This window comes from Haloferax elongans ATCC BAA-1513, assembly GCF_000336755.1.
Classification (GTDB): domain Archaea; phylum Halobacteriota; class Halobacteria; order Halobacteriales; family Haloferacaceae; genus Haloferax; species Haloferax elongans.
Genome location: NZ_AOLK01000022.1, coordinates 1 through 106,732, shown reverse-complemented (window position 1 = coordinate 106,732; position 106,732 = coordinate 1). Strand labels below are relative to the sequence as shown.

128 protein-coding genes and 4 tRNA genes (1 of these 132 cut by a window edge) are annotated in these 106,732 nt (G+C 62.7%); 56 read left to right on the top strand and 76 right to left on the bottom strand.

The features are described 5' to 3' along the window. The 3 genes from C453_RS15030 to C453_RS15020 all read left to right on the top strand — a co-directional run. Positions 1–859, top strand: partial view of a methyl-accepting chemotaxis protein gene (locus tag C453_RS15030; RefSeq protein ID WP_008325712.1) — the end only. 1,481 nt of this gene lie to the left of the window's left edge; 859 of the gene's 2,340 nt are visible here — the last part of the coding sequence; its start codon lies off the left edge, out of view; the stop codon is at positions 857–859. A gap of 157 nt (positions 860–1,016) precedes the next feature. Beyond that, positions 1,017–1,454 (top strand): CBS domain-containing protein, encoded by a 438-nt coding sequence (locus tag C453_RS15025; protein WP_049907735.1) that lies wholly within the window; start codon positions 1,017–1,019, stop codon positions 1,452–1,454. Between the two features lie 75 nt (positions 1,455–1,529). Next, complete coding sequence (locus C453_RS15020; protein ID WP_049907731.1) at positions 1,530–2,027, top strand: DUF2062 domain-containing protein; 498 nt, start codon at positions 1,530–1,532, stop codon at positions 2,025–2,027. A gap of 222 nt (positions 2,028–2,249) precedes the next feature. On the opposite strand, the gene C453_RS15015 is transcribed toward C453_RS15020, so the two are convergent. Together C453_RS15015 and C453_RS15010 are read right to left on the bottom strand one after the other, a co-directional pair. Then, positions 2,250–2,324 (bottom strand) — tRNA-Val (locus C453_RS15015). A gap of 44 nt (positions 2,325–2,368) precedes the next feature. After that, positions 2,369–2,443, bottom strand: a tRNA-Val gene (locus C453_RS15010). A 250-nt stretch (positions 2,444–2,693) separates the two neighbouring features. Between C453_RS15010 and trpD the strand changes: the two genes are divergently transcribed. Genes trpD through trpG form a run of 4 tightly spaced genes read left to right on the top strand, consistent with a single transcriptional unit; the run spans position 2,694 to position 6,573 of the window. Next, a complete protein-coding gene (gene trpD / locus C453_RS15005) occupies positions 2,694–3,689 on the top strand; it encodes an anthranilate phosphoribosyltransferase (protein ID WP_008325703.1) in 996 nt (331 codons plus the stop codon). Then, on the top strand, positions 3,690–4,337 hold the full coding sequence (locus C453_RS15000) for a phosphoribosylanthranilate isomerase (protein WP_008325702.1): 648 nt from the start codon (positions 3,690–3,692) through the stop codon (positions 4,335–4,337). Further along, positions 4,334–5,962 (top strand): anthranilate synthase component I, encoded by a 1,629-nt coding sequence (gene trpE, locus C453_RS14995; RefSeq protein WP_008325699.1) that lies wholly within the window; start codon positions 4,334–4,336, stop codon positions 5,960–5,962. Before C453_RS15000 ends, trpE begins: the two co-directional genes overlap by 4 nt. Next, the gene (trpG, locus tag C453_RS14990) at positions 5,959–6,573 is read left to right on the top strand and encodes an anthranilate synthase component II (protein ID WP_008325698.1); all 615 of its coding nucleotides are present in this window, start codon (positions 5,959–5,961) and stop codon (positions 6,571–6,573) included. Before trpE ends, trpG begins: the two co-directional genes overlap by 4 nt. A 68-nt stretch (positions 6,574–6,641) precedes the next feature. Here trpG and C453_RS14985 read toward each other — a convergent pair whose 3' ends face one another. After that, entirely contained in the window at positions 6,642–6,854 is a 213-nt protein-coding gene (locus C453_RS14985) for a hypothetical protein (RefSeq protein WP_008325697.1), read from the bottom strand. 523 nt (positions 6,855–7,377) lie between these two features. Between C453_RS14985 and C453_RS14980 the strand changes: the two genes are divergently transcribed. After that, a complete protein-coding gene (locus C453_RS14980; RefSeq protein ID WP_008325696.1) occupies positions 7,378–10,485 on the top strand; it encodes an adenosylcobalamin-dependent ribonucleoside-diphosphate reductase in 3,108 nt (1,035 codons plus the stop codon). 115 nt (positions 10,486–10,600) lie between these two features. Here the strand turns inward: C453_RS14980 and C453_RS14975 are convergent, their stop codons facing one another. The 3 genes from C453_RS14975 to C453_RS14965 form a co-directional block, all read right to left on the bottom strand. Next, entirely contained in the window at positions 10,601–11,389 is a 789-nt protein-coding gene (locus C453_RS14975) for a spondin domain-containing protein (protein ID WP_008325695.1), read from the bottom strand. Between the two features lie 143 nt (positions 11,390–11,532). Next, on the bottom strand, positions 11,533–11,829 hold the full coding sequence (locus C453_RS14970) for a hypothetical protein (protein ID WP_049907729.1): 297 nt from the start codon (positions 11,827–11,829) through the stop codon (positions 11,533–11,535). Between the two features lie 4 nt (positions 11,830–11,833). Beyond that, on the bottom strand, positions 11,834–12,109 hold the full coding sequence (locus C453_RS14965) for an ArsR/SmtB family transcription factor (protein WP_007543051.1): 276 nt from the start codon (positions 12,107–12,109) through the stop codon (positions 11,834–11,836). Between the two features lie 226 nt (positions 12,110–12,335). Between C453_RS14965 and C453_RS20480 the strand changes: the two genes are divergently transcribed. Both C453_RS20480 and C453_RS14960 read left to right on the top strand, forming a co-directional pair. Beyond that, positions 12,336–12,488, top strand: coding sequence for an HVO_2523 family zinc finger protein (locus C453_RS20480; protein ID WP_008325687.1), 153 nt, complete (start codon positions 12,336–12,338; stop codon positions 12,486–12,488). A 166-nt stretch (positions 12,489–12,654) separates the two neighbouring features. Continuing rightward, positions 12,655–13,674: a phytoene/squalene synthase family protein gene (locus tag C453_RS14960; RefSeq protein ID WP_008325686.1), complete on the top strand. Its 1,020-nt coding sequence runs from the start codon at positions 12,655–12,657 to the stop codon at positions 13,672–13,674. Between the two features lie 22 nt (positions 13,675–13,696). Here C453_RS14960 and cruF read toward each other — a convergent pair whose 3' ends face one another. From cruF to C453_RS14945, 3 genes are read right to left on the bottom strand one after another with little or no spacing between them, the layout of a single operon-like run. Beyond that, positions 13,697–14,572 carry a bisanhydrobacterioruberin hydratase gene (gene cruF, locus C453_RS14955; protein WP_008325684.1) on the bottom strand — a complete coding sequence of 292 codons (876 nt, stop codon included), beginning with the start codon at positions 14,570–14,572 and terminating at the stop codon, positions 13,697–13,699. Continuing rightward, positions 14,565–15,431: a prenyltransferase gene (locus C453_RS14950; protein ID WP_008325682.1), complete on the bottom strand. Its 867-nt coding sequence runs from the start codon at positions 15,429–15,431 to the stop codon at positions 14,565–14,567. The genes cruF and C453_RS14950 overlap by 8 nt, the downstream gene beginning before the upstream one ends. 7 nt (positions 15,432–15,438) lie before the next feature. After that, the gene (locus C453_RS14945; protein ID WP_008325680.1) at positions 15,439–16,941 is read right to left on the bottom strand and encodes a phytoene desaturase family protein; all 1,503 of its coding nucleotides are present in this window, start codon (positions 16,939–16,941) and stop codon (positions 15,439–15,441) included. 94 nt (positions 16,942–17,035) lie between these two features. On the opposite strand from C453_RS14945, the gene C453_RS14940 reads away from it, so the two are divergent. From C453_RS14940 to C453_RS14930, 3 genes are all read left to right on the top strand, one after another. Beyond that, complete coding sequence (locus C453_RS14940) at positions 17,036–17,728, top strand: SDR family NAD(P)-dependent oxidoreductase (RefSeq protein WP_008325679.1); 693 nt, start codon at positions 17,036–17,038, stop codon at positions 17,726–17,728. Between the two features lie 111 nt (positions 17,729–17,839). Next, on the top strand, positions 17,840–18,661 hold the full coding sequence (locus tag C453_RS14935) for a ZIP family metal transporter (RefSeq protein WP_008325677.1): 822 nt from the start codon (positions 17,840–17,842) through the stop codon (positions 18,659–18,661). Between the two features lie 57 nt (positions 18,662–18,718). Further along, positions 18,719–18,949 carry a hypothetical protein gene (locus tag C453_RS14930; RefSeq protein WP_008325674.1) on the top strand — a complete coding sequence of 77 codons (231 nt, stop codon included), beginning with the start codon at positions 18,719–18,721 and terminating at the stop codon, positions 18,947–18,949. 22 nt (positions 18,950–18,971) lie between these two features. Here the strand turns inward: C453_RS14930 and C453_RS14925 are convergent, their stop codons facing one another. Both C453_RS14925 and C453_RS14920 read right to left on the bottom strand, forming a co-directional pair. After that, positions 18,972–19,301 carry a hypothetical protein gene (locus C453_RS14925; protein WP_008325673.1) on the bottom strand — a complete coding sequence of 110 codons (330 nt, stop codon included), beginning with the start codon at positions 19,299–19,301 and terminating at the stop codon, positions 18,972–18,974. Further along, a complete protein-coding gene (locus tag C453_RS14920; RefSeq protein ID WP_008325672.1) occupies positions 19,298–20,305 on the bottom strand; it encodes a DUF7490 domain-containing protein in 1,008 nt (335 codons plus the stop codon). Before C453_RS14920 ends, C453_RS14925 begins: the two co-directional genes overlap by 4 nt. A gap of 115 nt (positions 20,306–20,420) precedes the next feature. Between C453_RS14920 and C453_RS19630 the strand changes: the two genes are divergently transcribed. Continuing rightward, positions 20,421–20,579, top strand: coding sequence for a DUF1059 domain-containing protein (locus C453_RS19630; protein ID WP_083881609.1), 159 nt, complete (start codon positions 20,421–20,423; stop codon positions 20,577–20,579). Between the two features lie 51 nt (positions 20,580–20,630). Further along, complete coding sequence (locus C453_RS14915) at positions 20,631–21,035, top strand: universal stress protein (protein WP_049907724.1); 405 nt, start codon at positions 20,631–20,633, stop codon at positions 21,033–21,035. Positions 21,036–21,048: 13 nt separating this feature from the next. Here C453_RS14915 and C453_RS14910 read toward each other — a convergent pair whose 3' ends face one another. The 31 genes from C453_RS14910 to C453_RS14760 form a co-directional block, all read right to left on the bottom strand. Further along, the gene (locus tag C453_RS14910; RefSeq protein WP_008325670.1) at positions 21,049–21,792 is read right to left on the bottom strand and encodes a hypothetical protein; all 744 of its coding nucleotides are present in this window, start codon (positions 21,790–21,792) and stop codon (positions 21,049–21,051) included. An 84-nt stretch (positions 21,793–21,876) separates the two neighbouring features. Next, positions 21,877–23,112, bottom strand: a complete 1,236-nt coding sequence (locus C453_RS14905; protein ID WP_008325668.1) for an ornithine cyclodeaminase — start codon at positions 23,110–23,112, stop codon at positions 21,877–21,879. A gap of 90 nt (positions 23,113–23,202) precedes the next feature. Continuing rightward, positions 23,203–23,691: a hypothetical protein gene (locus tag C453_RS14900; protein WP_008325666.1), complete on the bottom strand. Its 489-nt coding sequence runs from the start codon at positions 23,689–23,691 to the stop codon at positions 23,203–23,205. A 67-nt stretch (positions 23,692–23,758) separates the two neighbouring features. Continuing rightward, positions 23,759–24,709 (bottom strand): alpha/beta hydrolase, encoded by a 951-nt coding sequence (locus C453_RS14895; RefSeq protein WP_008325665.1) that lies wholly within the window; start codon positions 24,707–24,709, stop codon positions 23,759–23,761. Further along, positions 24,706–25,062, bottom strand: coding sequence for a hypothetical protein (locus C453_RS14890; protein ID WP_008325664.1), 357 nt, complete (start codon positions 25,060–25,062; stop codon positions 24,706–24,708). Before C453_RS14890 ends, C453_RS14895 begins: the two co-directional genes overlap by 4 nt. 89 nt (positions 25,063–25,151) lie before the next feature. Beyond that, positions 25,152–25,862: a hypothetical protein gene (locus tag C453_RS14885; protein ID WP_008325663.1), complete on the bottom strand. Its 711-nt coding sequence runs from the start codon at positions 25,860–25,862 to the stop codon at positions 25,152–25,154. A gap of 513 nt (positions 25,863–26,375) precedes the next feature. Further along, positions 26,376–27,845: a preprotein translocase subunit SecY gene (secY, locus tag C453_RS14880; RefSeq protein WP_007543082.1), complete on the bottom strand. Its 1,470-nt coding sequence runs from the start codon at positions 27,843–27,845 to the stop codon at positions 26,376–26,378. Between the two features lie 3 nt (positions 27,846–27,848). Further along, a complete protein-coding gene (locus tag C453_RS14875; RefSeq protein WP_008325662.1) occupies positions 27,849–28,346 on the bottom strand; it encodes an uL15m family ribosomal protein in 498 nt (165 codons plus the stop codon). Beyond that, on the bottom strand, positions 28,343–28,807 hold the full coding sequence (locus tag C453_RS14870; RefSeq protein WP_008325661.1) for a 50S ribosomal protein L30: 465 nt from the start codon (positions 28,805–28,807) through the stop codon (positions 28,343–28,345). The genes C453_RS14875 and C453_RS14870 overlap by 4 nt, the downstream gene beginning before the upstream one ends. Continuing rightward, entirely contained in the window at positions 28,807–29,451 is a 645-nt protein-coding gene (locus C453_RS14865) for a 30S ribosomal protein S5 (protein WP_049907721.1), read from the bottom strand. The genes C453_RS14870 and C453_RS14865 overlap by 1 nt, the downstream gene beginning before the upstream one ends. Next, a complete protein-coding gene (locus C453_RS14860) occupies positions 29,448–30,002 on the bottom strand; it encodes a 50S ribosomal protein L18 (RefSeq protein ID WP_049907719.1) in 555 nt (184 codons plus the stop codon). The genes C453_RS14865 and C453_RS14860 overlap by 4 nt, the downstream gene beginning before the upstream one ends. Next, positions 30,002–30,457 (bottom strand): 50S ribosomal protein L19e, encoded by a 456-nt coding sequence (locus tag C453_RS14855; protein WP_008325652.1) that lies wholly within the window; start codon positions 30,455–30,457, stop codon positions 30,002–30,004. The genes C453_RS14860 and C453_RS14855 overlap by 1 nt, the downstream gene beginning before the upstream one ends. Beyond that, positions 30,457–31,161, bottom strand: coding sequence for a 50S ribosomal protein L32e (locus C453_RS14850; RefSeq protein ID WP_008325651.1), 705 nt, complete (start codon positions 31,159–31,161; stop codon positions 30,457–30,459). Before C453_RS14850 ends, C453_RS14855 begins: the two co-directional genes overlap by 1 nt. After that, positions 31,161–31,697 carry a 50S ribosomal protein L6 gene (locus C453_RS14845; RefSeq protein WP_008325647.1) on the bottom strand — a complete coding sequence of 179 codons (537 nt, stop codon included), beginning with the start codon at positions 31,695–31,697 and terminating at the stop codon, positions 31,161–31,163. Before C453_RS14845 ends, C453_RS14850 begins: the two co-directional genes overlap by 1 nt. A 4-nt stretch (positions 31,698–31,701) precedes the next feature. Continuing rightward, entirely contained in the window at positions 31,702–32,094 is a 393-nt protein-coding gene (locus tag C453_RS14840) for a 30S ribosomal protein S8 (RefSeq protein WP_008325646.1), read from the bottom strand. A gap of 3 nt (positions 32,095–32,097) precedes the next feature. Then, positions 32,098–32,274, bottom strand: coding sequence for a 30S ribosomal protein S14 (locus C453_RS14835; protein WP_007543099.1), 177 nt, complete (start codon positions 32,272–32,274; stop codon positions 32,098–32,100). After that, positions 32,271–32,789 carry a 50S ribosomal protein L5 gene (locus C453_RS14830; RefSeq protein ID WP_008325645.1) on the bottom strand — a complete coding sequence of 173 codons (519 nt, stop codon included), beginning with the start codon at positions 32,787–32,789 and terminating at the stop codon, positions 32,271–32,273. Before C453_RS14830 ends, C453_RS14835 begins: the two co-directional genes overlap by 4 nt. Then, entirely contained in the window at positions 32,786–33,487 is a 702-nt protein-coding gene (locus tag C453_RS14825; protein WP_008325644.1) for a 30S ribosomal protein S4e, read from the bottom strand. Before C453_RS14825 ends, C453_RS14830 begins: the two co-directional genes overlap by 4 nt. Further along, positions 33,484–33,840: a 50S ribosomal protein L24 gene (gene rplX, locus C453_RS14820; RefSeq protein WP_007543106.1), complete on the bottom strand. Its 357-nt coding sequence runs from the start codon at positions 33,838–33,840 to the stop codon at positions 33,484–33,486. The genes C453_RS14825 and rplX overlap by 4 nt, the downstream gene beginning before the upstream one ends. Position 33,841: 1 nt before the next feature. After that, entirely contained in the window at positions 33,842–34,240 is a 399-nt protein-coding gene (locus C453_RS14815) for a 50S ribosomal protein L14 (protein ID WP_007543109.1), read from the bottom strand. Further along, positions 34,240–34,584 (bottom strand): 30S ribosomal protein S17, encoded by a 345-nt coding sequence (locus tag C453_RS14810; RefSeq protein WP_049907717.1) that lies wholly within the window; start codon positions 34,582–34,584, stop codon positions 34,240–34,242. Before C453_RS14810 ends, C453_RS14815 begins: the two co-directional genes overlap by 1 nt. Further along, positions 34,575–35,012 carry a ribonuclease P protein component 1 gene (locus tag C453_RS14805; RefSeq protein WP_008325642.1) on the bottom strand — a complete coding sequence of 146 codons (438 nt, stop codon included), beginning with the start codon at positions 35,010–35,012 and terminating at the stop codon, positions 34,575–34,577. Before C453_RS14805 ends, C453_RS14810 begins: the two co-directional genes overlap by 10 nt. A gap of 2 nt (positions 35,013–35,014) precedes the next feature. Beyond that, a complete protein-coding gene (rpmC, locus tag C453_RS14800; RefSeq protein ID WP_007543113.1) occupies positions 35,015–35,227 on the bottom strand; it encodes a 50S ribosomal protein L29 in 213 nt (70 codons plus the stop codon). Next, positions 35,228–36,130 (bottom strand): 30S ribosomal protein S3, encoded by a 903-nt coding sequence (locus C453_RS14795; protein WP_008325639.1) that lies wholly within the window; start codon positions 36,128–36,130, stop codon positions 35,228–35,230. Then, positions 36,130–36,591 carry a 50S ribosomal protein L22 gene (locus tag C453_RS14790; protein WP_007543116.1) on the bottom strand — a complete coding sequence of 154 codons (462 nt, stop codon included), beginning with the start codon at positions 36,589–36,591 and terminating at the stop codon, positions 36,130–36,132. Before C453_RS14790 ends, C453_RS14795 begins: the two co-directional genes overlap by 1 nt. 3 nt (positions 36,592–36,594) lie before the next feature. After that, positions 36,595–37,017, bottom strand: coding sequence for a 30S ribosomal protein S19 (locus tag C453_RS14785; protein ID WP_007543117.1), 423 nt, complete (start codon positions 37,015–37,017; stop codon positions 36,595–36,597). A 2-nt stretch (positions 37,018–37,019) separates the two neighbouring features. Beyond that, positions 37,020–37,745 carry a 50S ribosomal protein L2 gene (locus C453_RS14780; protein WP_007543118.1) on the bottom strand — a complete coding sequence of 242 codons (726 nt, stop codon included), beginning with the start codon at positions 37,743–37,745 and terminating at the stop codon, positions 37,020–37,022. A gap of 2 nt (positions 37,746–37,747) precedes the next feature. Further along, positions 37,748–37,999, bottom strand: a complete 252-nt coding sequence (locus tag C453_RS14775; protein ID WP_007543119.1) for a 50S ribosomal protein L23 — start codon at positions 37,997–37,999, stop codon at positions 37,748–37,750. Then, entirely contained in the window at positions 37,996–38,742 is a 747-nt protein-coding gene (gene rpl4p / locus C453_RS14770; protein ID WP_008325636.1) for a 50S ribosomal protein L4, read from the bottom strand. The genes C453_RS14775 and rpl4p overlap by 4 nt, the downstream gene beginning before the upstream one ends. A 3-nt stretch (positions 38,743–38,745) precedes the next feature. Then, positions 38,746–39,762, bottom strand: coding sequence for a 50S ribosomal protein L3 (locus C453_RS14765; protein WP_008325635.1), 1,017 nt, complete (start codon positions 39,760–39,762; stop codon positions 38,746–38,748). A 4-nt stretch (positions 39,763–39,766) separates the two neighbouring features. Beyond that, on the bottom strand, positions 39,767–40,609 hold the full coding sequence (locus tag C453_RS14760) for a putative RNA uridine N3 methyltransferase (RefSeq protein WP_007543122.1): 843 nt from the start codon (positions 40,607–40,609) through the stop codon (positions 39,767–39,769). Between the two features lie 289 nt (positions 40,610–40,898). Between C453_RS14760 and C453_RS14755 the strand changes: the two genes are divergently transcribed. Both C453_RS14755 and C453_RS14750 read left to right on the top strand, forming a co-directional pair. Continuing rightward, positions 40,899–40,969 (top strand) — tRNA-Gly (locus C453_RS14755). Positions 40,970–40,981: 12 nt separating this feature from the next. Next, positions 40,982–41,052 (top strand) — tRNA-Gly (locus tag C453_RS14750). Positions 41,053–41,198: 146 nt separating this feature from the next. On the opposite strand, the gene C453_RS14745 is transcribed toward C453_RS14750, so the two are convergent. The 7 genes from C453_RS14745 to C453_RS14715 all read right to left on the bottom strand — a co-directional run bounded on the left by C453_RS14745 (position 41,199) and on the right by C453_RS14715 (position 45,088). Continuing rightward, positions 41,199–42,380, bottom strand: coding sequence for a DUF3179 domain-containing protein (locus C453_RS14745; protein WP_049907716.1), 1,182 nt, complete (start codon positions 42,378–42,380; stop codon positions 41,199–41,201). An 80-nt stretch (positions 42,381–42,460) separates the two neighbouring features. Next, on the bottom strand, positions 42,461–42,775 hold the full coding sequence (locus C453_RS14740; protein ID WP_008325631.1) for a hypothetical protein: 315 nt from the start codon (positions 42,773–42,775) through the stop codon (positions 42,461–42,463). 2 nt (positions 42,776–42,777) lie between these two features. Continuing rightward, the gene (locus C453_RS14735; protein ID WP_008325630.1) at positions 42,778–42,999 is read right to left on the bottom strand and encodes a hypothetical protein; all 222 of its coding nucleotides are present in this window, start codon (positions 42,997–42,999) and stop codon (positions 42,778–42,780) included. Positions 43,000–43,144: 145 nt separating this feature from the next. Then, a complete protein-coding gene (locus tag C453_RS14730; RefSeq protein WP_049907715.1) occupies positions 43,145–43,399 on the bottom strand; it encodes a hypothetical protein in 255 nt (84 codons plus the stop codon). 85 nt (positions 43,400–43,484) lie between these two features. Further along, the gene (locus C453_RS14725; RefSeq protein ID WP_049907714.1) at positions 43,485–43,760 is read right to left on the bottom strand and encodes a DUF7130 family rubredoxin-like protein; all 276 of its coding nucleotides are present in this window, start codon (positions 43,758–43,760) and stop codon (positions 43,485–43,487) included. A gap of 38 nt (positions 43,761–43,798) precedes the next feature. After that, positions 43,799–44,854 (bottom strand): YihY/virulence factor BrkB family protein, encoded by a 1,056-nt coding sequence (locus C453_RS14720; protein WP_008325627.1) that lies wholly within the window; start codon positions 44,852–44,854, stop codon positions 43,799–43,801. Positions 44,855–44,902: 48 nt separating this feature from the next. After that, positions 44,903–45,088, bottom strand: a complete 186-nt coding sequence (locus tag C453_RS14715) for a hypothetical protein (RefSeq protein WP_008325626.1) — start codon at positions 45,086–45,088, stop codon at positions 44,903–44,905. Positions 45,089–45,175: 87 nt separating this feature from the next. Between C453_RS14715 and C453_RS14710 the strand changes: the two genes are divergently transcribed. From C453_RS14710 to C453_RS14700, 3 genes are all read left to right on the top strand, one after another. After that, on the top strand, positions 45,176–45,490 hold the full coding sequence (locus tag C453_RS14710) for an MTH1187 family thiamine-binding protein (protein WP_008325624.1): 315 nt from the start codon (positions 45,176–45,178) through the stop codon (positions 45,488–45,490). 87 nt (positions 45,491–45,577) lie between these two features. Beyond that, positions 45,578–46,510 carry a methenyltetrahydromethanopterin cyclohydrolase gene (gene mch / locus C453_RS14705; protein ID WP_008325620.1) on the top strand — a complete coding sequence of 311 codons (933 nt, stop codon included), beginning with the start codon at positions 45,578–45,580 and terminating at the stop codon, positions 46,508–46,510. After that, positions 46,507–46,992, top strand: coding sequence for a hypothetical protein (locus tag C453_RS14700; RefSeq protein ID WP_008325619.1), 486 nt, complete (start codon positions 46,507–46,509; stop codon positions 46,990–46,992). Before mch ends, C453_RS14700 begins: the two co-directional genes overlap by 4 nt. Here C453_RS14700 and C453_RS14695 read toward each other — a convergent pair whose 3' ends face one another. From C453_RS14695 to C453_RS14660, 8 genes are all read right to left on the bottom strand, one after another. Beyond that, positions 46,993–48,597 carry a GTPBP1 family GTP-binding protein gene (locus tag C453_RS14695; protein WP_008325618.1) on the bottom strand — a complete coding sequence of 535 codons (1,605 nt, stop codon included), beginning with the start codon at positions 48,595–48,597 and terminating at the stop codon, positions 46,993–46,995. 127 nt (positions 48,598–48,724) lie between these two features. After that, positions 48,725–49,270: a J domain-containing protein gene (locus tag C453_RS14690; protein WP_008325617.1), complete on the bottom strand. Its 546-nt coding sequence runs from the start codon at positions 49,268–49,270 to the stop codon at positions 48,725–48,727. A gap of 254 nt (positions 49,271–49,524) precedes the next feature. Then, positions 49,525–50,322 carry an orotidine-5'-phosphate decarboxylase gene (gene pyrF, locus C453_RS14685; RefSeq protein WP_008325616.1) on the bottom strand — a complete coding sequence of 266 codons (798 nt, stop codon included), beginning with the start codon at positions 50,320–50,322 and terminating at the stop codon, positions 49,525–49,527. Between the two features lie 58 nt (positions 50,323–50,380). Further along, positions 50,381–51,574 (bottom strand): MFS transporter, encoded by a 1,194-nt coding sequence (locus tag C453_RS14680; RefSeq protein WP_008325610.1) that lies wholly within the window; start codon positions 51,572–51,574, stop codon positions 50,381–50,383. A 126-nt stretch (positions 51,575–51,700) separates the two neighbouring features. Beyond that, a complete protein-coding gene (gene nadC / locus C453_RS14675; RefSeq protein WP_008325608.1) occupies positions 51,701–52,516 on the bottom strand; it encodes a carboxylating nicotinate-nucleotide diphosphorylase in 816 nt (271 codons plus the stop codon). Further along, positions 52,503–54,053 (bottom strand): L-aspartate oxidase, encoded by a 1,551-nt coding sequence (locus tag C453_RS14670; protein ID WP_008325607.1) that lies wholly within the window; start codon positions 54,051–54,053, stop codon positions 52,503–52,505. The genes nadC and C453_RS14670 overlap by 14 nt, the downstream gene beginning before the upstream one ends. After that, positions 54,050–55,183: a quinolinate synthase NadA gene (gene nadA, locus C453_RS14665; protein ID WP_008325605.1), complete on the bottom strand. Its 1,134-nt coding sequence runs from the start codon at positions 55,181–55,183 to the stop codon at positions 54,050–54,052. Before nadA ends, C453_RS14670 begins: the two co-directional genes overlap by 4 nt. Positions 55,184–55,521: 338 nt before the next feature. Then, positions 55,522–57,063: an amidohydrolase gene (locus C453_RS14660; protein WP_008325603.1), complete on the bottom strand. Its 1,542-nt coding sequence runs from the start codon at positions 57,061–57,063 to the stop codon at positions 55,522–55,524. A 105-nt stretch (positions 57,064–57,168) separates the two neighbouring features. Here C453_RS14660 and hmgA point away from each other — a divergent pair, with 105 nt between their 5' ends. Then, positions 57,169–58,380: a hydroxymethylglutaryl-CoA reductase (NADPH) gene (hmgA, locus tag C453_RS14655; protein ID WP_008325602.1), complete on the top strand. Its 1,212-nt coding sequence runs from the start codon at positions 57,169–57,171 to the stop codon at positions 58,378–58,380. Positions 58,381–58,413: 33 nt separating this feature from the next. Here the strand turns inward: hmgA and C453_RS14650 are convergent, their stop codons facing one another. Next, positions 58,414–59,070, bottom strand: coding sequence for a helix-turn-helix domain-containing protein (locus C453_RS14650; protein ID WP_008325601.1), 657 nt, complete (start codon positions 59,068–59,070; stop codon positions 58,414–58,416). A gap of 135 nt (positions 59,071–59,205) precedes the next feature. Here C453_RS14650 and C453_RS14645 point away from each other — a divergent pair, with 135 nt between their 5' ends. The 3 genes from C453_RS14645 to C453_RS20250 all read left to right on the top strand — a co-directional run bounded on the left by C453_RS14645 (position 59,206) and on the right by C453_RS20250 (position 60,066). Next, positions 59,206–59,421, top strand: coding sequence for a YgaP family membrane protein (locus C453_RS14645; protein ID WP_008325600.1), 216 nt, complete (start codon positions 59,206–59,208; stop codon positions 59,419–59,421). Continuing rightward, a complete protein-coding gene (locus tag C453_RS14640; RefSeq protein WP_008325598.1) occupies positions 59,418–59,651 on the top strand; it encodes a hypothetical protein in 234 nt (77 codons plus the stop codon). The genes C453_RS14645 and C453_RS14640 overlap by 4 nt, the downstream gene beginning before the upstream one ends. A 265-nt stretch (positions 59,652–59,916) precedes the next feature. Beyond that, complete coding sequence (locus C453_RS20250) at positions 59,917–60,066, top strand: hypothetical protein (protein ID WP_160163409.1); 150 nt, start codon at positions 59,917–59,919, stop codon at positions 60,064–60,066. Between the two features lie 27 nt (positions 60,067–60,093). On the opposite strand, the gene C453_RS14635 is transcribed toward C453_RS20250, so the two are convergent. Continuing rightward, a complete protein-coding gene (locus C453_RS14635) occupies positions 60,094–60,633 on the bottom strand; it encodes a DUF5817 domain-containing protein (protein WP_008325596.1) in 540 nt (179 codons plus the stop codon). Between the two features lie 78 nt (positions 60,634–60,711). Here C453_RS14635 and C453_RS14630 point away from each other — a divergent pair, with 78 nt between their 5' ends. From C453_RS14630 to C453_RS14620, 3 genes are all read left to right on the top strand, one after another. Then, a complete protein-coding gene (locus tag C453_RS14630) occupies positions 60,712–61,053 on the top strand; it encodes a cupin domain-containing protein (protein ID WP_008325594.1) in 342 nt (113 codons plus the stop codon). A 187-nt stretch (positions 61,054–61,240) separates the two neighbouring features. Beyond that, a complete protein-coding gene (locus tag C453_RS14625) occupies positions 61,241–61,750 on the top strand; it encodes a hypothetical protein (RefSeq protein WP_008325592.1) in 510 nt (169 codons plus the stop codon). 264 nt (positions 61,751–62,014) lie between these two features. Next, the gene (locus C453_RS14620; RefSeq protein ID WP_008325591.1) at positions 62,015–62,473 is read left to right on the top strand and encodes a hypothetical protein; all 459 of its coding nucleotides are present in this window, start codon (positions 62,015–62,017) and stop codon (positions 62,471–62,473) included. 144 nt (positions 62,474–62,617) lie between these two features. Here C453_RS14620 and icd read toward each other — a convergent pair whose 3' ends face one another. Further along, entirely contained in the window at positions 62,618–63,877 is a 1,260-nt protein-coding gene (gene icd, locus C453_RS14615) for an isocitrate dehydrogenase (NADP(+)) (protein ID WP_008325590.1), read from the bottom strand. Positions 63,878–63,999: 122 nt separating this feature from the next. Here icd and C453_RS14610 point away from each other — a divergent pair, with 122 nt between their 5' ends. The 4 genes from C453_RS14610 (at position 64,000) to C453_RS20245 (ending at position 67,105) form a co-directional block, all read left to right on the top strand. Then, complete coding sequence (locus C453_RS14610) at positions 64,000–64,920, top strand: isoaspartyl peptidase/L-asparaginase (protein ID WP_008325589.1); 921 nt, start codon at positions 64,000–64,002, stop codon at positions 64,918–64,920. A 347-nt stretch (positions 64,921–65,267) separates the two neighbouring features. Next, positions 65,268–66,347, top strand: a complete 1,080-nt coding sequence (locus C453_RS14605; protein WP_008325588.1) for a methyl-accepting chemotaxis protein — start codon at positions 65,268–65,270, stop codon at positions 66,345–66,347. 58 nt (positions 66,348–66,405) lie between these two features. Beyond that, positions 66,406–66,837, top strand: coding sequence for a DUF7522 family protein (locus C453_RS14600; RefSeq protein WP_008325587.1), 432 nt, complete (start codon positions 66,406–66,408; stop codon positions 66,835–66,837). Positions 66,838–66,937: 100 nt separating this feature from the next. Next, positions 66,938–67,105 carry a hypothetical protein gene (locus C453_RS20245; protein ID WP_160163408.1) on the top strand — a complete coding sequence of 56 codons (168 nt, stop codon included), beginning with the start codon at positions 66,938–66,940 and terminating at the stop codon, positions 67,103–67,105. A gap of 4 nt (positions 67,106–67,109) precedes the next feature. On the opposite strand, the gene C453_RS14595 is transcribed toward C453_RS20245, so the two are convergent. The 3 genes from C453_RS14595 to C453_RS20010 all read right to left on the bottom strand — a co-directional run bounded on the left by C453_RS14595 (position 67,110) and on the right by C453_RS20010 (position 69,439). Then, a complete protein-coding gene (locus tag C453_RS14595; RefSeq protein WP_008325586.1) occupies positions 67,110–67,298 on the bottom strand; it encodes a DUF1059 domain-containing protein in 189 nt (62 codons plus the stop codon). A 74-nt stretch (positions 67,299–67,372) separates the two neighbouring features. Continuing rightward, on the bottom strand, positions 67,373–68,005 hold the full coding sequence (locus tag C453_RS14590) for a DsbA family oxidoreductase (RefSeq protein ID WP_008325585.1): 633 nt from the start codon (positions 68,003–68,005) through the stop codon (positions 67,373–67,375). A gap of 267 nt (positions 68,006–68,272) precedes the next feature. Then, on the bottom strand, positions 68,273–69,439 hold the full coding sequence (locus C453_RS20010) for a hypothetical protein (protein WP_152418072.1): 1,167 nt from the start codon (positions 69,437–69,439) through the stop codon (positions 68,273–68,275). Between the two features lie 264 nt (positions 69,440–69,703). Here C453_RS20010 and C453_RS20475 point away from each other — a divergent pair, with 264 nt between their 5' ends. Continuing rightward, a complete protein-coding gene (locus tag C453_RS20475; protein ID WP_008325581.1) occupies positions 69,704–69,859 on the top strand; it encodes a hypothetical protein in 156 nt (51 codons plus the stop codon). A gap of 28 nt (positions 69,860–69,887) precedes the next feature. On the opposite strand, the gene C453_RS14580 is transcribed toward C453_RS20475, so the two are convergent. Beyond that, positions 69,888–70,529 carry a dienelactone hydrolase family protein gene (locus tag C453_RS14580; RefSeq protein WP_008325580.1) on the bottom strand — a complete coding sequence of 214 codons (642 nt, stop codon included), beginning with the start codon at positions 70,527–70,529 and terminating at the stop codon, positions 69,888–69,890. A gap of 165 nt (positions 70,530–70,694) precedes the next feature. On the opposite strand from C453_RS14580, the gene C453_RS14575 reads away from it, so the two are divergent. Genes C453_RS14575 through C453_RS14565 form a run of 3 tightly spaced genes read left to right on the top strand, consistent with a single transcriptional unit; the run spans position 70,695 to position 73,030 of the window. Then, positions 70,695–71,696, top strand: coding sequence for a thiamine pyrophosphate-dependent enzyme (locus C453_RS14575; RefSeq protein WP_049907782.1), 1,002 nt, complete (start codon positions 70,695–70,697; stop codon positions 71,694–71,696). Positions 71,697–71,698: 2 nt separating this feature from the next. Then, on the top strand, positions 71,699–72,739 hold the full coding sequence (locus C453_RS14570; RefSeq protein ID WP_008325577.1) for an alpha-ketoacid dehydrogenase subunit beta: 1,041 nt from the start codon (positions 71,699–71,701) through the stop codon (positions 72,737–72,739). Between the two features lie 30 nt (positions 72,740–72,769). Next, on the top strand, positions 72,770–73,030 hold the full coding sequence (locus tag C453_RS14565) for a lipoyl domain-containing protein (RefSeq protein ID WP_008325575.1): 261 nt from the start codon (positions 72,770–72,772) through the stop codon (positions 73,028–73,030). A 66-nt stretch (positions 73,031–73,096) separates the two neighbouring features. Here C453_RS14565 and C453_RS14560 read toward each other — a convergent pair whose 3' ends face one another. Beyond that, entirely contained in the window at positions 73,097–73,798 is a 702-nt protein-coding gene (locus tag C453_RS14560) for a metallophosphoesterase family protein (RefSeq protein WP_008325569.1), read from the bottom strand. Between the two features lie 147 nt (positions 73,799–73,945). On the opposite strand from C453_RS14560, the gene map reads away from it, so the two are divergent. The 3 genes from map (at position 73,946) to C453_RS14545 (ending at position 76,465) form a co-directional block, all read left to right on the top strand. Beyond that, positions 73,946–74,836, top strand: a complete 891-nt coding sequence (gene map, locus C453_RS14555; protein ID WP_008325567.1) for a type II methionyl aminopeptidase — start codon at positions 73,946–73,948, stop codon at positions 74,834–74,836. 51 nt (positions 74,837–74,887) lie between these two features. After that, positions 74,888–75,448: an HIT family protein gene (locus C453_RS14550; protein ID WP_008325566.1), complete on the top strand. Its 561-nt coding sequence runs from the start codon at positions 74,888–74,890 to the stop codon at positions 75,446–75,448. An 81-nt stretch (positions 75,449–75,529) separates the two neighbouring features. Further along, positions 75,530–76,465: a cation diffusion facilitator family transporter gene (locus C453_RS14545; protein ID WP_008325565.1), complete on the top strand. Its 936-nt coding sequence runs from the start codon at positions 75,530–75,532 to the stop codon at positions 76,463–76,465. A 27-nt stretch (positions 76,466–76,492) separates the two neighbouring features. Here the strand turns inward: C453_RS14545 and C453_RS14540 are convergent, their stop codons facing one another. Next, positions 76,493–77,083 (bottom strand): S26 family signal peptidase, encoded by a 591-nt coding sequence (locus C453_RS14540; RefSeq protein WP_008325563.1) that lies wholly within the window; start codon positions 77,081–77,083, stop codon positions 76,493–76,495. Between the two features lie 83 nt (positions 77,084–77,166). Here C453_RS14540 and C453_RS14535 point away from each other — a divergent pair, with 83 nt between their 5' ends. Beyond that, complete coding sequence (locus tag C453_RS14535; RefSeq protein ID WP_008325555.1) at positions 77,167–77,640, top strand: GNAT family N-acetyltransferase; 474 nt, start codon at positions 77,167–77,169, stop codon at positions 77,638–77,640. A 118-nt stretch (positions 77,641–77,758) separates the two neighbouring features. Further along, the gene (locus C453_RS14530) at positions 77,759–78,508 is read left to right on the top strand and encodes a class I SAM-dependent DNA methyltransferase (RefSeq protein WP_008325545.1); all 750 of its coding nucleotides are present in this window, start codon (positions 77,759–77,761) and stop codon (positions 78,506–78,508) included. A gap of 15 nt (positions 78,509–78,523) precedes the next feature. On the opposite strand, the gene C453_RS14525 is transcribed toward C453_RS14530, so the two are convergent. Further along, a complete protein-coding gene (locus C453_RS14525) occupies positions 78,524–79,804 on the bottom strand; it encodes a tRNA (N(6)-L-threonylcarbamoyladenosine(37)-C(2))-methylthiotransferase (protein ID WP_049907712.1) in 1,281 nt (426 codons plus the stop codon). Positions 79,805–79,902: 98 nt separating this feature from the next. Between C453_RS14525 and C453_RS14520 the strand changes: the two genes are divergently transcribed. Next, positions 79,903–81,159, top strand: coding sequence for a PQQ-binding-like beta-propeller repeat protein (locus C453_RS14520; RefSeq protein ID WP_193788074.1), 1,257 nt, complete (start codon positions 79,903–79,905; stop codon positions 81,157–81,159). Beyond that, positions 81,156–82,367 carry an outer membrane protein assembly factor BamB family protein gene (locus C453_RS14515; protein WP_008325539.1) on the top strand — a complete coding sequence of 404 codons (1,212 nt, stop codon included), beginning with the start codon at positions 81,156–81,158 and terminating at the stop codon, positions 82,365–82,367. Before C453_RS14520 ends, C453_RS14515 begins: the two co-directional genes overlap by 4 nt. Positions 82,368–82,417: 50 nt before the next feature. Here C453_RS14515 and deoC read toward each other — a convergent pair whose 3' ends face one another. Then, positions 82,418–83,056, bottom strand: a complete 639-nt coding sequence (gene deoC / locus C453_RS14510) for a deoxyribose-phosphate aldolase (RefSeq protein WP_008325538.1) — start codon at positions 83,054–83,056, stop codon at positions 82,418–82,420. Between the two features lie 66 nt (positions 83,057–83,122). Here deoC and C453_RS14505 point away from each other — a divergent pair, with 66 nt between their 5' ends. The 3 genes from C453_RS14505 to C453_RS14495 all read left to right on the top strand — a co-directional run bounded on the left by C453_RS14505 (position 83,123) and on the right by C453_RS14495 (position 85,602). Further along, positions 83,123–83,935 carry a DUF63 family protein gene (locus C453_RS14505; RefSeq protein WP_008325536.1) on the top strand — a complete coding sequence of 271 codons (813 nt, stop codon included), beginning with the start codon at positions 83,123–83,125 and terminating at the stop codon, positions 83,933–83,935. A gap of 175 nt (positions 83,936–84,110) precedes the next feature. Continuing rightward, positions 84,111–85,001 carry a carbohydrate kinase family protein gene (locus C453_RS14500; protein ID WP_008325535.1) on the top strand — a complete coding sequence of 297 codons (891 nt, stop codon included), beginning with the start codon at positions 84,111–84,113 and terminating at the stop codon, positions 84,999–85,001. Positions 85,002–85,077: 76 nt separating this feature from the next. After that, complete coding sequence (locus C453_RS14495; RefSeq protein ID WP_008325533.1) at positions 85,078–85,602, top strand: hypothetical protein; 525 nt, start codon at positions 85,078–85,080, stop codon at positions 85,600–85,602. 83 nt (positions 85,603–85,685) lie between these two features. Here C453_RS14495 and C453_RS14490 read toward each other — a convergent pair whose 3' ends face one another. After that, positions 85,686–86,129 (bottom strand): hypothetical protein, encoded by a 444-nt coding sequence (locus C453_RS14490; RefSeq protein WP_008325531.1) that lies wholly within the window; start codon positions 86,127–86,129, stop codon positions 85,686–85,688. A gap of 223 nt (positions 86,130–86,352) precedes the next feature. On the opposite strand from C453_RS14490, the gene C453_RS14485 reads away from it, so the two are divergent. Together C453_RS14485 and C453_RS14480 are read left to right on the top strand one after the other, a co-directional pair. Further along, the gene (locus C453_RS14485; RefSeq protein WP_008325529.1) at positions 86,353–87,081 is read left to right on the top strand and encodes a nucleoside phosphorylase; all 729 of its coding nucleotides are present in this window, start codon (positions 86,353–86,355) and stop codon (positions 87,079–87,081) included. A 9-nt stretch (positions 87,082–87,090) separates the two neighbouring features. Next, positions 87,091–88,539, top strand: coding sequence for an HPP family protein (locus tag C453_RS14480; protein ID WP_049907711.1), 1,449 nt, complete (start codon positions 87,091–87,093; stop codon positions 88,537–88,539). 25 nt (positions 88,540–88,564) lie between these two features. On the opposite strand, the gene C453_RS14475 is transcribed toward C453_RS14480, so the two are convergent. Then, complete coding sequence (locus C453_RS14475; RefSeq protein WP_008325525.1) at positions 88,565–89,791, bottom strand: NAD-binding protein; 1,227 nt, start codon at positions 89,789–89,791, stop codon at positions 88,565–88,567. A gap of 110 nt (positions 89,792–89,901) precedes the next feature. On the opposite strand from C453_RS14475, the gene C453_RS14470 reads away from it, so the two are divergent. Genes C453_RS14470 through C453_RS14460 form a run of 3 tightly spaced genes read left to right on the top strand, consistent with a single transcriptional unit; the run spans position 89,902 to position 92,785 of the window. Then, a complete protein-coding gene (locus C453_RS14470) occupies positions 89,902–91,113 on the top strand; it encodes a TrkA C-terminal domain-containing protein (protein WP_008325523.1) in 1,212 nt (403 codons plus the stop codon). After that, on the top strand, positions 91,110–92,498 hold the full coding sequence (locus tag C453_RS14465) for a hypothetical protein (protein ID WP_008325521.1): 1,389 nt from the start codon (positions 91,110–91,112) through the stop codon (positions 92,496–92,498). The genes C453_RS14470 and C453_RS14465 overlap by 4 nt, the downstream gene beginning before the upstream one ends. 23 nt (positions 92,499–92,521) lie before the next feature. Then, complete coding sequence (locus C453_RS14460; protein WP_049907780.1) at positions 92,522–92,785, top strand: ubiquitin-like small modifier protein 1; 264 nt, start codon at positions 92,522–92,524, stop codon at positions 92,783–92,785. A 9-nt stretch (positions 92,786–92,794) separates the two neighbouring features. Here C453_RS14460 and C453_RS14455 read toward each other — a convergent pair whose 3' ends face one another. The 3 genes from C453_RS14455 to C453_RS14445 form a co-directional block, all read right to left on the bottom strand. After that, on the bottom strand, positions 92,795–93,868 hold the full coding sequence (locus tag C453_RS14455) for an SDR family oxidoreductase (protein WP_008325518.1): 1,074 nt from the start codon (positions 93,866–93,868) through the stop codon (positions 92,795–92,797). Next, a complete protein-coding gene (locus C453_RS14450) occupies positions 93,865–95,430 on the bottom strand; it encodes a succinic semialdehyde dehydrogenase (protein ID WP_008325517.1) in 1,566 nt (521 codons plus the stop codon). Before C453_RS14450 ends, C453_RS14455 begins: the two co-directional genes overlap by 4 nt. Before the next feature lie 76 nt (positions 95,431–95,506). Then, positions 95,507–96,349 carry a Rieske (2Fe-2S) protein gene (locus C453_RS14445; protein ID WP_008325516.1) on the bottom strand — a complete coding sequence of 281 codons (843 nt, stop codon included), beginning with the start codon at positions 96,347–96,349 and terminating at the stop codon, positions 95,507–95,509. Positions 96,350–96,573: 224 nt separating this feature from the next. Between C453_RS14445 and ppc the strand changes: the two genes are divergently transcribed. Continuing rightward, complete coding sequence (ppc, locus tag C453_RS14440) at positions 96,574–99,267, top strand: phosphoenolpyruvate carboxylase (protein WP_008325515.1); 2,694 nt, start codon at positions 96,574–96,576, stop codon at positions 99,265–99,267. A gap of 128 nt (positions 99,268–99,395) precedes the next feature. Here ppc and C453_RS20470 read toward each other — a convergent pair whose 3' ends face one another. Both C453_RS20470 and C453_RS14435 read right to left on the bottom strand, forming a co-directional pair. Continuing rightward, entirely contained in the window at positions 99,396–99,563 is a 168-nt protein-coding gene (locus tag C453_RS20470; protein WP_169316554.1) for a hypothetical protein, read from the bottom strand. Between the two features lie 115 nt (positions 99,564–99,678). Continuing rightward, complete coding sequence (locus tag C453_RS14435) at positions 99,679–100,479, bottom strand: aldo/keto reductase (RefSeq protein WP_008325505.1); 801 nt, start codon at positions 100,477–100,479, stop codon at positions 99,679–99,681. A gap of 471 nt (positions 100,480–100,950) precedes the next feature. Here C453_RS14435 and C453_RS14430 point away from each other — a divergent pair, with 471 nt between their 5' ends. Then, positions 100,951–102,297, top strand: a complete 1,347-nt coding sequence (locus tag C453_RS14430) for an MFS transporter (RefSeq protein WP_008325504.1) — start codon at positions 100,951–100,953, stop codon at positions 102,295–102,297. A 128-nt stretch (positions 102,298–102,425) separates the two neighbouring features. On the opposite strand, the gene C453_RS20240 is transcribed toward C453_RS14430, so the two are convergent. Further along, positions 102,426–102,788, bottom strand: a complete 363-nt coding sequence (locus C453_RS20240; protein WP_160163407.1) for an acyltransferase — start codon at positions 102,786–102,788, stop codon at positions 102,426–102,428. Between the two features lie 528 nt (positions 102,789–103,316). On the opposite strand from C453_RS20240, the gene C453_RS14420 reads away from it, so the two are divergent. The 4 genes from C453_RS14420 to C453_RS14405 form a co-directional block, all read left to right on the top strand. Next, a complete protein-coding gene (locus C453_RS14420; protein ID WP_008325501.1) occupies positions 103,317–103,874 on the top strand; it encodes a maltose acetyltransferase domain-containing protein in 558 nt (185 codons plus the stop codon). A 111-nt stretch (positions 103,875–103,985) separates the two neighbouring features. Beyond that, positions 103,986–105,635: a glutamine hydrolyzing CTP synthase gene (pyrG, locus tag C453_RS14415; protein ID WP_008325500.1), complete on the top strand. Its 1,650-nt coding sequence runs from the start codon at positions 103,986–103,988 to the stop codon at positions 105,633–105,635. Beyond that, positions 105,635–106,552 (top strand): glutamine-hydrolyzing GMP synthase, encoded by a 918-nt coding sequence (gene guaA / locus C453_RS14410; RefSeq protein WP_008325498.1) that lies wholly within the window; start codon positions 105,635–105,637, stop codon positions 106,550–106,552. The genes pyrG and guaA overlap by 1 nt, the downstream gene beginning before the upstream one ends. Then, a partial coding sequence (locus tag C453_RS14405; RefSeq protein ID WP_008325496.1) for a DUF7126 family protein occupies positions 106,549–106,732 on the top strand: 184 nt, incomplete at its 3' end. The genes guaA and C453_RS14405, both read left to right, overlap by 4 nt.

The following is a 106,732-nucleotide window of genomic DNA, read 5'->3' as shown; positions in this document are numbered from 1 at the left end:
GGCGGAGAACCGGTCTCTCGACGGTCAAGCCGCCGCCAGCGAAGCGCTCGACGACATCGACAAGATTCGCGACGAGACGGAAGCGACCGTCACGGAAGTCCAAGCACTGGACGAGACACTCGAAGAAGTCGGAAACATCGTCGAGGTCATCACCGAAATCGCCGAGCAGACCGACATCCTCGCGCTCAACGCCAACATCGAGGCTGCCCGTGCGGGCGAGGCCGGCGAAGGCTTCGCCGTCGTCTCCAACGAGGTCAAGCAACTCGCACAGGAGACGAAGTCCTCTGCGGCCGACATCGAGGACCTCATCGAGGAGATAGAGACCCAACGCGACGCGGTCGTCTCCCGTATCGAGCGCATGCGCACCCGTGTCGAAGAAGGTGCAGACTCGGTCGACGACGCGCTGGCCTCGTTCGGCGGTATCGTCGAGCGCGTCGAAGAGACCACCGACAGCGTTCGGGAGATTTCCGACGCGACGAGCAGTCAGGCCAACTCTTCGCAGGAAGTTCTTGCCATGACTGACGAAATCGCGGGTATCTCCGAAGAGACGACCGCAGAGGCGGAGACCGTCTCGGCGGCCGCCCAACAGCAGACTGCAGCACTCACGGACGTCAACCAAGACATCCGCGAGCTTTCGACCCACGTCGCTCACCTCGACGAACTGCTCGGTGCGTTCGAGGTCTCCGCGGGTGACGGAGCTGTGTCGGGCGACACCCACGACGGCGACGCTGCCAGCGATACTGGCGCGCACCAAGAGCCAGCTTCCGACCACACCTCCGACCCCGCGGAACCATCGGCTGAGGACAGTCGCTCCTCGACTGCGAACCCGACCGACACACCGACGCCGGGCGACGACTGACGAGGCGGTTCGAGGCCGCGACAACCGTCTTGTCCGCTGGGATTTCCTTACTCACACTGCCACGAAGTCATGCCTGAGAATAACACTCAAATAGGTACGTCGAGTTTTTCACCAGAATGGCATCGCTCACTGAACGAGTCTCTGCAGACCACACCCCATGCAAGTTGACGAAATAATGACCGAGGACGTCGTGACGGTCGACGAGCACTCGACAGTCTCCGACTGCGCGCGGACCATGCTCACGAACGGGGCGGGGAGTGTCATCGTCACTGTCGACGATGAACCGGCCGGAATCATCACTGAGTCCGACATCCTGTGGGCTGGCGTCTCGATAGACGATTGTCTGTCGGGGATACCAGTTCGGAAGGTCATGTCCCATCCGATTACGTGGATTCGACCGACTGCGACACTGCGTGCCGCCGCGAAGAAGATGCAAGACGAGGGAATCAAGAAACTCGTCGTCCTCGACGGGTCGGAGATGGTGGGTATCGTGACCGTGAGCGATATCGGACACCACGTCTCGGATATCGCCCGCGAGGTGACCGAGTCGATGGGACTCAAACGGAAGTGGGAGTCAGACCGACGGTTCAGGTAGTCACTCTGTGGCGGTACTGCGCGCTCCGTCGCCGACGAAGAATTGATATCGAACACGCGCATCTAGCCCACAACAGTGCGCGAGAGAGTCGCGGCAGTCCGAGCGAGTATTACGGCGCTGCCGATGCGCGTCCAATCGGGTATCCAGCGAGCGATTGCGGAGGACCACACACCCCACGAAATCGCCCTGAGCTTCGCCTTCGGCGTTCTCGTGACGGCGCTGCCGACCGCTGGCACTGCATTTGTCATCTTCGCACTCGTCGCCTACTTCGTCGACCGGGCGAGCAAACTCGCGTTGGTCGCGTCGCTCGTCGTCTTCAACCCGCCCGTGAAGTGGGCCGTCTACGGTGCGAGTTTCTGGCTCGGGTCGTTCCTCCTCGGGCCGGTCCCCGGCGCGTCAGTTTCGGACGTGTCTCTCGACGCCGGATTCAACATCGTGCTTCGGCAACTGCTCGGGAACAGTGTTCTCGCCATCGTACTCGCCGCACTCGGGTACGTCGTGGCTTTGTCGCTAGTGCAACTCCACCACCGGCGAGAGTTTACGGTGCCGGATGTCGCCCCCGCGGACGATTAGTAAGAACAGTGGTTGGTGTCTCACACACGAGGCTTCGCCTCGGTGTTCGTTAGGTTCTCGAAGAAGCGAAATGGGTTGGGCAGATTTGAACTGCACTCGTTTCGTTCGCTTCGCTCACTCACTCGAACGTTCAAACCTGCCCCGCGGCACGACTTCACACAACTCACGGTGTCGAGCACACGCTACGCGGTGCTCGACGAGTAGTTCGTTGTGAGAAAGTAGTGGGTTGGGGCAGATTTGAACTGCCGGCCTCCTCCATGTCAAGGAGGTGTCATAACCAGACTAGACCACCAACCCTGGTGTTGCGAACATCGTCCAGAGACCAAAGCGCAGGAAGGTAGTGGGTTGGGGCAGATTTGAACTGCCGGCCTCCTCCATGTCAAGGAGGTGTCATAACCAGACTAGACCACCAACCCGGTTACGGTGCTTCCTACGCCCGCTTGGACGCATCTCTCCGTTGTCCGGGGTTACAATTTAAGCTTTCGAATCGGACCACGTAGGGCGATTCACCCGGTGAGGCGGCCTACACCGCTTTATACTGCAATCACGGCGTGTCGAAATGCATTCTGCGACCGCCGGTTGCGGCGAATCTCGCCAGCCCGACACGCTTAAGATAGTGTACGAATTTGTACATCGTAACCCGAACACGTACACTGGTGATTACAAATGCAGGACTATATTCGGCGCGTTACAGAAGGGTCGGACCTCACGGTCGAGGAGGCACGCGAGGCCGCGACGGCGGTCTTCGAGGATGCAACTGAGGCGCAAATCGGCGCGCTGCTCTCCGCACTCCGGGCGAAAGGCGAGACGGAAGCCGAGATAGCCGGATTCGCACAGGGGATGCGCGATGCGGCGCTGACTATCGACCCCGCCCGTGGACCGCTCGTGGACACGTGCGGGACCGGCGGCGACGACTACGACACAATCAACGTCTCGACGACCAGCGCACTCGTCGCCGCGGGCGCTGGTGCGGCCGTCGCCAAGCACGGCAACTACTCCGTCTCTTCTTCTTCGGGGAGTGCCGACGTGCTGGAGGTCGCTGGCGTGAACGTCGAAGCCGAACCGTCGTCGGTCGAGAAGTGCATCGAAGACAACGGCGTCGGCTTCATGCTCGCGCCCGTGTTCCACCCGGCGATGAAGGCCGTCATCGGCCCGCGGAAGGAACTCGGTATGCGGACCATCTTCAACGTCCTCGGCCCGCTGACGAACCCCGCCGGAGCCGACGCGCAGGTCCTCGGCGTCTACGACCCCGACCTCGTGCCGATGGTCGCCCGCGCGCTCTCGCACATGCCCGTCGAACGTGCGCTCGTCGTTCACGGCTCCGGAATGGACGAAATCGCGCTCCACGATGCGACGACCGTCGCCGAAGTCGACGACGACGAAGTCACCGAATACACGCTCACGCCGGGCGACCTCGGACTCGAACAGGCACCTATCGAGGACGTTGCGGGCGGAACACCACAAGAGAACGCCCGCGACCTCGAAGGCATTCTGACGGGTGACGTGACCGGCCCCAAACGCGACCTCATCCTCGCCAACGCGGGCGCGGCCATCTACGTCGCCGACCTCGCGGACTCTCTCGAAGCAGGCGTCGAAACCGCCCGCGAAGCCATCGACACCGGCGCGGCGGAAGCCAAACTCGACGCCCTCCGGGAGGCGTAGATGGTCCGTGTGAAAGTCTGCGGCGTCACCCGCGACGCCGACCTCGAAGCAGTCGAATCGGCGGGCGCGGACGCGGTTGGCGTCATCGCCGACGTCTCCGTCGACACTCCTCGTGAGGTTAGCGTCGCCCGCGCACGCGACCTCGTCGCCTCAGCACCGCCGTTTCTCACCACGACACTCGTGACGATGCCCGAATCTGTCACTCGCGCACGCGACCTCGTCCGCGAGGTTCGACCTGACGTGCTGCAACTGCACGCGGACTTTTCGCCGGAAGAACTCGCATCTCTCCGCGAGGAAGGCGTTCGCGTCGTTCCGGTGGTCGAAGCGACCGACATCGAACGAGCGCAGGCTGTCGCCCAAGCCGCGGACGCGATTCTCGTCGATACACCGTCTGAATCTGGCGGTGGCGGAACCGGCGAAACACACGACTGGAACGCCTCGCGCGCGCTGGTCGAAGCCGTGGACGTGCCGGTAATTCTCGCTGGCGGCCTCACCCCCGAGAACGTCGCCGAAGCCGTCCAGACGGTCCAGCCCTACGGTGTCGATGTCGCAAGCGGCGTCGAAGCCTCGGGCGGCGTGAAGGACCACGACGCAGTTCGCACGTTCGTCGCGGAAGCGACGGAGAAGCGCCAGGAGGTTTCGGCGTGAGTCGTCCACAGACCGACCGCGAGACGTTCGCCGACCGCCTCGCCGACCACGACGAACCGGTCGTCACACACCTCGTCACCGACCTCGACGTGGACGTAGACCCGCTTGCGGCGTACACGGCGCTCGCAGAGCGCAGCGAGTACGGGTTCCTCCTCGAAAGCGCCGAGAAGGTCGCATCGAGTAACCCACAGGGCGCGTTTTCGTCGCCCGCGACGACCGCAGACTCCCATGCTCGCTACTCGTTCGTCGGCTACGACCCAGAGGCAGTGGTGACTGTCGGCCCGGACGGCGTCGACGTGACCGACCTCGGCGGCCCCGCCGCGGCATTCGTCCGTGAGACCGACGGCGACGTGCTGGACTCGCTTCGCGGCGCACTTCCAGACCTCCCGCGCGTCAACTTCCCCGACACCGAGCGCCAGACCCTCACTGGCGGACTGGTCGGCTTCCTCGCTTACGAGGCCGTCTACGACCTCTGGCTGGACGAAGTCGGTCGCGAGCGCCCCGAGACGGACGACCCCGACGCGGAGTTCGTGTTGACCACGCGGACGCTCGCGTTCGACCACGTCGAAGACACGGTGAAACTCGTCTGCACGCCGGTCGTGACGCCCGATGACGACCCCGAAGACGTGTACGAGTCGGTCGTCGCCGAGGCCGAGCGCGTCGGCGACAAACTCGCGTCGGCCGCCGACCCGAACCCCGGTGGGTTCGAGCGCACGAGCGAAGAGACCGAATCCCGCGAGTCCTACGAGGCGGCCGTCCGCGAGACGAAACAGCACGTCCGCGACGGCGACATCTATCAGGGTGTCATCTCGCGCACGCGACGACTCTACGGGCAGGTCGACCCAGTCGGCCTGTACGCCTCCCTCCGGGACGTGAACCCGTCGCCGTACATGTACCTCCTCCGCCACGGTGAGCGGCGCGTCGTCGGCGCGAGCCCAGAGACACTCGTCTCGGTTCGCGGCGACCGCGTCGTCGTCAACCCCATCGCGGGGACGTGCCCCCGTGGCTCCGGTCCTGTCGAAGACCGCCGTCTCGCGGGCGAACTCCTCGCAGACGACAAGGAACGAGCAGAACACACGATGCTCGTCGACCTCGGCCGCAACGACGTGCGCCGGGTCTCCCAACCCGGGAGCGTCCGCGTCGAGGAGTTCATGAGCGTCGTCAAATACAGTCACGTCCAGCACATCGAATCGACGGTCTCGGGAACGCTCGATGCCGAATCAGACGCGTTCGACGCGACGCGCGCGACCTTCCCCGCCGGGACGCTGACTGGTGCGCCGAAAGTCAGAGCAATGGAGATTATCGACGACCTCGAAGCCGACCCACGCGGTGTCTACGGCGGCGGCGTCGGCTACTACTCGTGGACCGGCGACGCCGACATGGCAATCGTCATCCGCACTGCGACGGTCGAATCTGACGGCAGCGAGGACGTTGTGACAGTCCGCGCAGGTGCGGGTATCGTCGCCGACTCGGACCCCGCGGCCGAGTACGACGAGACCGAACAGAAGATGGGCGGCGTCCTCGACGCGCTTCGGAACATCGAGTACGACACCGACGAGTCTGACCCCGACGAGGACGACACCGACACTACTGACGAGTCCCCTGCACCGGAGGTGTCACGATGAGACGCGTCGTCATCGTGGACAACTTCGACTCGTTTACCTACAACCTCGTGGAGTACTTCTCCGAGCAGACAGTCGACGGCGAATCGCTCGATATCGAGGTGCGGAAGAACACTGCCTCACTGGACGAGATTCGGGACCTCGACCCCGACGCGCTCGTCATCTCGCCGGGACCGGGTCACCCGAAGAACGACCGCGACGTGGGCGTGACGACCGACGTGCTGCGCGAGCTTTCGACCGAAATCCCGACGCTCGGTGTCTGCCTCGGTCTCGAAGCCGCAGTCTACGCCTACGGCGGAACCATCGGCCACGCCCCCGAACCGATTCACGGAAAGGCCTATCCCATCGAACACGACGGTTCGGGCGTGTTCACCGCCCTGAACGACGGGTTCCCGGCTGGTCGCTACCATTCACTCATCGCGACCGAAGTGCCGGACTGCTTCGACGTGTCGGCGACGACCGACCACGACGGAGAGTCGCTGGTGATGGGCGTCAGGCACACCGAGTATCCAATCGAATGTGTCCAATTCCACCCGGAGAGCGTGCTCACGGGCTCTGGACACGGCGTCGTCAGAAACTTTCTCTCGGCGGTCGCTGGCTTCGAGGTCGCATAGCGAGGTCTGTCCCGTCGGGCTGCAATTCCCACGCGTCTGTGGCTCCGCTACCAGAGCCTCCCTGCGCTTTAGAATGGGCTGAGGCCGAAGAACGACAGCAGCAACAACGCACCGATGATGACGGCCGCGATGGTGACGAGCCGCCACGCGATTTTCAGCACCAGTCGCCCCACGAGGATGACGACCGCGATAGCCACGAGCACGAGGAGCAGTTGTCCGAGCTGACTGCCGAGGAGGCCACCAAGCTGGAGCGGTACCGCGGTGAGAGATTCGACTACCATACCTGAACATGACACCCGAAGCGAGGATAAGCTTGTGGGGGGATACGGTGGGTCGATTCTGCGTGTCCCGCCACCGCTAAATCGCCGCGTACACGGCCCGAATCCCTCCGACTCATTCCAACATACAAAATCTGATAATTCTTGGACTGTCGTCTGTCGCCGTAGCCTTTATATTCACCTCGTCGATGCGAGACATCGAACCATGTTACATGTTCAGAGCCGGCTGCTCCCCCCTCTCATTCTACTGGATATCTCGGCTACGTCTGTCGATTTTTCGCGTCGATATTTCACTTCCACTCCGCTCTGGCTACCGTTATGTGGTCAGCCGTCCTCCAACTACAATGTGCACTTCGGACCGCATCGTTTCCCCGTGACACAACTGCACTAAATATGATACTTCGGGGGAGAAAGTCCGAAGCCTTAACCGACCACATCACACAGACCAACATCGTTACCCATGCGCGGAACTATTCCACACGTACGACGAAACACCCGGACACGCTTCGGGTGGGAGGGACAGTAGATGAGCAACGCCGAACTCTCTGCGGACGAACTCGTCTTGCCGGTCAAGCGGACCGAAGGCGACACGCTTGCCGAGCGGATGACGGGCAACGCCTACGACAATATTCTTCCCGCCCGCTATCTGCGGAAGAACGCCGACGGTGACCTCACCGAGACGCAGGAAGACCTCTTCCCACGTGTCGCAAAGAACATCGCACTCGCCGAGGCCGTCTTCGAGGCCGACCAGCGTGATATCGAGATTACCGTCACGCCAGACCTGCTGAAGCCCGACCACCCGCGCCGTGACGAACTCGCCGCGGAAGTCTTCGGCAAAGGCGTCTCCGCGGACGACACGGACGCCGAGACGACGCTCTCTGTCTACAACGTCAACAAGTTCTCCTACGACACTCTCGTCCCGGAACTCCCGGAAGACGTTCGCGAAGCCGTCGTCGACAAGCGCGAGACGTTCCAGGACATGATGGAACAGCTTTCCTTTATGCCGAACTCGCCGACGCTGATGAACGCTGGCGACGAACTCCAGCAGCTTTCGGCGTGTTTCGTTGACTCGCCTGGCGACGACATCACGGACATCCACCAGACTGCGAAGGAGGCTGCAGAGGTCTTCCAGTCCGGCGGTGGCATGGGCTACGCCTTCTGGAAGCTCCGCCCCTACGGTGACGCGGTCGGTTCGACCGGCGGTATCGCCTCCGGCCCCATCACCTTCATGCGCACGTTCGACCAGATGTGTGAGACCATCGCGCAGGGCGGTGCCCGCCGCGGTGCCCAGATGGGCGTCATGCGAGTCTCGCACCCCGACGTGATTCAGTTCCTCCACGCGAAGAACAAAGACGTCTCTCTCGCGCACACGCTCCGTCTGAACGACCCCGACGACTTCACCCACACCAAGTTCGCCGACGCCCTCGAAGAGGCGCGCGAACTCATTGACGAGGACGGCCGCGTCCCCAAGCACCTCCGCAACGCCGTGGAAGGCCACCTTTCGAACTTCAACATCTCCGTCGGTGTCACCGACGAATTCATGGAGGCGCTGTACAACGACGAGGAGTTCGTCTTCACCAACCCGCGCACGGAAGAACCCCACGTTGCGACGCCGCAGACCAAGGAAATCTACGAGATGTTCGACCTCGGCCACCACGTCGAAGTCGGCGAGGTCCTCTCGATTCCGGCGGCCGAACTCTGGGAACAGATTATCGACGGTGCCTGGGAGAACGGCGAACCCGGCGTCGTCTACCTCGAACGCGCGAACAAGCAGCACTCCTTCGACGTCGAGAAGCACCCCGACCACCGCATCCTCGCGACGAACCCGTGCGGCGAACAGCCGCTCGAAGAGTACGAGGCGTGTAACCTCGGCCACATCAACCTCTCGACGCTCGTCGACATGGACGCGCCCGACTGGCGTGTCTGGTACGACGCCCACGGCGACGAGTACGACGACATCTCGGACGCAATCGACGCCTTCCTCGGAGACGCCATCGACTGGGAGGAGTTCGACCACCGCATCGAGTACGGCACGCGCTTCCTCGAAAACGTCGTCACGATGTCGGACTTCCCGGTCGAGAAAATCGAACAGAAGGTCCGCGAACTCCGCAAGATTGGTCTCGGAATCATGGGGCTCGCACAGCTCTACATCCAACTCGGCGTCCGCTACGGCTCCGACGAGGGCAACGAGATGGCGCGCCAGCTCATGACCCACATCAACCACCAGTCCAAGTGGGCCTCCCACGAACTCGCCGAAGAACGCGGTCCGTTCGAGGCGTGGGACGACTCGAAGTACGCGAACCCGACCGAGTACCGCGAGTGGTTCGAACACCACACCGGCGAGTCCGCCGACGACTGGGAAGACGGCTTCCCCATCCGCAACCACAACACGACGACCATCGCGCCGACGGGCACCACCTCGATGGTGTCGAACACTACCGGCGGCTGCGAGCCAATTTACAACGTCGCCTACTACAAGAACGTCTCCGACGACGTGCAGGGCGACGAGATGCTCGTCGAGTTCGACGACTACTTCCTCCGCGTGCTGGAGGCCAACGACATCGACGTCGAGGAAGTCAAACTCGAAGCCCAAGAGCAGATGGCCGCAAACGAGTTCGACGGCGTCGAAGGTCTCTCGACGGTTCCGGACGCTATCGGCGAACTGTTCGTCGTCACGTCTGACCTCACCGGTCTCGAACACGCAGGCGTCCAGTGCGCCCTCCAGAAGGGCGTCGACTCCGCCATCTCCAAGACCTGCAACTTCCCGAACTCCGCCTCGAAAGAGGACATGGACGAGGTCTACCGCTACATCTACAACCACGGCGGCAAGGGCGTCACCGTCTACCGCGACGGCACGCGCTCGAAGCAGGTCCTCACCACGCGTGCGAAGAACACCGAGTTCTCCGACGACGAAGAGGCCGCAGAGGCCATCGTCTCGCAGATTCGCGATGTCTTCGGCGACGTGGACGCCTTCCTCGAATCCGAGGAGGTCTCCGACCTGATTGGCGACGAACTCGAACTCGCCTTCGCCGACTCGCCCAGCGAAGTCGGCAAGAAGCGCCCGCGTCCGGACGTGCTCTACGGCGTCACCCAGCGCATCGACACCGGCTACGGGAAGCTCTACGTCAACATCAACGAAGACGAAGAGGGCGAGCCGTTCGAACTGTTCGCCAACATCGGCAACTCCGGCGGCTTCACCGCCTCCTTCACCGAGGCGCTCGCGAAGACCGTCTCCACCGCGCTCCGCTCGGGTGTCGACCCCGAGGAGATTGCGGACGAACTGAAGGGCATCCGCAGCCCGAAGGTCGCTTGGGACAAAGGCGAACAGATCAACTCCATCCCGGACGCTATGGGCACCGCGATGCGCCGCTACCTCGACGGCGACATCGACAAGGGCTACCCACGGCAGAAGAACCTGACCGAAGTCGAAGCCGAGGCCGCCGAGACGAGTAACACCGACGGCGGCGTCGCAATCGACGCGGGCGACGCAAACGGCGCGGACGTCCAGGCCGACGCTACGGCCGACCTGCTGGCAGCGGGCGAGAGCCCCGAATGTCCCGAGTGTGGAGAGATGAGTCTCTACTACTCCGAGGGCTGTAAGACCTGCCAGAACTGCGGCTGGTCCGAGTGCTAAGCGCGCGACACACAGCACGACGCACGAAAACTGAGTGATTCGGTCGGCCCGAACGCCGGGCCGACGTACCGGTCGTTTTCTTTCGACGCTGAACCGCGGAGGCGACGAGGCGTGCCTACGCGATGCGTTCGACCTGTACGAGCGCCGCGGGGTCGTCCCAGCCGTAGATGGCCGGGTCGAGGTCGCCATCGCCGGTGATGCCACTGTGCGGTGTGATGACGCCGTCTTCCGCGAGGTCGGGGTTGCTCATTCCTGTCCCGTCCACTCCGCCGTCGATTCCGTAGAGGGCCTGCGCAGGGGGAACCATGTCTTCGTACAGCTCCGTGTTCATCTCCGTGCCAGCGTCGTAACTCGATGCGAAGTACGACCGCGACTCGTTGACCCGGTCCGGGAGGGGCACGGTGTCGAGGCCGGTGAACCCGTCGTTCGTCCCGATGAGCATGCTGACGAAAGAGAGGAACCCGCCGCTCGCGTCCGTCTCCAGTTCGAGCGTGGTCCAGTCGGGGAACATCTCACTGGCGGGGAGTTCGGTCGGGACGAGTGGCGTCTCGCCGATGGCAGCGCCGCGAACGTCTGTCGCGCTTTCTGCGAGTTCTCCCAGCGGTCCGAGGTTCCCGTTCTCGGCGATTTCTCGGATTGCGTCGCTGGCTGGGTCGCCGACGGCGAACAGTTCGATGCTGGCCTTGTGCGCGACGACGACCGGCGGAGTGAACGGTTGCCCGCGAGTGAGGTTCGCGACGGTGACCCGGTAGGTGCGTGCAGATTGGCCACCGTTGCCGTTTCCATTGCTGCTCTGTGCGGGAATCGTCGTCTCGCCGAGGCACCCGGCGAGCGCGGTTGCGATGCCAGCGCCGGTCAGTCCTAGTACGGTTCGTCGTGTCGTCCGCGGTGTCGTATCGGTCATGGGCACTCCACTGTGGTCAGAAACCACAGGCAGAGAGACGACAGACGAGCTAAAGGCGATTTTTCGAGATTCGAACCGAGTCTGTGTCGAGTTGGGGTCGAATCAGTACCAAATTGAGGGCGCGACCAGAGGCTCCGGGTCGCTCACCGCATCGTGACGTACGTCAGGAACGCGAGCGCGACGAGTTGGAGGCCGCGAAGAATCAACACCGCCTGTTGGACGTGCGGGTCGCCGGAGTAGAGACTCTGCATCGTGAAGAAGAAGTACAGCGCGAAGGCGTTCTCGACGAGCATCACGACGGCAAACGCGATGAGACCCAAGACGAGAGCGGTCCGGAACGTCCGGTAGTTGCGAACCCACACGACTGTCAACGCCGCGAGGAAAACGATGTTCACGCCCGAGAGGGCGCTCGCTGCAACGATTTGTGTGCCCATAGCCATGATTTCAGTCCATATGCTCCGTGATTTGCTCGAACGTGTCGCGGTTGTGCTCGAACTGGTCAGTCAGGAAGTACAGTCGCCCGTACTTGTTGTCACCGCCCTCGACGACGCCGTGTGATTCGAGCATGTCGAGGTGGTGTCTAATCGTCTTGTAGCCGACGTCGAGTTCGTCGGCGAGGCGGTTTGCGTTCATCGGCTGGTCGGACAGCGCGCGGATGATTCGGACGCGGTTCTCACCACCACGCGTCGCCGTCAGTAGGTACCAAAGCGCCTTCTCCATCGACTGTTCGCTTTACTGATTCGTCGGGGGGCGTAATATTCCCACGGGTACGGTCAGACACGATACACGAGTGCGTCCGGCGCTTTACAAGAGAGGGTCCGGGTGGGAACTACATGAGGGTTGTTCCACATCAGTACCAATTTCGGGGAGAGTTATTCCGGGTGTTCGGAACTACCCCCACAATGGTAGTAAACCATATGTCTGTACAGTCCTACGAAAAGTTCGTATGAACGACGAGTCCGGTCGAGACGCGTGTACGCTCGACGCTCCGAAGGGCAGACCGTGTCCCTTCTGTGGGTCGTCGATGAGTCACCGCCACTGCAAGTACGTCTGTCCGGAACACGGCGTCGTCTACGACTGCAGCGATACGTTCTGGTGACGTGAGCTGACAGGGAAGAGACACCGGATGATACCTTCCTCGTCACTGATTTCGGCGGAGAACATCACTGCAGCACGAAGTGTTATGCTGGTACCGGCCCAATAACCGAGCGAGACCACCCGCGACCACGACGTCCCGCTTACTCGGTCACGCGGTATACGAAACGATGCTAAACGAATCACAGGTCGAAGCCGGAAAGGAAATCCAACAACGGACGGGGAAGACGTTCTACTTCGCGACGCGGCTCCTCCCGCAGCGAGTCCGTCACGCGACGTACGTCCTGTACGCGTTCTTCCGCGTTGCCGACGAAGTCGTCGACGCGGAGGTGACTGCCCCGCCCGCACAGCAACGCGAGCGCCTGGAACAACTCCGAGCCGAAGCACTCGGTGAACGAGAGGCCGACGACCCGGTGTTGTCGGCGTTCGCGGAGCTCCGCAGCCGGTACGATATCGACCCCGACGACGTGAACGTCTTTATCGACGCGATGGAGTCGGACATCGAGAAGGACCGCTACAGGACCTACGAGGAGTTAGAGGCGTACATGGACGGGTCGGCGTCCGCCGTCGGGCGGATGATGACCGCCGTGATGCAGCCTGACGACCCGGAGGCGGCGCTTCCGCATGCGACGGCACTCGGGCAGGCGTTCCAGATGTCGAACTTCCTCCGTGATGTCGGCGAAGACGTCGTCGAACGCGACCGGGTCTATCTCCCCGAGGAGACACTGGCCCGCCACGGTGTCGAGACCGAACAGATTCTGAACCGCGAGTTCGACGAGCACGTCGCCGCGGCGATGCAAGACGAACTTCGCCGGACAGAAGCGCTCTACCGCGACGGTGTCGCCGGTATCGAGTACCTCCCCGAGGACTGCCAGTTCCCCGTCCTCCTCTCGGCGGTTCTCTACGCTGACCACCACCGGTCGATTCGGAACCTCGACTACGACACGCTCTCGACGACGCCCGAGTTAGGAACCGCCCGCAAGGTCGCACTCCTCACGAAGACGGCGGCGTACTGGGCCGTCTGGCGCGACCCGGTCGCGGTGTTCAAAGCCGTGAGCGTCGTCCCGTATCACGACGAAGACGAACTGGAGGCCGACTTCGGCCCCGGGTCGACGCCCACGACGAAGGCACAAAACAGGGGTCGCCTCTCGGGGTGGCTTCGGTCGCTTCCCCTCTGGGGTTCGGACTGAGCGGTTTTCTTTTTCGCTCCGACTACGACCGCCACGGGAGCGACCGCGGAAGTTTGAGCAACTCCGAGTCGAATCGCTCGGTTCGGAGTAAGCCGATGCCGAAGAGTCCGGCGACGAGCACCGGAACGCCGTTTCCGAACCAGAGGTTGATACCGCCCCAGAGGATGACGAAGCTCACCAGGTCGTCGAGCATGAACTCGGTGCGGTCGAGTCGGGCGAGGAGCGCGTCGCGGTCGAACGCCCAGTCGAGGACGACCACGGCAATCGTGGCGCTGACGACCCACCCGGCGTAGTTCGACAGCGGAACGCCGTAGAAGAGGAGCGCGTCGGGTCCGAGTCGGTAGTACTTCCAGAACCCGAGTGCGACAGCGCCCGGGTCGAGAACGACGTCCATCGCGAGGACAGTCGCGATAACGACACCGAGACGAGTTGCTGTGTGTCTGGCGCGGTCGCCGAGGAGGAGCAGACACAGGAGATACGCGTTCATCACGAGCGGGATGAAGAACACGGGGAGACCGATGGGGACGCCCGCGACGGTCGGCCCCAACTCGACGCCGTATTCGAACCAGCCGTAGGGCCATCCGGTCGTGATGCCGGTGTACTCGATTGCGTAGGCGTAGGCGGTGAGTGCGCCGACACCCAGCGCGGCCCGGCGCGTTACGAGCGGGAGGACGCCGACGATGAGCGGCGAGCGCATCACGAGCGTTCCGAGGAGGATGAGAAATGCGTTGAACGCCAGCGGCTCGGGAAGCCAGCCCATCGCGCTGGCGACGAGCAGCACCGCGCCGTTCAGCGGGAAGAACACCGAGATAGTAAAGCGATTCTCCCGAACGAGACGGTCGAGTGCGTGTTCGACCTCGCGGCGCGTTCGGGGGAGTCGCGACCGATACTCACCCATAGATAGTACTCCAAAGTGCCCCGACGGTGATGAGCATGCCGACGACGGTGTTGAGAATCGGGAACCACCAGTAGGCTCGCGCCACGTCCACGTCCGAGGCCGCGACGCCGAGGACGAACACCGGGTAGATGGCGAGCAGTCCACCGAGTCGGGCGTCGACGGTGGCGAACGAAACGGCTGCGAGTGTCCATACGACCGCGCAGTACGCGTAGGTTCGCCCTTCGCCGAGGACGGTCGCAGTGGTTCGGATTCCCGCTTCGCGGTCGGGGGCGATGTCGGGAATCGCGGAGAACGTGTGCATCGCCATCGTCCAGAGCCACGCCCCTGCGACTGCGAGCGCCGGTGGGTTCACACCCGCGACCGCGGCGTAGGCGGCGACGCCGGGGAGGATGTACAGGCCGTTCGACACCGAGTCGAGAAACGGCGTCGTCTTGAACCGAAACGGTGGTGCGCTGTACTCGACGGCGAGAAAGAAGTGTGCCGCAATCCACGGCCACGCCAGTGCGGGCACGAGTGTGATGACGACCGCGCCGAGGACACCGCTACCGATGACGACAGCGGTGTTTACGGGGTCGTCGCGCCACCGCGCCTCGCGGTCGTCTTTCTTCGGGTTCGCCTCGTCGATATCCGCGTCGAAGATGTCGTTGACGCCGTACAGGAAGACGTTCGCCGGGACGAGGAAGTACGCGAACAAGACGACGACGGCGGGGTCGTACAGGTCACTGAGGGTCGTCGCGGCAGCGGCCCCTCCGACGAGAACCGGCCCGGCGAGATAGAGCCAAAAACGGGGCCGCGAGAGGACCAGCAGGTAGGCGAGTCGGTCCCACACGTCGCCACGTCCTGCGGTACTTGTCTCCATAGCAGATTTACGCGGCGTCTTCGGCCATCTCTTCTGCGGTGAGTTGCCCGCTGATGAGGCACATCGGCACGCCGATGCCGGGCGTGGTGAACGACCCGGTAAAGTACAGCCCATCGACCTTCTCCGAGGCGTGTGGCGGCCGAAGGAGCGCGGTCTGTGTGAGTGTGTGTGCGAGGCCGAGCGCGGTGCCTTCCGTACTGTTGTAGCGTTCAGCGAAGTCGCTTACACAGAAGGTCTCTTCGACGACGATGCGGTCGCGGAGGTCAACACCGGTGTGTTCGGCGATGTCGTCGAGGACGAGGTCACGGTACATCTGCCGTTGTTCGGGCGTGTCGTCGAGTCCGGCCGCAATGGGAACGAGCGCGAAGAGGTTGCTGTGGCCCTCGGGGGCGACCGTCTCGTCGGTCTTCGAGGGGACACAGAGGTAGTACGCCGGGTCGTCGGGCCACGCGGGGTTCTCGAAGATGGTCTCGAAGTGGTCGTCCCACTCGGTCGGCAAGACCAGCGTGTGGTGGGCGAGTTCGTCCACGTCGCCTTCGACCCCAAGATACAGGAGGAACGCGGAAGGCGCGTACGTCCGCGACTCCCAGTAGTCGGCGTCGTACTGGCGCTTCTCGGGCGGAAGGAGTTCTTGCTCGGTGTGGGCGTAGTCGGCGTCGCTGACGACCTGGTCACAGAGGAACTCGCGTCCGTCTTCGGTTCGGACCGCGAAGCCGCCGCGCCGCCCCGCGATTTCGGCGACCGGGGAGTCGGTGTGGAACTCCACGCCGAGTTCCTCGGCGAGTTCGACGATGCCGTCGACGACGCCCGCGAGGCCGCCGTCGGGGTAGTACACGCCCATGTTGAAATCGACGTGACTCATGAGGTTGTAGAGCGCCGGCGTGTTGTTCGGCGCGCCGCCGAGGAACACCAGCGTGTACTGCATGATTTGCTGGAGTTTGGGGTGGTCGAAGTACTTCTCGACGTGGTCCTGCATCGACCCGACGAGCGACAGTCCCCACGCATTCTTGAAGACGACGGGGTCGATGAAGTCGGTCAGCTTCGTCCGGTCGGTGTAGACGAAGTGTTCCATCCCGATGCGGTAGTTTCGCTCGGACTTGCGGAGGTAGTCGTCGAGTTTGTCGCCCGCGCCGGGTTCGTAGGCTTCGAAGACCTCCTTGTTCGCTTGGAGGTCCGGGACCATATCGACCCGGTCACCGTCTTTGAAGAAGATGCGATAGTGCGGGTCGAGTCGGGTCAGGCCGTAGTACTCGTCGGGGCGCTTGCCGAAGTACGCGAAGAACTGCTCGAACACGTCGGGCATCAGGTACCACGAGGGACCCATATCGAACCGGAACCCGTCGCGTTCGAGGGTGCTGGCTCGGCCTCCGAGTTGTTCGTTTTTCTCCAACAGGGTGACGTCGGCACCCGCATCAGCGAGGTAGCACGCCGTCGAGAGACCGCCGAAACCGCCGCCGATGACGACGATTGACTCACCGGCCAGAGAGTCGAGGTCCGAGACAGAATTCATGCACGGACCTAGGAACGTTGAGACCATAAAACGACTGACCAAATCGGGCAAAACCGGCAGGTAGCTTTAGGGTGGCGCTCTCCTTACGGCACCCATGGACGACACCACAGTGGTGGTTACTGGCGCGAGTACGGGTATCGGTGCGGCCGTCGCCCGCGCCTTCGGTGAGGCGGGTGCGACCGTGGTCGCCTGCGCACGCGACAAAGACGCACTCGACGAGGTTGTCTCGGACATCGAAGCCGCCGGTGGAAACGCGACCGGCCTTCGGGCCGACGTGCGCGACGAGTTCGACATGGAGCGGCTGATGGAAACCACCGCCCGCGACGGCGGTGTAATCGACGTTCTCGTCGCCAACGCAGGAATCTCTCACGGGACGCCGGGTGAGATGCCGATTGCAGACGAGGCGTACAGCGTCTTCGACGACACGCTTCGGACGAACGTCCGCGGCGTCTTTACGGCCGTCAAAGAGGCGCTGCCGCACATGTCGGACGACGCTCGCGTGCTCGTTCCCTCCGGGAGCATCGCCCGCGACGCGAAGCCCGGAATGGGTGCGTACGCCGTCTCGAAAGCGGCCGTGGAGGGACTCGCCCGACAGTTCGCCGCCGACTGCCCGCAGACTGTCGGTGTGGTCGACCCCGGACTCGTCGATACCGACCTCACGGGTGGACAGGGTCGCGACCCGGCAGACGTGTCCCAGTTGTTCCTCTGGGCGGCCACCGACGCCGACAGCGACGAACTCGACGGTGGCGTCGTCGAACTGAAGGCGTGGAAGCAGGCGACTCGCTGAACGTCGCCGTCTCTCACCGCGGTCGGTCAACGCGGTCGGTCAACGCGGCACTGCCCCGCCCGTGCTTTTCGAACCGGTCTTCTTATTAACCTCAGAAATTTCGTTCACAACATGAATCGTTCCACAGCCATCGGCGTCGGGAGCGTCGTAGTACTCGTCGCACTCTCGGGCTACGCCGTGACCACGCAGGCGTGGAAACTCCTCATCGTCTCGTGGGCGGCGTTTGGGTCGATGGCGCTGGCAGCGCCCCTCGGTGCCCGCGCACGCACCGAACACGCCGAGGGACTCGTCTGGGGATACGGACTCGCCAGCGGTGCCATGGTCACCAGCGCGGCGGTCTTTCTCGTCCCGCAGGCAATCAATCACCATCCGAAGTTCGGCGGCTTCGGCATCGCGTTCGGCATCCTCGCGGGCTTTACGTCGCACACTATCGGCCACCGCTTCGCTCACATGGACCTTCCCGTAGACCGGACCGTAACCGAACTCTCGGCGCACGCCCTCTCGGCTGGTGCGATTATCGGCATCGTCTACGGAAACATCAATGTCGGTGTCGGCCTCGGACTGGCAATCGTCTCGCACAAAGGACCCGCTGGATACGCGGCCGCTCGTCGCCTCTCGTCGCGGAATCAGCCTGTGGCCCCGCTGTTGCTTCCGGCAGCGGGGCTCGGCATCGCGGCTATCATCTCCAGCGCCGTCTCGCTGCCTGCCACTGGTGCCTTCCGTGGCATCGTCTTCGGATTCGCGTCGGGCGTCTTCCTCCACGTCGCGATGGACTTCCTACCGCGCTGTGAAATCGGGAGCGAGATTCACGACCTGCTTTCGGTGGAAGACGAACACGCCCACGCGATTCTGGACCGATTGCGTCTGCACGCCGCCGGGAGTACGATTGTCGGTGGCGGCGTCGTCTTTGGTGCGTGGCTGTTGCTCGGGTAGTCAGCTTCGTTCTTAGGTCAAAATCGTCATTACGCGCTCGATAGTATCTGGACAGGAATGGACGGCCAATCGATACTGTTTGGCGTGCTCTCGGTGGGTGGTGGAATCCTCTCGTACCGGTATGCCTACCGACTGACGAAGCTCGGTGAGCAGCTCGACTCTATCGGGAGTCAGACGCGCTGGCACGAGGTCGAGCCGACAGACTGGAACGTGTTGCTGACGAAATTGCTGGGGCTGTTCTTCGTCGCGCTGGGATTGTACTACGCTGTCGGTCCGTATCTCACCTAATGAAAAGACGAAGGTCTGGGCGTTAGTCCCGCGTCAGTCGCCGAAGCTGAAGCGTAATTCCGAACCCCGCGCCGAGGAGCAACACGAGGTTGAACGCGGCTTGGAAGGGCGCACGGTATTCAGGATTCACCCACGTCGAAATCGCGCGCGAGGTGTTCAGGTAGAACTGCAGCGCCGCGATGAGCGCGAGGAGCAGTAGCCCCGCGAGAACGGCGTAGTCGAGGTAGCGTCGCATCCGCTCTGCGAACTCCTCGTTTTCTTGGTCGGTCGAGTCGAGGTCGGCGTCCGGGTCGGGCGCAGACTTCTCGTCGGCCTGCTTCGTCGCCGATGCCGACGCCGTTTCGTCGCTCATTTCGTCCACCTCCGAGCGACGAGGGCGCTCGCCACGAGTGCCACGAGCGCGGCGAGTGCACCGAAGCCGGGTGCAGACGACTCAGTGTGCGTTGCCTCGGGTTGGTCAGTCATTCTCGGACCGCTATCGTCGTCTTCGAAGTCCTCTACGCGCAGTTCGACGTCTTCTGTGGTCTGGTTCACGCTAATCGTCCTCGTTGGGTTCAGGTTCGCCGCGCCGCGAGCGGTGTCGATGACGACACCATCCCGGAGCAACACGGCGTCGATATAGTAGTTGTAGTCGTTCGGTACCGTCGCCGAGGCCTCGACCGTCTCCGTTCGCCCGGCCTGAATCGCTCCGGCGTCGACCGTGGTTCGAGAGGCAACGATGTTCGACTCCGCCTGCCGAAGCACGAACGTCACTTCGAGGTTCTCCGCTGGGTTGTCACCGGTGTTCGTGAGCGTCGCCATCAGGTTCATCGTCGTCCGGTCTTCCCCGGCATCAGTGATGGAGAACGACACCGGCGGGAGCGCTTCGCTCTCGGTGAACGACGTGGTCGATTGCAGATACGGCGGTTTGATAGCCGAGACGCCGCGGACGCTCTTACGTCGCTCGTCGACACGCTCTGCGTCGCGGTAGAGAACGACTTCGACGTCGTAGCCGCCTTCACGCGGGACAGTCACGTTCGTCCCGGCGGTAACTTCGCCGTCACGCGAGACGTTGCCGACCGAAATGCGCTTTGTCGTCGTGAGAAGTCCCGAATCGGCGTCGACGGCGCGAACGAGCACGCTCACGTTGTTCGTCGGGTTTCCTCGGTGGTCGATTCGTGTCTCGACTGCCAGCGTGACCGTCTCACCTGTCGCGGGTCCGGCCGCGATAGAGACGTCGGCCACGTCCACGGGACCGGGTCTGACCGGTCCCTCGTCCGCCGGGTCGGCGAGGACGCCGGGGACGAGGAGTGCCGTGGCGACGGCCGCGACGACCACGACCACGGCCCCGCCTGCGAGGAGGGCGTTCTTTTCCATGGTCGTTTGACAACTAGCTGCCGGTAAATGTTTTGTCCTAGATGGTTCGAGACCAAAGAGTGTCTGGCTGACTGTGAATACGGTTTTTGCGCTCAGCGCGCCTACTAGTGGCGCTATGTCGAGCGAAATGAAACAAGCGACGTGTTCGTGTGGATTCAGCGTGGTCTCGGAAGATGAAAACGAGATTGTCGAAATCATTCAGAATCATGCCGACGGGAAACACGGCAAATCGATGACGGTGAAAGACGTACGCGGCATGATGAAAGAGGCCTGACCGACACTGGTGGGGCGTGGATTTTTATACGCCCGCGTAGCGATATGTGCCATGGCAACGTACGTAATGGGGACGAACTCAGTACACACTAGTGCCGCACTCTGTGACTACCTCTCGAAGCGGGTCGACACCGGCGACGTCGTCCACGTCGTGAACTCGCACCCGGGCGGTGAGCAAACAGACAGCGACGACGCACGGGACGGAAACGACGCGATGAACGTGGTCGAGTCACGACTCGGCGACCACGTCACCGTCGAGACACACCAGTACATCCGGGGTAACGAGGCTGCTGAGGACATCATCAAGTGCGCCGAAGACCGGAACGCCGACGAAATCGTCATCGGCGTCAGAAAGCGGAATCCGACCTCGAAAATCGTCTTCGGGAGCACGGCACAGGACGTGCTCTTGACATCAAACATCCCGATGGCGGTCGTTCCGTTAGAGAAGATTCCCTAAGCGAGCCTGTCGGCTAGGCTCCAGGTCTGTACTCGACGAGGGTCATCTCGAAGGCGGGTTCTTCGTCACCCTCGTCTTCGTAGAAGGCCATGTGTCCCGGAAGCGGACTGTTCGGAGCGACGCAACTCTCCCAGAAGACGCTCCCGTTCGTCCGAACGACGAAGTCTGCACACTGAAGCCCGGCATACGTGGACGTGCTCTCGACGCTGAAGCTTACGTTCCCATTCGTCCCGGACGCCTCCCAGCCATCTCCGACTTCGAGTGTCTTCCCGTCGAGCCCGCTGTAGTACGGGGAGTTGAAGCCCAGCGTGGCGACAGACCCCGACGGACTCCCGGAGAGTTCACCGTACAGTTCGTCGGCCGGTGCAGTCACCGTCTGCTCTGTCGTCGTCTCGGCCGAGACGAGTTTCGCTCGAATCGTGACGTTCTGTTCTGTCGCCGAGACGACTTCCCACTCGTAGGTCGCCGTGCCGTCCAGATTCGGGGACTCAACCTCGTAGCGGTAGTACTGTCCCGGTCGGTACTGCTGGTCCCACGAGCCGTTGAACTCGAATTCAGTCGCCAGCTTCGCACTCTCGGCGTCGGTCGTAGACGTGCCTGCGGCGTCAGTTGCGGGAGTAGTCGAGGTGGCACCCTCGCCGTCGTTGGTGACTGTCGTCGTTTCGGTTGCCGCCGCACCGTCACCGCCGAGTCCGCCTGAACACCCTGCCAAGAGGACGAGCAGCGCGGCTGCGAGGACGTGTACGTACTGTCCCATATGCAGTCGAACGACTGCGACCGGAATAACCTCGTTGTCACACTGAGTGTCACATCATTCAGAACAAATTGCGGAGATGAAACGCTACTCGTCGGGTTCGTCGAGAACCTTCTCGGCGAGTGTCGGCACGAACGTACCGATGTCCGTTACCATCCCGATGGCCTGCGACGAGCCACGGTCGAGTAGTTGTGTGACTGTCGCCGGGTTGATGTCGACACAGACGGTCTTCGTGGTCGACGACAGGCAGTTCCCGACGGCGACAGAGTGCAGGAGCGTCGAGAGCATGAGAACCATGTCGGCTTGATGCGCCTGCTCGCGGATGGCGTTCTGGGCTTCGATGGCATCGGTAATCGTGTCGGGAAGCGGGCCGTCGTCCCGAATCGACCCCGCGAGGACGTACGACGCGTCGTTTTTGACACACTCGTACATGATTCCCTCCGTGATAAGGCCCTCCTCGACGGCCTCCTCGATACCACCGGCGCGGATGACTTCGCTGATGGTGTAGATGTGGTGTTTGTGTCCCTTTCGGGGGTGTTCCATCGTCTCCATGTCCATCCCGAGCGACGTGCCGTAGAGGCCGCGTTCGATGTCGTGGGTCGCAAAGCCGTTTCCGGCGGAAATCATGTCGACGTAGCCCTCTCGAATGAGACGGGCGAGGGCGTCGCCACCGCCGGAGTGAATGAGCGCGGGACCGGCGACGACGAGGACGTTTCCGCCTTCCTTTTTCGTCTCTTTGAGGGCGTCGGCGATGTCGCCGATGAGCGACTCAGACGGGCGCTCCGAGGAGATGCCGCCCTGCATGAAGCCGAAGGGACCGGAAGCGTCTCGCGGGCGTTCCGGGGGCTTGACACGGATTCCAGTGTCGTCGGTGACGACGAGGTCGTCCTCGTCGATTGAGTTGAGGACTTTCGTGTACGCGCGCGCACCGTCGTCGGTCTCTTCGACGACGATTGCGCAGTCCATCTCGATGTCCTCGACGGGAATCCACTCGCCGTCGTACCGAACGTCTGTTGGGTGGTTCGTCGTCGAGTAGAATCCGACCGGAACGACCTGGTCTGCGGGCGCGCGTTCGACGTGCGCGTCGGCAGTCGACGTGAGGTTCGCACCGATTTGGTTGAGTTCGTGGAGAATCTCTTGAATATCGTCGTCGTCGGCCGAGACCGTCATCCGACAGTACGATGTGTTGTGTTTCTGTCGCCCAACGTCGAACTCTTCGATGTCGAAATCACCACCGAGGTCCATCACGATGCCCATCGCCTGCTGCATCATGCCCGAGTCGATGATGTGCCCTTCGAGTTCAACGGTCCTCGTGCTCGTCATTGAGGGAGAATTGGCCGAGGGGGTAAAATGGGTTACGGGGAGACACATTTTTACATGTTTCCGGCCGCGGCCGAATCTCCCGTCGTCAGCTCAGAGGACGAACCCCTTAAACAGGTTTGCGACGGTCCAGACCGCCTGGTCGACGGGGTGGCCTTTCTCGCCATTGACCCTGATGCGACCGTCACGGAGCGCTTCGCGAACTTCTCCGAGCGGGTCGGGTGAGTCGGCAATCTCTTCGAGAACTGCGCGTTCTGTCGTGATTCGGGTCGAAGCCTCGGGATTCGGCCCGAGCGCAACCTCCTCGATTCGCATGTCGTCGGCGACGACAGCCGAGTAGACGTGGGTCTCGGACCCGTCTTCGACGTAGACGTTCACCGTCTTCCCACCGATGAGGTCACGAGCGAACATCACGTCGAACTGGTCGACGTTCTGGTTGTAGAGGTCGACGCCGTTTTCGAGGAGCCTGAGAACCTCCTCGTCGCTTGGGGTCTCGGATTCCTGTGCGACGACGCTCCCTGTTGGAATCGTGAGTGCGACGACGAGAATCACGACGAGGAAGCGTCTGAAGGATAGTGACATGATGAACGAGATACGTTGGCAGACAACATAACGGTTCCCGCGAGAGTTCACTCCGCCGACGAGGTTGTTACTCGACTGGACGGACAGCCTGCAGGAACGAAAGAAGGTGGCCGAGCGTCTGTTCGAACGTCCGGTCGTAGTGGTCGAAGTGGTCTGCGGGGAGTTCGACGAGCGTCGCGTTCGGAATCTCGTCTGCGAGTGCAGCGACGGACTCCGCCGGTGCAACGTCGTCACGCGTCCCGGAGACGAGCAGTGCCGGACACCTGAGCGATTCGGGGTCCGAAAGGGCAGTGTACCGGAACAGCGAGAGAAAGAGTCGTGCCGGTGTCTCATCTCGCCACGCGCTCCCCGGTGGGAGAAGACTCCGATAGGCGGTTCGAACCGCTGGGTCGTCGAAGACAGAACGGGTGCTTCCATCACCGAGTACCGGCACGCGGTACGGACCGAGAAGGCGCGACTGAAGCTTGTCGCGAGCGCCCGCCGCGAGGGCTGAGAGCGTTCCCGTCAGCCCCCGCCCACCAGTTACGGCCGACCCATCGAGCATCGGATTCTGTGCAACGACGGCCGCGACGCGACCGTCTTCGGCAGCCGCTCGGAGCGCGTATCCGCCGGAGAGGCCGGTCCCCCAGAGGACGATTCCACCGGTGTCGACTTCGGGTCGCTCTCGAAGCCCGGAAATAGCAGCGTGCCAGTCTGCGACCTGTCTCTCGGGGTCGACGAGGTTTCGTGGCTCGCCGTCGGAATCGCCCGTGTTTCGATAGTCGAAGAGGAAGGCGGCGTAACCCGCTTCTGCCAGTCGCTCGGCATAGCGACGCAGTCCGAACCGACGCTCTGCGGCGAGTTCCCCGGCCATGGCGACGACCGATGGGGAGTCAACGTCGTCCGGTCGGTAGAGCCACCCGGCACACGTTGTCCCTTCGCTCTCGAACGATAACGAGACGCGTGAGTAGTCGTAGTGCGAGGGTCGCCGTGGGCCACGCGGCTTCGGTGGGTCGCCGCGGTGACGCCACGTACTCATGGCTCTGCCTCCTTGTCGAGACTGTCGAGGACGCGCTCCGACAACTCCACATCGTCCAGTTCGTACCGGTTGTACGCTCGAACCCAGTCGGCTTCGAGTCGCCACGTCGCCTGTACGTCGTCGTCACTTCGGAGTATCGTCGCGTCCACGCTAGTCGGTTCCCACTCGCCGTCCCGTGCGAGTTCGAGGAACGCGGTGACGGCACGGCCTACCTCGCCACGGTTCGGCTCGACGCCCGGAAACGCCGTGAGATACGTCAGCGATAGCGGCGGGCCGGACGAAAGCGACTCAACGCTAATGCCGTTGCCACGGAGGGCTTCCTCGACTGTGGCTACCGGTTCGAGGTCGTTCATGGCATGCGATACGCCACCCGTCAGCCTAAACGTTTGCCGCGAGACAAGTCCGTGAAGCGATTCTCAGGCTTCGGAGAGCGAATCTTCCCTCAGGCTTCGGAGAGCATTCGACGGAGCGAATCGTGTAGCGAAAACAGTGGTTCGGTGTCGCCCGCGGCGTAGTCGACGAGGAGACGTTCGAGTTCCGTGTGGGTCTGTGTCTCGTCGAGACCGGCGGCGACACCCTCGACGTAGGCAGCACCGAGACCCTCGCCGACGTGCATCCCCGTTACGTGTGGGTCGTCGATACCGAGACCGTCGAGATACGCACGCGAGAGACCGTAGTCGTCGTACCAGACGCTCGGTTGGTCGACATCTGCTTCGTCGCAGGCCTTCCAGAGTGCCGGAATCTCTCGATTCTGGCGAACGGCGTGCGGGAACGCCTCTGCGGCGAGTGGGGCGAGGTCTACGTGGTTCGAAAAGAGGGACTCGATTCGCTCCGGGGCGTCGGCCCAAATACCTGCGTCGGCGACCTGCTCGGCCCACGCCCGGAGGTGGTGTTCGTCGAAGTTCCGCCCGTTGTACGTGAGGACTGTCCCACCGCGTGTCTCGCACCACTCAACGACATCTTGGAGGAGGGCCGCGGTGTGTTCGACGCTCCAGTCGCCCTCTCGAAGCGCGACGGTCACTTCTGTCTCGTCGTTCTGGGATGCACCGAGTCCAACGGCGACCAACTCGAACTCGTCGGTGTTTCGGAAGTCGCTCGGCGGTCCCTCGGGACACGCCGTCTCGATATCGAGTGCGAGTCGGGCGTCGTTCATACTTCGGTGGTCGCCGCGGGCTGTGAAAAATGACCGGAAACGAGCGCCCTACACCGTCGGCTACGCTGAGCGACTCGAACAGCGGACGGGTCGTCTTACTTTCCAAGGGTACGATTGCACCGATGAACGGTGAGATAATTCATCACATAATACTACAACGAGCCTCGGTGACGTCAGAGAATATCACAACTTTCCCCCGAGACAATTGTTTCCGATTTAATCACCCTATTGGTGGTTGTGTGCATGTAACAGTGTGAGGCCTCACTCGATGGCGGTGCCTGCCATGGCACCACCGTCACGAAACCCACTGGCACTCCCACCACACCACCACTTTTTGCCGGTCACATGTCGCTCCCACCAGGCCTCAGGTGCGACAGCCCTCTGTTTTGAGACTGGCTGGTAGAATCGAAGATAGTACAGCGTCCGCGAGAACAGCGCTGCCGCTTTCTGGTTGTGTGAACGCTTCGAAGAAGGCGTTCGGCCGGACGTAAGGCGCGAAGCCTCAGGTGTCCGTTACTCCGAACCGAACATCTGACGCATCATCGGGTGCATTTCCATGAGCTGCTCTTCTGCGATCTCCTCGTACAGCTTGTACGTGATGGAGACCGTAAGCAGCAGCCCCGTCCCGGAGACGGCACCGATGGTGCCCAGCATGTTCGCCATGACGGCGAGCAGACCCACGAGTGCGCCACCGATGACGGTCACCTGCGGAATGTACCGCTCCATGACCTTCTCGATGACTTGTGGGTTCCGGCGGAAGCCGGGAATCTGCATCCCGGAGTTCTGAATCTGCTGCGCGGTAGATTCCGGGCCCATGCCCGTCGTCTCGACCCAGAAGATAGCGAACACCGCGCCACCGACAATCATGAACGTGAGGTCGATGAGCACGCGAATCGCGATATCGAGTGGGTCGGCCGACGTGAGGCCGAGGAACCACATCCAGTCGGAGCGCGACTGGACCGGCGCGAGATAGTAGAACAGGCCACCGGTGACCTGCCCGCTGGTGTACTGACCGAGCCACGCAGGCATACTTGCCCACTGGCTGTCCAGGATGCGCCCCAGGAACTGAATGTTCGCCTGCAGGGCGCGGACGAGGATCATCGGCAGAACACTCGCGTAGATGAGCTTGACCGGGAAGCGACCACGAGCACCCTTCACACGGGCGTGCGAGAGGGGAATCTCGACGCGGACACTCTCGGCGTACACGACGATGCCGAAGATGAGCAGCGTCGTGACGAGTGCGAGCAGTTGCCCCTGACCCAGGAAGATGGTCGAGAGCAAGTCAGTCGGCGACGTCGGGAGGTCGACCGCACCGGTGAGAATCCCGAACCACGTCGGGAAGAAGCCCGACGTGCCACCGAGACCCTGCCAGCTGAACAGCCCACCGACGAGCTGCTGGCTGACACCGGCGATAATGAACAGGCCGACACCGGAGCCGACGCCCCACTTGCTCACGATTTCGTCCATGAACAGGATGAGGACACCACCGACGGCGATCTGCGCGAAGATCAGCGCCTTCACGCCACCCGTGCCGATGCCCAGCGATTGGGCGACGGCAGGGTCGGCAGGCAGGAAGCCGCCTGCGAACACCATCGGAAGGCCCGTCAGGACGATCATGACACCGACGAGCAACTTCTGCAGACCCTGATAGAGAATCTGGTCGCGTGGGTTGTTGTTGGTGTCGAGCCCGAGCAGGTCAGCACCGCCAAGCAGTTGCAAGACGATGCTCGCCGTGACGATTGGACCGATACCCAGTTGGAGCACCGAGCCCTGCTGGCCGGCCAAGATGGACCGGAACTGACCGAAGAGGTCATTCGCGGCCCCAGCGTCGACGCCGAACAGCGTCACGTTCGTCAGGAAGAAGTACAAGACGAGGATGCCACCCGTCCACCCGAGCTTCCGGCGGAACGGTACGTGTCCTTCCGGTCGGGCGACTGCGGGCATCCGCGCCAGCACTGGTTCGGCGGTGTCCTTCCATCCCATGATTTATTCCTCGTCGTCTTCGTCGTCGGCAGCAGCCTCGGCTTCCTCGGCTGCTTCCTCCGCACGTTCGGAGAGTTCGGTGCTGCCACCGCCCTCTTCGATGAGTTCGACGGCACCGGCGGTGAACGCGTCGGCGACGACGTGCAGCTCGTTTCGGACCTGCCCGCCACCGAGCACCTTCACGACGTCCGCGTCCCAGCCATCCTCGGCTACGTCGCGGGCGTCGATGGTGTACGCGTCACCGTCTTTCTCGGCGAGTCCGTCAGCGGCGAGGAGCGCGGCGTCCTCGTCGAGCTTCTGGACCTTGACTTCGGCGACGTCGTCCTGCAGGACGTCGGGTCGCTTGAAGCCGTGCTTGCCGAGCGGTTCGTAGTTGTGATACTCGTGTTTGTCGCGCCCGGCACGGCCACGGCCACCACGGTGACCGGCACCACGCCGGTTCTTGTGGGTACCGCCGCTGTGTGTCCGGGAGCCACGTTGGCGTCGCTTCTTGGACGTCATCGCATTGCCTCCAGAAGCTCGTCAATCTCCTCGGTGGTATGCTTTCCGAGTTGGCCACCTTCCTTGGTGACGTGCTTCTGACCGCGGTGTCCGCCACGCGGCGGGTGCAGTCGGAGCACGGGAGACAGACCCTGCTTGCGCAGCGTCGTCTCCTCGTCGACGACGGCCGACGCGAGGTCGGAAACGTCGTCGTAGTCGGTGTTCTCGGAAACCCACTCGTCGGTGATCTCGTCGCTGCCCTCTTCGGGCTCGGCGCGCGTGCGGACGAGCGTCTCGACGACGTCGGCGCTCGGCGTGCCGTGCGCGACGTAGTCGTTGACCTTCGTGATCATGCCACGGTAGGTGTCCGACTCGGGAACGAACGTCGCGTGGTTCACGCTGCCGATGTTGAGCATCGTGAGCGTGTCACGGACGTCCTGTGCCATGTTGACTTCACCGCGAAGCTGAACGATGGCTTGCATTATTCGCGTACCTCCTGTCGAATCTCGCGAGCACGACGGGGCGTGCGGGACTGCGAGGCGTTCTTCAGCGCGTTGTACGTTGCCTTGGCGAGGTTGACGGTCGTCCGCGTGTTCCCGTCACTCTTGGTCCAAGCGTCCTGGACGCCTGCGAGTTCGAGGATGTTGCGGACGGTCTCAGCAGCCGCGAGGCCGAGGCCCTGCGGTGCCGGGATGACCTTGACCGTCACGGAGCCGGCCTTGCCCTCTGCCTTGCGGGAGAGGGAGTTCAGACCGCCTGCGCGGTCTTCCCACGAACCGGAGCCGCGGTCAACCTTGATAATGTTCAGTTTCGCCACCTCGATGGCTTTCTGGATTGCGCCGCCGACCTGGTCGTCGCGGGCTTCAGCGTAGCCGAGGTAGCCGTCACGGTTCCCGACTGCGACGACACACCGGAACTTCACCCGGCGGCCGGAGTCGGTCATGCGCTGGACCATGTTGATGTCGAGCACTTCGTCGTCCAGTCCGGGAAGGAGTTGGTCGACGATCTGGGGCTCCTTGAGCGGAAGCCCGGTCTCGAGCGCGTGGTCCATCGACGTGACGTCGCCGTTCTGCACCATGCGGCCGAGCCGCGTTCGCGGCTCCCAGCCGTTGTTATCTCTGCTCATTCGTCCTCCTGAAGGTTCCCGAGCACTTCGTCGAAGTGGTCGGGGAGGTTCGTGGCGTCGAAGTCTCCACTGTAGAGCGGCTCGTCGAGCTGCTCTGCGTACTCAGCGATGTGGACACCGCGGTTGCGGTCCCAGTCAGCGAGTACGTCGTCGTTGTGGGGGATTTCGAGGCCAGCGTCGATCGCACCCTCTTGCACTGCGAAGACCTTGTTGCCGGGCGTGGCCGTGTTGAGGCCGATGTCGAGGACTGCTTCCTCGAGACCGGCGGCCAGCGCTCGCTTTCCTGCGAGGTACCCCGTGAGGTACGCGCTTGGGAGGTTGCCCGTGGGGGCTTCCCAGCCGTACTCGGCGAGGTCCGCAGAGGTCGCTGCAGCGTGGGTGTTGTCACCGTTCGAGCCCGGAGTGACCAGCTGCGCCCTGACGTGCTTGTTGCTCACGCGAGCAACGAGGCGGGGCTTACCCGATTTCAGCAGGCGCAACCTTTGATGGTAGTCCGTCCGGACTTCACGGCGACGTCGCATCGGAACCTTGTATCGTGGTCCGGTCGCCATTATTGAATCTCCACCTGGTAGTTGTTCTGGATGTATGCTTCGAGCCGGTCGACGCTATCGAATTCACCGCCGGACGCCTTGTTGTAGACTTCGCGGTACTGGGAACTGTCGAGCGTTCCCTCGTCGCGAAGTTCCTTGAGGCGACGGCGCTGAGCGCGGATTCGGCTGACCCATGCGTCTTTCGTGTTCTGACGAGCACCGGAACGGCCCTTGCGGGACCCGGCACCCTTGCGGTGGCCGTAGGAACGCTTCTCGGCGCGCTCGCGTGCGCGACCCTTGGAGTTACCCTTGGCGTCCTTGGCGCGAATCGTGCCCTCGTCGACGAGTTCACGGATGTCTTCGCGCGTGATGGCCTCCGCGATGTCGGCCTGTGCGTCAGGGTCGAACCAAATGCGACCCTTGCCAACGTCGAGGACGTCGGCAGCCATTCGCTTCTGTGCTTTCAGGTCCGTCATCAGTTATCCACCTCGACTTCGATGTAGGTGGGGTTGAGGACGCGAATCTCGCGGTCCTCACACACTTCCTCGATACGCTCGCGCTTGCGCGCGCCGACCGAGGAGGCGATTCGCACGGCCTGCGTGTCGCCGTCGACGCCTTCGAGGTCGTCCACGTTGTGGACGCGAACTTCCTCGAAGCCGGACGGGTGCAGTCCGCGGGCGGCCTTCGGCGTGCGGTAACCCGCTTCCACCTTCGGGCCCTTGCCCTTGATGCCGATACGCTGCTTGGACAGGGTACCACGGGGGCGACGCCACGATTTGGGCGTGCGCTTCTTCTTGTGGTAGTCCTGTCGGTTGAACTGCGGCTTGCCTTCGCGGCGCTTCTGCGCCAGCGCGCGAGCCGTCTCGTCGTCGAGCTGGGGCTTCTTGTCCGCGTGACCGCGGGGCTGAAGCTCCGTCTCGACGTCTTCTTCTGGCTCTTCCTCTTCGGCTTCGGACTCGTCTTCGACTTCGGCCTCGGCCTCTTCGGAGACCTCGAGACCACCGACGTCGGCTTTGATACGCGCGGCGAGCGCGTTGCCGATGCCGTCGACTTCGGCCAGCTCAGACTGGCTTGCGGCCTGTACGTCGTCGACAGATTCGAAGCCAGCTTCGCGGAGCGCGTCGGCCTTCGATGGGCCGACACCGCTGATGTCTTCGAGTGCTGTGATTTCTTCCGACATTAGGCATCACCAGTCTTCGGTTTCTGCGTGATGTACACGCCGTCGGAGAACACGCGAGTGTCCTTGTCCTTGACGCGAGTGAGCTGTTCGATGTCGGCGGCAGTCTGCCCGACGTCCTCCTTGGAGGGGCCCGTCAGGGTGACTTCTTCGCCGTCGACCTGTACGTTGGTGTCGCCGCGGACGGTCGTCCGTCGGGGAGCTTTCTCACCGAGGAAGTTCTTGATGACGACGTCGTCACCTTCGACGTTCACTTGCATTGGGAAGTGAGCGTAGTGAACTTCCATCTTGTACTCCCAGCCGTCGGCGACGCCGTGAATCATGTTGTTCACGTGGCTCTCGAAGGTACCGACCGTCGCGTTCGTCTTCGCGTTCGTGACGTTGGTCTCGATGACCACGGCACCGTCTTCGACGGTGACCGAGACGTTCGGGTACCAAAGGCGTCGCGTGACGCTCCCTTCGGGACCCTCGACGGTGAGTTCGAGGTTGTCGACCTCGGCGGACACGTCGTCTGGAATTTGGATTTCTACTCGACTCATGATTCTAGTAGACGTAGGCGATTATCTGGCCACCGATACCCTGGTCGCGGGCCTCGTAGTGGCTCATGACGCCGTGGCTCGTCGTGACGATGAGCGCGCCGTAGTCACGAGCGGGGAGGAATCGCTTCTCCCACTTCTCGAAGTCGTCGGCGCCCGCGGAGTATCGCGGCTTGACGACGCCACACTTGTTGATGGCGCCTTTCAGTTCAACCTCGAACTTACCGGCCTTGCCGTCGTCGACGAACTCGAAGCCGTCGACGTACCCTCGGTCGTAGAAGACCTCGAGGACGGAGCCGATGATGTTAGAGGCGGGCTGGATCTCGTGGGACAGGTGTCCGACACTTTCGGCGTTGTTCACACCGGAGAGTGCGCTACTGAGTGGATCGTTGTCAGCCATGGCTTATCGGTACTTCTTGAATCCCATCTCGCGGGCGATCTCTCGGAAGCACTGGCGGCACAGGTTGATGTCGTACTTGCCGACAAGTCCCTGCTTTCGACCGCAGCGCCGGCACTCGTTCTCCTGGCCGGTGCGGCGGCTTGCGTGCTCGCCCGTCTGTTCTGTTTCGCTGTCGCTCATTCTTCAACCTCCACGTCGAACGTGGATTCGATGAACGCGACAGCGTCGTCGATGGTCATCCGGTGGGACGACGGAATCTGACGAGAACGCTTGTCGCGCTTCTTCACACGGTATCCGGGGCGGACGAGGTTGACCGTCACGTCCAGTCCGTAGATACCGATCTGCGGGTCGTACTCCTGGCTCGGGAACTCGGTGTGCTCTTCGACGCCGAAGCCGAAGTTCCCCGTCTCGTCGAACGACGAGCGGGCGAGGTCCGAAATCGGGAGCGCGGTTTCGAGGAACTCGACGGCGTTGTCACCGCGGAGGGTGACCTTCGCGCCGACGGGTTCGCCACGGCGGACGCCGAAGTCCACCGAGGCACGGCCCGAGAGTGTCTGGACGCTCTCTTGGCCCGTGATTTCCTCGAGGATGTCTTCGGCGTTTGCGAGTTCACGACCACCTTCGCCGACGCCCATGTGGACGACGACCTTTTCGATGCGCGGCTCGCGCATCTCGTGGAATTCTGCCTCGCTCATTCGTCATCACCCGTGAAGTTCTCGTCGATGACGACGACGTACTGTTCGATGGTCTCGAACCCGCCGTCTTCGTTGTCGACGATGACGGAGTTGTTTCCGCTGCCCGGCGTGACGATAATCTCGTCGATTTCGCCGATGTCACCGGCGTGAGAACCGGCAACGGCAGTCACGAGCGCACCTTCCTCGTAGGGGAAGTGCGCGACGATATCCTTCGACTCGTTGTCGACGACGATGGAGTCCTTGTTGGTGTACTCCGAGGCGTCTTCGACGACGATGTTGGAACCGTCGTGCAGGGTCAGCTGGAAGTTGCCGCCAGTGACCTGCGACTTGCGGACGATCTTCCCGAGACGGCTCGACGCCGAGTCGGCGTCGATGAGAGTGAGCGATAGACGGCCACCCTCGTCGGGGAAGACGCGGTAGTACTCCTCACGCTCGGTGAACGCCAGGATGTCGAACATCCCGATGGGGCGTCGAACGTCGGAGACAGCGTCGCCGTTGACCAGCACACTCTGCTGGTTGAGGGCGTACTGCGCCTCCTTCTTCGAGTCCACGTAACCGAGCACGTCGCGCAGGACGATGAGCAGGGGAACCCCCGCCTCGCCGTGCGGACCTGCACCGGCCTTGACCGTGAACGTGCCTTCCTTGCGCTCGACCGGCCAGGACTTCGGTACGGACAGTCGCTTCTGGTGTCGAGTCATTCGTTATCCTCCTTGAGTCGGGCCTCGCGGACGTCGTCTTCGAGGTCCAGCTCGGTCACACGGACGTTGCTGGCCTGAAGCGGACGCGGAACCTCTTCACCATCGGCCTTAGCCACGGTGACGCCGTCGACGTAGATGACGGCGTCGGTGAGGTCGACCTCGGTGACTTCGCCTTCTTCGCCGGCGAAGTCGCCGCGGAGAACCTCGACGGTGTCGCCCGCGTTGACGCGGACGTTTCGCTGACCGTACTCCTCGCGGAGGTCGGTCGTCAGGGTTGCGCGGACCTGCTTTTGCCGCTCGTGGAGCGGGGCGTCGCGAGACTGAATTCGCTGTTTGCGCGGTTGTCGAGTCATACTATACAATCATCGTAGCCGTCGATGCGATACTCCCGAAGCGCTCGGCCACTTCACGCGCGATGGGACCCTTGATTTCGGTCCCGCGAGGCTCTTCCATCTCGTCGATGATGACGGCGGCGTTGTCCTCGAACTTCACGCGCGTTCCGTCCGGCCGGCGGATAGATTTCCGCTGGCGGACGACAACGGCTTCGAGCACCTGGCGGCGCATCTCGGGGGTACCCTTGGTGACCGAGACGGTCACCTTGTCCCCGATGCCTGCCTTGGGGTGGCGGTTCTTCGTGCCGGAGTAACCCGCGACGCTGATAATCTTGAGTTCACGTGCGCCAGTGTTGTCGGCACATGTGACCAGCGAACCGCGAGCGATTCCCTTGGTGATGTCTGCTTTGAGCGCTTCCATCACTCGTCACCTCCCATAATCTCGACGACGACGTGGGATTTCGTCTTCGAGAGAGGTCGGGTCTCCGCAATTGTTACTTCGTCACCGACAGCGACGTCGTCGAGCACGCCCGGCACGTGTGCCGGGATGCGGGAACGTCGCTTCATGTAGCGGTCGTACTTCGGAACGAATACGTCGTACTCCCGCTCGACGATGACGGTCTTTTCCATGTCCGTCGAGACGACCGTCCCCTCCAGGGTCTGACCCCGGACGGAGAGCGAGCCGTAGAACGGACACTTCTCATAGTCGTACGCCTCGGAGTCTTCTGGCTCCGGAGGCATTGGAACGTCTAGTCCTATCGCCATTTCGAGTCACCTGTAGTTTCGGTGCGCAGGGCGGGTCGTGAGAGCAGTCGTGCGCCATCCACCGTAACGTAGGCCACGCCCTCGCAATTCTCGGAGGAACTCCGAGAAGCGTCCGAGTGTGTCTCGGAACGCCGGTAAGACTGACTGGTTTCAAATCTACCAGCAGTTTCCGACCGAAGTTTGGACGTGGTCCCCGACACCTTCGCGGCGTCGGCGGCTTCATCTGTACGCGGAATTTCGAACTGGAATGTTGCGCCTTGCTTTGGCACCTGCCGCACCCGAGACCCGTCGTCGACCATGATGGTTTGCATGGTCTCGACGACGACACGCCCAGCTATCCCGACCAAGTCGGGGTTCGCTGCGTCGACGACCTCGACGTTGAGGCCGTTGAGTTCGTGTCGTGTGAGTGTCTCGGGTGTGAGTGGCATCGTTATTCTTCGTCGAAGTCGCCTTCTTCGCGCTGGATCGTCTTGATCCGCGCGACAGTGCGCTTCAGTTCGGCAACGCGACCGGGGTTGTCCGGTGCGCCACCCGCGGCCTGCACGGCCTTGGTGTTGAGCAGCTCGGTCTCGAGCTCTTCGAGCTCGGCTTCGCGCTCTGCAGCCGTCATGTCGCGGATTTCGTCAGTGTAGAGGATCGCCATTTATTCCTCCTCCGTTTCGTCTTCGTCTTCCATCTCGGCGACGAGGTCGGCCGCCTCTTCGGCGACGTCTTCGTCGAGTTCTTCCTCGACGGCTTCCTCGTCGTCGGCATCGGCGTCGGCGTCGTCTTCGACGACTTCCTCGTCGTCGTCAACAACTTCCTCGACGGCTTCCTCGACGACTTCCTCGTCGACGGCGTCCGTCTCGGGTTCGGCTTCCTCGGAGACGTCCGGAACTTCTTCCGGCTCCTCTTCGAGGAGGTCCTCGACGCTCTCGGGCTCTTCGAACTGCTCGACCGCTTCGGGCTCTGCGTCTTCCTCGACTTCGAAGTCGTCGGGGAGGCGCGCTCCCGGCGGGATGATCTTGACGGTGACGCCAATGGTGCCGAGCTTCATGACTGCGACACCCTGGCCTTCGTCGACGATCTCCTGAGCAGGCTCACCGTTGTGCTTGATGTAGCCACGGTTGAACTTCTCCACGCGCGAGCGGGCACCAGTGACCTTCCCGGACAGGACGATTTCGGCACCGAGGGCGCCGGCGTCCATGATACGGTCGATGGTCGTGTGACCCGCTTTGCGGAAGTACCAGCCACGCTCGAGTGCGTTGGCGAGGCGGTCGGCGACGATCCGGGCGTTGAGGTCCGGCTCGTCGACTTCCTGCACGTCGATCTGGGGGTCGTCGAGGTTGAATCGCTCTTCGAGTTCGCGGGTGACCTTGCGGATGTTCTTCCCGCCTTTCCCGATGACCATCCCGGGCTTTTCGGCCTTGAGCACGATCTGAGTGCCCATCGGCGTCTTGGCGACGTCCATGCCGCCGTAGCCGGCGCGGCCGAGTTCCTCTGCGAAGAACTCGTCGATTTGGGACTTCTGCAGTCCGTCTTCGATGAATTGGTGTTCGTCAGCCATTATTCCTCGACCTCCTCGATGATGAGTTCGACGTCACAGATTGGGGTGTTCCACGGGTCTGCCCGGCCGAATGCGCGGGGCTTCCGACCCGGACGTTCGCCGACCTTGTGGGCGGCGACGTGCTTGATCTCCATCGCAGGTCCGTCGAAGCCCTGTTCGGTCGCGTTGTTGCGAACGTTTTCCAGGAGCTCGAGGAACGCCTTGGACGCCTTCTCAGGGTATCGTCCTGCGTCCCAGCCCTCGATGTCGCTCCGGTGACCCACACCGGAGTTGTGCTGCTTGAACGGAACCGACCGCTCGCCGTCGATGACGGCTTCGAGGTACTCCTCTGCGTCGGCGACGGTCATCCCCTTGATGGCGCGGGAGATGGCCTTACTGTGCTTGATGCTGATGGGCCGGTCCCGGAGCATACCTTTGGCCGTGGTTTCCGGGTCGGCCTCGACGCTGTAGTTGATTCCCATGGTTTATTTGAGCGGCACGAACTTCGAAGACCGGGTCGCGCCGATACCGGCCTGACCGTGCTCGACCGACGTGCGGGTGAGCTGGAACTCGCCAAGGTAGTGTCCGATCATCTCGGGCTGAATCTTGACGCGCTCGAACTCTTTCCCGTCGTAGACGGCGAAGGTGAGCTCGACGAAGGAAGGAAGAATCGGCATGTCACGCAGGTGCGTGCGGATAGGCGCGTTTGCCGTCTCCTCTTCCGTCTTGTCTCGGACCTTCTCGAGCAGCTTCTGCTGTTCGGTCGAGAGGCCACGGGTGATGGTTCGCCGCTGACGAGCGGGGAGCAGTTCCGCAACTTCTTCGAGCTCCATATCCTGCAGCTCTTCGAGCGTGTAGCCACGGTAGGTGAACTCACCTTCGCGGCCGGTACGGTATTGCGTGCTCATGTTCAGTTACCTCCCTTTCCACCGCGACCGGTGCGCTTGGAGGCGATGTCACCGACCTTCCGGCCCGGCGGAGCGTTCCGCGAGACGGACTTCGGCTGACCTGGGTGCTGTCGGCCACCGCCACCGAACGGGTGGTCGACGGCGTTCATGGCAACACCACGGACACGCGGCCACTTGATACCGCGCGCTTTCATCTTGTGGTACTTCTTCCCTGCCTTGACGAACGGCTTCTCCGTGCGGCCGCCACCGGCGACGACGCCGATGGTGGCTCGGCAGGTGGGGTTGAGGCGCTTGACCTCACCCGACGGCAGCTTCACGACAGCGACCTCGCGGTCGTGCGAGAGAAGCTGCGCGCTGACACCGGATGCGCGGGCGAACTTCCCACCGTCGCCGGGCTGACGCTCGACGTTACAGACGGGAACACCCTCGGGAATCTCGGCGAGTGGCAGCGTGTTGCCGGGTTTGATTTCGGCGGAGATGCCGATCTGAAGCTCTTCGCCGACGGCGACGCCCTCGGGGACGAGAATCATGCGCTGTTCGTCCTCGAACTCGACGAGGGCGATAGGCGCACTGCGGGCGGGGTCGTGCTCGATGCTGACGACCGTGCCCGAGATGGTGCCGTCGTCCTCGGATTTCTTGTGCGAGAGTTCGGCCTTGTAGCGGTGCGATGGCGCCCGGAAAGTGGACGTACCGCGACCACGACGCTGGCCCTGAATGCGGCGTCCCATGGTTAGAACACCCCAATTCGCGACGCGACTTCCTGCGCGTCGTCGTCTTCGGTGAGACGAACGGTTGCTTTCTTCTTTCCTTTCATCGTAACCTGCGTGTTGACTTTGTCGATGGTCACGTCGTAACGCGACTCGATTTCGTCCTTGATGTCAGACTTGGTCGCATCGACGTGGACGATGAACTGGAGCTTGTTGTCGAAGTCCATCGCGTTCATCGCCTTCTCTGTGACCAGCGGGTGTTCGATGATGCTCATCGTTCTGCGACCTCCTCGAGTGCACTCTCGGTGAAGATGGTGAGGCGACCGGCGTGCGTACCGGGCGCGAGGTCCTCGGCGGAGACGTTCGCCGCGGTAGCGACGTCGACACCGGCGAGGTTGCGAGCAGCCTTCGAGGGCTCCTCGGCCGTCACGAAGAGAATGGACTTCGGACGCGTGTACTTGCGGCCACGGAGCTTACCCTGGCCACTCTTCACCTTCTTGTTCTCTTCGGAGCGCTCGATGTCGCCGTAGACGCCAAGCGACTGCAGGAGGTCGACGACCTCCTTCGTCTTGACGAGGTCGTCGAAGTCGTCGGAGACGACGAGCGGAAGTTCGAGGTCGTCCTCGAACTCGTGCCCGCGCTCACGAACGATTTCGGGGTTTGTCGTGGCGGCGAGTGCCGAGCGAACGGCGAGCTTACGCTCCTTTGTGTTGATTTCCTTGCCCTGGTCCTTCTCGGCCTTCGGCGGGTGTGCGCGGCGACCGGAGACGGCGTGCGGGACACGTCGGGCCACACCGTTCTGGCGTGGGTCGTGGGACATGCCGCGACCGCTGCCCATGGACTCTGCCGGCGTTCGCATGCCGGCGTAAGGGTCGGAACCGTACGGCTGTTTTCGGTTAGCCTGCGCGGCGACGACAGCACGCTTGATGAGGTCCGGACGGTAGTCCGTCTCGAAGACCTCCGGCAGCTCGACGCTGCCTGCGTCCTCGCCGTTCAGGTTTCGGATAGTTGCCTGCATGGTTTATCCCTGGTTCGATGCGGTAGAGACGTAGCGCACCTCGGGGTCGAGGCGCGGCTGGTCGTTCGGCCGGACGGCCGGGCGGAACCGCAGAAGACGCTTGTTGGGGCCCGGAAGCGAGCCCTTGACGAGCGCGTAGTGCCCGTCGACCTCACCGTAGTTGACGAAGCCGCCGTCGACGGTCGGCTCGTCACCCTCACCGAGGTCGATGAGGCGCTTGTTGAGTTCAGTGCGCTGGTGGTAACCGGTCTGACCGAGCTGCGGAACCGTCGAGCGAACGCGCGATGGGTTCCACGGGCCGAGGTTGCCAATACGGCGACGCCAGCCCTGACGGGCGTGCTTGCCCTTCCGCTTCTGGACGCCCCATCGCTTGACGGGACCTTGCGTACCTTTCCCTTTCGTGACGCCCGCTGCGTCGAGGTACTCACCAGCACGGAACACGTCGGACATCTCGTGTTCGCCACCCTCACCAACGAGTTCGAGGGCGAAATCGGCGCGCTCCACGAGGGAGCCGCCACCGACGCGCGTCTCCATCACGTCGGGCTTCTTCTTTGGCACGTTCTTGAGTCCAGCCGGGACCGTGTGCGTGATGACGCGAAGGTCGTCGACTTCGCCAGCCTCGACGGCTTCGCGAAGCGCTTCGGCGTCCTCCTCGAACGTGTCTTCTGCCGGAAGGTCGAGGACGCGGTCGAGTTCGTCGTGGAACTCACTCGCCCAGACCTCGGTCTTCGGCTTCATACCGTACGACGTCTGTTCGTAGGCGCGAAGGGCGATAGCGCGCATCGGTGGCGTCTCGACGACGGTCACCGGAACGGCTTCCTCCATACCCTCTCGGGGGGAGTCGGCCTCGTCGTTGACCATCATGACGTGCGTCATGCCGGCCTTGTAGCCAGCGAAGCCCTGCAGTGCAGGGGACCCATCGTCACTTGGCCACGACTTGATGCGTGGGACCTCTTTGGTCGCACGCTTACGCGGGCTGAAGCCCATCGAGCCTTTTCGTGGTCTGCTTGGTTGTGGCATATGTTCACTCCGTGAGTGTCAGGGAGGCGAGTGAGGCGAACATCGCTTCTTCAGTTCGCACCACGTCGCTCCCCTGTCGCGGAATCGTATTGAGCCAGAGGTCGAACCCCGGACCAACGGAGGGTTCGACGTCTGCGACATCCTCGGGAGTCATCCCCAGCATGTCCGGAAGCCCACGGCCCGGCGAACCGAACACGACGGTCATGCCGTCGGCGTCGGCGATACGGGCTGTCAGTTCCCCCAGTCGGGGGACCGAAAGCGGCTCACCATAGCGAGACGTGGCGATTCGCACGCCCGCATCCGGTCTGCCGAGAGCTTCCGTGAGGTCCATGCGGGATACGTCGAACCCCGGAAGGGGCTCGTCGACGATCCTCGCACGGACCGGTTCTCGCGAAGAGATCCTGACAGCGACGCGCTCTCCCTCTGTGGCGTCCATCCCGGGAGGGACGAACAGGGAGATCGGGTGTTGCATTCCGCAATTGACCCGAACGCGGTCGTCAGGTCCGACCTCGGTCACGATTCCTTCTCGCAACGCGGGCAACTCGTCAGAGTCGTCCGCGGTCGTAGACGAGACGAGAACGGGCGGCAAGATACCAGCGTACCGGAGTTCGTCACGCTTGCCCCAGACCTCTTTGCGAAGGTATGGGGGCGTCGCAGCGTACCGAAGTACGGTTTCGACGAACTCGCCGCCCCACTTGTTCTCGCCATCTTCGTCAGGGAAGATGACGAGTTCGTCCGCCCGGAAGACCGCCGCCGCGCGGGCGACGTAGCCGAGTTTGCGAGTTGCCTCGCGTTGATCTTCGGCTTCCCGGACGAGTGAGGACGGCACGAGTACGCTGAGTGTCATGCCGAATTCATCCTCGTCTCGTCTAGACTGTGGCGTTTCTACCGGGGGGTTACCTAAAAGAGTAGCGAATCCATTCTCGGGTGATACGGCGTCCCACGCCTTCGTTTGTGGCAGATTGGCGAATGACTCGTGGTACTGAATCACGCGGTGTTAGATAGGTCCGTTTTACTGAATCTCACGTGGTAGCAGGTACCGCGCTGTCGTCCGATTTCTCCCCCGTTTCGCAAGTCTTATTTATGAACCCGGCATTATCCAGAAACGCAGCAGAACGCAACGATACCCGCGGAATGCGCTGGTAGTGTAGTGGTATCACGTGACCTTGCCATGGTCACAACCTGGGTTCAAATCCCAGCCAGCGCACTTCCACCACATGCGTCGGTAGTGTAGTGGTATCACGTGACCTTGCCATGGTCACAACCTGGGTTCAAATCCCAGCCGACGCACTTCTCTACGAATCTACCTTCCGAGCGATCGCTGTGCGTGTCGCTCGGACTGTGAGTTATGAATGCGGCCCGGTGGAATTTGAATCAGGGAGCGACGCGAACGAAGTGAACAGAGCGACTGAGGTTCAAATCCCAGCCGACGACCATCACCCCGTATCTTCCCCATACACACTCGTTTCAGGATAGAACCCGGACCAGCCGAGCCAGAACATCGGCGGGTGGTCGTTCGCCCGGGTCAAGTCACGGGTCGCCTGCGGACCAGAGACTCCCGCACCGGTCGCCCGTTTCCACGTCGTTGCACCCGCCGAGAGCCGACGCGGTCCGTCTGCGGAGAAGTACAACGTCTGACCGCCAACCCGGCGGTCGTAGGCGACGAGCGTATTCCCCGGTGCTACGGTGACGACGACCGGAAGTCCACCCACGTCGTCGTTGACGACACCGTCGCGCCGAACAGTGTCGAACGGATAGGCACGCGCAGCGTCGCCGTGAGCGACACCGAGCACCAACGACCGAGGGTGCAGACCGTCTGCATCCGCCCCGAATCCGATGACTGGTGGTGAGTCTCGGCGATACTTCGGGATGAAGTAATCGAACGTCGCCTCGCGTCCGCGAACAGTGTTCGACTGCGGTGGTGGCAAGAGAACGTCCGTTTCTGGATGTTCGACGCTCCACACACCCCACGTCGTAAGCGACGAGGGACGAATCCTGAGTTCGGTGCCAGTCGACGGCCCGTTGATAGCTGTGGCGAGCAACTGCGACCACAGGCTCTCTGTCGCTCGGTCGTAGAGAACGAGGTCCGAGCGCCAGAGGTAGCCCGAGACGCCGAAGATGGTCGCAGACCCACCGACGACTCGGTCGACGACGACACTGCTCCCACAGAGCACACAGTAGGTGACGGCGATTGGACCACCGAATGTGTCGTTGACGACCTCGTGCCAATCGAGTATTCGGAGTGGGTACGCCCGTGCTCTCCCCCCGTCTGTGAGGCCGATGACGGGGGCGTCGTCGGGAAGTGTGGTCGATTCTCCGCGCGAATCTGCTGGAAGTGAGAGTCCGCTCCAATCGGTTCCGAACACCGGGTCGACAATCGCCGGGATGTGGTCGCGCGGGAGAGGAGCGCGCATCTCGCGCCGGGAGACTGGAGGGGAGACGTCGCCACGCCGTGGAAGGCGACCATCGGGTCGTGGGGACGGAGTGTCGGAAGTCGTCGCGTTTCCTACGGGAGACAGGTCATCGCTGGTGACACGGCTCCCCGGAAGGGTGACACACCCAGTGAGTCCAACACCCGCAACTCCAGCGAGTCTGGCGAGGTAGTCCCGGCGGTCCATCTTTGATACTTGGACCGCTCTCGACCAAAAGCCGACTCTGCTGGGAGACGCTAGCGCACAAGCGCAGAACAGGCGTACAGTTACTCTCCTGAGAGTGCCACGCCCGAGTCACGACCGTCTTTCCCGTGACGCCAGTACCAGTACAGTCCGTACAGACCCCCGGCGAGTAACACCAGTGCAAACCCTTCGAGCGCGTAGTGGAGCGGAGCCCCGTTTGCAACGAGTCCGTCCGCAGTGACCTGAAGCAGTTCGTACGAGAGCCACGTGAGACACATCGACACGAGAAGCACGGCCCGTTCGAAGGGCACCTTATCGCGGACGTACTGGACGAGCGTAAATCCGAGAAGCGTCGCGTACGCGACGAGCAACCACTCGTCGACGACTTCGGGAATCATAACTAGTCCCATGGGCCGACTGCGACGACGAGTCCCGCGACGGTTGCGACGATGGCGACGAAGACGAGTGGCGACGTGAACGCCACTGACGTGAGAAAGTCGATTGGACCGGCGCTCTGAGAGACGCCAATATCGAACTGCCCGGTAGAGAAGGCGACAGAGAGACCGACGGCGGCGGCAGCGACACCGGCGAGTCGCCCACCGAGGGAGGAATTGGAGACCATACTCCATCTCTGAACGTCCGATACTAAGTAATTGACATCTCGGCTTGACATCTCAGCCTTCGAGTGCACCGTCTATCCGCCCTCGCGTGCGCCCGCAACTCTCGCGTGCGCAAGCGGAGAAGAGATAATTGGAGTCGGACGAGAGTTAATACCCGAGCGTGTCCACCGTCTCGATTCGCTCGATACCGTCGAGTTCGCAGAGAGACGCGACGTCGGATTCTGGAATCGAGACGACGACACCGCCGAACTGGAGTTCTCGTTCGACCGTTCCACCGAGGTCCGAGACGCGCTCGTCGAGGTTGGTGCGGGACTCGTCGTCTGTGGGTTCGATTCGGAGTTCAGCCAGTTCGTCGTCGAAGGGATCGTCGCGCATCCGCCGAACGGGGTGAGAGAGATACATGGCTACTGCTCCGCAGTGCCGAGAAAAAACAGTCGCGGTCGACCACGGCGACCCCCACTGGGCTGTCGACCGGGGTGTCGAGGTCTCAATCTTCGGTGTAGTAGTAGAGCGCTTCGCGCGCTGCACTGCAGTCTGGGCACACCGAAGGGAACGCTGTGAGCGACCCCACCGCGCCACAGTCGTCACACTGCCAGACGAGGTGAGCTTCGCCGAAGTCCTTGTGTGCGAGCGACCGGTGTTCGACGATGGACGGCGGGTTCACGGCCCGGGACTCGGTCGTCGAACGTCGTTCAATCGCCTCCCACATCTTGGGGTCGCCCTCGAACGGCCGCGCCGGTTGTGCAGGTGTTTTGGTAGCCATACACATACATTGGTGCGCTTACACCATAATGCTCGTCGTCACTCGTCGAGAGTGTCCGGCCACGACGACCATCTGAGTTCGAACCGGACCGGTCCTTCCGGGAGGAACCGACTGGTGTCGGTATCCAGAACCACTTTCTCTGGACGGGGAATCACGACACGTTCGTCGCCGATACGAACCTCGACGTCGTCGGGAGCGTTCGCAAACAGGTGGTCGAACTGTTCGAGCGCAGCGACGACTTCGCGCCGGTTCGTCCCGCCGGACTGCGAATCGAGCGGGACGCCGCCGAAGAGCGGGCGGACGTTCACGTCGCGAGAGCGGTTCGAGAGGACAGCATTCACTGCAGCACCGAGAAGAATCACGAGGCCGCTGAAGTAGAGCCACGTCAAGAGAACCAAAATCCCGGCGACGACGCTGGAATCGGGAGAGCGACTGCTGAACTGGACGTAGAGTCGGAAGAGTGATTCGAACGTCGTCAGTCCGACCGCCGCGACGAGCGTCCCGGGGACGACTTCGAGGGCGACGAGGTCCTCGTCCGGGAAGATATAGTACATCGGGAAGAACGTCACGAACAGGACGACGACGAGGAGGACACGGTAGATGACCCACCCGAGCGTCCCGTCAAGCGGCGGGAGCACAGTCTCGATGAGCGCCCCGACGACCACGGCGAGCGCCACGGTAGCGAAGACGACAATTCCGTCCGAGAGCTGGTCGGCGAACGTGTTGGCCGCTTCCGACTCGTAGATGTCCGAGAAGGCTGTATCGAGGCTGCGGAAGATTCGGAGCGTCCCCCAGACGAGGACGAGCACCCCGATGAGAGACAGGCTGGCGAGTTGGCTCGATGCCTCTAATTCGGCGACGATGACGCTACTCGCACCAGGAGTGAGTACAGACTCGATGACTGCGAAGACGCTCTCGCGGAGGTTCTGGTCTCCTGTCGCCGAAACCGCAGCGAGGACGAGCAGAAACAACGGGAGAAGCGAGACGAACGCCCCGTAGGCGATGCTTCCGGCCATGAACGTGAGGCGTTCTGTGCGCACTTCGTAGACGATTGCTCGCCCGAGCGTGAGCGCCCGCTCGACGCGTGAATTCATGCCATCCGATACGTCGGCAGAGGAGAAAAAGAACGCCGCAGCCGAGTGTCAGCGTTGGTCAGTAAACAGCGAAAGTGCGATACCGAAGATGGCACCCGTTGCGGTCCATTCGGTCGCATAGCCCACGACGGAACCGATAGCGGCACCGAGGGCGACGCAGACGACGACGCTCACGGCGAAAACCGCAAGCCGACGAGTGTGCCCGGAGCGAACCATATCGAAACCGGAGGCCATTCTGCAGCATAGCCTCGTCGGTTCGAAATCGTCGTGCAGTGGCGTAGCACACCCGTTTTTACAGTTCAGTACGACGAGATATCCGATATGACAGTCATCGCAATGCTGAGCGTCGCACCGGTAATCGAAGAGAGCATGTCCGGGGAGGTCGCCAAGGCGGTCGCCGCCCTCGACGACTTCGACGTCTCCTACGAGACGAATCCGATGGGCACCGTCATCGAGGCCGACGACATCGACGAACTACTCGCGGCAGTCGGTGCAGCCCACAAAGCGGTCGACGGCGACCGAATCAGCACGGTGCTGAAGATAGACGACAAACGCACCTCCGACCAGCGCGCCGCAGACAAAGTCGCCGCCGTCGAAGACCATCTCGGGAGAGAAGCGAAGAAAGAACGCGAGTGAGTTTTCACGTCGGTCGAGGCCCGCCCGCGGCCCGAATTCGGTATTCGACTGACAAACCCTTTAGCGGAAGGCGCACAATCGGCGTCCATGGATAGCATCAACCGAATGGCCATCGAACTGGTGGACGAGGCGCTCGACTTCGCCGGTGAACTCGGCATCGAGGGCTACGAACTCGACTCCGGGACGACGGTCATCGACTTCGGCGTCGACGCCGACGGTGGGGTCGAGGCGGGAATGCTTCTCACCGAGATACAGACCGCTGGCCTCGCCACCGTGCAGACGCGCATGGGTGAGGTCGCCGGTACCCCGCGCCAGTACGTCGAACTCTCGACGGACCGCCCCGCACTCGCCCTTCTCTGCTCACAGAAAGGTGGCTGGGAACTCGTCTTCGACGACTTCGACGGACTCGGTTCGGGTCCCGCCCGCGCCCTCGTCGGCGAAGAAGAAGAGTTCCACCACCTCGGCTACTACGACGAGTTCGACCTGACGGTCCTCGCTGTCGAGAGCATCGAACTCCCGACAGACGAGGTGGCCGAACACGTCGCCGACATGACCGACCTCGAACCAAGTGCCGTGTTCCTGCCGACCTACGCCACCGGCTCGGTCGTCGGGAGCGTCACTAGCTCGGCTCGCGCACCCGAACTGGCGATGTTCAACCTCTTCGAAGCCGGATACGACCCGAACAACGTCATCTCCGTCTCCGGGAGCGCACCGCTCGCGCCCGTCAGCTACGACGAGAGCGTCGCGATGGGTCGGACCAACGACGCCGTCGCCTACGGTGGGCGTGTCCACATGACCGTCCACGAGGACTTCGACGACTTCGACAGCGCCATCTCGACCGCTGGCGAGGAGTACGGCGTCCCGTTCGAGCAGGTGTTCGAAGACGCCGACTGGGACTTCAACGAAGTTGACCCGGGCATCTTCGGCCCTGCACAGGTCACTATCGACGTGGTCAACGGCCCGACCTACACGCTGGGTGAGACGGACGAAGACGTGCTCGCCGAGTCGTTCGGGCTGTGAGGCGAAAGCCGGTCCCGCCCGCCCCGGACTCGCTGGACCGACTGTGGGAGGCCCACCGCGCCGTCCCGCTGATTCCGGGGTCGGAAGACGACTGTTGCGGTCGCCTCGCCAAACGGCTGGACGTGACGCCCGACGAGGGGCGCGACTGGCTGGTGTTCTGTCAGTCGCTCGGCCTCGCCCGCGAGACGAGCCGCGGCTTCGAGCGCATCCGCGACGACTGGGAAGACGAGGAACTCAGAGACGCCTTTGTCGACCACGTCTTCGGCGCACAGGAGGTCCTTGACGACCTCGACGAGCACCCGCAGTCCGCCGCCGCCGTCTTCGACGCGTTCGAACCGACCGTTCCGAACTGGGAGCGTCACCGCGACCCCGAAGGCTGGGAGTCGCGCTGGTGGACTCGCGTCGAGCGCCTGCTCGACTGGGCGGTGCTGTTCGGTGCGGCAACGCGAGCAGAAGACGGGTACGTCGCGGTCGAGCCCTGATTATTCGACCTTCGTCACGGTCCCGACGCCTTTCGACCGGCCTTCACGGAAGACGAATCGCTGACCCTCCTCGACGAAGTACGGCCGGAACTTGAACTCGATTCGGGTCGTTCCCGTATCGCCCGGCAGGAGCCGGCCGCCTTCGGGATGGAAGATAGCCGCCTCGGATGCGGTTTCGAGGTGGACGACCGGTTCGTAGCCGTCTTGGATTCGCGTCGGGTGGTTGAGGACCATCACCTCGGCTTCGAACTCTCGGACGGCGGTCGGGTTCGAATCGATAGGCAGGAGCACCATCCCGCGCTGGATTTCGGACTCGTCGACTCCTTTGAGTGCGATGCCGACGATTCGGCCCGCATTCGCTCTGTCGACGCGGTGGTAGTGCATCTCGATAGACCGGACCTCGACCTCGCGGAACGACCCATCCGACATCGGCCCGAGGAGCAGTTCGTCCCCAGCTTCGACAGCGCCGGAGTTGACAGTCCCCGACGCGACTGCCCCGACGCCCGTCACCGAGTAGGTGCGGTCGATGTACATGCGGAAGTCGCCTTCTGCGGCGCTTCGCTTGGGTAGCGACTCGAAGAGGTGGTCGAGTTTGTCGAGTCCGTCCATCGTCACTGCGCTCGTCATCACGATGGGGACGACAGATTCGTTGATTTCGTCGACGGCGGCGTCGACACCGTGGCGCTCGACGCGGAGCGGGGTTCGACCAACGTCGCGAAGGAGCCGTTCGACCTCGCGTTCGACTTCTGCGCTTCGGGCGTCTGAGACCGCGTCGGTCTTGGTGATGGCGACGACGGTCGGCAGTTCCATCGCGAGGAGGATGCCGAGGTGCTCGCGAGTCGTTCGCGTCGGGCCGTCGTCGGCAGCGACGACGAGCAGGCCGTAGTCGAGTCGCTGGCCGACGAGGCCGCGAATCGTCGTTCGAAGCCACGGCTCGTGGCCGACAGTGTCGACGAACGAAACGAGTCTGTCGGCCTCTTGGACGACCTGCGCGCGGTCGGATTTCCGGTGCGGGTTGCGCATGTGGACCGGGCCATCCTCAGAAAAGCCGTAGACGGCGTACGAGAGGTCCGCCGAGAGGCCGCGTTCGACCTCGTGCGGTTGCACGTCGAGGAACGAACGCGTCCCACCGTCACCATCGTCCGACTGGCCAGTGACGAGCGAGCCGACGAGCGTCGACTTCCCGTGGTCGACGTGGCCGGCGGTGCCGACGACGATGTGGTCGTCGTCTACGTCGAGCATCGCGCCTTCGCGGATGGTGGCGACGCCGACGAGGCCGCGTTCGGCACTCTCGCCGACCCCCCACGTCTCGACGTCTTCGATGTGCGCACCCGCCTCTTCGGCGAGTAGGGAAAGCACGTCCATCGTTTCGGAGAAGTCGTCCGGCGAAATGCCAGCGATACCGCCGTCGTCGGTGACACCAACGACGTAGGTGGCGACGCCATCGCCGGAGAGCACTCGGTGACGGAGCTGAGCAGCAAGCGACTCCATCCGACCATCAGACAGGTGAACGGCGCGAGTGAGGCGTTCTTTGAATTCGACGTTTCCGCCTTCTTCCTCACCGCGCTCGAGGGCCGCTTCGAGGGGGGCCCGATCCGCGCTCATGGAAAGCCGTAGGAAACCGACCGTGAAAACCCTTTCCGCGGTATCACTTACCGTGAGACAATTTAGCAATCAAGTGGTCTATTGATTTCCGAAGCTTCCGCCAGCAGTTTGATACCGCCCAGTGAGATCACTCCGAGAGGCGTTCGTAAGCCCGCGTGACGCGCTTGAACGCCTTCTCGTCTCCCGATTTTGCGTCTGGGTGTGTCTCCTTCACGCGCTCGCGATACGCCTCCTTGACGTCGGCCTGTGAGGCATCTTCGTCGAGGCCGAGAGTTCGAAGTGCTTCGCTTCGGCTCAGTCCCGACCGAGGTGGTCGAACGCGCGGGCCTCCCTGTCGGCCGTTCTGTCCCCCGCCTGCGCCACTGAATCGACCTGCTCGGGGGCCTTCCTGCGGGTCTCCGCGAGGACCAGCACCAAATCCACCAGTCGCACGCTGTTGTCGCCCGCTCGCGGAGCGAAATCCGAACCCGGCGGCGTCGGCGCGGACACGTTTTCCGCGGTAGCGCTCTTTGAGTCGGCCGCTTGCGTGTGAGTACATGAAGTACGTCGTCGCGCCGAACGGGAGGGCAACGAGGAGCAAGACCGGTTGGTAGACGAACGCCAACACCACGAGCAGCATCGTGAGGCCCGCGAACACCGCCGCGAGGCCCAAGACGAGTCGTTCCCGGTCCACGCTCGTAGTTGGTGGCGCACGCTGGTAAACGTCTCGCTGGGACAGGGTCAGTTCGAGGTACAGTCATAGGGTTCGCCCCCGTGTGTGAATTATGGGCAAGGTCGAATCTGACACAGACGACGAATTCGTCTGTGACGTGTGCGGGCGAGCGTTCGAGACGGTCGAAGAACGAGAAGCGCACCTCCGGTCGGAGGGGCTAGTCGACTGACGGAATCGGCGACAGCAGCAATATCGGCGTCGACCGAGACGCCAGCTTACCGGTACTGATTCAGTCGGTTCTTGAGACGCTTCGCCGCCTGTCCGGCGGCTTTGTCGAAGTCCTCGCCTTGGTCCTCGCCAGCGAAGATGATACCCCGCGAGGAGTTCACGAGACCGACGCCGTCGGCGAGACCGAATTCGACGGCCGCCTCGGCGTCGCCGCCCTGTGCACCCACGCCGGGGACGAGGAACGGGAGGTCGGGAACCTGTTCGCGGATGTGTTCGAGTTCGTCGGGACCGGTCGCGCCAACGACGAGGCCGACGTTTCCGTTTTCGTTCCAGAGGTCACAGAGCGCGGCGACGCGCTCGTAGAGGGGTTCGCCGGATTCGAGTTCGAGCGACTGGAGGTCTGCACCGCCGGGGTTCGAGGTGCGACAGAGGACGAACACACCCTTGTCCTCGCGGGCGAGGAACGGCTGAATCGAGTCGCGACCCATGTAGGGGTTGACGGTGATGGCGTCCGCCTCGTCCAGCAGGTTCGCGTACTTGCGCGTCGTGTTGCCGATGTCGGCGCGCTTGGCGTCCAAGAGGACGGGCACGCCCTTGCCGTGTGCGTAGGCAATCGTCTCGCGGAGGGCGCGCCAGCCGTCGGCGTCCTCGTAGAACGCCGCGTTCGGCTTGTACGCCGCCGCGTGTTCGTGCGTCGCGTCGATGATGCGGCGGTTGAACGCCCACCGCGGGAGGTCCTTGTCCAGAAGGTGCTCCGGAAGACGGTCGAGGTCGGCGTCGAGGCCGACGGAGACGACGCTGTCTACCTGCTCGATTCGGGACCGAAGGTCGTCGAAGAAGCCCATTGAAACCGAGTGCGACGACGGGGAGTAAGGGGTTTTCCCTTCGGCGCTGGGACGCCCTTCACACCGGCCGGTCCACGACCCACAGAATCCCCGCACCGACGACCAGCACCCCGCCGAAAGCCGCGAGCGCGCCGGTCGGTGAGACGATGTCGGCGACGACGCCGCCCGCGAGTTCGAAGGGGACGACTGCGAGCGAGTAGAGCATCCCCGCTGCCGAGAGGACGGTTGCCCGGCCGACAGAATCGACGCGGTCGTTCACGTACTGATTCCCGAGAACGCCGGAGACGTTCGTCACGCCGCGGGCGAGGGCGAACGCGGGGAACGCGAGCGGGCCGAAAATCGGCAGCACCGCGTACGAGGCAGCCACGACGACCGGCGCGAGGAGAAACCACCGGCGGACACCGAGACGGTCGCCAATCCAGCCTGCACGGTAGGTCGCCGCGGCCGCGACGAGCGAGAAGACGGCGTAGGAGGCACTGACTGCCGTGTTCGTCGCCGAACTCGGAACTCCGAGTTCGAGCGCCACGTCGCGGAGAATCGGCTGGTCGAAGATATAGACCATGTTGACGACGCCGAACAGGAGCGCGAAGTAGACCACGAAGCCGCGGAGTGGCGGACGCGTCAGTTTCTCCCGGATGACGCGGAGGGCCGTCCGTGGGGTGAACCCATCGTCACTGCCGCCCGATTCCGGGACCGAGAGGAGAATCGGAACCCCGAGCGCCGTCACCACCGCAGTGGCGAAGAAGGGAACCGAGTAGTTCGTCGCGTCGGCGACGACGCCTCCGGCGAGGGTCGTCACGGCCCCGATTGCAAGCCCAATGCCGGTCGCGCGGCCACGTACGTTGGCGAACTCGTGCGTTTCGTTCGTCTCGTCGAGCAGGTCGTAAAGCCAGGCGTCGCCACTCCCGGAGCGGAACGTCTGGCCGACTGCCCAGGTTGCGTAGACGACGGCGAACTGGAGGAACGTCTCCGAGAGGCCCATCGCGACCGTCGAGACGGCGATAATTCCCGTGCCGAGTGCCATCGCGTTCCGCCGACCGAGCCTATCACCGAGATAGCCGGTCGGAATCTCGCCACCGACGAGGGCGAGCCACCAGATGCTGTTGAGCGCGCCGACCTCGGCGAACGAGAGCCCGTTCGAGCGAACGAACAGAATCCAGATAGCGGCGGTAAAGGAGACGAACTCGGTCGATTTGTAGGCGTAGTATTTGGCGATAGGAGTCGCAAGCCGCCCTCGCCGGAGCACGTCCATTGCCCTCACCGCGCCCGCCGAAGGAATGAAACTGCCGGACTGCGGGCGACTGGCCAATGCGGACGGCCGACCGACCGACGCGGTCGGCCGCCCGAACCGGTCGACGCGATGCGACGCAGTGCGACGCTACTCGTTTTCGCCCGTTCGGAAGGAGAAGTCCAGACTCGGCGCGCTGTGGGTCAGCCACCCCATCGAGACGACGTCGACACCGGTCGCGGCGTAGTCAGGAAGGGTTTCGAGCGTGATGCCGCCACTGGCTTCCGAGAGGGTTCCCTCCGGGAGGAGTTCGACGCCTTCGGCCACGCGCTCCGGCGGGAGATTGTCGAACATGACGATGTCGGCTCCGGCCTCGGCAGCGCGTGCGCCCATCTCCGGCGACTCGGCTTCGACTTCTATCTTCGTCGCGAACGAGGCGCGTTCTCTGAAGCGGGAGACGGCTTCCTCGATGCCGAGTTCGGTGATGTGGTTGTCCTTGACCATGACCATCCCCGAGAGAGTGAGTCGGTGTGTGTCGCCGCCGCCAGCGACGACTGCGCGCTTCTCGATGCCTCGAAGCCCGGGCGTGGTCTTTCGCGTCGCTGCGACTCGAACCGAATCGTCGACTTCGTGAGCGCGGTCGACCGCATCGCGCGTCACCGTGGCGATTCCCGACGCGTGACCGGCCACGTTCACCGCGACGCGTTCGCCGCGAAGCACGTCCTGTGCAGGTCCCTCGACGCGGAGCACCACGTCGTCAGGTTCGATCCGAGCACCATCCTCGACCATCGCTTCCGCCTCCACGTCGAGGTAGTCGAAGACGGCGACAGCAGCGTCGAGACCGGCGGCGACGCCAGACTCGCGGGAGACGAGCCTCCCGGTCGTCTCGCCGGGGACGTGGTTCGTCACGTCGTGGTGGCCCACGTCCTCTGCGAGCCAGTGTTCTATCGTCTCAGTCGTCAGCATGGATGGCCTCTTCAGACTCGGTCAGGCGATGGCATCCGGCGGACGGTGCTTCTGAGGCGGCGCGGGCGACGAGGAGTGAACAGATACACGCGTTTCTGAGTTCGAACAGCGACCGCGACACACGTGTTCGGGCGTACGCGTCGGCTTCGCCCTTCAGTCGCCGGATGCGCGCTCGGGCGGAACGCAGGCCGTCCGGTGTTCGTTCGACGCTCACGTACTGGTCCATCGTCTCGCCGAGGCGGTCGAACTTCTTTTCGGTGAATTCCTTCGGAAGCGCGGGGTCGCGGTCGTCGGGCGCGACGTATTCGATTTCCCGCGCCGCTCCCCGGCCCTGTTCGGCCGCAGCCTCGCCAGCGCGAGTCCCCCAGACAAGCCCTTCGAGGAGGCTCGTCGAGGCGAGTCGGTTGGCTCCGTGGACGCCGGTTCGGGCGCACTCGCCGACTGCGAAGAGTCGGTCCAGCGTGGTTCGCCCGCGGTCGTCCACGGCGACGCCGCCGCAGAGGAAGTGTTCGCTAGGTGCGACAGGAATCCCGTCGTCGGGGTCCACACCCCGGTCGTCGCAGAGGTCGGCGAGGTCAGGGAACTCGTCGCGGAAGTCGAGTGGCGACACGTCGAGCACGACACGCCCAGTTGCGTCTCGCTCGCTGGCGACGGTGCGGGCGACCACGTCTCGGGGTGCGAGTTCGGCGTCCTCGTGGACATCGGGCATGAATCGCTCGCCGTCGGCATTTCTGAGGACTGCCCCTTCGCCGCGGACTGCCTCGCTCACGAGGAAGGGTTCGGGCGCGTCGTCAGCCTCGGCGGCGGCGGCGTTCGGGTCCGAACGCGGGTCGTAAGCGGTCGGGTGGAACTGCACGTACTGCATGTCCGAGACGGTGGCTCCGGCGAGCGCGGCCATGGCGATGCCGTCGCCGGTCGCACCCGGCGGGTTGGTCGATGTCTCGTAACAGGCACCGATGCCGCCCGTCGCGAGAATCGTCGTTCCGGCGAAGACCGGTTCGACCTCGCCGTCGCGGAGCGTAACCGCTCCGCGAACGACGCCCTCCTCCGTCAACAGCGAGAGTGCGGCGGTGTCGTCGCGGATGGTGACGCCCTCGTGGTCCGAGAGGTACGCGAGGAACGGCCGGAGGATGTGCTCGCCGGTGCTGGCGTCCACGTGGAGGATGCGGCGCTCGGAGTGGCCCGCTTCGCGGGCGAGTGCAAAATCGTCGTCCTCGGAACTCGATGTGCCTGCTCTGTCGAAGTCTACGTCGAGGGTGTCCACGAGGACGTCGTTCACGACGTCCGCGGCCTCGGAGACGAGTACGTCGACCGCGTCGGGGTCGGCGGTATCGTCGCTGGCGCGGCACACGTCGGCCGCGAACGATTTGGGGTCGGACTGCGTGACGGCGATGCCGCCCTGCGCCCAGTCGGTGTTCGCGTCCTCGGGTTCGCTCGCTTTCGTCACTACGAGCACGTCCGCACCCTCGCGTGCGGCGGTGAGCGCGGCGGCGCACCCGGCGATTCCGGACCCGACGACGAGTACGTCCGTCTTCATAGCTCTAACATCCGTTCGAGGGCGACTTCGGCCAGTTCCTTCTCTTCGGGCGCGACCGAGACGACGTTCGGCTCACGCCCGTCGGCCAGTTCTTCGAGGACCCACGTCAGGTAGTTCGGGTCGATTTGCCGCATGGCGTTGCAGTCCATACAGGCGTCACCGCAGAGCGGGTCAACGTTGACCTCGGGATGCCAGCGCGCGAGGTGTCGCGCGAGGTGGACTTCGGTCCCGATGGCCCAGTGTTCGCCCGGTTCCGCGTTCTCGATAACGTCGCAGATGTGGCTCGTCGAGCCGACTTCGTCGGCGGCCGCGACGACTTCCGGGCGGCACTCGGGGTGGACGACGACCTGTGCGCCGTCTTCCTGTGCTTCCTCGACGTGGCTGACGCGGAACCGCTCGTGAACTTGGCAGTAGCCATCCCAGAGGACGACTTCCGCGTCTTCGAGTTCGGAGGTGGCTTCCCCTTCGGCGACGCCGCCTGCCCACGGGTCCCACTCGACGACCTCGTCGATACCGAGGTCGTTCGCCGTGTTGCGGCCGAGGTGCTTGTCGGGGAGGAAGAGAACGACGTCACCGCGCTCGAAGGCCCACTCGAAGGCGTCGGCGGCGTTCGAGGAGGTACAGATAAGGCCGCCGTGGGAGGCACAAAAGGCCTTCAGGTCGGCGTAGGAGTTCATGTACGTCACCGGAATCACGTCCTTCCCGCCGGTTCCGGAAACGAGGTCTTCCCACGCGGAATCGACCTGCACCGCCTCAGCCATCCCGGCCATCGGACACGACGCCTCCATCGACGGGAGGATAACCGTCTGGTCGTCGTCGGTGATGATGTCGGCGCTCTCGGCCATGAACGTCACACCGGCGAAGACCACGTACTCCGCGTCAGACTCGGCCGCGCGCTTCGAGAGTTCGTACGAGTCGCCGATGAAGTCGGCGTGCTCGACGATTTCCCGGCGCTGGTAGTTGTGGCCGAGGACGATGACGTCGTCGCCGAGGGCCTCGCGAGCAGCCTCGATACGTCGAGACCGCTCTTCTTCGTCGAGTTCGCGGTGGCTCTCGGGGAGCTGCTCGAACGTGTCGTACTTGAACAGGCTCAGGTCGGACTCGAAGCCGACCGATTCCAAAGTGACCATGATTATAGTTCGATACGATAAGCGTCAGAGCGCATCATTGAAAAATATATTTCTTCAATGTCGCCAGTGGCGGGGTGAATACTCTATCTCAATGGCTACTACGGGAGAATAGTTGCCACTAATTGCTCTCACTTCGACGAAAAATCCTGCTATGAGCACTCAATACTGTAAAATTGCTACTGAATGAAGACGCATGGATAATCGGTGATGGTTCCAGCACTCCTATTGACGAAGTACTCGCTATCGGCGAACGCTCGAAGAATCGTTCCGCTGACAGCGTTCGAGTCGATTTTTGTTCGAAGAAGGTTCAGTACGGCGGTTCTGTCGCTCGTTCGGTCTCAGGCGTCGCGCTCGAAGACGACCCGGCCGGCGACGATAGTCATCGCCACGTCGATGTCGCGAATCGACTCTGCCTCCCACGGCGACTCGTCGAGGACGACCACGTCGGCTTCTTTCCACGGTGTAACTGTCCCCAGTCGGTTCTCGTCGAATCCGGCGTAGGCACTTCCGGACGTGTAGGCTCGGAGCGCTTCGGTGACGGTAAGCGACTGTTCCGGGTCGGGATGGTTCGTCGCGAGGTCGACGCCGAGAAGCGGGTCCAGTGGCATGCAGTCACTTCCGAACGCGAGGTCGACACCGGCGTCGAGGAGGTCGCGGTAGCGGTTGGTCTGGAGGCGGCGCTCGCCCAATCGGTCAGCGTAGAGGCCGTCGTCGTCGGCCCACTTCAGGAAGTTCGGTTGCACCGAGGCGACGACACCGAGGTCGGCGAAGCGTTCGATTGCCTCGTCGGATGCGAGTTCGACGTGTTCGACGCGATGGCGAGCGCCCCGCGGGTCGTCGGTCGCCTCGTAGGCGTCGAGGACGGTGTCGATTGCGAGGTCGCCGATTGCGTGGGCAGAGAGTTGATACCCTGCCGCGGCCGCGTCGGCGACGAGTTCGTGTACCTCGTCGGGGTCTACGACCCACTGGCCTGTCTCCTCGGGAGCGTCAGTGTATGGGTTCGAGAGCTTCGCGGTCCGCCCGCCGAAACTCCCGTCGGTGAACGTCTTGATTGCACCAGTGGTGACGAGACCCCTACCGTGATTCGACCGTAGGCCGACCTCGCGGAGGGCGTCGAGGTGGTCCGACCAGTAGTTGATTCGGACGCGCAGGTCCAACTCGCCCGCGAGGTCGAGGTCGCGGTAGACCTCGGGTGCGCGTGACCCGCGAACCATGTCGTGAATGCCGGTGACGCCGTGGGCAGTCGCATAGTCCTGTGCGGCGTGGACGAGTTCGGCCATCTCCTCGCGGTCGGGTTCGGTCACGTCCCAGAGTACGTCGATGGCCTCCTCGACGATGACGCCCGTGGCCCTGTCGTCGGTACCCGAGGTCTGGATGCAGTCGTCGGGCATCTCGTCGCCGAAGCGGTCGAGCACGACCGAGTTGACGCCAGCGGTGTGCATGTCTTCGCGGAAGGCGACGACGGGAGCGGAGTCGGAGACGGCGTCGAGGTCGTCGCGGGTGAGATAGCGAGTCTCGTCCCACGTGCTCTCGTCGTAGCCAAAGCCGAGAACCCAGTCTCCGTCGTCTACTTCGGCCGCCCGCTCGCGGAGCACATCGAGTGCATCGGCGACCGAATCAGCCTCCGAGAGGTCGGCGTGGACGAGTGACCGCCCGACCATCGGGAGGTGCGTGTGGGCGTCGATAAAGCCGGGGAGGACGACCTTCCCGCCGCAGTCGACGACGCGTGTCTCGACACCAGCGAGGAGTTCGATGTCGTACGCGCGACCCACGCGGACGATTCGACCGTCTCGGATAGCCACCGCCTCGTGGGTCTCGTCGGGCGATTCGAGGGTATGTACCTCGGCGTTCGTGAGGACGAGGTCCGCTGCCGCAGTCATACGTGTGACCCCGAGGCGGGAAGCCAAAGTCGTTCGGGCGTTCGCGGTCCTACCGAGAGTGGGAAAACCGGAACCCGTTTGGGCCGGGGCCGAAAACGTCGGAGCATGACAGACGCCGCGTCCCTCGCCGACCGCGTTCGGGAGGGTGAACTCCGCCTCCACGAACTCGAAGCACACGCCGACGCCGACACCGCCGCCGAGGCACGTCGCCTCCTCGTCGAATCCCAGTCGGGTGCGTCCCTCGATTCGGTCGGTAACTACGGCTTCCCCGCCGAAGCCGCCGATACGGCCATCGAGAACATGGTCGGTGCCATTCAGGTGCCGATGGGCGTCGCCGGCCCCGTCGAAATCGACGGTGGCTCCGTCGACGGCGAGAAGTACCTCCCGCTTGCGACCACCGAGGGCGCGCTCCTCGCGTCGGTCAACCGCGGGTGTTCGGTCATCAACAGCGCTGGTGGCGCGACCGCTCGCGTCCTCAAGTCGGGCATGACCCGCGCACCCGTCTTCCGCGTGGACGACGTCGCCGAGGCCGAAGCGCTCGTCTCGTGGGCCCGCGAGAACTTCCAGACGCTCAAAGACGCGGCCGAGGAGACGACGAACCACGGCGAACTGCTTGACGTGACTCCGTACGCCGTCGGCAACTCGGTCTTCCTGCGCTTCCGCTACGACACCAAAGACGCGATGGGGATGAACATGGTTACCATCGCAACCGAAGCGGCCTGCCAAGTCATCGAAGAGGAGACCACCGCCTCTCTCGTCGCCGTCTCGGGGAACCTCTGTACCGACAAGAAGCCTGCCGCTATCAACGCTGTCGAAGGCCGCGGCCGCAGCGTCACGGCCGACGTTCGCATCCCGCGGGAAATCGTCGAAGACCGACTCCACACGACGCCCGAAGCGATTGCGGAACTCAACACGCGAAAGAACCTCATCGGGTCGGCGAAAGCCGCTAGCTTCGGCTTCAACGCCCACGTCGCGAACGTCGTCGCCGCGATGTTCCTCGCGACCGGGCAGGACGAAGCGCAGGTCGTCGAGGGGGCGAACGCCATCACCACCGCCGAAGTGCAGGACGGCGACCTCTACGTCTCGGTCTCGATCGCCTCACTGGAAGTCGGCACCGTCGGTGGCGGCACCAAACTGCCGACGCAGTCTGAAGGCCTCGGCATCCTCGGCGTCCGCGGCGGCGGCGACCCGGCGGGGTCGAACGCCGACGCTCTCGCGGAGGCAATCGCCGTCGGTTCCCTCGCGGGCGAACTCTCGCTTCTCTCCGCGCTCGCCTCGCGAAACCTCTCCAGCGCGCACGCCGAACTCGGTCGATAGAACAGCCCCAACGAACCGGTTTTCTCGATTTCGCTACTCGCCGAAGAGCGACGAGACGATTCGCAACTCCGCCCGTCGCAGGTGTTCCGAGGCCGTCGCAGTCGAACAGCCAAGCTCCTCGGCGACATCGGCGGTGGTCACCGCGCGCGGAACGTCGTAATAGCCGAGCCGAAGTGCCGTCTGTACTGCCTCTCGCTGTCGCGGGGAGAGCGACCGCCTGGGGTCGCCCGCGGCGACTGGTCCCGACCCAACCGCATCGACAGTCACCGGTACGTCGTTCGGAACCCCTTCGACTGCGGCTTGAATCGCGCTGTCTGTCCCGACGAGCGTGAACGTGCTGCTACCGTCGTCGTGACACTCGATAGGCGGGACGGTGAGGACGTCTTCGCGCGTGAAGTTCTCGAACAACACGCGGCCTGCCGTGACACCCGCAGCGGCGAGAAAGCAGTACGCTTCCTCGTCGCCGTTCGGGAAGAGTTCGAAGTCGCGCACGTTCTCGGCTGTTTCGAGTGCGTCGCCGAGGCGGTGATAGTCCCCGCGGACCAGAAGAAGGAACCCGACCGGCGGTTCCGTGACGTTCCAGTTGACGATGGCGACGTCCGAGAGGTAGGTCGTCTCTCGGGTGAGAAGACGGTAAACCGGAGGGAGATATGCCTCGGGCGGAGAGAGCGTGATTCGGACCCGCTTCATACGAACACACCCCAACACGCGGCCACAAAACAGCGTCGGGGAGTGCCGACCGTCCTCACACCCCAGGTGCTTGAGTTAAACCCCTCAAACAGATTCGGCTGTATCGACTTCCGCTCTGCGCACCGTCGTCTACACATGCGACAAAACGTTGGAACATCCGACCGAATCCTCGGACTCTGGCTACTCGCCGTTGCCGTCTCCGCTTTCCGAGTTGGGCGGCGGGCGATGGCGGCAACGACCGGAATTGCGGGTCTGGGACTGGTCCAGAACGCCGTCACGGGATTCTGTGGCTGCAATTGGTTGTTCAGCATCGACACGACGTGCGACGGTGACGGAGCGTGCCGCCGATGAGTGGAGGCACCGCCTTCACTCGGCGACTGCTCTCGGGGATGTTGGAGATGGGTGACATCGTCGTCTTCGACCTTCTCTTCGGAGGCGACCTGCTCACTTCGTTCTCGGCAGTCGTGGGAATCGCGCTCTTTGCCATCGCGTTCGGGACTGGTGACTCGCTACTGGTGGCAGCACTGGTCGCCGCAGCCAAACGGACGCGGGTTCTGTCGTCTTTCACGTCGCCCGAGTAGCACATTCCCCGAGTGCTCGGCAAAACAGCGGACCACGGTGGTTACAGTGTGACAGAAATTCGGTTTCACTTTCACTTTACTTAAACACCTCGAACTGTCTCTATTCCACCGTCAGACACTGCCGAAGTACCGACATGCGAGATGGCATCGTGTTTTACTTTCACTCCGCTTCCGTGGCTCGATTTTATTCTCCGCTCGCCGGTAGGATTCAAACGCGTCCGTCCGGCGAGTACCGGCGGGCGTATCCACACTCCCATCCCCTCCCATGTTCGACCCTCCCGCCAGTTTCGACTCCGAATCGAACGACGACCACGACGAGGTCCGTCGCGTCGCGGTAGCCTTGCGGCTCCTGAAGTTGGCACTCGGCGTCGTCGCATCCACACTCACTATCGCGAAGCTCTTGGGCTTCCTCTGAGTCGCGGGCGACTCCCCCGACTGCGAGTTAGAGAAGTCGGTATCGACCGCCGGACTCCGAAACCTCGCCTCGTCGGCGAAGTTTTTCCAAGAGGTCGCGAGCCTTGTCCTCCGGGACACCGTTCTCGGTCGCGGTCGCGACGATTTCGTCTTCCGTTGGCCGGTCTCCTGCTCGGATGGCGTTCTTAATCGCAGTCAGTCGGTCGGTGGCCCCGGACGACGACGCACGGCCACGCTCGGCGCGCTCTCCCGCGTCGAATACCTCGTCGGCGTCGAGACCGAACCCTTCGAGGTATTCCCGGTCGTCGACACCCGACTGCTCGACCTGTCTGTCGAGTTCGGAGACGTGTGCAACCTGCGAGAACGCCTCGCTGTCGCCGTGTTTCTTCGCCAAGAGCGCCGCCCGTGCCTGTCTCGCAGCGTCGCGGTCCTCGGTCTCGAAGAACCGCCGCAACTTCTTCGTCTGATGACGCCGACCGCACCGCGAACACGTCGCCGTCTCCGACCTGTCAGGGTCCGATAGCAACCACATGTTCGCACACTCCGTACAGCCCACGACCGCGTACATAGTCGTCACTTCCTCGTATTCCGATTTGAACCTTCGGACGGGCGGCGGGTTTACTCCCTCTGAACGTGAGTTGGTACCATGGAACGAATTTCCATCGACGACGTGTCCCCGACCGAGGCGGTCGAAGACGTTCACCTGGCTATCCTCGCCGGCGGCGAGAAGATGAACGTACAGCACTTCCGCATCGAACCCGGCGCGACGGTGCCGGTTCACGAGCACCCGCACGAACAGGTCGGCTACATCGTGGCCGGTGAACTGACGTTCGTTCTCGACGACGGCGACGAGGTCGTGGTGGCCCCCGGTGATTCGTACTCTCTTGCCGGTGGTGAAGCACACGGCGCGGAGAACCGTGGTGACGAACCAGTCGTCGGCATCGACGTGTTTTCACCACCTCGGGACGACGCCCCCTGGCGAGACTAGTCCACTTACGTTCGGTCTCACCATTTCTGTCTCGTTAATCAGCACGCGGCGACAGGGGAGAAAGCATTTATCAAGCGAGTATCACGATACACTTGTCCCTAACTATGCCCTCCCCTCGCGTACTTCCTCTATGGAAAGCGCACCGCCCGAGCCGAACGCCACACCCACAGACGGGTCAGAGTCACTAATGCGACGAGTCGCTCTCGCCCGCCAGCCGTGGCTCTGGGTGTTCGTCGGCGTGTGGGCGGTGTTCGTCAGCGTGCTCCACTTCGGTGGGCTGGCGTACAACATCTACACGAAAATCTGGTGGTGGGACCTACTCACCCACTCGCTTTCGGGATTCGGCGTCGCTGGCGTGTTGTTCCTCGTCTTTCCGAAGACGTTCGTTCGTCACCGTGCACCCGTGGTCGTCGCTGGCATCGTCCTCGCTATCGGTTCCGGATTCGAGGTGTACGAGTACCTGTTCAAGGACTTCTGGTACGGGTGGTCGACGGCCTACTACATCGAAGACACGATTGTCGACCTCGTCGTCGACGCTGTCGGAGCGCTCGGATTCGTCGCCCTCGTGAACGTGCTCACTCGGCGTGGCCCGACTTCCACGACGTCCCACTCGGGCACTGAGCACCGGCAGCACCCTGCAACTCTCCGCTCAGACGGTGGCGACCGGACCTCCACGAACGAAGAGCAGACCAACTGAAACCACAGACCGGCTCACGTCGGCCAGTCTCCCACCTCGTCTGGGAATAAAACGTCACAGTACCCCACATCTCACACCCAGTAAGCAGTCATTAAATTAACTCGGTAGGTGTCACGCCGTCGGGAAAACGTACATACCGGCGATTCTCATTGTATCCTCCATGCGACAACGGGGACCCCCGCATTTCGAACAGCCAAGAGACACTATCGACGCACCGCGTCAGCCATCCGAGCCCTTCGACGCACCGCGTCACTCCCACTACGAATGCTGAAGCGAACGTGGCAACAACTGGTGCTCCCTCGGTGGGAAGAGCGCCCGGGCGAGATGGCGGCCGTCGGAGTCTGGGGTGCTGCGGTCACCGTGACGCATTTCACCAGTATGGCACTGTTTCTTTACTCACGCATCTGGTGGTGGGACATCTTCGTCCACGCGGCCTCCGGGTTCGGCGTCGCCGCGATACTCTTCGTCCTCAAGCCGCGACTGTTGCGTTCGCCCGTCGCGTTGTTCCTCGTCCTCCCGATGGCTGTCGCCGCTATCGGGACGTGGTTCGAAGTGTACGAACGTCTCTTCACGGACTTCTGGGTCAACTGGTCGCTCGCGTTCTATCTGGAAGACACCGCTATCGACATCGTGGCCGACACCGCCGGTGCAGTAGTCTTCGGTATCGTGCGGCCGCTGTGGGACCGAGTTACGACGTTGCGGCGGGACCCGAACCGGCTGTAATGCGGCCCTAATTTCTCCGCTTCTCGCAGCGGCCACACGGCTCGCGGAGGCAGTGTCAATAAAAAGGCGTTGTGAGAGGTTCGCTTACGCGAGTTCGTGAATGTATCCAGAAATCGGAGATTTCTGGCTGCTCAACGAGCTGGCTTACGCCAATTCGTGAATGTTCTCGACGACCTTCTCGGCGTACTCGCTGGTGGCGAGCTTGTTTCCGCCTTCGATCTGGCGGTGGAGGTCGTACGTGACGTCGCCCTCGGAGATGGTCTTCTCGACGGCGTCGCGGATGAGCTTGCCGGCGTCCTTCCAGCCCATGTACTCGAACATGAGACGGCCGGAGAGAATCATCGCGGTCGGGTTGACCTTGTCCTCGCCCGCGTACTTGGGTGCGGAGCCGTGGACGGGTTCTGCGAGACAGAGACCTTCACCGAAGTTCGCACCGGGTGCGATGCCGAGACCGCCAATCTGTGCGCCGGCGGCGTCGGACATGTAGTCGCCGTTGAGGTTCATCGTGGCGATGACGTCGTAGTCGGCGGTGCGGGTGAGAAGCTGCTGGAGCATGTTGTCGGCGATGCGGTCCTTGACGACAATCTTGTCCTCGGGCTTCTCGCCGTCGTATTCTTCCCAGAGTTCGTCCTCGGTGATGGTGACGTCGCCGAACTCCTCTTCTGCGAGTTCGTAGCCCCAGTCACGGAAGGCACCCTCGGTGAACTTCATGATGTTACCCTTGTGGACGAGGGTGACGGAGTCGCGGTCGTTCTCGATGGCGTACTCGATTGCCTCGCGGACGAGACGCTTGGTACCGAACTCGGTGATGGGCTTGATGCCGATGCCGACGGGACCGTCGTGGATGACGTCGTCGTGACCCATCTCCTCTTCGACGAACTCCTTGACCTTCTGGACTTCGTCGGTACCGGCTTCCCACTCGATGCCGGCGTAGACGTCTTCGGTGTTCTCACGGAACGTGACCATGTCCATCGCCGCGGGGTTCTTGACGGGCGACGGGACACCGTCGAGGTGGTAGGTCGGACGGACGTTCGCGTAGAGGTCGAGCTTCTTGCGGAGCGCAACGTTCAGCGAACGGAAGCCGGCACCGACAGGCGTCGTGAGCGGACCCTTGATGGCGACACGGTGGTCGCGAATGGCGCTGACGGTGTCGACAGGAAGGTTCTCGTCATATTTGTCGCGGGCGGATGCGCCGGCGTAGACGCGCATCCAAGATACAGAGCGTCCTGTCGCCTCTGCGGCAGCGTCGAGGACCTTCTGTGCAGCAGGACCGACGTCGGTTCCGATACCGTCGCCGTGGATAATCGGGATAATCGGGTTGTCGGGAACAGAGAGTTCGCCCGTCTCCTCGTCGACCGTGATCTTCTCGCCGTCTGCAGGAACCTCAATCTGGTCGTAACTCATGAACAATCAGGGGTTTTGAGTGCGTTGTAAAAGTCCTGCCGTTCTCCCCGTGAATTCGTAAATATCTCCGCAAGTCGGTCGCTGTCGATACGTTTACCGGACCCCTCCAACTGCACTCTGGTATGCGAATCGTCCTTCACGGCGGTGCAGGTGACGCTCCCGACGAACCAGAGCCTCGGCAGGAAGTTCTCGACGAAGCGGCTGCGGCAGGTGTCGCAGAGTCAGACCCGCTTTCGGCGGTCGAGACGGCAGTTCGAATCCTCGAATCAGACCGCCGGTTCAACGCTGGTGTCGGTGGCGCGGTGCAGTCAGACGGCGTCGTCCGAACCGACGCTGGCGTGATGCTGAGCGACCGCCGTGCTGGCGCAGCGACCGGAATGGAAGGCGTCGAACACGCCGTCTCAGTCGCCCGAGGAGTCCTCGAAGAGACGCCGCACATCTGTCTCGCTGGCGACCCGGCGGTCGACTTCGCGGCAGACATCGGTGTCGAAACCGGTGTCGACCTCTTCACCGAGGAAACACGCGAGCGCTGGGACGCAGCGAATGCACCCGAGGGGTCGCCGTCGGAGCACCTCACGTGGCTCACCGAACGCTTCGGTGGGAGTACGAGCGACCCGACCGCACAGGTGAGCGACGGGCATCTCGCCGCCAGCAACGCCGACCTTCCGGGTCACGACACGGTCGGCGCAGTCGCCACCGACGGTGAGACGTTCGCGTCCGCAACCTCGACGGGTGGCCGGTGGTTCGCCCTCGCCGGGCGCGTCGGCGACGTTCCACAACTCGGCTCCGGGTTCTACGCGTCACCTGTGGGAGGCGCGTCGACCACTGGCGCTGGTGAGGACATCGCCCGCGTGACGCTCGCTCGGCGGGCAGTCGGGCATCTCGAACGCGGCTGTGACGCACAGACGGCTGCCGACCTCGCTATCGAGGAGTTCGACGAACTCACCGGGTCGTCTGCGGGGGTTATTCTCCTCGACGACGAGGGGGTCGGCTCCGCGTTCAACTCAGAAGACATGCAGATTAGTACGGCATCGTCGCACTGAAAGCTAGTAAAGAGCTCTCCTAGATACTATCGGATTGTAGGGATTTTCTGTTTATTCATGAATACACAGTGGTTATCGGTCCTGATATTTGGACGGCACCACTTATAGCAATTTGGTCAAGACGACTGGATGGAGAGAGACCAATGTTATCAAACATCATGGCAGTGGCTTTGGGGGAAGACGAAGCTGAGCCACGAACGGTCGACAACGAGTTGCAATCGTGTCAGGATTTATCAGAATACCAGACTGAATCGCTACAGTCACTGACAGAGTCCCTGTCTCGTCTTGCAGAGGGTGATTTAACCGTCGACCCCACGATTCCAGAGCCTCCGTCAGACACTGCAGAGATGCACGAGGCTCACGACGCATTTCTGGAGGCTGCAAACGAGCTTTCGCTCGCAGTCGATAGAATCGGCCGTGTCGTCGACAGTTCGGCCGAGCTATCGGAAGACGTCTCTGCGGCGGGACAGCAGGTCGGGTCCGTGGCAGAGGAAGTTACGAACTCTGTCGAAGAGATTGACGCCTCCGCGAGAGAGGTCTCCGAGGGCGTCGAAGCGCTCGCCCACCAGACGACGTCGGTAACGGGGACGCTCGGCGACCTGTCTGCGTCAATCGAGGAGGTTACCGCGTCGACCGACGAGATACAAAACCGTACAGAAGAGGCGACGGTCATCGCCGCAGATGGTGCAGATGAGGTCGAAGAGGCGTTGACTCGAATACGGGCGGCGACCGAGACGTCGGGACAGGTCGCTGCTGAGATAGATAAACTCGAGTCGCAGATGCACGACGTCGAAGAAATCGTAGAGATCATCGCAGACGTTGCGGACCAAACTGGGCTACTCGCTTTGAACGCAAACATCGAAGCGGCGCGTGCCGGGGAAGCCGGCGATGGCTTCGCCGTTGTCGCAAACGAGGTGAAGTCGCTCGCGGCGGACTCACAGGAGTCGACCGGAGAGATATCGGAAATTATCGACACTCTCCAAAAACAAACAGACGAAGTTGTGGACGGTATCCGTGAAGCCAACGCAGACGTTCGTGTGGGAGTCGAGGCAGTAGAACAGACGGTCGACGTCTTCGAGAAGATTCAAGAACGCATCGACTCGACGAACGACGGCGTTACAGAGATTCACCGAGCCGTCGAGCAGCAAGCCGAAAGTACCCAGAAAGTGAGTGGAAACGTCGACGACCTGTCCGCGCGCGCAGAGCAGATGAGCGCGTCACTCGAACAAATCGCCGCCGGACTTGACGAACAGACTGCCGCGATGGACGACGTCGCAACCGTGACTATCGACCTCAGCGACGCGAGTGAGACGATTTACGAGCTCGTCGATAGCTTCAAACTCGACGACGACGAGTCCGCCGATATCGACGCTGTCGATGTCAACACCGATTCGGTGACGGTACAGACCGACGCCATCGAGGACTGAATTCGCAACAGGGTAGGTAGGCGAGAAGCAGAAATACGTTAGAGCGCCATATGTGCTCATGGAACAGACGTCTGGTGACGCAGCGACAGCCTTTGCCGACAGCATCGTCTCGACTTGCCGACCCACACTCGGAGACGCACTGCGGAGTGTCATCTACTTCACGCGGGATGACTTCGACCTGCTCTACGTTCGACAAGACCTCTACGGTGGTGACGAAGAGAAGGCTCGCACAGCGAAGGCTGGACTCGTCGAAAGCGAACGAACGGGCTTCGGCCCTCAAGAGTCGTACGGACGAGAGACCGACAGAGAGTCGAACCCCGAATTCGGTGAGTACGAGTTCACACTCCGCGTGTTCTCGGAGGGCTTCATCGGCCGCGTCGTCGTCGGCGACCACGGCGTCATCGTCACGACCGACGAACTCGAACTGAGTGAGTTCGAAGAGATGGAAGTCGCCCTCGGCCGAATACTCGAAGATAATTGGGAGGCATAACACTCAGCGAGGGTCCGAGAGACCACCACGTTTCTCCCTGTGTCAGCAATCTTTAAATCAACCAATTAACATTATTATGCTCTGTTGTTAATGGAAGAACATGTCTTCGTCGTACCTCGTCGAGTGCCACGACTGTGACTTCGAGAAAGTGATGATTGGCGACGATTTCGCACAGTGGACTGCGGACAAGCATCAAGACAGAACGAACCACGCGGTATCAATTCGAAACACGACGACCGATAAGGTCGTCTATTCTTCGTCGGAATAGCTGGCTACGACGACGGTCCGGCCACGAGGACTTCGCCCCTCGTTTGAATCGCAAATTTACTCACTTCGGTTGGGTCGACAGGAGTGTTGTGTTGGTCGTCCATGTGTTCCATCAACAGCACGCCGACTTCTTCTGGCGAACCGGCCGTGATGGTCGCATCGCAATCGGAGAGACAGCTGGTTTTGAAGGGCATAGACCTTATACAAAACCCATTTTGATATATATGTTACTATATATGGAACTTCTTTCCGGAACTTGTGGGCTCGGTTACACGCCCTCGACGAGTCGCTCTAACTGCTCCGGCGGAACCGCACCCCGAGCAGCGTATCCATCGTACGCAAACGTCGGCACGCCCGTCACCCCGTGGCGCTGCGCTTCGGTGAACTTCTCTCGTACTTCGGCCCGGAGCGTCTCGTCGTCCAATGCCGATTCGACTTCGCCGCCATCGACACCGACAGATTCGGCGAGGTCGACGAGCAGTGCTTCGTCGCCGATGTCCTTGCCGTCCTGCCAGAGCGCCTCGAAGACCGATTCGTCGAAGGCAAGCCACGTCTCGTAGTCGTAATGCTCCTTCAGATAGTACGAGACCACTTGGGCTGGAAGCGAGTCGATGTCCATCGAGATGTCGAGCGTCATCTCGACACCGTACTTCTCTTGGAGGCGGCGAACGCCCTCTTTGGCCTGCTCGTAGTACTCGTCGTCTTTCCCGTCCTCGACGGACGAGTCGATACTGCCATCGGGGCGGCGCTTGTGGCTTCGCAAGTCGAAGGGATGCCAGTCGATGTCGAGTTCCTCGTCTCGGGTCGCTTGATACTGCGAGAGCGACTGGCGACCGAGGTAACAGAACGGACAGACGTAGTCGGAGTAGATGGTGATTCGACCGGCTTCGTCGTTGGTCATGGGATTTGTATTTGTACCAGTTACAAAAGTTGAATATATCAATTTCAAATATTATGACAACAATGAAACTCGATTGGACCGAGTTTAGACCTCAACTAGAAACCGTTCAATTAGGAAGATAATGATCCCAATCGAAACGAGCGTGATGAGGATGTGTATCTCCTTGACGAGTGGATGATATATTGAAACATATACCGATGCCACTACCAGAGCGGCAAACAGAAGCCGTGTCACCCATTTAATTTTATTCATTTGTCGGTTTGGGAACTATACTGTGCTGTTCTCCCCGAACTTGACATTCTTATTCTCAGCTAACCAGTATGCACCAATTCCTCCAGATTTGTCTGATTTTTTCTGGCCACATGCAAATCCGTACGGGTCATATCCGTATCCGGTCACGCTAATAATATAAGCATCTCCATCCTCCAAGTGGTACGTTGGTGAACCAGAATCACCATCCGCAAAATTCGCGCGTGATCTCACACCATGGTTTCTCATATTAGAACAAATAGCAGTCCAATTCGCATTTGTATTCATGATTTTACCAGATGTGAGACCAGTTTGCCGACCCATATTGTATACACAGGGCGAGTTCGATGAATCACTTGCCCAATGATCTAATGTGGGTTTAGTAACATGCCCTTTGACGGAAGGGAACTCGTCGTTGTCATCAATCTCGTTGGGGTAATCGCCTCCACGGCTATCGTCGATGAGAGCCCAATCACCCTTAATATCCGCCTCAATAACTTCTCCAATTTCTTCTTCCGCAGCATCTGCTACTCGACCAATAAGATCATTTTCATCACTGCTACTGCAATTACCAGGGTTATAGAAGTTGTGTGCTGCAGTGAGGAGACATTGTTCTCCATTATATTTCACACCACAACACGAGGTTCCATTCCCCTGTTCGACCCAACCGACATTTTGTCCTCCTTGGACGGTATCTGTCGATTCATTATTCGTACAGTTGTCATCAACAGTATCTTGATCATCACAAGAACCCGCAAAAGACTCTGCACTGTCTCTACTAGAAATCGGAATGTCATCAACCTCCTCAGGTAAGTTATTGCGAACTCTTTCGCGCTGTACAGATTTGTCATCTTTGTCAAGGATTACAGAGATCTGGAATCCATTGTGGCCGCCATAACGGTCTCGGGACTGCTCTAACTCCGTTCCAACGACCTTCGGTGTCGTCCCGAGCCTGTCTCTCGCAGTTCCAAGAGCCTCTATTGCATGTTTTCGATGTTGTTCCCAATCTGCTGGCACAGATAGCCATTTAACGACATTATCACCTGAGACCAACATAGGGTGGTCAACCTTACTTTCCGAGGCTTGTACCGTAGTTCCTAGCCCGGACATCGTAACTGCAGCACCAAGTGTCGAGAGGGCCTTTCGACGAGTCAACTCTAATCCACCAACTTTCTTTGGGGACATACATTCGACCAGATTATGATAAAATATTTAATTATTTCTAATTGACACTACCGTTCTAGTAGAGGTAAATGATGATAGGATATGTCGTGCCACATATATTCGAACTAAGGAGTTAACAGCCCAGAGAATTGTGCTGAGTGGATAGTCTAAGGTCTGGTGGGCGCGCGGATGATAGACATAAGGAGCTTTGGGGGCGTGAAAGTCAAGTCGTACTATTAAACCTAGAGCTAACATACTTCGTAACAACCATTGTTATATATTCACATGGGAAAGCGACACCACCGCTGCAACCTCTGCGGGCGCGACTTCGACATCGGTGCACAGCTCGAAGAATACGTCGAGAGACGGCACCCGAAAGACGACCTTCGCTGGTGGGTCGTCGTCGAGGACCCCGCGAAAGACCTCCAGTTCTCGCGGTGAGGCGGGCCACACCACCCAGCTACGCGTGTTACCCAAGATGCGTCTCGAACCAGTCGGCCGCGAGGTCGGCGACTTCCTCCAGTTCGCCGGAACCTTCGAACAGGTGGCCAGCACCTTCGACGACTTCGAGTGATTTCTCGCAGTGGAGCTCGCCGAACGCGTCGCGGTTGAATTCGAGTACGGTGTCGTCCGCGCCACCGACGATGAACAGCGTCGGAGCAGTCACCTCGTCGAGACGTTCTTCCGCGAGGTCGACGCGGCCGCCGCGGGAGACCACCGCACCGGTCTGGTCGTAGAGTTCGGCCGCCCCGAGAAGGGCCGCGGCTGCACCCGTACTCGACCCGAAATAGCCGATATCGAGGTCGGCGGTGTCGTCTCTGCTCCGGACCCACTCGGTCGCCGCGAGGAGGCGCTGTGTCAGAAGCGAGATATCGAACCGAGTCTCGTAGGTCTGGTCTTCCTCCTCGGTCAGGAGGTCGAAAAGCAGCGTTCCGAGACCCCGCTCGCGGATGACCTCCGCGACGAAGTTGTTTCGCGGGCTCTTGCGACTACTGCCGCTGCCGTGCGCGAAGACGACGAGGCCTGACGCCCCCGACGGAACCGCGAGGTCCCCTTCGAGTTCGACGCCGTCGGCAGGTATCGTCACCGGAGTCGGTGTCGTGCTACTCATGCACACGAATTGTCGCCGTCGGAGTTAGTAATGCACGCACTCAGTCGTTTTCCGTGATGATTTCGAATTCCACAGAGTCTGACGGTCTGTTTTTACATAATTAATGTTAATAGATTTTCGAATGTACGACTACTGGGTATGGTGAGTGTCAACGAACTTCGAACGATGTACGAGCAGATGGTGACTGCTCGGTACTACGAAGAACAGCTACAGGAAGAATATCTCGTCGGCAAGCAACCCGCGTTCGACATCTCGGCGGGGCCGATTCCGGGCGAGTTACACCTCGCTGCCGGACACGAGGCGTCTAGTGCGGGCGTGTGCCTTCATCTTCGCGACGACGACACGGTCACAGCACCCCACCGACCGCACCACGTCGCTATCGCGAAAGGCGTCGACCTGAAGAAGATGACAGCCGAGATTTTCGGCCGAAAGACGGGGCTGTGCCGCGGGAAAGGCGGTCACATGCACCTGTTCGACCCGGACGTAAACTTCGCGTGTTCGGGCATCATCGCGCAGGGCTGCCCGCCCGCTGTCGGCGCGGCGATGGCTGCGAAGAAGCGCAACACCGACTCTGTCGCCGTTGCGTTCCTCGGCGACGGAGCCATCGACCAAGGTGGATTCCTCGAATCGCTCAACCTCGCGAGCGTCCACGACCTGCCGGTCGTGTTCGTCATCGAGGACAACGACTGGGCGATTAGCATGCCGAAAGACCGCGTGACCGACGTCGAAGACGGCTCCCGGCGCGCGTGGGGATTCGACCTGCCCGGCGAGCGAGTCGATTCGGACGACGCCGTCGCCGTCGCCGAAGCGGCGGGGAAGGCAATCGCTCGCGCCCGCGACGGGAACGGCCCGACGCTCCTCGAAGTGCAGGTCCACCGCCGGATGGGTCACTTCATGGGCGACGCGGAGGCGTATCGCCCCGAAGCCGACATCGAACGGGCGAAACAACTCGATTCCATCGAGCGCATCGCGGACGACCTGCGCTCGCACGGCGTCGAGGACGACGAACTCGACGAGATTCGCGAGCGCGCACACGAGCGCGTCGACGACGCAATCTCGTGGGCGAAAGAACAGCCAGAGCCGTCTCCAGAGGAGGCGTACGAGAACGTGTTTACCAACCCGCCAGCGAAGGCGGCGACCGACGGCGGGAACCAGGGAGGTGACTGAGCATGGCGACTGAATCACGAGACGTTACCGAAGCGACCGAGACAGAGCGGGAACTGACGATGAGCAGGGCGATGGTCGAAGCCGTCGCCTGGGAGATGCGAAACGACGAGGACGTATTCCTCATGGGCGAGGACGTCGCCGACTACGGCGGTATCTTCTCCAGTACGACCGGTCTCCTCGACGAGTTCGGCCGGGACCGCGTGATGGACGTTCCCATCAGCGAGACGGCCTACATCGGCGCGGCCGTCGGCGCGGCACAGGCCGGAATGCGCCCGATTGCCGAACTGATGTTCGTCGACTTCTTCGGCGTCGCCATGGACCAGATCTACAACAACATGGCGAAGAACACCTACATGAGCGGGGGGTCGTTCTCCGTCCCGATGGTGCTGACCACGGCAGTCGGCGGCACCTACAACGACGCGGGGCAACACTCCCAGACGCTCTACGGGACCTTCGCCCACCTGCCGGGGATGAAAGTCGTCGTTCCGAGCAACGCCTACGACGCCAAGGGCCTGATGCACAGCGCCATCCGCGACGACGACCCCGTGGTGTACATGTTCCACAAGCGCCTGATGGGTCTCGGCTGGATGCCGTCACCATCCGGGCCGAAGACGTCCGTCCCGAAAGAAGACTACACGATTCCGTTCGGTGAAGCGGACATCAAACGCCCCGGCGACGACGTGACGGTCGTCACGCTCGGACTCCACGTCCACCGGGCGCTCGACGCCGCGAGCAGGCTCGAAGACGACGGTATCGACGCCGAAGTCGTCGACCTGCGAACCCTCGTCCCGCTCGACACCGACACTATCCTCGACTCGGTGCGCAAGACGGGGAAACTCCTCGTCGTCGACGAGGACTACCAGTCGTTCGGTGTGACGGGCGAGATTATCGCGCGGGCCGCCGAAGGCGCGCTCGACGACCTCTCGGCGGTCAAGCGCCTCGCAATCCCGGACGTGCCGCTACCCTACGCCCGGCCGCTGGAAGACGAGGTCATTCCCGGCACCGAAGGCATCGCCGAGGCAATCCGCGAACTCCACGAATGAGCCAGCGCGACCGACGAGTGGGGGCCGCCCATGGCTGAGACGGTCGACGTGGACTCGGCGACCGTCTGGCCCGAAGACGCGGAGGATGTCACCGAGGCGTACCTCGCCAACTGGTTCGTCCGCGAGGGCTCGCCGGTCGACCAAGGCGAGACGCTCTGTGAGATGCAAGTCGAGAAAGTGAGTATCGACGTGACCGCGCCCGTTTCGGGCACCGTCAGCGAAATCGTCGTCGGCGAAGGTGCCGACTTCGACCACGGTGACATCCTCGCTCGAATTCGGCCGAGTGCGTGAGCAGGAGTCGGGGAAGCCGACCCTGACTCGGCGGCACTATTCTTTTGGCACGTCGCTGGAGCGACCTCAGACCAGCGCGGGCTGCCGGGGTTCGAGAATCTTCGAGTCCTTGCGCGACTCGTGGGTCATGTCTACGTCGATGCTGACGAGGTCGTCGTCGTAGAAGTCGTAGGCGGTGAGCGTGCCGCCGTAGACCGCGCCGGTGTCGAGACCCATGGCGTGCTGGAAGACCGCTGGGTGAGCCATGACGGTGTGGCCGAAGAAGACGCGCTCGGGGCCGTCGTAGTGTTCGAACCAGAACGGGCCGTCGTAGCTGTCACCGGGGTTCATCGCCCGCGTGTTCTGTAACTTGTCCACGTCGTGTTCTTCGAGCGGGACTTCGGGGTGGACGCCGCCGTGGACGACGAGCGTGTCTTCCCACGAGATTGCGACCGGCAGCGACTCCATCCAGTCGAGGTCCTCGTCGGTGAGCGCGTCGATTTCTTTCGTTCCGCGGATGAGTTTCTCTTCGTTGTTCCCGCGGACCGTGAGGAAGTTGTCGCGCTCGCGAACGTAGTCGACGACGCCCTTGCTGTCCGGGCCTTTCCGAACGAGGTCGCCGACGAAGACGACGAGGTCGTCGTCGGAGGGGTCGAGGCGGTCGACTAAGCGTTCAAGCGCGGACAGGCACCCGTGAACGTCGCCGACGACGTACACGTCGTTCCAGTCGTCGATATCCACTCGAAGGTGCTGCTCGGCGACGTCGGGATGGAAGGAAAGTGCGCTCATGTGGGTCTGTCTTCCGATACGAATGCTCTGGGGTTAAGAAAGGTTTGCTAGTTGTGGAAATTTGAGCTATATAGTCATACGACAGTGTGTGGCAGACTCCGATTTCGTCCCGCAATCGCTTTCCCACGGCGTCCCGAAGTCGCGGACATGAGTATCGGACCCCTCGACGACGAGACGGTCGAAAAGTATCAGGAAGCGGGGGAGGTACTCCGCACGGTGATGGACGAGGCGGCCGAGATGGTCGAACCCGGGGTCACCCACCTCGAAGTCGCGGAGTACGCCGAAGGGCGCATCCGCGAACTCGCAGACGGCTGTGCGTTCCCTGCCAACATCAGCGTCAACGAAGAGGCGTCGCACGCGAGCCCCGGCCGGGACGACGACACCGTCTTCGGTGAGGACATGGTCTGTCTCGACCTCGGCGTTCACATCGACGGCTACATCGCCGACGCGGCAGTGACCATCGACCTCTCCGGCAACCCGGAGATTCCCGAGGCCGCCGAAGAGGCGCTCGACGCCGCCCTCGACATGGTCGAGGCGGGTGCAGACACGGCTCACATCGGTGCCGAAATCGAGGACGTCATCCGCGGCTACGGCTACACGCCGGTTCTCAACCTCTCCGGGCACGGCGTCGAGCGGTGGGACGCCCACACCGACCCGACCATCCCGAACCGCGGCGCAGAACGCGGCACGGAACTCGAAGTCGGCGACGTCATCGCAATCGAACCCTTCGCCACCGACGGCTCCGGTAAAGTCACCGAAGGCTCGAAAAACGAGATTTACAGCCTCGTCAACGATCGCTCGGTCCGCGACCGGATGTCGCGCAAACTCCTCGATGAGGTCCGCGAGGACTACAAACTGCTTCCCTTCGCGGCTCGCTGGTTCGACGGCGGCCGCTCCGAGATGGCGATTCGTCGTCTCGAACAGCAGGGCGTCTTCCGTGGCTACCCCGTCCTGAAGGAAGAAGACGGTGCGCTGGTCGGGCAGGCCGAACACACCGTCATCGTCACCGAAGACGGCTACGAGAACATCACCAAGTAGTCGCGTTCAGAGACCGAAACCGCTTGCATCCCCCCGTCCCTTCACCCCCTCATGGACCAACTGTTCGCACCGTGGCGTATCGAGTGGGTGACGCGGGACGGCGACCAAGGCGCCGAAGATGCGGACGAGGACTTCTGTCCCTTCTGTGCACTCCCCGAGCGCGACGACGACGCCGAGAGCAAAATCGTCGCGCGCTCGGAACACTCGTTCGTCATCCTCAACAACTCCCCTTACGCGCCCGGTCACGTGATGGTCATCCCGTACCGACACACCGGCGACTTCACTGAGCTCTCCGACGAAGAACTCCTCGACCACGCCCGCCTCAAGTCACGGACGCTCGACGCGCTCGACGCCGCGTTCGACCCCCACGGCTTCAACGCGGGCGAGAACCTCGGCAGTTCGGCTGCGGGTGGGTCTATCGACGACCACCTCCACACCCACGTCGTCCCGCGCTGGAACGGCGACACCAACTTCATGCCCGTCATCTCGGACACGAAAGTGCTCGTACAGGCGTTGGACGACTCCTACGACCAACTCCACGACGCCTTTGCCGACCTCGACGAGGCGGTCGTCGGCGACGACGGCGAAGCCGCCTTTCTTGATTTAGACTGAATCTAAAACTCTCGTGAAGCTCGTCTAAAAGGCCTCAATAGCCCGAAGCTGATTTTAACCCCCCGTTCGAAAGCCACGGTAATGGAGCGGAAACGGGCCATCCGTCGGGTCGGTGTCGTCGTCCTCGTGGCGAACCTGCTACTCGTCCTCGGGAAAGGGGCAGTGTGGTGGTCGACGGGGAGCTTGGCGGTCGGGTCCGAGGCGGTGAACAGCCTCGCAGACACCGTCTACAGTACGATTATCCTCGCCGGGCTGTATCTCACGACGAAGCCGCCGGACTTCGAACACCCCCACGGTCACGAGCGAATCGAACCGTTCGTCTCGCTTTTCGTCGCTGTGGGTGTCTTCGCGGCGGGGGGTGCGATTCTCTGGCAGAGTACGACGAGCATCCTCAACGACACCTACGGCGGCTCTGCAGGGACACTCGGTGTATTAGTCCTCGTCGCTGCCGCGGTGTTCAAATACGGCCTCTATCGCTACTGCGACCGTGTCGGCCGCGAACGGAACTCTCCGGCCCTCGTCGCCGCCGGTCTGGACAACCGAAACGACATCCTCACCGCCGCCGCCGCGCTCGTCGGTGTTCTCGGCAGTCAGGCGGGGTATCCCGTCCTTGACCCACTCGCCGCGATGGTTGTCTCCCTCGGTGTCATCTACACGGGGTTCGAAATCGTCCGCGACAACGTGAGCTACCTCGTCGGTGCCGCGCCGCCGGAGTACCTCCGCGCGCTCATCGTGCAGACGGCGCTCTCACACCCTGACGTCTACGGGGCACACGACGTCGTCGCGCACTACGTCGGCCCGGAAATCGACGTGAGTCTCCACATCGAAGTCGAAGGCGACATGACGCTCGCCGAGGCCCACGACATCGAGTCGTGGGTCGTCGGTGCGATTCAGGAAATCGACGAGGTCGACGACGTGTTCGTCCACGTCGACCCCAGAGAACTCGGCGAGTGGAAAGAAGACGACACCGACACGGAGCGCTTTACCGCGTTCTCTCCGGACGGCGGCGACCGATAACCGTCGCGGCGACTATCCTCTCGGTGGTCAAAAGAAGGCCTTGAACTCCAGTCGGAGCGACCCGAGATACGGCGCGTGGAACTGCGCTTTCGAGCGAACCCACGACGGACGAACCGGCGGTGCGATGTCCTTCGCCTGGTCGTAGTACTCGTTGTTGTCGCCGCGGGTGATGTACCCCGAATGCGGCGCGGGACAGTGCCACAACTCCGCACAGGAGTCGGCACCGTCGACGTACGAGTGGTTCGCCTCGTCGTACCAGTTTTCGCCCTTCTCGACGTAGAACACCGCCCGGTGGATTATCGGTGACTCCTCTCTCGACGGTGGGGAGAAAATTATCACATCCCCTGTCTCCCCGATTCGGCCGTATCCATTGCTCTCGTTGGCCGTGACGACACCATGCTCGTCTGCTGCGGGGCCTGCGTATCGCCCCTCTTCGGAGACGATGACGAGGTCTCCGCGTTCGAGATGCGGTTCCATACTAGGGCTTTCTATCGCGACCATCGGCGGCCAGACACCGGTGACGGCAAAGAGGAGGACAGCGACGAGAGCGACTGCAGCGAGCGTCTGGAGGACATCTCCAGCGAAGAGACGCCAGAGTGACGGGCTGTCGGAGGACACAACGAATAGACGGGAATAAATGACAATAATTTGTTGGTTTTGCGGGCAGAACGGTTACGACCGACTGTTGTCTCACTACCCGTATGGCTCTCTCGTACGATATTGTTGCCGAGTTCCCCGACCCCGAGACGTACGTCGCCCTCCGCGATGCCGCCGATATGGCACCTCGGTCGCTCGACGCAGCGAAGCGCGGCCTCCCGAACACGACGTTCGGCGTGAGCGTCGTCGCCGAGAACAGAGCGGGCGAAGACGGCACTGGTGGGGACGAATCCGAGGAAATCGTCGGCATGGGCCGACTCGTCGGCGACGGCGGCACAGTCTATCAGGTCGTCGACGTGGCGGTTCACCCCGACCATCAGGGACAGGGACTCGGAACTCGCATCATGGACGCCCTCGTCGACTACCTCGACCGGGAGGCACCGCCGACTGCATTCGTGAACCTCCTCGCCGACGTGGACGGGTTTTACGACCGATGGGGGTTCGAACCGACCGCCCCGGCCTCGAAGGGGATGTTCCTCCGAGTCGGTGGCGGTGGTGTGTCTGGCCGCGACGAGTAACGGACTGCCCTCACCGCGACGAGTAATCGAGTGCCGTGGTGTTCGGCCACCCACTCTGTTTTCAAACCCCTCGTGACACCGAGCGAAGGTTTATGGGCGAATCGGACGCAAAACAGCTATGGATTCGGATGGCGTCGCTGGGTTCTACGACGCGTGGGCCACCGTGTACGATGCGGAGCAGACGCCGACTGACGATGTCCAGTACTATCTCGACCGCGCCCGCGACGTCGACGGGCGGGTGTTAGAGGTCGGCTGTGGGACTGGCCGTATCTATCTCGAACTCCTGCGGGAAGGAATCGACGCGTCCGGTATCGACCTCTCGTCGGGGATGCTCGACCGACTCAAGACGAAAGCGTACGCCGAGGGACTCGAACCTGACGTCCGGCGTGCAGACATGCGCGAATTCACCGTCGAAGAGCCCTACGACCTCGTCATCGTCCCGTTTCGGGCGTTTCTCCACAATCTGACCATCGACGACCAACTGGCCGCACTCCGGTCACTCCTCGCCGCCACTGCCGACGACGGGGAGTTGGTGGTGAACTTCTACGCTCACGACTGTGAGTTCATCATCGAGAACTACGGTATCGAAGAGACCGAGCAGGTCGAAATCGGTGACGAGAGCTATCGAGTGCTCCACCGCGCCGACTTCGAGGACGAAGTCGAGGGCATCGTCAAAGGCGAGAAAGTCCTGTTCGACCAGCACGACGAGGTGGTCGTCTCCGAGACCTACCGCGTCGCGTCGCTTACGAAACGCGAGTTCGAACTCCTGTTGCGACTCGCCGGCGCGTCGTCGTGGCGACTCACGAATCTCGACGGAGAGCCGGTCCAATCGGTCGAAGACGAACTCGTCTGGTCGATAACGCCCTGAAAAAAGCGTCGCGGCTCAGGCGGCTTTCGGTTCGGCGCGCTTCTCGACAGGTTCGCCGAAGGCGTACACCGTCTGGTGTGCAGTGACCTCGACGTGAGTGAAGTCGCCTGGTTCGAGACCGTGTTCGGAGGCGTTCTGGACGATAATCTGGCGGTACGCCGCGTCGCGGCACTTCACGGAGTCGCCGGTTCCCTCTTGGACGACGAGTACCTCCTGTTCGGTGCCGACCATCTCTTCGTAGGCCTCGGCGACGATGTCCATCTTCGCTTCGGACATCTCCTTCGAGCGCTCCTTCTTGATGGTCCCGCCGAGTCCCTTCAGGTTGGCCGCGTCGGTGCCGGGGCGCTTCGAGAACCGCGTGACGTTGACCTTCTCCGGGCGAATCTCGCGCAGGAGGTCCATCGACCGCTCGTGGTCCTCGTCGGTCTCGGTCGGATAGCCGACGATGAAGTCCGTCGAGAGCGTCCAGTAGTCGAGCGTCTCGTCGAACGTCTCGACGATGTCGCGGAACTTGTCCACGCGGTGCTGGCGGCGCATGTGTTCGAGCACCTCGTCGGAACCCGACTGGACGGGCGCGTGGATGAAGTTGTAGAGCTTGTCGTGCTTCGCGAACACGTCGGCGAGTTCCTGCCGGATACCGTGGACGCCACCGGGGTTGGCCATGCCGACGCGGACGCGGAAGTCGCCCTCGATTTCCGAGCAGATGCGGTCGAGCAGTTCGGGGAGCTTCCGGTCGCCTTTGTCCCAGCCGTAGACGCCGGTGTCTTGGCCGGTGATTCGGAGTTCCTTCGCCCCGGCGTGGACGAGCGCGCGAGCTTTCTCGACGTTCTCTTGGACCGACGGCGAGTCAACGCGGCCGGTCGCGAACTTCGTGATGCAGTACGAGCAGTTCGACATGCACCCGCGGGCGATGGGGAGGATGCCGACGATGCCGTCTAACACCGGCTCGACGCCGGGGCCGGGCGTCGGGCACTCGCCGTTGGTGACGGCGGTCGGAACGTCGTCCCAGTGGAGAATCTGGGCGTCGACGCCCTCGTCGCGGAAGTCGTCGCCCTGTGCGAGCGCCATACAACCGGTGACGATGAGGTCGGCAGTTTCCTGTTCGAGTTCTTTGGCCCGACGGAGCATGTTCCGCTCCGTCTTCTCCACGACCGTACAGGTGTTCATGATGGCGACGTCGGCTTCCTCGGGACCATCGACGCGGTAGTGACCAGCGTCGCGGAGCGCGGACTCGATGGCGCGGCTCTCACCGCGGTTCGAGGTACAGCCGTACGTCTCGATGTGGTATCGGGCCATTCGGTTATCCCACATATTGGGTCCGCGGGCAAAAGAGACGCGGTCTCAGCCGGTCCTGCCCACAAGAATCTTGACAGATTATATTGAACAACCAGCATATGTCCCCCCGCTCGTCGTCTGACTCTCCGCGCTCGACCCGGCGACGATTTCTCTCTGGTGTGGCCGGGACGACGCTCGTGTCGCTGTCGACAGTCGGCACTGCTGGCTGTCTCGGCGACGACTCACCGGCCGACGACGACTTTCCCGAAGGCGTCCAATTCGACACCGACTGGCCCACTTACGCCCACGACGACGCCAACAGCGCGTACCTCCGCGAGGGGGGCGCTGTTTCGGACCCCATCGTCGAGTACGAAGCCGACTTCGGGATGCCGCTGGCTGAACCCGCAGCAATTGGAGCGCTAGCTTACACGGCCAACGACCCGCTGCAAATCGTCGATGTCACCGGTGGCGAGGTCATTTCGGAGGGCCTCGGCGACAGTTGGACGACGCCAGTCGTCCTCGATGGGGCGCTGTATACGCCCACCCAAACGGTCCAGCGCTCCACTGAGCTACTGGTGTACGATGCCCGCAGTGGCCGCGAGATTCGGAGTATCGAACTTCCCGGTTCTCCGACCACCGCACCCGCCTTCTCCAACCAGCGCAGGACGATGTTCGTCGGTCTCACGGACGAACGCATCTGCGCAGTCGACCTCGACTCCGGCGAAGTGAGGTGGACCCGCGACCTCTTCGGCGCGGTTCGTAACCCGCTCGCGGTCAATCTCGGACTCGTCTTCGTCGTCACCGAGGGGCAGCGGCTCTACTGTCTCGGCACTGACGGTAGCGGCTACTGGCAGGTGTCGCTCAACACCGCCAATCCCGTCGCGCCCGTCGTCGGCGACGAGCGCGTCTACGTCGCCGGTTGGGACCGCATCGCCGCGCTGGAGAAGCGAAACGGGAGCGTCGTCTGGGAGGACGACCGCGGCGTCCACAAACGGCTGGCCTTCGACGGCGAGCGATTGTATTGTTCGAAAGGCGACCTTCGCGCGCTCGATACCGCGACGGGCGACGAACAGTGGTCCTACTCGTCCGCCGACTCGGCTCCGACTGTGGCTGGCGACACCGTCTACGTCGGCACCGACGAAGGCAATCTGGTCGCACTGAAGCGAGGTGGGACCGGCCCGCTTGACGGCCGGGAGCGGTGGTCCATATTGCTCGGAGACTACGTCGGCCACTCGCTCGCTGCCACCGACAACCGCGTGTTCTGCCCCGTAACGCGAGCTGATGGCCTGATGAGTCTGACCGTCGTCGCCGACGACTCGATTGCCGGACCGAACGTGTCGGGAACGGCGGCGGCAGCAGGAGGTGATGACGCGTGAAACTGACGCGGCGTGACGTACTGAAGTCGGGAGGGGCGGGCTCAGCACTCGGGATTGCAAGTCTCGCCGGATGCCTCGGCGACGATACCGGCTCGACCGGAGCGGGCCGTCCCGATTGGCCGCAGCCGCACTTCTCCCCACGAGGAACGAGTTACAACCCCCGCGCGACCGGTCCCGAGTCGAAGCCGAGCGAGGCGTGGGGCATCGAGGTCGGCGGACTGGCCCTCGGTCGTCCCGTCGTCTTCGAGGAGACTGTCTACTACGCGACAGGCGAGCGACTGCGGGCGTTCGCCGTCGAGGACGGCACTGAAAAGTGGTCGGTCGAAGTCGAATCTAAAAGCGGCTTCAGGTCGCCGGTGACGGTCGATTCAGACCACGTGTACGTCGGAAAGACGGGGACGAGAACAGGTGTTCTCGCGTTCACCCACGACGGCGAGGAAGTATGGCACGCGCCGACCGAATCGAGTGTCCGCGCGCCACTCGTCCGGCCGGAACGGAGTTCTGGCTACGTCTACGCTGCCGATGCCGACGGCTACGTCTTCCGAATCCGAACAGACGACGGGACCATAGAGTGGCGGACGAAGGTGTTCGGTCCCGCCCGTGCACTGGCCACGCACTTCGGCGAGCCCGTCGTCGGAACCGAAGGCGGCGAAGTCGTCGCGTTCTTGGACAACGGAGCCGGACACGAACCGACCGGACTGTGGCGGACGAAGGTTCCCGGTGGGGTACAGGCGCTCGCGACCGTCAACGACGATGTCTTCGTCGGGATGTTCGGTGGCGGTGTCGCCCGTCTTCGCGGCGGGCTGCGAGCCGGAAAAACCGACTGGCACCAACCGGACTCGTCGCCGCACCGCTCTCTCGTCGTCGGTCCCGGCCGTATCTTTTCGACAGACGGCAGTGGCATTCACGCCTACGACGAACGGGAAGGGACGCTCACGTGGGAGTCCGACGGCGATTTCTTCGCGCCACCAGCAGGTGCCGGGGACACTATCTTCGCGTCTGACACGAGCGACGATGGTGGTGTCGTCGCCTACGACCGCTCGGGTGGCATTGGCGTCGGTGACGTTCGACTCGGGAACCATCGCTGGAAGTACTCACTCACGGGCGGAGCGGTAACCGGGCCGACGCCCGCCCACGACTCGGTGTTTGTCGTCGAGTCGGGCGGCGAGAGTGGTCCTGCGAGGCTGGTCGCGTTACGGTCCGAGTGAGAAGGAAAACGGCGGGAGAAGACGACTCCAACGAGGAGCGAAACAGACGACTATGCTTCCGGCGCGCCGGAGACGATTTCGACGCCGGAAGACGCGCCGATGCGCTCTGCACCAGCTTCGAACATCGCCAGCGCCTCGTCGTACGACCCGACGCCGCCGGAGGCCTTCACGGGCAGGTACTCGGCCATGAGTTCGACGTCTTCGACCGTGGCACCGCCATCGGCGAAGCCAGTCGAGGTCTTGACGAACGCGGCGTCGGCCTCGGCGGCCGCCTCGCAGGCGCGGTGCTTTTCTTCTTCGGTGAGAAGCGCTGTCTCGATGATGACCTTCACCGGGATGGGGACGGCAGCGACGACTTCCGAGATGTCCTCGGTGACGGCCTCGTCGTCACCGGCTTTGAGGCGACCGATGTTGATGACCATATCCAGTTCGTCGGCACCGGCCTGCCACGCGTCGACTGCCTCTTCGCGCTTGGCGACGGTCGTATTCTGGCCGTGCGGGAACCCGACGACCGTCGCGAGGAGCACGTCAGGTGCGTACTCGCTGGCTTCGGCGACGTAGCACGGTGGAATACAGGCGTTCATCCCCCACTCGTCGGCGTCGTCGAGGATGGATTGCACGTCGGCGAGCGTCGTCTCGGGTCCGAGTACCGTGTGGTCGATTCGGGCGGCGAGGTCGTCTCGGTTCATACCCCGAGGTGGCGACGGGGACCTAAAGAACGTAAGGCTTTCACGCCGCCCCGTTAGGCATCTTGCATGGCCATCCTCCCCGAAGGATTCGCGCTGCCCCCACTGCCGTATCTCGCCGTCCTCGTCGCGGGACTCGTCGGTGTGGGTGTCGGACTCGTTCGAACCCGGCCCCCGGTCTCGGAGGGTCATATCCTCGCCCTCGTCCCGTGGATGGTGTCCGGGTCTGCGCTACACGTCTTCTACGTCCTCGACTTTCTTCCCCCGGCGCTCCGCCCACTCGCCGGGACGCCCGCCGTCTACGCGACGGTGGCTGTTCTTGCGGGCGCGACGTGGCTCGGTCTCCACGTCGGCGACGTTGACACACCGCGAAATCTGGCGGTTCCAGGGGTCGCTCTCGCGGGCCTGCTCGTCGGGTTCGCGCTCTTTGTCGGTCTCGCTGGCGGGACGCTCGCCCCGCTGTGGCCCGGTATCGCGCTCGTCCTCTCGCTTCTCGTCGGTCCCGCGGCGTGGGTCGCCGTCACCCACATCGCCCCGGAGGCGACCGATGCGGGGCGATTGGGCGCACTCACCATCTTCGGCCACACGCTCGACGCCATCTCGACTGCCGTCGGTATCGACGTGCTCGGGTTCGGCGAACGAACGCCGCTCTCGCAAGTCATCCTCGAAGCCGCTGCCGCGCTCCCGACCGCCGAGGTCATCGGAGTCGGCTGGTTGTTCGTCCTCGTCAAACTCATCGTCGCCGGGGCCGTCGTGACGCTGCTCGCGGACTACGTCCGTGAGGAACCGACCGAGGGGGCGCTGCTCTTGGGTCTCGTCGCGGCCGTCGGTCTCGGTCCGGGCGTCCACAATCTGCTGTTGTTCGCCGTCTCGGGCGTCTGACCGGTCGGGAGCCGAAACTCAGCTGCGGGAGTGACGGGAGTGGTGGGAGTTGCAGGAGTGGTAGGAGTGACCGAGTCAGCCGACGGATAACTCGAACCGCCAAACTGTCAGATTTTTCAGAAGAATGGGATATCCGGGAGAGTTATCTAATCGGCGGACCGAGTCTTGGGGACGTATGTCCCGAGTTATCTGCGCCGGTCACGTCAACTGGGACGTCACACTCCGGGTCGATTCTCTCCCCGACCCCGACGGCGAGGCGACCGTCGAGTCCCGCGTCGGTGCGGGCGGTGGCAGCGCCGCCAACGTGGCCAGCGGTCTCGTCGGATTAGATGTCCCTGCGACACTCCTCGGAAGCGTCGGCGACGACGAACACGGCCACGCGGCTATCGCGGAACTCGCCTCGAAGGGCGTCGATTGCCGGCACGTCGTCAGTACTGACGACGGCCCGACGACGGTCAAGTACGTCGTCGTCGATGCGAAGGGCGAAGTGTTCGTCCTCGGCTCTCCGGGCGTGAACGAAGTGTTTGAGGCATCAGCCCTCCCGAAATCTGCACTCGCCGAGGCCGACCATCTCCACCTTACGAGTCAGGCCCCGACGACAGCCGCCGAACTCGCCCGCCGGGCGTCCGAGGTCGGAACGACAGTCAGCTTCGACCCCGGCCGGAGAATCGGCGACCGCGGCTACACCGAGGCACTTCGACAGGTCGATTTCGTCTTTCTCAACGACCGCGAGGCAGCGACGGCACTGGGAGACTCTGGAAACGGTGGGTCCGTCGGTGATGCCCTCGACAACGCGACACTCGTCCTCAAACACGGGCCGAAGGGTGCAGAAGTCCGCGACGGCGACGACACGCACGTCCATCCGGGGTACCCGGTCGACGCCATCGACACGACCGGTGCGGGAGACGCCTTCGCGGCCGGATTCATCGCGTCTCGAATCGACGGTGCGACGTACGAGCGCGCGCTGGCTATCGCCAACGCCTGCGGTGCGCTCACGGCTGCCGAACCCGGGGCGCGGACACAGCTATCGTGGCGACGACTCGACGATTTGGTCGAGGCGATTTGAGCATGGTGTAAACCACACAACCGGTCGCAGTCGACGACCCAATCAATTTTATCCCTCCCTTGCATCGCTCGGGACGATGCTACAGCACGTGTTGTCCGTGGTTGCCGCCGTCGGCGCGGCCGCGGGTATCGGCCCCCTCTCCGGGCGGCTGCTACTCGGGGCGTTCGCCGGACTCGCGGCGGCAGTCGTGATGGACATCCCGATGTGGCGACAAGAAGAGGGCTATACGCCCGCGTACGTCGCCGCGTCTGTGCTCCGGCGGGCCAGCCCGAACGAGGTTTCGTTCATCGACGCGAACGTCGTCCACCACGTCGCCGGTGCGTTAGCTGGCGTCCTCTACGCGCTCGTCCACCTCGCCGCTGACTTCGTCGTTCCTGACGTGCCCATCTTCGGGCTCGACATCTTCCCACACGTCGTCGCCGTCGCCGTCGTCGTGCCCAGTATCTATGCGCTGTTTTCGTACTTCGTCCTCCCGCGGGCAGGGCGAGCAATCTACGAAGAACGGGCGACCGCCGTCCGCGGGCAGTGGCTCCGCTCGGCGCTCGTCTTCGGAGTGACACTGCTCGTTCTCGGGCCAGCACTGTTCGCTGGCATTCAGTGAAAGCGTTCGTGAGGGCAGTGCGTCGAGTTCGCTAAGCTAACTCACGCGACGACTCACCTACCCAAGCTCACGCGTCGAACCGGCTAATCCAGCGTATCGTCGACTCCGCTAATCCAGCGCTGGGCGACAGTGGCAATCACCCACCCCGATGTATTGGAGACAACGTCACCAACCGTATCCGTCCATCCACCAGCCATGAGGACGTAGTGCGGTGTCGCTGCTTCGAGTACCTCCCAAGCGACGCCGATACTGAAGAGGAACACCAGCGCCACGACAGGGCTGACCCTGATACGGTACAGCCACACCACGAGCGCGGCGCTACAGGCGACGTGCATGACGATGTCCCACCACCAGATGGACTCGTACAACGGGAGGAGTCCCAGGCTCACGACGGCGAGCGTGGCAAATGTCAGTACCCGTGGGTTCGTCGCTGCGGTACCGGCCCAAAAACGCCACGTCCCGTTCGGTGCGTCGTGCGTGGTGGACGAGGAGGTTGAAAACAGGTGCGAGCCCGGCCGAGTAGCCATTACCAAAAGAGACGGGAGTAAATCGGTTAGTTACTCATCTGTGATATTACGGTTAGGCCGCCAAATGGCCTGAATATCTCCATTAATGAATATTATATGATGATAATTCATATATTTGAATTGTTTTTCCCGAGTCGGAAACGAGGGTACTAGCCCCGCGCTCACCGCGTGGTCGAATCCGGCGAACCGCGTCGTTTTTCACCACGACGCGAGACGTTCGGATATGGCGAAACAGCCCCATCTCCTCGTCGAAGAAGGCGACGTGAACGATATCGCACTCATCCCCGGCGACCCCGGTCGCGTCGACCGTATCGCCAAGCAGTGTGAGAACGTCGAGGAGGTCGCACAGAACCGAGAGTACAAGGTCGTCAACGCGGAGTACAAGGGCGTCCCGCTGACCATCTCCTCGACCGGAATCGGCTGCCCGTCGGCCGCAATCGCTATCGAGGAACTGTCGCGCGTCGGCGTCGAGACGTTCATCCGCGTCGGCACCATCGGCGCGCTGCAGGAAGACATCGAAATCGGTGACATGATTGTCGCGACCGGTGCCGCCAAGGAAGAAGGCACCTCCAAGCGCTACGAATCTGAAGTCTACCCGGCCGTCCCTGACTACGACGTCCTCACGTCCCTCGTCGACGCCGCAGAGGCCAACGACGAAGAGGTCCACGTCGGCCCCATCGTCTCCGACGACGCGTTCTACAACGAGTCCGATGAGTACGTCCACGACTGGAACGACGCTGGCCTGCTGGCTATCGAGATGGAGGCAGCGACGGTGTTCTCGCTCGCCCGCCGCAAGGGTCTCCGTGCTGGTGCTATCTGTACGGTCGACGGCAACCTCGTCGCCGGAACGCAGAAGGGTGCTGACTCCGACGACGAACTCCCGGAGAAGGCCAAGAACAACGTCGAACGCGCAATCTCCATCACTCTCGACGCCGTCACCGACCTCGCGTAAGGCACTCGCATGCGCCTCCGTCGTTTCGCGGCCAGACTGGCCGCACGCACCCGGACGCTCTGGGGACGGATTCGGCGCAGAGAGCGGCGCGAGATGGTCGCGTTCCGACGCTGGATAGAACACACGAGTAATCTGCTGCATCTCACCGTCCTGCTTCTCATTCCGGTTCTCATCGGGGCGGTGACGTTCGTCTCCAACGCCATCGACACGCTTTCGTTCCTCCTGTTTCCACCGCTCGCATCGGGGACGTACACGCTGTTTTCGGACCCTGAAGGACGCTACGCCTCACCGTATCGATTCATCCTCGCACTCACGGTGGGTGCCCTCTGTGGCCTCGTCGCTTACGGCTTTACGGCGTGGGTCCACGGCCCGACCGACATGGCAATCGTCCATCCCTCGTCGGCAGCGCTGGCAATCTTTCTCGCTGGCGGGGCGACGTGGGCACTCGACGTGGAAGCGCCGTCTGCGTTTTCGACGGCGCTCTTGACGCTCGTCACTGGCGATGTGGAACCCGTCGAATACGTCGTGAGCATCTTCGCCGCGAGTCTCGTCATCGCCGGGGTGTTCGCACTTTGGCGCGAGGAGTTCTACGAGCGCCGCGCCGAATATCTCTACGAGACGGTCCGCGGCGACGACCACGTTCTCGTCCCAATGCGAGGCGACGGCGAGGTGGCGACGCGAACCGCGTTCTTCGCCGCCCGCCTCGCCGCCGCGCACGCCGCCGGGAAAGTCGTCCTCCTCGATGTCTTGCCACCTGGTGAGGTGGTCGATGGCGAGGCAGCGGGTTCCGACTCGACACCGAACGTCCCCGTCTCGGAGACAACCGGAAACCCGGCAGCCGACGCGGCGGTCGAACGTCTCGAATCCACGGCCCATCAGCTTCGAACCCACGTGGGCATCCCCGTCGAAGTCGTCGTCGCCAGTGGCGACTCACTTCCGGCGACCACGGAGGCGGCCGCGAACACCAACTCCGACCTCATCGTGACGCCGTACGAGGAAGACCGCGGCTTCCTCTCGGACTACGTTCGGGGACTCTTCGGCGGCGAGTACGACACCGTCGCGTTTCGGTCGGTCGGGAGCGAGTACTGCTGGCGTCGCGTCCTCGTGCTCGTGGCTCGTCCCGGTGATTCCGCACATGCGATGATAGACTTCGCCAGCCGACTCGCGGGTGAAACCGGCAGCGTGAGCGTGACGACCTGCATCTCGGCGGAGGTCGAACGCCGACCGGCAGAGACGAAGCTCGCGAACCTCGTCGAGACGGTCAATGGAAACGTCGAGACACGAGTATCGAAATCAGATGTGACGGCGTTTATCGACGCCAACGCGGCGAGCTACGACCTCGTCGTCCTCGGGTCGAGTGGCGACCGGTCGGCAGCGTCGCGATTCATCTCGCCGCCGACGTTCGAACGAATCAGAGAAATCGACTGCGACGTGGCTGTCTTCGACCGCGGGCTGTAGGACTGATTCGCTTCCTAACGAACCGTTAGTCGGCTCCTTCGTCGCTCCCGCTCCCACCATCGTCGCTCTCTGCTGGCTGAGTGTCCGGCTCTTCGTCGAGGAGTCGGTCTTCGATAGGCTCCAGTCCACCACCACCGATGGCGGACTCGGCGAGGAAGTGGCCGCCGAGTGCGGCGGGGCTGATGACCGTGTTCGCCCCGGCGCGCCGCAGTTTTCGCTCGTTCTCTCGCTGGCTCGCCGAGGCGACGATGTGTACGTCGGGGTTGAGCTGTCGGGCGGTGAGGATAGCAAGCGCGTCTTCGGCGTCGTTGCTGGTGGCGACGACGACAGACCGCGCCGTATCGACACGGCCGCGTTTCAGCGATTCCTCGTCGCTCGGGTCGGCCGTGAGCACGTCGTAGCCGCGTTCCGTGAGGCGCTGAGCGCGCTCCGCGTTGGGCGTGATGATGAGCACGTCTGCCCGCCCGTCGAGTTCTTCGAGTATCGGTTCGGTCAGTTCCCCGTGGCCGAGGACGAGGACGTGATTCTCCAGAATGTCGAGTTGTGATTCGGTCATGCGTCCGAGTGCTTTGGTGAGTCGTGCTTCGATTGCGGGTGTGAGCAGGACACCGAGCGCCACCGCGAAACTCGCGACGGTCACGAGCAGCGCCGACATCCCGAACAGTTTTGCGACGGGCGTTCGCGGCGTAATGTCACCGTAGCCGACGGTGCTCCCGGTGACGAGCGCGAAGTAGAACGCGTCGAACAGCGTGTCGACGCCGTTGAAGTCCTCTCTGAGCGCGTACGCGCCGGCGGTCGCGTAGGTCTGTGCGCCGGCGATGGCGAGGAGTGCCGAGAGTTGCGTCACCGTCAGGTCGAGGTCGCGGTCGAACGCCCGGCGATTGAACAAGAGGAGTCCGAGACCGACGACCGAGAGGCTGACGAGGAGCGTGAGGGTGACGAGTGGCTCAAGCCGGTCGGGTGACTGGATGAGTCCCTGCGCGGCAGACACCGGCAGCAAGATTATCGTCGAGTACCACGCGGCGCGGAGGCGACGACGCAGACCGAACGCGCTCGCGAGGAGCAGAAAGCCGGTCAAGGTGCCGGTGAACCCCGCGGCGGTTCGGATAGTGTCTGGAATGTACGGACCGAGCAGTCCACCGGTCGCTGGCAGGCTGATGTTGACAAGCCCGGTCACAGCCGAGAGGACGGCGACGACGAACACCACGCCTATCGCCGTCCGAGCACCGAACCAGTCGCGTACCGACACCATGTCTCCCGAAAGTGTGGCCCAATCGTAGATAAGGAATTGGGTATCCGAAGGCGACTGCGGTGAGTCACGTCCCCGGCACGCATTTATTTCGCCGGTGAGTTGGCTGGGCTATGGCTTCACTCCCCGTCGAAGTCGTTTACGGACTCTACTTCGGCATCTTGACGGGCCTCGTCCCCGCCGCCGTCGCGTGGCTCTTGGGCTTCGGATTTCGGTACCTGACCGGCGTGACGGTTCCCGGACTCGCCGTCGTCGTCCTCGGCGTCGCCATCGCCGGGGCGAGCGGTGGTCTCATGGCCCTCGCCGACCCGTCGATTACGCAGTCTGTCAATCAGGTTCGGCTCACGGTCGCGCTCCTGGTCGTGTTGATGGCGTCGCTGTACGCCCACAACCGCGGCGACGCCTTCGCCAACGAGATTCCACGGAAGATGTCGCTTCGGAAGTTAACCGAGCGAACGCTCTCGACAGACGTGGTTGAACTCGTCGGCGGGCGCGGACAGGTCAGTATCTCCGTCTCTGGAGACGTGGCCGACGTGGAGGGTTACCCACCGGTGCCACACGAGATTCGGGCGGCCATCCGCGATGGGGAGTGGACGTTCCCGGCCGACATCCCGCTTATCGAACTCGAATCCCGGTTCGCCGACCGCCTCCAGACCGAATTCGACCTCGCGGCGGTCGAGGTGACACTCGACGAGCGCGCTCGGGCGACTGTCGCCGCCGCCGCCCCCTTCGGCGGGCTCTCGAAGCGCCTCCCACCCGGGAAACGCGCTGTTTCCATCGACGCGCTGATTCCAACTGGTCTCGCAGTGGGCGACGAAGTCTCGGTCGTCGCTGGCGACGAGACGGTCACCGCGACGGTCATCGGCATCGACAACCCGGTCGAAGCACCCATCGTCGAGAGCGGCGAGGACGACGAGTCGGACGCGCCGAAACCAGCGCCCCGCGCTCCCACTGCCGCGGGTGGCGACGGAAGCGTGACGCTTGCCGTCTCTCGGCAAGCCGTCGATTCGCTCGTCGGAACGACCCCTGACCGACTCGTCGTGCTCTCGCGCGGTGTCCGGCGGGAGTTCGAACTCGTGTCGTTGCTCCGGCGCGCAGGCAAGCGATTCTCTCGGCTCTCGGTCGGCGCAGATGGGCCGCTCGACGACGTGACCCTCAGAGACGCCGCTGTCCGCGACACCTACAACGTCGCCGTCCTCGCGGTTCGCCACGGTGGGGCGTGGACGATGGCTCCGCGCGGCGACCAACTGGTGAGCGCGGGGGATACGGTGTTCGCTGTTGGCACTCGCTCTGACCTCACCGCGTTCGAGGAGGCGGTCGCATGAGCGACCCACTCGTGCTACTCGGACAAGTCGCTGTCCCGTCCGCTGGCGACCCGCTCGTGAGGTCGGCCCTCCGATTCGTCGGCCTCGTCGTGGGCGCGTTCGTCGCTTCCAGCGTCGCCGCCATCCTCTATCGCTGGTACACCCGCGAGGCCATCCCGCAGTCGCTCGCAGTGCTCTTCGGAGCGGCGCTTGTCGCGCTGTATCTCAACACTATCGGCCTGTTCGGTGAGTTCGCCGCCGGCACCAACTCGGCCGTCTTCGAACCGGAGACGGTGCTGTACAACGGCGGTGTGCTGGCCGGTGGCGCACTCGTCTCCCCGGTCGGCCGCATCGTCGGCGACAGAATCGCTACGGACGTGTTCGCCGTCGCCGGAGCGAAGGAACTTGACGCCGACGTGAGCAGGCTGGTTCGAACGGTCGGCCGCGTGACGACCGTCACGCTCCCCGAAGACATCGACGATATCGAGGCGTACGACCCCGTCCCCGAGACGGTCAAAGCGCAACTGCGCGAGAAGACGCTCTTGTTCCCGCGTAGGCTCTCGGTCCCCGAACTTCGTGACCGACTCGTCAGCCGAATCAAAGACGACCACGGCGTCGGCCACGTCGACGTGGAAATCGCAGACGACGGGACAGTCTCGTACCTCGCGCTCGGCAGTCGGGCCGCTGGACTCGGGCCAACACTCGGTCCCGGAACCGTCGCGGTTGCAATCCGTGGTGACCCCGGTCCGGGTGCGGCCGCTGGCGACCCAGTTCAAGTGTGGGCAGTCCCCGATTCGGACGACGAAGCGGTGACAGAACAGGACAACGCCACCGACGGCGCTGGGACGTCCGCACCTCCGTCTGCCGCGGCCGAATCGGAGACCGCCGGGTCCGACGGTCCGAATCGAGTCGCGTTCGGCGAACTCCGTGGCGTTACGGACGGTGTTTCGACAGTCGCGCTCGACGAGGTCGACGCCGAACGGCTCTCTGGGGCCGACTCGTACCATCTCGTCACGCTCCCGGCGAGCCCCCACGTCGACCGCGAGTTCGCGTCACTGCTTCGGACCGCAGACGAGACGATGGCCGTCGTCACAGTCGGCGAGGACTCGGCACTCGATGGGGGAACGGTCGCCGACGTCGAGACGACCGTCGTCGCGATTCGTACCCCGAACAGACCGGTCGAGGCTATCCCTGCCCGCGGCCGCGAGGTCGCGTCCGGCGAGATGCTGTACATCGTGGGGAGACCGGAACTCTTGCGGCAGGTGGAGCGACAGGCAACCGAGGGGACGGAGACGGACGGGGGAGACGACGAGGCTGCAACTGATGGGGGAGACGACGATACCGGTGACACATCGGACGAGTCGGCGGCGGGAGACGACACAGACCCGTCGGCGCAACCCTCATGAGCCCCGAGCGTGGAGACGGGGGTATGGAGTGGAAGTTATTCGCCGACCTCGCGGAGGTCGCCGGGTCCCGAACGGTCGAAGTCGAAGTCGAAAGCCACGCGACCGTCGGCGACGCCCTCGACGCGCTCGTCGGGAGACATCCGCCGCTCGAACCCCGCGTGTTCGCCGACGACGGCGGGCTCTACGAGCATATCAACGTCCTTCGAAACGGCGAGCCTGCGGCGCTCGACGCAGCAGTCGAAGTCGGCGACGAACTCGCCCTTTTCCCGCCGGTCAGCGGGGGCTAGTCACCAGGTTTAGGTCATCGCGTCAGACCGAAGATTCGGGTTCTCGCGGACGAACTGAACCAGTTGGTCGGCGTAGGACTCGAACGCTGGCGGGGCGATACCGGACCCCGCCAAGTGTGCCCGGGCGTTCGCACCGACGTACTGCGTCGGGTGCGTAAAGTACGCGAGCGTCTCCGGTTCGATACCGACGAATGATTCGAGTGTGTCCCACCGTTCGAGTGCAGACTGCGCAACGCGACGGGGGAGTGGAAGTGCGAGACCGTTCCTGTCCGCCGCGTCGAGGAGCGCCGACACGAACTGGCGAATCGTCGGTGGATTCGGGTCGCACAACTGGTAGGTGGTGTTCTCGGCGCGGTCGAGTCGAGAGAGGTAGTCGATGGCCTCGACGACGTAGTCGCGCGGGACGACGTTCAACTCGGCCGCGTCCGGGTCGCCAAGTCGTGGGACGACCGCGATAGACGGTTGTCGAAGGAGCCAGCGAACGAGGTAGTATGGCCCGTCGTACTTCTGGGTCTCGCCGGTCCTGCTGTCGCCGACGACGATTGCCGGGCGGTACACCGTCGCGGGAACCGCGTCCATTCGCTCGCGGACCAGCACTTCCGCGCGGAACTTCGTCTCCTCGTAGTGGTTGTTGAACGACTGTCCGACGTCGAGGTCGGGCTCGGTGAAGACGCCGTCGTACCGACCGCTGACGTAACAGGTGCTGACGTAGTGCAGTCTGTCGACACCGGCCGACTCGGCGAAGTCGAGGACGTGGCGCGTTCCGTCGACGTTGACCGCTTGCCCGACTTCGGCCTCGACGCCGAGGTCGTAGACGGCGGCGAGGTGGTACACCGTCGTGGTCCGTGATTCGAGCGCCGAGTACGTCTCGGCGTCGAGGCCGAGTTCCGGGTCGGTGATGTCGCCTTCGACGAGCGTGAGGGACTCGCGCCAGTCCGACCCGAAGATGTCCGTCGCCCGCGACACAGCACGGTCGTAGTACCGCGGTTGCACGAGACAGACGAGTTCGTCGGTTCGGTCGCTGAGTCGGCCGACCAGCGCGCTCCCGAGGAATCCCGGGAAGCCGGTGAGGAAGACGCTCACGGCCCCAACTCGGAGATGCGCTTCCAGAGTCGAACGCCGACCGTCGCGGCCTCAGCCCAGAGTCGCTTCCCGCGTTTGGGTGGCGAGAACGACACGACTCGCTGGGTCGCGACTGTCTGTGACTCCGTGTACTTTCGCATGCCACGCCGACCGTGACGACGACCGATTCCAGAGTTTTTCATCCCGCCCATCGGGGCGTCGAACGAGCCCCACGCGGCGAGATAGGCGTCGTTGACGTTGACGGTCCCGGCTTCCAGTCGCGTCGCGACTTGCTCGCCTCTGTCTTCGTTTTTCGTCCAGACGCTCGCGTTCAACCCGTACGCCGAGTCGTTCGTTCGCTCGATGGCTTCCGAGACGCTCTCGACTTCGTAGAGTGAGACGACCGGGCCGAACGTCTCCTCGTCGGCGAGCGTCATCTCGGGCGTCACGTCGGTGAGGACCGTTGGCTCGTAGAAGTACGGCCCGAGGTTGGGTCGGGCGCGTCCCCCCGTGAGAACCGTCGCACCCTGCTCGACAGCGTCCTCGACGTGGGCTTCGACTTTCGCGAGCAACTCACCGTCGAGCAGTGACCCTACGTCGTGGTCGTAGTCGTAGCCCGCGTCGAGCGCGAGTGCGCGTGCCTTGCGGAGGAAGGCGTCACGGAAGTCGTCGGCGACGGACTCGTGGACGTAGATTCGTTCGATAGAGATACAGAGCTGTCCGGCGTTAGCGAAGCTGCCCCTGACAGCGCCGCGAGCCGCCTTTTCGACGTCAGCGTCGTCGAGGACGAGAAGCGCGTTCTTCCCGCCGAGTTCGAGCGAACACTCTGTGAGGTGGCGTCCCGCCGCCTCGGCGACGATGCGACCGACTTCGGTGCTGCCGGTGAAACTGACGTGGTCGACCGCCTCGACGAGCGGTTCGCCGAGTGTCGGTCCCTCACCGGTGACGACCTGCAGGACACCTTCTGGGAGGCCGCACTCGTGGAGGAGTTCGAGTCCCCACAGCGGCGTAAACGGTGTTCCCTCGTCTGGCTTGATGACGACGCCGTTGCCAGCGAGCAACGCGGGAATCGCCTCGGAGATGGACAGTGACAGCGGATAGTTCCACGGTGAGATGATGCCGACGACGCCGACGGGATGATGGTGTTCGACGGTCTTGGTCAAGAGCGGAATCGCACCACCGCGACGGGTGGGAGTGAGCACCTGTTTGGCGTGGTTTCCGTAATACCGTGCAGCGGTCGCGGCGTCGAGAAATTCTTCGAGCGCGTCCACGCGAGCCTTTCCAGTTTCGGTCTGGATGACGTCGAGAATCGACTCCCGGCGGTCGAGCAGCGCGTCGTGGAACCGGCGAATTACGGCGACGCGGTCTTCGACCGGCCACGACGCCCATTCGTCTGCGGCCGCTCGGGCGTCTTCGACGGCAGTTCGAACGTCGTCGGGCGTCGATAGGGGGACGTCGCCGACGACGCTGTCGTCGTACGGTGCACGAACTGGGAGTGAGTCGCGGTTCGTCGGGGGGAAAGCGAGACCTGCGAGCGCGTCGAACCGCTCGCGGGCGACCGGGGAGGAAGGGGCGTCGGCCATACACACCCCATTGGGCGCGAGGCTACTAACCAGCGTGGGACGAAACAGAGAACGGAGAGCTGATTTCGGGGCCTTACTAGTCGGGCCGCGGCAGTGCGGTAAAGAGGGTCTGGACGATAGAGAACGGGTCGTAGACGGACTGGTGGCACTGACAGTAGACGCCGTCTTCTGCGTTGAACTTGGCGGCGTCGGCAGCCTGCTTGTAGCCAGGGACACAGCAGAAGTGCGTACACTTGTTGAGCCACGCGATGACACCCTGGTCCGTCGAAGCGGCGAGCCAGTCGTTGTCCTGGGCGGCCTCTTCGATGCGCTCAGAGCGGAGGATCTGAATCGGCATCGTGTCTTCGGCGTCCTGCGAGCGCCACGTTCCGGTGGCGGGCTTCCCGAGGCCGGCTCGTCCGATGCCGTTGCCCCATTCCTTGTAGTCGCCGAAGTCTTCGATGTTCAGCTTGTCGCCGGCGCTGTAGGCGTCTTGTTGCCAATCGTACCCGCCGGAGTCGGCGCGGAAGTAGTTGTCAGACTCGTAGTCCGGTGCGAGACCGCCGTAGGACTGCACACCGCAGTACTGGAACCACGCCGAGGAGTAGGTGACGCCGGACCCTTTGTAGTCGTCAGTCTCGGCGATTTTAACGTCGATACCGTTCTGTGTAACCGTCTTGACTTCCGGCCAGACACCCTTGATGAACCCATCGCTGTCGATTTCGATAGGAATCTGGGGCATCCCGCGCGGGGCAGGCCCTGCGGTGTTCTCGATGGCGTACGCCTGTGTCGGACCGCCACCCGCACCTGGGGAGGTAGTGGCGGAATTGATGGCGGCCGCACCAGTCGTTCCCACGCCCGCGAGCGCCGCTCCCCCAACGACGCCTTTGACGAACCGACGGCGACCCGAGTCGTCGGGGTACTTGTCGCTATCGCTCATATCAGGAACTTCGCCCCGTCCAGTAAAAGCGTGACGAATCCCCTGTGTGAGTGAGACGCACGAAATCGTCGTCCTCAATACTTTGGGCCACTAAATACTACGATTCTCGGATTTTGATGGAATCTGCCAGTCGTTTACTAACGTTTGTTTGGAGGGGCATTTCGGGCAATTTTTCGGCGCTACGCCTGCCCTTTTACAATGTGGTACTCGTATTTGAGTACGAGATGCAACTGCACACCAGAGACGTCAGACAGGACGTTCGCGAGCTGGGGACTCTGCTCGGGGACGTTCTGGAAGCCCAAACCTCCACGGCGTCGTTCGAGACGGTAGAAGAACTTCGACAGTCCGCCATCGCCTACCGAAAAGGCGAGACGGGCTCCCGCGAAGCGCTCTACGACGTCGTCGCCGACCTGGACCCAGAGACCGAAAGCGTCGTCGCCCGCGCCTTTACGACCTACTTCGAACTCATCAACCTCGCAGAGGAGCGCGAGCGCGTGCGTGTCATCAGAGAAGCCTCGCAGGAAGGAACGCTCGAAGACGGCATCTTAGACACACTCGACGCCCTCCGCGACGAAGATGTCGACGAAGACCTCCTCGGGCGCGTGCTCGAAGACGTACTCATCGAGCCGACGTTCACGGCACACCCGACCGAGGCACGTCGCAAGACGGTGAAAGCAAAGCTTCGCTCCATCGCCAACCGACTGGAAGGCATCGACGAACGCCGCCTCACGGACCTCGAGCACGACCAAGAGTGGCGACACATCATCGCCGAAGTAACAAGTCTCTGGCAGACCTCGCAAGTCCGCAATCGCCGCCCTGAGCCGACCGACGAGGCACGGAACGTCCAGTGGTATCTGGAGAACATCCTGTTCGACGTGGTCGGCGAAGTGTACGAAGAGCTCGAAGAGGAGTTCCACGACGAGTATCCCGACCTCGACGTGCCGAAGCTCTTCGAGTTCCGGTCGTGGGCCGGGTCGGACCGCGACGGCAACCCCTTCGTCACGCCCGAAGTGACAGAAGAGACGCTCGAACGACAGCGCAGCGTCGTCTTAGAGAAATACAGTGACGCCCTGAAACGACTCTCTGGTGTGCTCAGTCAGGACGCCACACGAATCGACCTCGGTCCCGAACTGGAGCGGTCGCTGAAGGCCGACCGCGAACTGCTCCCGGTCGTCGCCGACGAAGTCGACGAACGGTACCCCGACGAACCGTACCGCCAGAAGCTGAAGTTGATGCGCGAGCGCCTGCGCCGTATCGAGGACGTTCGGCCCAACGGCTACCGCGAACCGCAGGAACTGATGGACGACCTCGCAGTCATCGACGCCAGCCTCCGCGGAACCGGTGCCGGGAAAGTCGCGGACGTGTACGTCGAACCCCTGATGCGACAGGTCGACACGTTCGGCTTCACGCTCGCCAGCCTCGACCTTCGCGACCACCAAGAGAACCACACCGAGGCAGTCCACGAGGCACTGGCTCACGAGGGAATCGACTATCAGGGTCACCCCGAAGACGAGCGCGTCGAGCTCCTCACCGACGCGATGCTCCAAGAAGAGCCTATCATCGACCTCGACGAACCGGGCGACGTGTCCGAGACGGCCCAGCGCGTCCTCCGACGCTTCCAGAAACTTGGCGAGTGGCAGCGTGAGTACGGCGTCAGCGCCATCGACACCTACTGTATCTCGATGACCGAAGAGCCGTCGCACGTCCTCGAAGTCCTCTTCCTCGCCGACCAAGCGGGTGTCGTCTCGCTTCCGGACCACTGCGGTCTCGACGTGGTTCCCCTCCTCGAAACCGAGTCGGCGCTGAACGGCGCACGCCGTATCATGGGGACGCTGTTCGAAAACGAGGCCTACGAGAAGGCGCTGGCCGCCCGAAACAACGTCCAGGAGATTATGCTGGGCTACTCCGACTCGAACAAGGAAAACGGCTTCCTCGCGGCCAACTGGGACCTCTACAAGAACCAGCGCCGCCTCGCCGACATCTGCGACGACTTCGACGTGACGATGCGGTTGTTCCACGGTCGCGGCGGGTCTATCTCGCGCGGTGGCGGCCCGATGAACGAGGCCATGCTGGCGCTCCCGAACGAGACCATCACCGGCCAAATCAAGTTCACCGAGCAGGGCGAAGCCATCGCCGAGAAGTACGCTAACCCGCGCGTCGCCGAGCGCAACCTCGAACAGATGCTCAACGCGCAGATTCGGGCGCGTCTGAACGCGATTCGCCAACCCGAAGAGCACGTGCCGGAAGAGTGGGTCGACGCCATGGATACGATGGCCGCGACCGCCCGCGCAGAGTACCGTGACCTTCTCGAATCCGAGGGCTTCGTCTCCTACTTCGAGCAGGCGACGCCAATCACTGTCATCGAGGAACTCAACCTCGGGTCGCGCCCGGCCTCGCGGTCGGACGAACGCAGTGTCGAAGACCTCCGCGCCATCCCGTGGGTGTTCTCGTGGACGCAGTCGCGGTGTATCCTCCCCGGTTGGTACTCGCTGGCCGCAGGTGTCGAAGCCTACCTCGACGATGGCGGCGACCTCGACACGCTCCGTGAGATGTACGACGAGTGGCCGTTCTTCCGAAGCACGCTCGACAACGCCGCGATGGCTATCGCCCGTACCGACCTCGAAATCGCGTCGGACTACGCGGACCTCGCCGACGAAGAGCTTCGAGAGACGTTCTTCCCGCGTCTCCAAGCCGAATACGAGTCTGCAGAGGGACTCATGCTCGATATCATCGGCCGCCAAAGCCTCCTGAAGCGGGAGTGGCTCGAAGACAGCCTTCGGCGTCGCAACCCCTACGTCGACCCGCTGAACCTCTTGCAGACGCACCTGCTCGCACAGAACCACCGAACCGACGAAGAAGAACGAACCCTGCGGCTCACCGTCAAAGGCATCGCTGCCGGGATGAAGAATACCGGGTAGGATACCAACGCCGGATAAGGGCCACGCCAGCGACTCGGCTGCCTTCGGCAGTCGCTCACGGGCCGCGGCGTGGTCCCGGCCACCCACCGGAATCGCCACCTCGGTTGTCGGCCTTCAGCCGCGTCAGGTCAGGCCCGCCGAAGGTCGTACGGATTCGAACAGACAGGGCACGTTTCGCGCGTGAGGCGGTACTCTGGCTTGATACCCTCTCTGACACCGTCGAAATCGGCGCCACCCTCGTAACTCGGTTCGACGTGCTGCCCGCAGTGCGGACAGGCCACCACCACTGTCGCCATACGAGAGTCTACGAGCGTATCTATCATATACATTAACCCGGATTGCGAAAGGGTTCCATAAGGGGGCGAATGATTCCCCCAGACAGCTATACTCTGAAAATAATATATCCGAGAGTTAGACCTGATTCCACGGCGCTTCGTCGAAGTCGACGATGCGGTGGTGTGCGTCGAGCGCGTCGATGGCAGCGATATCGTCGTCGGAGAGTTCGATATCGAGTGCGGCGAGGTTGTCGCGGATGTGTTCGGGCGAGGCGGCCTTCGGAATCGGCGTTGCGCCCTTCTCGATGAGCCACGCCAGCGACACCTGCGCGGGCGAGGCCTCGTGTTTCTCGGCAATGTCGACGAGCGTGTCGTTGTCGGCGACCTCGTTACGCGCGATTGGCGAGTACGCGACCAGATGGTGGCCGTCTTCCTCGGCCATCGCGAGGAGTTCGTCCTGCTGAAGCAGCGGGTGCATCTCGACCTGATGGGCGAAAAGCGGCGTGTCGAGGCGGTCGATGGCCTCTTCGAGTTGGTCGGGGCGGAAGTTACTGAGGCCGACGTTTGCGACGACGCCCTCCTCGACGAGTTCGTCGAGCGCCGCGAGCGTCTCGTCGGGGTCGTAGGAATCCAGCGGCCAGTGGACGTACAAGAGGTCGATAGTCTCGACGCCGAGTTTCTCGGCCGATTCGCGGGCGGTCTCCAGCACGTCGTCGGAGCCGAGGTTGTCGGTGTCGAGTTTCGTCGCCACGAAGATGTCGTCGATGTCGACATCGGATTCGGCGAGGGCTTCGCCGACGAACTCCTCGTTGTCGTACATCTGGGCCGTGTCGATGTGGCGGTAGCCCACGTCGAGGGCCTTCGTGACGGCCTCGACACACTCGTCGCGGTCTTCGAGTTTGTACGTCCCGAAGCCGAGTTGCGGGAATTCCTTCATACGCGAGTACACTCGATGGGACGCTTCAAAGCCTGCGATTGCGGAACAGGTCTCCGCCGCTTTCTTGGAACATATAGCACTCCGTTGGCGACAAACTCCGCGAGTCGGGGCTGGTGGGCCGTTACTGAAACGGATGACGTGTCAACCACCAAAAATACTAAGTGGGAATTCGCAGATACTCCGACTGAACCGTTCTATGACCTGCTGGCGTGCGATTCGCTCAGTGTACGACCCGCTCACGCGCACTGCCGCGTGAGGGACCCGATAGCCGCAGCACTCGGGTTCGCGCCGCTACGTTCTGTAGCCGAAGTACACTGACCGAACACACACGTCAATGCAGATAGTCGCTGAGCCCTCGGCGGACAGCCGGGGCTCGTTCGATAGTCGTTCGCTTTCCAAACACCAGCCGTATCGCTCGCAACCGTGCAGGCCGAGTGACCGCCTCGCGCCGACTGCTGGAGGTGGTCGTCGATGACTGCGGCCGAGGTAGCCGAGAAAACTGATTCACCCACTGGTCGCTCGTCGCTGTGGCGGAACCGCGATTTCCGGCGGTTCTTCGCCGGACAGTTCGTGACGAACGCCGGGGACAGCCTCTACACCGTCGCCGTGCTGTGGCTCGTCTTCGACCTCAGCGGCTCGACCGTCCTCACAGGCATCGCGAACTCGATACTGCTGCTCCCGTGGCTCTTGCAGATATTCGCCGGGCCAATCGTCGACCGACTCCCGATTCGGCCCGTCCTCGTCGGGTCGCAGGTCGCTCAGGGTGTCGTCGTCCTCGTGCTTCCGCTGGCCGCGGTGACGGGGCATCTGAGCGTCGAACTCCTGCTCGCAGTCGTCCCCGTGTTGATGCTCGCAGCGCTGTTGATGACGCCGATGGAGGCCGCTCTCGTCCCGCGTCTCGTGAGCGACGAGCGGTTATCCCAAGCGAACTCCGCGCTCGCAACCGTCACGCTCGGACTGGACATGGTGTTCGACGCACTCGGCGGCGCGTTCATCGCCGTCTTCGGTGCGACGGCGCTGTTCCTGTTCGACTCGGTCACGTTTGCCATCGCTGGCCTGCTGTTCGCCGGGATTTCGCTGTCGAAGACGAGTGAACCCAGCGACTCCGAGCAGACCAGTGACTCGCCGACAACGGAGTCTGACGAGACGGATGGTGACTCGATACTCCGCTCGTACGTCTCGGACTTGCGTGTGGGCATCTCGACCCTCCGCGGGACCGTCTTCGTCGAATTCATGCTCATGACGGCGGTGGCCAACCTCGCAACCGGCGTGACGCTCGCAATCCTCCCGTCGTTCGGCGACAGCCTTGGCGGTCCTGCCGTCTACGGCCTGCTGCTCGGCGCACTCGGTATCGGTCGGTTCCTCGGGTCGCTCGTCGCCCCGCGGTTCGAACACGTGTCGTACGGTCGGCTGCTATTCGTCGGCAACGCGGTCGGAGCGTGCTTCTGGTTCGCTTCCGTGTACGCGCCGACGGCAGCACTCACGGTCGTCCTATTCGGCCTCGCGTGGGTTCCGATTGGTATCTCCGGCGTGCTCACGTCGACCCTGAACCAGACCGTGTTCCCGAAGGACCTCCTCGGACGCCTGTCCACTATCAAGGGCACGGCATCCGGCGCGACGCTCCCGCTCGGGTCGCTTATCGGCGGTGTCGTCGCAGAGAGTCTCGGCACCACCACGACCATGGCAGTCGCCGCGTTCGGATTCGGGTTTACGGGGCTGTACCTTCTCGCGCGTCCGCGACTCCGACGGCTTCCCGCAGTCGCCGACGCCACTCCCGAAGCATTCGGTGTGACTGTGTCGGCTGAGAGCGAAGAGTAACGCTCCCGACCCTCGTTTTTAAGAAAGGTTGTACGACGCAAAGCCGATATTCAAAAAGTGCTGCGAGTGCGAGTGAACTCGGGAGAGGGGTTAAAATCTGTAGTTTCGACCGGTGTTATTTCGCGACGTCACTCCCAGCTAACGTCTTCCTTGATTACCTTCGCTGGGACACCACCGACGAGCGCATTCTGGGGCACATCGTTTGTTACGACGGCCCCCGCAGCGATTACCGCTCCATCGCCAACGTGGACGCCTTTCTGGATAGTTGCACCGTGTCCAACCCACACGCCGTCACCGATAACGACAGGCGAGCTGCCCGGTGATTTTGACGTGTCTGGGTGAATCAGAGTATGTGCGTCGGTATCCATGATGTCGATGTTCCATGCGATAGCACAGTTGTCACCAATTTTGACCTTTTCTCGGCAGAATATCCGGGATGAACCGTTTATGTAACTGTCCCCCATCTCGAACTCACCCTGAATATTGAGCATCGTCCCGGAGCCAATCCGAGAGCTCCCTTGGCCAGTTGTCCTGAGTGTCCCTGAACGACTGACAAAGAGACGAGAACCGCCAATAGATTGGTGAATCATCCGAGTGTTCTTTGCATCAATTAAGAGGGGACGAGATAGCTCAACCGTGGAGTCAGAGTGGATGCGGACACTAGTCCGCTTTCCTAAAATCAACCCGACTGGTGACCCGGTGTGACGAAGGGAGTGATAAACAGATTTGATACTCCCACGGATGCCGACGTTCTCGACCATTTCCGAAAGAAACCGTCGGTCAACACCCTGAAACCGATTCGTTGCGAGTTCGCCGACGGTAACCATGCACTCACCTTGTCAGAGGCACCATAATTATATTCTGGTTATTGTAGAATTTTAATTTATTCTAGACATACATGTTTCTCATGCATGATTTTTAGTAGACTTGTTATTTATGACACAGGTAGGTATCAAAAACCACAGTACCGGGTGATGACTCAGCAAAAGTCACATTGCTTCTCCGCCAGAACGTAACCGATGCCCTCCGAGAAAGAAAAGATGCTCGCGGGCGAGTTGTACGACGCGAGCGACCCGGAACTCGTCGCCGAGCGAAAACGCGCGCGCCGACTCACGCGCCTGTTCAACGACACCGACGAAACCGAGACAGAGCGCCGCGAGGAACTGATTCGGGACCTCTTTGGCGCGGTCGGCGAGTCGTTCGAAATCGAACCGCCGTTCCGCTGTGACTACGGTTACAACATCCGCGTCGGCGAGGACTTCTTCGCCAACTTCGACTGCGTCTTTCTCGACGTGTGTCCCATCGCCATCGGCGACAACTGCCAAATCGCGCCGGGCGTCCACATCTACACCGCGACGCACACGCTCGACGCGGCCGAGCGAATCAAAGGCCCCGAGTCGGGCGACCCGGTGACGATTGGCGACAACGCGTGGCTTGGCGGTCGTGCGGTCATCAACCCCGGCGTCACAATCGGTGACGATGTAGTGGTCGCCTCCGGGGCCGTCGTGACGGAGGACGTGCCGGATAACGTGGTTGTCGGTGGGAATCCGGCACGAGTCGTCAAAGAACTGGAGTAGCTGTTGGGGAGTTCGCTGTCTGTCGATTCTTCAGTTTTCGGGCATGTGCGGGCGTCTGGCACACAGTGTTGGCTCCGAAATCGTTTTGAAGTACGCTTGCACACGGTCAGTATGCCGACGGACGAATACGACCCCGATATGGGGCGCAAGTTCATTTTCGTAACCGGGGGTGTCATGTCCGGCCTCGGGAAGGGTATCACGGCCGCCAGCACAGGCCGACTCCTGAAGAATGCCGGGTTCGACGTCACCGCAGTCAAAATCGACCCGTATCTGAACGTCGACGCGGGGACCATGAATCCCTACGAGCACGGCGAAGTGTACGTGCTGAAAGACGGCGCGGAAGTCGACCTCGACCTCGGGAACTACGAGCGGTTCCTGGGCATCGACATGACCGCCGACCACAACATCACGACGGGCAAGACCTACCAGCACGTCATCCAGAAGGAGCGCGCTGGCGACTACCTCGGGAAGACGGTCCAGATTATCCCGCACGTCACCGAGGATATCAAGCGCCGCATTCGCGAGGCGGCCGAGGGAACCGACGTGTGTATCGTCGAAGTCGGCGGTACGGTCGGCGACATCGAGTCGATGCCGTTCCTCGAAGCCCTCCGCCAGTTCGCCTCTGAAGAGGAAGACGGCGACGTGCTCTTTACGCACGTCACGCTCGTCCCCTACTCGAAGAACGGCGAGCAGAAGACCAAGCCCACACAGCACTCCGTCAAAGAGCTTCGAAGCATCGGTCTCCAGCCCGACATTCTCGTCGGGCGTGCGGACGACAAGCTCGAACCGGAGACGAAGACCAAGATTGCGCAGTTCTGTGACGTGCCGGACGCCGCCGTCTTCTCGAACCCCGACGTTCCGGACATCTACCACGTCCCCCTGATGGTCGAAGAAGAAGGGCTCGACGAGTACGTGATGGAACGCCTCGAAATCGACGACGAGGCGCTTCCGAAGGCCGAACGCGACAACCGCTGGCGCGAACTCGTCACGGCCGAGCGCACCGGCTCTGTCGACATCGCGCTCGTCGGCAAGTACGCCCTCGAAGACGCTTACATGTCCATCCACGAGGCGCTCAAGCACGCCGGTATCGAGTGCGGCGTCGACGTGAACATCCTGTGGGTCGACGCCGACGAGATGCACGACAAGCACGAAGAGCGACTGAAGGGCGCAGACGGCGTCGTCGTCCCCGGCGGCTTCGGCTCCCGCGGGACGGACGGCAAAATCGAGGCCATCCGCTACGCCCGTGAGAACGACGTTCCGTTCCTCGGTCTCTGTCTCGGCTTCCAGATGGCCGTCGTCGAACAGGCCCGTAACGTCCTCGGCCACGAAGACGCGCACTCGACCGAACTCGACGAAGATACGTCGTACCCGGTCATCGACCTGCTGCCCGAGCAGTACGAAGTCGACGCGATGGGCGGGACGATGCGCCTCGGTGCCCACGAGACTGAGATCGACGAAGGCACTCTCGCAGAAGAGGTCTACGACGGCACCTCCTGTACGGAGCGTCACCGCCACCGCTACGAGGTGAACCCTGAACTCATCGACGAGCTCGAATCCGAAGACCTGCGCTTCTCCGGCCGCGCAGAGAACCGCATGGAGATTCTGGAACTGGACGACCACCCGTTCTTCTTCGGGACGCAGTTCCACCCCGAATTCCGTTCCCGACCCGACCGCGCGAGCCCGCCGTTCCTCGGCTTCCTCCGTGGCGTCCTCGGCGAACTCGACGCGCGTGAACTCGACAACGAAGAGGTGACAGCATAATGGTAAACGTAGACGAATTCATCGAAGACGCAACAGCATCGATTCGCGACCAAATCGGCGACGAACACGCCATCATCGCCCTCTCGGGCGGCGTGGACTCCTCCGTCGCGGCGACCCTCGCATACGAGGCCGTCGGCGAGCAACTCACTCCTGTCTACGTCGACACCGGCCTGATGCGCAAAGGCGAGACCGAACAGATTGCGGACACCTTCTCCTTCATGGAGAGCCTCCGCGTCGTCGACGCCGAAGAGCGGTTCTTCGACGCCCTCGAAGGCGTCGTCGACCCCGAGGAAAAGCGCAAGGTCATCGGCGAGCAGTTCATCCGAGAGTTCGAGCGCGAGGCCAAAGAGACCGACGCGCAGTACCTCGTTCAGGGGACTATCTACCCCGACCGCATCGAGTCCGAAGGCAACATCAAGTCCCACCACAACGTCGGCGGCCTGCCGGACGTCGTCGACTTCGAGGGCATCGTCGAACCCGTCCGCGACCTCTACAAGGACGAGGTTCGCGAAGTCGCTCGCGCCCTCGGTCTCGAATCCATCATCGCAGAGCGCATGCCGTTCCCGGGTCCGGGCCTCGCGGTCCGCGTCCTCGGCGAAGTGACGCCCGAGAAGGTCGAAGTCGCGCGCGACGCGTGTCACATCGTCGAAGACGAGACCGAAAAGCACGACCCGTGGCAGGCGTTCGCCGCCGTCATCGGCAAGGGGACCGGCGTCAAGGGTGACAACCGCGTCCACGGCTGGATTGTCTCGGTTCGCTCCGTGGAGTCGCGCGACGGCATGACCGCCCGCGCACAGGAACTCCCGTGGGACACCCTCCAGCGCATCCAATCGCGTATCACCGGTACGAACGAGAACGTCGCCCGCGTCGTCTACGACGTGACCCACAAACCACCCGCGACCATCGAATACGAATGACGACTGCACTCGTCACTGGAACCGACCCAGAAGGGCTCGGCGAAGCGCTCGAATCGGAAGGTGCAACCATCGTCCGTATCACCGGGATGGTCTCCGCCGACTCACTCGGCGAGGCTGGTATCGAGGAGGCCGACCTCCTCGTCCTCACAGACATCTGTCTCTTATACACATCTCTGAGCG

Excerpts from the sequence above, each read along its gene's own strand:
- C453_RS15025 (WP_049907735.1), top strand. The coding sequence starts at position 1,017 with ATGCAAGTTGACGAAATAATGACCGAGGACGTCGTGACGGTCGACGAG.
- trpD (WP_008325703.1), top strand. The coding sequence starts at position 2,694 with ATGCAGGACTATATTCGGCGCGTTACAGAAGGGTCGGACCTCACGGTC.
- C453_RS15000 (WP_008325702.1), top strand. The coding sequence starts at position 3,690 with ATGGTCCGTGTGAAAGTCTGCGGCGTCACCCGCGACGCCGACCTCGAA.
- trpG (WP_008325698.1), top strand. The coding sequence starts at position 5,959 with ATGAGACGCGTCGTCATCGTGGACAACTTCGACTCGTTTACCTACAAC.
- C453_RS14985 (WP_008325697.1), bottom strand. The coding sequence starts at position 6,854 with ATGGTAGTCGAATCTCTCACCGCGGTACCGCTCCAGCTTGGTGGCCTC.
- C453_RS14980 (WP_008325696.1), top strand. The coding sequence starts at position 7,378 with ATGAGCAACGCCGAACTCTCTGCGGACGAACTCGTCTTGCCGGTCAAG.
- C453_RS14975 (WP_008325695.1), bottom strand. The coding sequence starts at position 11,389 with ATGACCGATACGACACCGCGGACGACACGACGAACCGTACTAGGACTG.
- C453_RS14970 (WP_049907729.1), bottom strand. The coding sequence starts at position 11,829 with ATGGCTATGGGCACACAAATCGTTGCAGCGAGCGCCCTCTCGGGCGTG.
- C453_RS14965 (WP_007543051.1), bottom strand. The coding sequence starts at position 12,109 with ATGGAGAAGGCGCTTTGGTACCTACTGACGGCGACGCGTGGTGGTGAG.
- C453_RS20480 (WP_008325687.1), top strand. The coding sequence starts at position 12,336 with ATGAACGACGAGTCCGGTCGAGACGCGTGTACGCTCGACGCTCCGAAG.
- C453_RS14960 (WP_008325686.1), top strand. The coding sequence starts at position 12,655 with ATGCTAAACGAATCACAGGTCGAAGCCGGAAAGGAAATCCAACAACGG.
- cruF (WP_008325684.1), bottom strand. The coding sequence starts at position 14,572 with ATGGGTGAGTATCGGTCGCGACTCCCCCGAACGCGCCGCGAGGTCGAA.
- C453_RS14950 (WP_008325682.1), bottom strand. The coding sequence starts at position 15,431 with ATGGAGACAAGTACCGCAGGACGTGGCGACGTGTGGGACCGACTCGCC.
- C453_RS14945 (WP_008325680.1), bottom strand. The coding sequence starts at position 16,941 with ATGAATTCTGTCTCGGACCTCGACTCTCTGGCCGGTGAGTCAATCGTC.
- C453_RS14940 (WP_008325679.1), top strand. The coding sequence starts at position 17,036 with ATGGACGACACCACAGTGGTGGTTACTGGCGCGAGTACGGGTATCGGT.
- C453_RS14935 (WP_008325677.1), top strand. The coding sequence starts at position 17,840 with ATGAATCGTTCCACAGCCATCGGCGTCGGGAGCGTCGTAGTACTCGTC.
- C453_RS14930 (WP_008325674.1), top strand. The coding sequence starts at position 18,719 with ATGGACGGCCAATCGATACTGTTTGGCGTGCTCTCGGTGGGTGGTGGA.
- C453_RS14925 (WP_008325673.1), bottom strand. The coding sequence starts at position 19,301 with ATGAGCGACGAAACGGCGTCGGCATCGGCGACGAAGCAGGCCGACGAG.
- C453_RS14920 (WP_008325672.1), bottom strand. The coding sequence starts at position 20,305 with ATGGAAAAGAACGCCCTCCTCGCAGGCGGGGCCGTGGTCGTGGTCGTC.
- C453_RS19630 (WP_083881609.1), top strand. The coding sequence starts at position 20,421 with ATGTCGAGCGAAATGAAACAAGCGACGTGTTCGTGTGGATTCAGCGTG.
- C453_RS14915 (WP_049907724.1), top strand. The coding sequence starts at position 20,631 with ATGGCAACGTACGTAATGGGGACGAACTCAGTACACACTAGTGCCGCA.
- C453_RS14910 (WP_008325670.1), bottom strand. The coding sequence starts at position 21,792 with ATGGGACAGTACGTACACGTCCTCGCAGCCGCGCTGCTCGTCCTCTTG.
- C453_RS14905 (WP_008325668.1), bottom strand. The coding sequence starts at position 23,112 with ATGACGAGCACGAGGACCGTTGAACTCGAAGGGCACATCATCGACTCG.
- C453_RS14900 (WP_008325666.1), bottom strand. The coding sequence starts at position 23,691 with ATGTCACTATCCTTCAGACGCTTCCTCGTCGTGATTCTCGTCGTCGCA.
- C453_RS14895 (WP_008325665.1), bottom strand. The coding sequence starts at position 24,709 with ATGAGTACGTGGCGTCACCGCGGCGACCCACCGAAGCCGCGTGGCCCA.
- C453_RS14890 (WP_008325664.1), bottom strand. The coding sequence starts at position 25,062 with ATGAACGACCTCGAACCGGTAGCCACAGTCGAGGAAGCCCTCCGTGGC.
- C453_RS14885 (WP_008325663.1), bottom strand. The coding sequence starts at position 25,862 with ATGAACGACGCCCGACTCGCACTCGATATCGAGACGGCGTGTCCCGAG.
- secY (WP_007543082.1), bottom strand. The coding sequence starts at position 27,845 with ATGGGATGGAAGGACACCGCCGAACCAGTGCTGGCGCGGATGCCCGCA.
- C453_RS14875 (WP_008325662.1), bottom strand. The coding sequence starts at position 28,346 with ATGACGTCCAAGAAGCGACGCCAACGTGGCTCCCGGACACACAGCGGC.
- C453_RS14870 (WP_008325661.1), bottom strand. The coding sequence starts at position 28,807 with ATGCAAGCCATCGTTCAGCTTCGCGGTGAAGTCAACATGGCACAGGAC.
- C453_RS14865 (WP_049907721.1), bottom strand. The coding sequence starts at position 29,451 with ATGAGCAGAGATAACAACGGCTGGGAGCCGCGAACGCGGCTCGGCCGC.
- C453_RS14860 (WP_049907719.1), bottom strand. The coding sequence starts at position 30,002 with ATGGCGACCGGACCACGATACAAGGTTCCGATGCGACGTCGCCGTGAA.
- C453_RS14855 (WP_008325652.1), bottom strand. The coding sequence starts at position 30,457 with ATGACGGACCTGAAAGCACAGAAGCGAATGGCTGCCGACGTCCTCGAC.
- C453_RS14850 (WP_008325651.1), bottom strand. The coding sequence starts at position 31,161 with ATGTCGGAAGAAATCACAGCACTCGAAGACATCAGCGGTGTCGGCCCA.
- C453_RS14845 (WP_008325647.1), bottom strand. The coding sequence starts at position 31,697 with ATGAGTCGAGTAGAAATCCAAATTCCAGACGACGTGTCCGCCGAGGTC.
- C453_RS14840 (WP_008325646.1), bottom strand. The coding sequence starts at position 32,094 with ATGGCTGACAACGATCCACTCAGTAGCGCACTCTCCGGTGTGAACAAC.
- C453_RS14835 (WP_007543099.1), bottom strand. The coding sequence starts at position 32,274 with ATGAGCGACAGCGAAACAGAACAGACGGGCGAGCACGCAAGCCGCCGC.
- C453_RS14830 (WP_008325645.1), bottom strand. The coding sequence starts at position 32,789 with ATGAGCGAGGCAGAATTCCACGAGATGCGCGAGCCGCGCATCGAAAAG.
- C453_RS14825 (WP_008325644.1), bottom strand. The coding sequence starts at position 33,487 with ATGACTCGACACCAGAAGCGACTGTCCGTACCGAAGTCCTGGCCGGTC.
- rplX (WP_007543106.1), bottom strand. The coding sequence starts at position 33,840 with ATGACTCGACAACCGCGCAAACAGCGAATTCAGTCTCGCGACGCCCCG.
- C453_RS14815 (WP_007543109.1), bottom strand. The coding sequence starts at position 34,240 with ATGGAAGCGCTCAAAGCAGACATCACCAAGGGAATCGCTCGCGGTTCG.
- C453_RS14810 (WP_049907717.1), bottom strand. The coding sequence starts at position 34,584 with ATGGCGATAGGACTAGACGTTCCAATGCCTCCGGAGCCAGAAGACTCC.
- C453_RS14805 (WP_008325642.1), bottom strand. The coding sequence starts at position 35,012 with ATGCCACTCACACCCGAGACACTCACACGACACGAACTCAACGGCCTC.
- rpmC (WP_007543113.1), bottom strand. The coding sequence starts at position 35,227 with ATGGCGATCCTCTACACTGACGAAATCCGCGACATGACGGCTGCAGAG.
- C453_RS14795 (WP_008325639.1), bottom strand. The coding sequence starts at position 36,130 with ATGGCTGACGAACACCAATTCATCGAAGACGGACTGCAGAAGTCCCAA.
- C453_RS14790 (WP_007543116.1), bottom strand. The coding sequence starts at position 36,591 with ATGGGAATCAACTACAGCGTCGAGGCCGACCCGGAAACCACGGCCAAA.
- C453_RS14785 (WP_007543117.1), bottom strand. The coding sequence starts at position 37,017 with ATGAGCACGCAATACCGTACCGGCCGCGAAGGTGAGTTCACCTACCGT.
- C453_RS14780 (WP_007543118.1), bottom strand. The coding sequence starts at position 37,745 with ATGGGACGCCGCATTCAGGGCCAGCGTCGTGGTCGCGGTACGTCCACT.
- C453_RS14775 (WP_007543119.1), bottom strand. The coding sequence starts at position 37,999 with ATGAGCATCATCGAACACCCGCTGGTCACAGAGAAGGCGATGAACGCG.
- rpl4p (WP_008325636.1), bottom strand. The coding sequence starts at position 38,742 with ATGCAGGCAACTATCCGAAACCTGAACGGCGAGGACGCAGGCAGCGTC.
- C453_RS14765 (WP_008325635.1), bottom strand. The coding sequence starts at position 39,762 with ATGCCACAACCAAGCAGACCACGAAAAGGCTCGATGGGCTTCAGCCCG.
- C453_RS14760 (WP_007543122.1), bottom strand. The coding sequence starts at position 40,609 with ATGACACTCAGCGTACTCGTGCCGTCCTCACTCGTCCGGGAAGCCGAA.
- C453_RS14745 (WP_049907716.1), bottom strand. The coding sequence starts at position 42,380 with ATGGACCGCCGGGACTACCTCGCCAGACTCGCTGGAGTTGCGGGTGTT.
- C453_RS14740 (WP_008325631.1), bottom strand. The coding sequence starts at position 42,775 with ATGATTCCCGAAGTCGTCGACGAGTGGTTGCTCGTCGCGTACGCGACG.
- C453_RS14735 (WP_008325630.1), bottom strand. The coding sequence starts at position 42,999 with ATGGTCTCCAATTCCTCCCTCGGTGGGCGACTCGCCGGTGTCGCTGCC.
- C453_RS14730 (WP_049907715.1), bottom strand. The coding sequence starts at position 43,399 with ATGTATCTCTCTCACCCCGTTCGGCGGATGCGCGACGATCCCTTCGAC.
- C453_RS14725 (WP_049907714.1), bottom strand. The coding sequence starts at position 43,760 with ATGGCTACCAAAACACCTGCACAACCGGCGCGGCCGTTCGAGGGCGAC.
- C453_RS14720 (WP_008325627.1), bottom strand. The coding sequence starts at position 44,854 with ATGAATTCACGCGTCGAGCGGGCGCTCACGCTCGGGCGAGCAATCGTC.
- C453_RS14715 (WP_008325626.1), bottom strand. The coding sequence starts at position 45,088 with ATGGCCTCCGGTTTCGATATGGTTCGCTCCGGGCACACTCGTCGGCTT.
- C453_RS14710 (WP_008325624.1), top strand. The coding sequence starts at position 45,176 with ATGACAGTCATCGCAATGCTGAGCGTCGCACCGGTAATCGAAGAGAGC.
- mch (WP_008325620.1), top strand. The coding sequence starts at position 45,578 with ATGGATAGCATCAACCGAATGGCCATCGAACTGGTGGACGAGGCGCTC.
- C453_RS14695 (WP_008325618.1), bottom strand. The coding sequence starts at position 48,597 with ATGAGCGCGGATCGGGCCCCCCTCGAAGCGGCCCTCGAGCGCGGTGAG.
- pyrF (WP_008325616.1), bottom strand. The coding sequence starts at position 50,322 with ATGGGCTTCTTCGACGACCTTCGGTCCCGAATCGAGCAGGTAGACAGC.
- C453_RS14680 (WP_008325610.1), bottom strand. The coding sequence starts at position 51,574 with ATGGACGTGCTCCGGCGAGGGCGGCTTGCGACTCCTATCGCCAAATAC.
- nadC (WP_008325608.1), bottom strand. The coding sequence starts at position 52,516 with ATGCTGACGACTGAGACGATAGAACACTGGCTCGCAGAGGACGTGGGC.
- C453_RS14670 (WP_008325607.1), bottom strand. The coding sequence starts at position 54,053 with ATGAAGACGGACGTACTCGTCGTCGGGTCCGGAATCGCCGGGTGCGCC.
- nadA (WP_008325605.1), bottom strand. The coding sequence starts at position 55,183 with ATGGTCACTTTGGAATCGGTCGGCTTCGAGTCCGACCTGAGCCTGTTC.
- C453_RS14660 (WP_008325603.1), bottom strand. The coding sequence starts at position 57,063 with ATGACTGCGGCAGCGGACCTCGTCCTCACGAACGCCGAGGTACATACC.
- hmgA (WP_008325602.1), top strand. The coding sequence starts at position 57,169 with ATGACAGACGCCGCGTCCCTCGCCGACCGCGTTCGGGAGGGTGAACTC.
- C453_RS14650 (WP_008325601.1), bottom strand. The coding sequence starts at position 59,070 with ATGAAGCGGGTCCGAATCACGCTCTCTCCGCCCGAGGCATATCTCCCT.
- C453_RS14645 (WP_008325600.1), top strand. The coding sequence starts at position 59,206 with ATGCGACAAAACGTTGGAACATCCGACCGAATCCTCGGACTCTGGCTA.
- C453_RS14640 (WP_008325598.1), top strand. The coding sequence starts at position 59,418 with ATGAGTGGAGGCACCGCCTTCACTCGGCGACTGCTCTCGGGGATGTTG.
- C453_RS20250 (WP_160163409.1), top strand. The coding sequence starts at position 59,917 with ATGTTCGACCCTCCCGCCAGTTTCGACTCCGAATCGAACGACGACCAC.
- C453_RS14635 (WP_008325596.1), bottom strand. The coding sequence starts at position 60,633 with ATGTACGCGGTCGTGGGCTGTACGGAGTGTGCGAACATGTGGTTGCTA.
- C453_RS14630 (WP_008325594.1), top strand. The coding sequence starts at position 60,712 with ATGGAACGAATTTCCATCGACGACGTGTCCCCGACCGAGGCGGTCGAA.
- C453_RS14625 (WP_008325592.1), top strand. The coding sequence starts at position 61,241 with ATGCGACGAGTCGCTCTCGCCCGCCAGCCGTGGCTCTGGGTGTTCGTC.
- C453_RS14620 (WP_008325591.1), top strand. The coding sequence starts at position 62,015 with ATGCTGAAGCGAACGTGGCAACAACTGGTGCTCCCTCGGTGGGAAGAG.
- icd (WP_008325590.1), bottom strand. The coding sequence starts at position 63,877 with ATGAGTTACGACCAGATTGAGGTTCCTGCAGACGGCGAGAAGATCACG.
- C453_RS14610 (WP_008325589.1), top strand. The coding sequence starts at position 64,000 with ATGCGAATCGTCCTTCACGGCGGTGCAGGTGACGCTCCCGACGAACCA.
- C453_RS14605 (WP_008325588.1), top strand. The coding sequence starts at position 65,268 with ATGCACGAGGCTCACGACGCATTTCTGGAGGCTGCAAACGAGCTTTCG.
- C453_RS14600 (WP_008325587.1), top strand. The coding sequence starts at position 66,406 with ATGGAACAGACGTCTGGTGACGCAGCGACAGCCTTTGCCGACAGCATC.
- C453_RS20245 (WP_160163408.1), top strand. The coding sequence starts at position 66,938 with ATGTCTTCGTCGTACCTCGTCGAGTGCCACGACTGTGACTTCGAGAAA.
- C453_RS14595 (WP_008325586.1), bottom strand. The coding sequence starts at position 67,298 with ATGCCCTTCAAAACCAGCTGTCTCTCCGATTGCGATGCGACCATCACG.
- C453_RS14590 (WP_008325585.1), bottom strand. The coding sequence starts at position 68,005 with ATGACCAACGACGAAGCCGGTCGAATCACCATCTACTCCGACTACGTC.
- C453_RS20010 (WP_152418072.1), bottom strand. The coding sequence starts at position 69,439 with ATGTCCCCAAAGAAAGTTGGTGGATTAGAGTTGACTCGTCGAAAGGCC.
- C453_RS20475 (WP_008325581.1), top strand. The coding sequence starts at position 69,704 with ATGGGAAAGCGACACCACCGCTGCAACCTCTGCGGGCGCGACTTCGAC.
- C453_RS14580 (WP_008325580.1), bottom strand. The coding sequence starts at position 70,529 with ATGAGTAGCACGACACCGACTCCGGTGACGATACCTGCCGACGGCGTC.
- C453_RS14575 (WP_049907782.1), top strand. The coding sequence starts at position 70,695 with ATGTACGAGCAGATGGTGACTGCTCGGTACTACGAAGAACAGCTACAG.
- C453_RS14570 (WP_008325577.1), top strand. The coding sequence starts at position 71,699 with ATGGCGACTGAATCACGAGACGTTACCGAAGCGACCGAGACAGAGCGG.
- C453_RS14565 (WP_008325575.1), top strand. The coding sequence starts at position 72,770 with ATGGCTGAGACGGTCGACGTGGACTCGGCGACCGTCTGGCCCGAAGAC.
- C453_RS14560 (WP_008325569.1), bottom strand. The coding sequence starts at position 73,798 with ATGAGCGCACTTTCCTTCCATCCCGACGTCGCCGAGCAGCACCTTCGA.
- map (WP_008325567.1), top strand. The coding sequence starts at position 73,946 with ATGAGTATCGGACCCCTCGACGACGAGACGGTCGAAAAGTATCAGGAA.
- C453_RS14550 (WP_008325566.1), top strand. The coding sequence starts at position 74,888 with ATGGACCAACTGTTCGCACCGTGGCGTATCGAGTGGGTGACGCGGGAC.
- C453_RS14545 (WP_008325565.1), top strand. The coding sequence starts at position 75,530 with ATGGAGCGGAAACGGGCCATCCGTCGGGTCGGTGTCGTCGTCCTCGTG.
- C453_RS14535 (WP_008325555.1), top strand. The coding sequence starts at position 77,167 with ATGGCTCTCTCGTACGATATTGTTGCCGAGTTCCCCGACCCCGAGACG.
- C453_RS14530 (WP_008325545.1), top strand. The coding sequence starts at position 77,759 with ATGGATTCGGATGGCGTCGCTGGGTTCTACGACGCGTGGGCCACCGTG.
- C453_RS14525 (WP_049907712.1), bottom strand. The coding sequence starts at position 79,804 with ATGGCCCGATACCACATCGAGACGTACGGCTGTACCTCGAACCGCGGT.
- C453_RS14520 (WP_193788074.1), top strand. The coding sequence starts at position 79,903 with ATGTCCCCCCGCTCGTCGTCTGACTCTCCGCGCTCGACCCGGCGACGA.
- deoC (WP_008325538.1), bottom strand. The coding sequence starts at position 83,056 with ATGAACCGAGACGACCTCGCCGCCCGAATCGACCACACGGTACTCGGA.
- C453_RS14505 (WP_008325536.1), top strand. The coding sequence starts at position 83,123 with ATGGCCATCCTCCCCGAAGGATTCGCGCTGCCCCCACTGCCGTATCTC.
- C453_RS14500 (WP_008325535.1), top strand. The coding sequence starts at position 84,111 with ATGTCCCGAGTTATCTGCGCCGGTCACGTCAACTGGGACGTCACACTC.
- C453_RS14495 (WP_008325533.1), top strand. The coding sequence starts at position 85,078 with ATGCTACAGCACGTGTTGTCCGTGGTTGCCGCCGTCGGCGCGGCCGCG.
- C453_RS14490 (WP_008325531.1), bottom strand. The coding sequence starts at position 86,129 with ATGGCTACTCGGCCGGGCTCGCACCTGTTTTCAACCTCCTCGTCCACC.
- C453_RS14485 (WP_008325529.1), top strand. The coding sequence starts at position 86,353 with ATGGCGAAACAGCCCCATCTCCTCGTCGAAGAAGGCGACGTGAACGAT.
- C453_RS14480 (WP_049907711.1), top strand. The coding sequence starts at position 87,091 with ATGCGCCTCCGTCGTTTCGCGGCCAGACTGGCCGCACGCACCCGGACG.
- C453_RS14475 (WP_008325525.1), bottom strand. The coding sequence starts at position 89,791 with ATGGTGTCGGTACGCGACTGGTTCGGTGCTCGGACGGCGATAGGCGTG.
- C453_RS14470 (WP_008325523.1), top strand. The coding sequence starts at position 89,902 with ATGGCTTCACTCCCCGTCGAAGTCGTTTACGGACTCTACTTCGGCATC.
- C453_RS14465 (WP_008325521.1), top strand. The coding sequence starts at position 91,110 with ATGAGCGACCCACTCGTGCTACTCGGACAAGTCGCTGTCCCGTCCGCT.
- C453_RS14460 (WP_049907780.1), top strand. The coding sequence starts at position 92,522 with ATGGAGTGGAAGTTATTCGCCGACCTCGCGGAGGTCGCCGGGTCCCGA.
- C453_RS14450 (WP_008325517.1), bottom strand. The coding sequence starts at position 95,430 with ATGGCCGACGCCCCTTCCTCCCCGGTCGCCCGCGAGCGGTTCGACGCG.
- C453_RS14445 (WP_008325516.1), bottom strand. The coding sequence starts at position 96,349 with ATGAGCGATAGCGACAAGTACCCCGACGACTCGGGTCGCCGTCGGTTC.
- ppc (WP_008325515.1), top strand. The coding sequence starts at position 96,574 with ATGCAACTGCACACCAGAGACGTCAGACAGGACGTTCGCGAGCTGGGG.
- C453_RS20470 (WP_169316554.1), bottom strand. The coding sequence starts at position 99,563 with ATGGCGACAGTGGTGGTGGCCTGTCCGCACTGCGGGCAGCACGTCGAA.
- C453_RS14435 (WP_008325505.1), bottom strand. The coding sequence starts at position 100,479 with ATGAAGGAATTCCCGCAACTCGGCTTCGGGACGTACAAACTCGAAGAC.
- C453_RS14430 (WP_008325504.1), top strand. The coding sequence starts at position 100,951 with ATGACTGCGGCCGAGGTAGCCGAGAAAACTGATTCACCCACTGGTCGC.
- C453_RS20240 (WP_160163407.1), bottom strand. The coding sequence starts at position 102,788 with ATGCTCAATATTCAGGGTGAGTTCGAGATGGGGGACAGTTACATAAAC.
- C453_RS14420 (WP_008325501.1), top strand. The coding sequence starts at position 103,317 with ATGCCCTCCGAGAAAGAAAAGATGCTCGCGGGCGAGTTGTACGACGCG.
- pyrG (WP_008325500.1), top strand. The coding sequence starts at position 103,986 with ATGCCGACGGACGAATACGACCCCGATATGGGGCGCAAGTTCATTTTC.
- guaA (WP_008325498.1), top strand. The coding sequence starts at position 105,635 with ATGGTAAACGTAGACGAATTCATCGAAGACGCAACAGCATCGATTCGC.